This window comes from Moritella dasanensis ArB 0140 (assembly GCF_000276805.1).
Taxonomy (GTDB): Bacteria; Pseudomonadota; Gammaproteobacteria; order Enterobacterales; family Moritellaceae; genus Moritella; species Moritella dasanensis.
In genome coordinates, this window is the sequence record NZ_AKXQ01000022.1 from 1 (window position 1) to 85,523 (window position 85,523).

At 40.7% G+C, this 85,523-nt stretch carries 77 protein-coding genes and 1 tRNA gene; 45 read left to right on the forward strand and 33 right to left on the reverse strand.

All coding sequences use genetic code 11. From position 1 onward, the window contains the following. Window positions 1-89 precede the first annotated feature (89 nt). The 4 genes from A923_RS0116435 to mutY all read right to left on the reverse strand — a co-directional run bounded on the left by A923_RS0116435 (window position 90) and on the right by mutY (window position 2,857). A tRNA-Phe gene (locus A923_RS0116435) sits at window positions 90-165 on the reverse strand. 125 nt (window positions 166-290) lie between these two features. Then, window positions 291-1,448, reverse strand: a complete 1,158-nt coding sequence (locus A923_RS0116440; RefSeq protein ID WP_017222782.1) for a murein transglycosylase domain-containing protein — start codon at window positions 1,446-1,448, stop codon at window positions 291-293. Between the two features lie 64 nt (window positions 1,449-1,512). After that, entirely contained in the window at window positions 1,513-1,782 is a 270-nt protein-coding gene (locus A923_RS0116445) for an oxidative damage protection protein (protein WP_017222783.1), read from the reverse strand. Window position 1,783: 1 nt separating this feature from the next. Then, window positions 1,784-2,857 carry an A/G-specific adenine glycosylase gene (mutY, locus tag A923_RS0116450; protein ID WP_017222784.1) on the reverse strand — a complete coding sequence of 358 codons (1,074 nt, stop codon included), beginning with the start codon at window positions 2,855-2,857 and terminating at the stop codon, window positions 1,784-1,786. Window positions 2,858-3,008: 151 nt separating this feature from the next. Here mutY and trmB point away from each other — a divergent pair, with 151 nt between their 5' ends. The 3 genes from trmB to glsB all read left to right on the forward strand — a co-directional run bounded on the left by trmB (window position 3,009) and on the right by glsB (window position 5,177). Continuing rightward, window positions 3,009-3,749 carry a tRNA (guanosine(46)-N7)-methyltransferase TrmB gene (gene trmB / locus A923_RS0116455; RefSeq protein ID WP_017222785.1) on the forward strand — a complete coding sequence of 247 codons (741 nt, stop codon included), beginning with the start codon at window positions 3,009-3,011 and terminating at the stop codon, window positions 3,747-3,749. Between the two features lie 12 nt (window positions 3,750-3,761). Further along, a complete protein-coding gene (locus A923_RS0116460) occupies window positions 3,762-4,100 on the forward strand; it encodes a YggL 50S ribosome-binding family protein (RefSeq protein ID WP_017222786.1) in 339 nt (112 codons plus the stop codon). Window positions 4,101-4,259: 159 nt separating this feature from the next. Then, window positions 4,260-5,177 carry a glutaminase B gene (glsB, locus tag A923_RS0116465; protein ID WP_017222787.1) on the forward strand — a complete coding sequence of 306 codons (918 nt, stop codon included), beginning with the start codon at window positions 4,260-4,262 and terminating at the stop codon, window positions 5,175-5,177. 138 nt (window positions 5,178-5,315) lie between these two features. On the opposite strand, the gene hemW is transcribed toward glsB, so the two are convergent. The 6 genes from hemW to A923_RS0116495 all read right to left on the reverse strand — a co-directional run bounded on the left by hemW (window position 5,316) and on the right by A923_RS0116495 (window position 9,996). Beyond that, window positions 5,316-6,494, reverse strand: a complete 1,179-nt coding sequence (gene hemW, locus A923_RS0116470; protein ID WP_017222788.1) for a radical SAM family heme chaperone HemW — start codon at window positions 6,492-6,494, stop codon at window positions 5,316-5,318. A gap of 14 nt (window positions 6,495-6,508) precedes the next feature. Next, window positions 6,509-7,135 carry an XTP/dITP diphosphatase gene (locus A923_RS0116475; RefSeq protein ID WP_017222789.1) on the reverse strand — a complete coding sequence of 209 codons (627 nt, stop codon included), beginning with the start codon at window positions 7,133-7,135 and terminating at the stop codon, window positions 6,509-6,511. A gap of 161 nt (window positions 7,136-7,296) precedes the next feature. After that, window positions 7,297-7,725 carry a DUF4426 domain-containing protein gene (locus A923_RS0116480; protein WP_017222790.1) on the reverse strand — a complete coding sequence of 143 codons (429 nt, stop codon included), beginning with the start codon at window positions 7,723-7,725 and terminating at the stop codon, window positions 7,297-7,299. A gap of 92 nt (window positions 7,726-7,817) precedes the next feature. After that, complete coding sequence (locus A923_RS0116485; RefSeq protein WP_017222791.1) at window positions 7,818-8,363, reverse strand: YggT family protein; 546 nt, start codon at window positions 8,361-8,363, stop codon at window positions 7,818-7,820. Between the two features lie 52 nt (window positions 8,364-8,415). Then, window positions 8,416-9,243 carry a pyrroline-5-carboxylate reductase gene (gene proC, locus A923_RS0116490; protein ID WP_017222792.1) on the reverse strand — a complete coding sequence of 276 codons (828 nt, stop codon included), beginning with the start codon at window positions 9,241-9,243 and terminating at the stop codon, window positions 8,416-8,418. A 57-nt stretch (window positions 9,244-9,300) separates the two neighbouring features. Next, window positions 9,301-9,996, reverse strand: a complete 696-nt coding sequence (locus A923_RS0116495; protein ID WP_017222793.1) for a YggS family pyridoxal phosphate-dependent enzyme — start codon at window positions 9,994-9,996, stop codon at window positions 9,301-9,303. A 31-nt stretch (window positions 9,997-10,027) separates the two neighbouring features. Between A923_RS0116495 and A923_RS0116500 the strand changes: the two genes are divergently transcribed. The 3 genes from A923_RS0116500 to yaaA all read left to right on the forward strand — a co-directional run bounded on the left by A923_RS0116500 (window position 10,028) and on the right by yaaA (window position 13,139). Beyond that, window positions 10,028-11,062, forward strand: coding sequence for a type IV pilus twitching motility protein PilT (locus A923_RS0116500; RefSeq protein ID WP_026006290.1), 1,035 nt, complete (start codon window positions 10,028-10,030; stop codon window positions 11,060-11,062). Window positions 11,063-11,114: 52 nt separating this feature from the next. Further along, window positions 11,115-12,230, forward strand: a complete 1,116-nt coding sequence (locus A923_RS0116505; protein ID WP_017222795.1) for a PilT/PilU family type 4a pilus ATPase — start codon at window positions 11,115-11,117, stop codon at window positions 12,228-12,230. Between the two features lie 129 nt (window positions 12,231-12,359). Beyond that, on the forward strand, window positions 12,360-13,139 hold the full coding sequence (gene yaaA, locus A923_RS0116510) for a peroxide stress protein YaaA (RefSeq protein ID WP_017222796.1): 780 nt from the start codon (window positions 12,360-12,362) through the stop codon (window positions 13,137-13,139). Window positions 13,140-13,261: 122 nt separating this feature from the next. Here yaaA and A923_RS0116515 read toward each other — a convergent pair whose 3' ends face one another. The 3 genes from A923_RS0116515 to A923_RS0116525 all read right to left on the reverse strand — a co-directional run bounded on the left by A923_RS0116515 (window position 13,262) and on the right by A923_RS0116525 (window position 16,048). After that, on the reverse strand, window positions 13,262-13,909 hold the full coding sequence (locus A923_RS0116515) for a TIGR04211 family SH3 domain-containing protein (RefSeq protein ID WP_017222797.1): 648 nt from the start codon (window positions 13,907-13,909) through the stop codon (window positions 13,262-13,264). A gap of 161 nt (window positions 13,910-14,070) precedes the next feature. Further along, complete coding sequence (locus A923_RS0116520) at window positions 14,071-15,345, reverse strand: inorganic phosphate transporter (RefSeq protein ID WP_017222798.1); 1,275 nt, start codon at window positions 15,343-15,345, stop codon at window positions 14,071-14,073. Between the two features lie 22 nt (window positions 15,346-15,367). Then, complete coding sequence (locus A923_RS0116525) at window positions 15,368-16,048, reverse strand: TIGR00153 family protein (RefSeq protein ID WP_017222799.1); 681 nt, start codon at window positions 16,046-16,048, stop codon at window positions 15,368-15,370. 274 nt (window positions 16,049-16,322) lie between these two features. On the opposite strand from A923_RS0116525, the gene A923_RS0116530 reads away from it, so the two are divergent. Then, entirely contained in the window at window positions 16,323-17,816 is a 1,494-nt protein-coding gene (locus tag A923_RS0116530; protein ID WP_017222800.1) for a CYTH domain-containing protein, read from the forward strand. A gap of 202 nt (window positions 17,817-18,018) precedes the next feature. Here the strand turns inward: A923_RS0116530 and A923_RS0116535 are convergent, their stop codons facing one another. The 5 genes from A923_RS0116535 to A923_RS0116555 all read right to left on the reverse strand — a co-directional run bounded on the left by A923_RS0116535 (window position 18,019) and on the right by A923_RS0116555 (window position 21,374). After that, complete coding sequence (locus tag A923_RS0116535) at window positions 18,019-18,339, reverse strand: hypothetical protein (protein ID WP_017222801.1); 321 nt, start codon at window positions 18,337-18,339, stop codon at window positions 18,019-18,021. Between the two features lie 23 nt (window positions 18,340-18,362). Then, window positions 18,363-19,004 (reverse strand): hypothetical protein, encoded by a 642-nt coding sequence (locus A923_RS0116540; RefSeq protein ID WP_017222802.1) that lies wholly within the window; start codon window positions 19,002-19,004, stop codon window positions 18,363-18,365. Window positions 19,005-19,134: 130 nt separating this feature from the next. Further along, complete coding sequence (locus A923_RS0116545) at window positions 19,135-19,827, reverse strand: PspA/IM30 family protein (protein ID WP_017222803.1); 693 nt, start codon at window positions 19,825-19,827, stop codon at window positions 19,135-19,137. Between the two features lie 23 nt (window positions 19,828-19,850). After that, complete coding sequence (locus A923_RS0116550; protein WP_017222804.1) at window positions 19,851-20,264, reverse strand: YjfI family protein; 414 nt, start codon at window positions 20,262-20,264, stop codon at window positions 19,851-19,853. Between the two features lie 213 nt (window positions 20,265-20,477). Continuing rightward, complete coding sequence (locus A923_RS0116555; protein ID WP_017222805.1) at window positions 20,478-21,374, reverse strand: DUF350 domain-containing protein; 897 nt, start codon at window positions 21,372-21,374, stop codon at window positions 20,478-20,480. A gap of 191 nt (window positions 21,375-21,565) precedes the next feature. On the opposite strand from A923_RS0116555, the gene glnE reads away from it, so the two are divergent. Next, entirely contained in the window at window positions 21,566-24,433 is a 2,868-nt protein-coding gene (gene glnE / locus A923_RS0116560; RefSeq protein WP_017222806.1) for a bifunctional [glutamate--ammonia ligase]-adenylyl-L-tyrosine phosphorylase/[glutamate--ammonia-ligase] adenylyltransferase, read from the forward strand. Between the two features lie 126 nt (window positions 24,434-24,559). Here glnE and lpxL read toward each other — a convergent pair whose 3' ends face one another. Both lpxL and A923_RS0116570 read right to left on the reverse strand, forming a co-directional pair. Next, window positions 24,560-25,516, reverse strand: a complete 957-nt coding sequence (lpxL, locus tag A923_RS0116565; RefSeq protein WP_017222807.1) for an LpxL/LpxP family Kdo(2)-lipid IV(A) lauroyl/palmitoleoyl acyltransferase — start codon at window positions 25,514-25,516, stop codon at window positions 24,560-24,562. 156 nt (window positions 25,517-25,672) lie between these two features. Then, window positions 25,673-27,013: a TolC family outer membrane protein gene (locus A923_RS0116570; protein ID WP_017222808.1), complete on the reverse strand. Its 1,341-nt coding sequence runs from the start codon at window positions 27,011-27,013 to the stop codon at window positions 25,673-25,675. A gap of 274 nt (window positions 27,014-27,287) precedes the next feature. Here A923_RS0116570 and nudF point away from each other — a divergent pair, with 274 nt between their 5' ends. The 7 genes from nudF to A923_RS0116605 all read left to right on the forward strand — a co-directional run bounded on the left by nudF (window position 27,288) and on the right by A923_RS0116605 (window position 35,715). Further along, window positions 27,288-27,923, forward strand: a complete 636-nt coding sequence (gene nudF, locus A923_RS0116575) for an ADP-ribose diphosphatase (protein ID WP_017222809.1) — start codon at window positions 27,288-27,290, stop codon at window positions 27,921-27,923. Between the two features lie 226 nt (window positions 27,924-28,149). Next, complete coding sequence (gene cpdA, locus A923_RS0116580; protein ID WP_017222810.1) at window positions 28,150-28,974, forward strand: 3',5'-cyclic-AMP phosphodiesterase; 825 nt, start codon at window positions 28,150-28,152, stop codon at window positions 28,972-28,974. Window positions 28,975-29,115: 141 nt separating this feature from the next. Continuing rightward, on the forward strand, window positions 29,116-29,697 hold the full coding sequence (yqiA, locus tag A923_RS0116585) for an esterase YqiA (RefSeq protein ID WP_017222811.1): 582 nt from the start codon (window positions 29,116-29,118) through the stop codon (window positions 29,695-29,697). 27 nt (window positions 29,698-29,724) lie between these two features. Further along, window positions 29,725-31,608, forward strand: coding sequence for a DNA topoisomerase IV subunit B (gene parE / locus A923_RS0116590; protein WP_017222812.1), 1,884 nt, complete (start codon window positions 29,725-29,727; stop codon window positions 31,606-31,608). A 239-nt stretch (window positions 31,609-31,847) separates the two neighbouring features. After that, window positions 31,848-32,867, forward strand: coding sequence for a Fe(3+) ABC transporter substrate-binding protein (locus A923_RS0116595; protein ID WP_017222813.1), 1,020 nt, complete (start codon window positions 31,848-31,850; stop codon window positions 32,865-32,867). 146 nt (window positions 32,868-33,013) lie between these two features. After that, window positions 33,014-34,645, forward strand: a complete 1,632-nt coding sequence (locus A923_RS0116600) for an ABC transporter permease (protein ID WP_017222814.1) — start codon at window positions 33,014-33,016, stop codon at window positions 34,643-34,645. Then, window positions 34,645-35,715, forward strand: coding sequence for an ABC transporter ATP-binding protein (locus A923_RS0116605; protein ID WP_017222815.1), 1,071 nt, complete (start codon window positions 34,645-34,647; stop codon window positions 35,713-35,715). The genes A923_RS0116600 and A923_RS0116605 overlap by 1 nt, the downstream gene beginning before the upstream one ends. 179 nt (window positions 35,716-35,894) lie before the next feature. Here the strand turns inward: A923_RS0116605 and argR are convergent, their stop codons facing one another. Beyond that, window positions 35,895-36,356 (reverse strand): transcriptional regulator ArgR, encoded by a 462-nt coding sequence (argR, locus tag A923_RS0116610; RefSeq protein WP_017222816.1) that lies wholly within the window; start codon window positions 36,354-36,356, stop codon window positions 35,895-35,897. A gap of 322 nt (window positions 36,357-36,678) precedes the next feature. On the opposite strand from argR, the gene artP reads away from it, so the two are divergent. From artP to rlmB, 8 genes are all read left to right on the forward strand, one after another. After that, the gene (gene artP, locus A923_RS0116615) at window positions 36,679-37,419 is read left to right on the forward strand and encodes an arginine ABC transporter ATP-binding protein ArtP (protein ID WP_026006295.1); all 741 of its coding nucleotides are present in this window, start codon (window positions 36,679-36,681) and stop codon (window positions 37,417-37,419) included. 33 nt (window positions 37,420-37,452) lie between these two features. Then, window positions 37,453-38,196, forward strand: a complete 744-nt coding sequence (locus A923_RS0116620) for a transporter substrate-binding domain-containing protein (RefSeq protein ID WP_017222818.1) — start codon at window positions 37,453-37,455, stop codon at window positions 38,194-38,196. Between the two features lie 135 nt (window positions 38,197-38,331). Then, on the forward strand, window positions 38,332-39,006 hold the full coding sequence (gene artQ, locus A923_RS0116625; RefSeq protein ID WP_017222819.1) for an arginine ABC transporter permease ArtQ: 675 nt from the start codon (window positions 38,332-38,334) through the stop codon (window positions 39,004-39,006). Next, entirely contained in the window at window positions 39,003-39,668 is a 666-nt protein-coding gene (gene artM, locus A923_RS0116630) for an arginine ABC transporter permease ArtM (RefSeq protein WP_017222820.1), read from the forward strand. The genes artQ and artM overlap by 4 nt, the downstream gene beginning before the upstream one ends. A 259-nt stretch (window positions 39,669-39,927) precedes the next feature. Next, entirely contained in the window at window positions 39,928-40,866 is a 939-nt protein-coding gene (gene mdh / locus A923_RS0116635) for a malate dehydrogenase (protein WP_017222821.1), read from the forward strand. A 186-nt stretch (window positions 40,867-41,052) separates the two neighbouring features. Continuing rightward, complete coding sequence (locus A923_RS0116640; RefSeq protein WP_017222822.1) at window positions 41,053-41,910, forward strand: tetratricopeptide repeat protein; 858 nt, start codon at window positions 41,053-41,055, stop codon at window positions 41,908-41,910. 183 nt (window positions 41,911-42,093) lie between these two features. Then, window positions 42,094-44,619 (forward strand): ribonuclease R, encoded by a 2,526-nt coding sequence (gene rnr, locus A923_RS0116645; protein WP_017222823.1) that lies wholly within the window; start codon window positions 42,094-42,096, stop codon window positions 44,617-44,619. 36 nt (window positions 44,620-44,655) lie between these two features. Next, entirely contained in the window at window positions 44,656-45,408 is a 753-nt protein-coding gene (gene rlmB, locus A923_RS0116650) for a 23S rRNA (guanosine(2251)-2'-O)-methyltransferase RlmB (protein WP_017222824.1), read from the forward strand. Between the two features lie 119 nt (window positions 45,409-45,527). Here rlmB and A923_RS0116655 read toward each other — a convergent pair whose 3' ends face one another. Further along, a complete protein-coding gene (locus A923_RS0116655; RefSeq protein ID WP_017222825.1) occupies window positions 45,528-46,094 on the reverse strand; it encodes an RDD family protein in 567 nt (188 codons plus the stop codon). A 190-nt stretch (window positions 46,095-46,284) separates the two neighbouring features. On the opposite strand from A923_RS0116655, the gene A923_RS22305 reads away from it, so the two are divergent. The 4 genes from A923_RS22305 to rplI all read left to right on the forward strand — a co-directional run bounded on the left by A923_RS22305 (window position 46,285) and on the right by rplI (window position 48,383). Further along, window positions 46,285-46,761 (forward strand): GNAT family N-acetyltransferase, encoded by a 477-nt coding sequence (locus A923_RS22305; protein WP_017222826.1) that lies wholly within the window; start codon window positions 46,285-46,287, stop codon window positions 46,759-46,761. 438 nt (window positions 46,762-47,199) lie between these two features. Then, on the forward strand, window positions 47,200-47,574 hold the full coding sequence (gene rpsF / locus A923_RS0116665; protein ID WP_017222827.1) for a 30S ribosomal protein S6: 375 nt from the start codon (window positions 47,200-47,202) through the stop codon (window positions 47,572-47,574). A gap of 80 nt (window positions 47,575-47,654) precedes the next feature. Continuing rightward, window positions 47,655-47,882, forward strand: coding sequence for a 30S ribosomal protein S18 (gene rpsR / locus A923_RS0116670; RefSeq protein WP_006030173.1), 228 nt, complete (start codon window positions 47,655-47,657; stop codon window positions 47,880-47,882). Between the two features lie 48 nt (window positions 47,883-47,930). After that, window positions 47,931-48,383 (forward strand): 50S ribosomal protein L9, encoded by a 453-nt coding sequence (gene rplI, locus A923_RS0116675; protein ID WP_017222828.1) that lies wholly within the window; start codon window positions 47,931-47,933, stop codon window positions 48,381-48,383. Between the two features lie 100 nt (window positions 48,384-48,483). Here rplI and A923_RS0116680 read toward each other — a convergent pair whose 3' ends face one another. The 3 genes from A923_RS0116680 to A923_RS0116690 are packed head-to-tail and all read right to left on the reverse strand — an operon-like array spanning window position 48,484 to window position 53,526. Continuing rightward, window positions 48,484-50,100: an FGGY-family carbohydrate kinase gene (locus A923_RS0116680; RefSeq protein ID WP_017222829.1), complete on the reverse strand. Its 1,617-nt coding sequence runs from the start codon at window positions 50,098-50,100 to the stop codon at window positions 48,484-48,486. Between the two features lie 20 nt (window positions 50,101-50,120). Beyond that, a complete protein-coding gene (locus tag A923_RS0116685; protein WP_017222830.1) occupies window positions 50,121-51,827 on the reverse strand; it encodes a glycerol-3-phosphate dehydrogenase/oxidase in 1,707 nt (568 codons plus the stop codon). 10 nt (window positions 51,828-51,837) lie between these two features. Next, on the reverse strand, window positions 51,838-53,526 hold the full coding sequence (locus A923_RS0116690; RefSeq protein WP_017222831.1) for an FAD-binding oxidoreductase: 1,689 nt from the start codon (window positions 53,524-53,526) through the stop codon (window positions 51,838-51,840). 172 nt (window positions 53,527-53,698) lie between these two features. Here A923_RS0116690 and A923_RS0116695 point away from each other — a divergent pair, with 172 nt between their 5' ends. The 7 genes from A923_RS0116695 to A923_RS0116725 all read left to right on the forward strand — a co-directional run bounded on the left by A923_RS0116695 (window position 53,699) and on the right by A923_RS0116725 (window position 62,269). Then, entirely contained in the window at window positions 53,699-54,727 is a 1,029-nt protein-coding gene (locus tag A923_RS0116695; RefSeq protein WP_017222832.1) for an AraC family transcriptional regulator, read from the forward strand. 119 nt (window positions 54,728-54,846) lie between these two features. Further along, window positions 54,847-55,164, forward strand: coding sequence for a c-type cytochrome (locus tag A923_RS0116700; RefSeq protein ID WP_017222833.1), 318 nt, complete (start codon window positions 54,847-54,849; stop codon window positions 55,162-55,164). Window positions 55,165-55,360: 196 nt separating this feature from the next. Next, on the forward strand, window positions 55,361-58,285 hold the full coding sequence (dnaB, locus tag A923_RS22310) for a replicative DNA helicase (protein ID WP_051039755.1): 2,925 nt from the start codon (window positions 55,361-55,363) through the stop codon (window positions 58,283-58,285). Between the two features lie 9 nt (window positions 58,286-58,294). Continuing rightward, window positions 58,295-59,368 (forward strand): alanine racemase, encoded by a 1,074-nt coding sequence (gene alr / locus A923_RS0116710; RefSeq protein ID WP_017222834.1) that lies wholly within the window; start codon window positions 58,295-58,297, stop codon window positions 59,366-59,368. A 351-nt stretch (window positions 59,369-59,719) separates the two neighbouring features. Next, window positions 59,720-60,367 (forward strand): TetR/AcrR family transcriptional regulator, encoded by a 648-nt coding sequence (locus tag A923_RS0116715; RefSeq protein ID WP_017222835.1) that lies wholly within the window; start codon window positions 59,720-59,722, stop codon window positions 60,365-60,367. 88 nt (window positions 60,368-60,455) lie between these two features. Then, window positions 60,456-61,343, forward strand: a complete 888-nt coding sequence (locus A923_RS0116720; protein ID WP_017222836.1) for a radical SAM protein — start codon at window positions 60,456-60,458, stop codon at window positions 61,341-61,343. Window positions 61,344-61,666: 323 nt separating this feature from the next. Continuing rightward, a complete protein-coding gene (locus tag A923_RS0116725) occupies window positions 61,667-62,269 on the forward strand; it encodes a peroxiredoxin C (RefSeq protein WP_017222837.1) in 603 nt (200 codons plus the stop codon). 137 nt (window positions 62,270-62,406) lie between these two features. On the opposite strand, the gene A923_RS0116730 is transcribed toward A923_RS0116725, so the two are convergent. Together A923_RS0116730 and zur are read right to left on the reverse strand one after the other, a co-directional pair. Then, window positions 62,407-62,871 carry a chemotaxis protein CheX gene (locus A923_RS0116730; RefSeq protein WP_017222838.1) on the reverse strand — a complete coding sequence of 155 codons (465 nt, stop codon included), beginning with the start codon at window positions 62,869-62,871 and terminating at the stop codon, window positions 62,407-62,409. 23 nt (window positions 62,872-62,894) lie between these two features. Next, window positions 62,895-63,335 carry a zinc uptake transcriptional repressor Zur gene (gene zur / locus A923_RS0116735; protein ID WP_017222839.1) on the reverse strand — a complete coding sequence of 147 codons (441 nt, stop codon included), beginning with the start codon at window positions 63,333-63,335 and terminating at the stop codon, window positions 62,895-62,897. 775 nt (window positions 63,336-64,110) lie between these two features. On the opposite strand from zur, the gene A923_RS0116740 reads away from it, so the two are divergent. Continuing rightward, entirely contained in the window at window positions 64,111-64,395 is a 285-nt protein-coding gene (locus A923_RS0116740; protein WP_017222840.1) for a pyocin activator PrtN family protein, read from the forward strand. A gap of 39 nt (window positions 64,396-64,434) precedes the next feature. Then, on the forward strand, window positions 64,435-64,707 hold the full coding sequence (locus A923_RS0116745) for a hypothetical protein (protein WP_017222841.1): 273 nt from the start codon (window positions 64,435-64,437) through the stop codon (window positions 64,705-64,707). A gap of 42 nt (window positions 64,708-64,749) precedes the next feature. On the opposite strand, the gene A923_RS0116750 is transcribed toward A923_RS0116745, so the two are convergent. Next, window positions 64,750-65,583, reverse strand: a complete 834-nt coding sequence (locus A923_RS0116750; protein WP_017222842.1) for a hypothetical protein — start codon at window positions 65,581-65,583, stop codon at window positions 64,750-64,752. 533 nt (window positions 65,584-66,116) lie between these two features. Between A923_RS0116750 and A923_RS0116755 the strand changes: the two genes are divergently transcribed. The 4 genes from A923_RS0116755 to A923_RS0116770 all read left to right on the forward strand — a co-directional run bounded on the left by A923_RS0116755 (window position 66,117) and on the right by A923_RS0116770 (window position 70,774). Then, complete coding sequence (locus A923_RS0116755) at window positions 66,117-66,698, forward strand: hypothetical protein (protein ID WP_237716234.1); 582 nt, start codon at window positions 66,117-66,119, stop codon at window positions 66,696-66,698. 587 nt (window positions 66,699-67,285) lie between these two features. Further along, on the forward strand, window positions 67,286-67,648 hold the full coding sequence (locus A923_RS0116760) for a hypothetical protein (protein WP_017222844.1): 363 nt from the start codon (window positions 67,286-67,288) through the stop codon (window positions 67,646-67,648). A gap of 91 nt (window positions 67,649-67,739) precedes the next feature. Next, window positions 67,740-69,896, forward strand: coding sequence for an NACHT domain-containing protein (locus A923_RS0116765; RefSeq protein WP_017222845.1), 2,157 nt, complete (start codon window positions 67,740-67,742; stop codon window positions 69,894-69,896). Beyond that, window positions 69,896-70,774, forward strand: coding sequence for a nucleotidyltransferase family protein (locus tag A923_RS0116770; RefSeq protein WP_017222846.1), 879 nt, complete (start codon window positions 69,896-69,898; stop codon window positions 70,772-70,774). The genes A923_RS0116765 and A923_RS0116770 overlap by 1 nt, the downstream gene beginning before the upstream one ends. Before the next feature lie 77 nt (window positions 70,775-70,851). On the opposite strand, the gene A923_RS0116775 is transcribed toward A923_RS0116770, so the two are convergent. From A923_RS0116775 to A923_RS0116785, 3 genes are all read right to left on the reverse strand, one after another. Next, window positions 70,852-72,420: a hypothetical protein gene (locus A923_RS0116775; RefSeq protein WP_026006297.1), complete on the reverse strand. Its 1,569-nt coding sequence runs from the start codon at window positions 72,418-72,420 to the stop codon at window positions 70,852-70,854. 346 nt (window positions 72,421-72,766) lie between these two features. Then, window positions 72,767-73,855 carry a site-specific integrase gene (locus tag A923_RS22665; protein WP_017222848.1) on the reverse strand — a complete coding sequence of 363 codons (1,089 nt, stop codon included), beginning with the start codon at window positions 73,853-73,855 and terminating at the stop codon, window positions 72,767-72,769. 264 nt (window positions 73,856-74,119) lie between these two features. Continuing rightward, complete coding sequence (locus tag A923_RS0116785; protein ID WP_017222849.1) at window positions 74,120-75,187, reverse strand: site-specific integrase; 1,068 nt, start codon at window positions 75,185-75,187, stop codon at window positions 74,120-74,122. Between the two features lie 248 nt (window positions 75,188-75,435). Here A923_RS0116785 and dusA point away from each other — a divergent pair, with 248 nt between their 5' ends. From dusA to A923_RS0116805, 4 genes are all read left to right on the forward strand, one after another. Beyond that, window positions 75,436-76,404, forward strand: coding sequence for a tRNA dihydrouridine(20/20a) synthase DusA (gene dusA / locus A923_RS0116790; RefSeq protein ID WP_017222850.1), 969 nt, complete (start codon window positions 75,436-75,438; stop codon window positions 76,402-76,404). A gap of 364 nt (window positions 76,405-76,768) precedes the next feature. Next, window positions 76,769-78,388: a methyl-accepting chemotaxis protein gene (locus tag A923_RS0116795; RefSeq protein WP_017222851.1), complete on the forward strand. Its 1,620-nt coding sequence runs from the start codon at window positions 76,769-76,771 to the stop codon at window positions 78,386-78,388. Between the two features lie 461 nt (window positions 78,389-78,849). Next, window positions 78,850-80,013 (forward strand): hypothetical protein, encoded by a 1,164-nt coding sequence (locus tag A923_RS0116800; RefSeq protein WP_017222852.1) that lies wholly within the window; start codon window positions 78,850-78,852, stop codon window positions 80,011-80,013. Window positions 80,014-80,024: 11 nt separating this feature from the next. Further along, window positions 80,025-80,438: a type 2 periplasmic-binding domain-containing protein gene (locus A923_RS0116805; RefSeq protein WP_017222853.1), complete on the forward strand. Its 414-nt coding sequence runs from the start codon at window positions 80,025-80,027 to the stop codon at window positions 80,436-80,438. Between the two features lie 97 nt (window positions 80,439-80,535). Here the strand turns inward: A923_RS0116805 and mrdA are convergent, their stop codons facing one another. Further along, the gene (gene mrdA, locus A923_RS0116810) at window positions 80,536-82,494 is read right to left on the reverse strand and encodes a penicillin-binding protein 2 (protein WP_017222854.1); all 1,959 of its coding nucleotides are present in this window, start codon (window positions 82,492-82,494) and stop codon (window positions 80,536-80,538) included. A 353-nt stretch (window positions 82,495-82,847) separates the two neighbouring features. Between mrdA and rraB the strand changes: the two genes are divergently transcribed. Continuing rightward, a complete protein-coding gene (gene rraB, locus A923_RS0116815; RefSeq protein ID WP_017222855.1) occupies window positions 82,848-83,210 on the forward strand; it encodes a ribonuclease E inhibitor RraB in 363 nt (120 codons plus the stop codon). On the opposite strand, the gene A923_RS0116820 is transcribed toward rraB, so the two are convergent. Then, window positions 83,205-85,322: a sensor domain-containing protein gene (locus A923_RS0116820; RefSeq protein WP_017222856.1), complete on the reverse strand. Its 2,118-nt coding sequence runs from the start codon at window positions 85,320-85,322 to the stop codon at window positions 83,205-83,207. The two genes, rraB and A923_RS0116820, sit on opposite strands and share 6 nt — an antisense overlap. Window positions 85,323-85,523 lie beyond the last annotated feature (201 nt).

Sequence of the window (85,523 nt, forward strand, 5' to 3'; positions counted from 1 at the left end):
GCTAAGTCGGCACTAAATGCGTGTCGCATAATATCATCTTCATTTTAAAAAACAAGTCAATATTACACTTTTTTATTCTTTCCAAATTTTGGTGCCCGAACCCGGAATTGAACCAGGGACACGAGGATTTTCAATCCTCTGCTCTACCAACTGAGCTATTCGGGCAATGGAGCGTCATTAAATAGAATTTAGGCCGATCCGTCAACTGTTTCACTCGGTTTAAGTAAAATAAGATGCGTTAACACTACCCACTGTCTGATTAACCATCAATAAGTGTATTTTGTTGACGCTTAACGGCTAAATTGACGGAAATGACGGTTTACCTCAGAGACATAGTTTTTCATATCGGCCCGAGACTGACTATTCGTGAAACTCTGGTAAACCTCATATGAAGATAAGTCATTTATAATACTTAATGCTTCTTTTTTGTTCTTCGAGAAGGTTTGCAACATATTTTGTGGTCCAGCTATATAACTTGCCAGCATGGCATAGTAGCGAGATTTAGGATTGTTAATCGCTTTAAGATACTGTTTATCTAATAAATTTAAATAACTGCTGCCAATGTCGAGGTTGTTGTTGGTATTAAACAGCCAGTTTGGTTGCGGCTTAAAAGGGTATTTTTTTTGTTGATGAAATACATCCTGGCCAATCGAACTGGAAATTTGCATTAAGCCAATGCGGCCCTGGCTGTTGAGTGCATAAGGATTAAATAAGCTATCGACCTGGATCATCGCAGTAACGACGTTTTTATCAATTTTATAGCGCTGTGCAGCTTGGTTAATCTGGGCTTGATAACGCTGCTGACGGATTTTAGTATGATTGCTACTAAGTGTAAAAGATACGCTGGTGATCTGATTACCATTAACGGTTACTTGCTTACGCTTATGTTTAATTAAGTAGTTTGCATAGCGAGACGCGCGCCAATGCCATTTCATGGCTTTACCGTCGTTGTCTTTTACCTGTTGATATAGAAAAGGCGTGCCTTTAATTTCAGATGTGTAGCTGTTGTAGAAATCGGTGTACTTAGGCTGCTGCGGTGCGAGTAGCGTATATTCAATCGCTTGCTTGAGGTATTGCTGGCTATTCTGTTGTTCTAGCGTCTCGACACGCACAGTGCCTTGCTCGAAATCGATAATAGCGCGGCTACGATAATCGTTAGTATATTTGACATAACGGTAATTGCTTGAAAATGCGTTGCTGCTATCACCCCAAAGGTTGGTTACTTCGCTGCGATAATCAGTTTTTATGGTGTTAAGTGCGGTATTGTCTTTGTCGTTTGATTGTTCTGTCTTCGCGCGGTAATTCGGTTGCTGATAAGCAAGGCGCTCTAAGGCTTGGCTGTTGTTATTGAGCGCGGCGAGTTCGACAGAGTGCTGATAGTCACTCATCGAGCAAGCAGCTAAAACACTGCAACTGATAGCGATTAATAGAATGCGGTATATAGCCATAAGGTGATTGGTTCTTTGGGTTGGAAATTTGCCTAGCGTGAGGAGTCCGCGCTAGGCAATAGGATTAAGCTTTTGGGGTAAAGCCTTCAATGATTACGTCTTGACCTTCGAACAGGTACTTGACCATTTCTTGTTCAAGAAATATGCGATCATTTTCATCCATCATGTTTAATTTTTTTTCGTTCAGCAGCATAGTTTGTTTTTGCTGCCATTCAGACCATGCTTCTTGGGAAATATGATCAAAAATACGTTTGCCTACTTCACCAGGATAAAGTTGAAAACGTAAACCTTCCGCTTCTTTTTGTAAGCGTGTGCAGAAAACCATTCTAGCCATGTTATGCCTCTCTCAATGCTTGAGATGTTAATAATTTTTTAGTTGCAGCTGCTAATCCCACAGTTGCCGGTTGCTCTATGTTATACCAAAGAGTCCCTTCAGATTCCATTATTTGCGTACTTGTTGTGGCTTTTATTTCGACTAACAAAGGACTGATATCCAGATGGAAGTGGCTAAAGGTATGTCTAAACCCAGTTAATTCTTGGGTGCTAAACTCGCTGATGCCAAATTGCGCCAACTGTTCTTCGAGTGATAAATTGTCATCACGTTCTGGGAAACACCAGAGTCCCCCCCAGATCCCCGTCGGTGGTCGTTGTTGTAAACACAGGCTTGAACCTTGCTTTAACAACAACATTTGTACCGTGCGTACCGGAATTGTTTTTTTCGGTTTCGGGGTCGGGAATGCGGTCGGCGTGCCCATCGCACGGGCTTTACAATCATCATTAACCGGGCAAATGTCACAATCTGGTCGACTGCGGGTACAAACGGTTGCACCGAGATCCATCATCACCTGATTATAATTGGCAGTTTGTTGTAATGGTGTCAGCTCTTCAGATAGTGCCCATAGCTTATTCTCGACTGCTTTTACCCCATACCAACCTTCAATCGCGCCCCAGCGGGTTAATACCCGTTTGACGTTACCATCTAAAATCGGGTGTGGTTGATTTAACGATAATGACAATACAGCGCCCGCTGTAGAACGACCCACGCCCGGTAATGCTAAAACTTGTTCAAATTCGGTTGGGAATACGCCTTGGTATTCATCGCGAATTAATTGCGCTGCTTTATGTAAATTGCGGCCGCGTGCGTAATAACCTAGTCCTGTCCATAAATGTAAAACTTCATCGATGTGGGCATTGGCCAAATCGGTTACTGTGGGAAATTTTTCCATAAACGTGGTGAAATAAGGGATCACGGTGCTGACTTGGGTCTGTTGTAACATCACTTCACTTAACCATGTTGGATAAGGTTCGTGGTATCGTTGCCAAGGTAAATCTTTACGGCCAAAGTCTTTAAACCAAGCAAGTACCCGCGGGGCAAATGTGTCTTTATTATTTTCTAATAGCGATGTCATCGGGTATTTTTAGCAATTATGGGCAAATTAGGCGGAAATTATGCCACACAAAACTTGCCAAATTCAGTTATCTTTGGATAATGCCCGAATTAACAGATAAATTTATATAGATTATGGCGATTAACCTGTCATAACGGCGACTGGATAAAAAATGACTGAACATAAAATAACTGAGCATAAAAGAATAGCAGATCCTGAATTAACAGAAGACGGTCAACGCATCCGTAAAGTGAGAAGTTTTGTTTTACGTGAAGGACGTTTAACCAAAGGCCAGGAAGCCGCTATGAAAGATTTTTGGCCAACGATGGGTCTAGATCATGACATGGGCATGCTCGATTTTTCTGAGGTTTTTGGTAACGATAACCCAGTAACATTAGAAATTGGTTTTGGTATGGGCGCATCTTTAGTTGAAATGGCTGCAGCCTCTCCAGAGAAAAACTTTATCGGTATTGAAGTTCATTCACCAGGTGTTGGCGCATGTCTAATGGCTGCTGGCGAACGTGGTGTGACTAACTTACGCGTATTCTGCCATGATGCCGTTGAAGTATTAGCGGATTGTATCCCTGATAGTGGATTAGCGGGCATGCAATTATTTTTCCCAGACCCTTGGCACAAGACGCGTCATCACAAACGTCGTATCGTACAAGCTAGTTTTGCAGAAAGTATTCGCCAAAAACTGAGCTTAGGTGGTATCTTCCATATGGCTACGGACTGGGAAAACTATGCCGAGCATATGATTGAAGTAATGGTTGTTGCACCAGGTTATGAAAATACTGCTGCAGAAGGGAACTTTGTTCCACGTCCTGATTGGCGTCCATTAACAAAATTCGAACAGCGTGGTCACCGTTTAGGTCACGGCGTTTGGGATATTATTTATAAACGTACTAAATAATTCGAGGTAATAATGGCTACAAATCGTAATCGTCGTCTACGTAAGAAACTACGTGTAGATGAATTCCAAGAACTAGGTTTTGATCTTTCTTGGGATTTCGCTGAAGGTACAACTGAAGATCAAATTGACGCTATCTTAGATGGTTTAATTGCTGATGTTATCGATCCAAATAAATTGGCGTTTGCTGCTGATGGCAACTTGCAATGGGATGGTATGATTTGTACTGAGACCCACGGTAAATGTACTGAAGCACAACGTGAGCAAGTGAAAACTTGGTTAGAAGCAAAAGGTGTTCAAAACCTGATTGTTAGCCCGTTATTTGATTTGTGGTACGGTGAAGAAGGCGAATAAGCTGACTCACTAATCGCTAAGCCGACTGTTCGTTAAGTTTCATTACTGACACAGTCGGTTATTTGTTATCTTACTTCTATACGCTCGATAACTTACTCTTTTTCCACTTTGTTCCCGCTTTCTATAGCACACCGAACACCTCATTTTATACAGGTATTTATGCTTTCTAACGCATCTCTAGAAGAACTGCTCGACGTCGTTCGTCCGTTAATTGGTGAAGGCAATGTTGCCAATTACATTCCAGCGTTAGCAAACGTAAACCCCAACCAATTGGGTATTGCTGTGTGTATGGCCAATGGTGAGGTGTTTACTGCGGGTGACGCTATCGAGCGTTTTTCGATTCAAAGTATTTCGAAAGTATTTGCATTAACGGCGGCGTTAACGCGCTTTTCGGAAGATGAGTTGTGGACCCGAGTGGGGCGAGAACCGTCAGGGCAAGCGTACAATTCACTGATTCAATTAGAATATGAAAAAGGTAAACCACGTAATCCGTTTATTAACGCGGGTGCATTAGTGGTGGCTGATATGTTGCAAAGCCGTTTGTCGGCACCTAAGCAACGGATGTTAGAATTGTTACGTAAATTGGCTAATTCAACCGATATTTATATCGATCATACTGTCGCTGACTCTGAATTTGAACACATGGCACGTAATGCCGCGATTGCTTATTTGATGAAATCTCACGGTAATTTTAATAACGATGTGGAAACGGTATTACAGAGTTATTTTAGTTACTGTGCGATTAATATGAATTGTGTGGAACTGGCGACTGCATTCTCGTTTTTAGCGAAGAAAGGCTTACCGTGTCATCGCAATAAAAGCTTGGTAAGTGAGCGTTGTACGCGCCGTTTAAATGCCTTGCTGGCAACCTGTGGTTTGTATGATGAATCAGGTGATTTTGCTTTCCGTGTTGGCATGCCAGCGAAAAGTGGTGTCGGTGGCGGTATTGTCGCCGTGATCCCAGGTGAGTTAACGGTTTGCGTGTGGTCGCCAGAACTGAATGAATCAGGCAATTCACTGGTAGGCACGGCAGCGTTAGAGCTGTTTAGTGAACGTTTTGGCCATTCGATATTTTAACATTAACGGCTACAGAGAGCGGCTGTTATTGATTTAATCTAAGTGATTCAGATAGCAAAAGGGGCGCAATAAGTGATTATTGCGCCCCTTTTAATTTCTTATTTCTTTTAATTTTAATTCTTAATCGAGAGTCGTTAACTAAAGAAACAGATCGAATAAGCTATTGAGGTAACGATGACCGAGTTGGGTTACTTGCCAATGTGTTGCGGTTTCAGTTAATAAACCTTTCTGTATCGCGGCCTTAATTTGTGCACTGACCGTGGATAATGGTAATCCGGTAAAGTCACAAAAATCTTGTTTTGGTGTCGCTTCGATTAAGCGAAAACGATTCATAAAGAATTCAAATGGCAGTTCGTCTTGCGCAACAACGTGTTCATTGTCTAAAAATGATTTATCAGCGTCCATATACCCGCGTGGATGCTTTACTTTGCTACGACGAACTATCTGACCTGTCTCTGGTTCAGTTAGCTTACCGTGCGCGCCACAGCCAATACCGATATAGTCCCCAAAACGCCAATAGTTTAAGTTATGCTGACATTGCTTACCGGCTTTGGCATATCCCGATATCTCATATTGTTCATAACCGGCTTCACTGAGCAGTGCATGACCTTGTTCAAAAATATCCCAGAGAATATCTTCATCGGGCAAGGTTGGTGGTTTAGAGTGAAATTGGGTGTTCTGCTCGATGGTTAATTGATACCAAGATAAGTGCGACGGCGCTAACTCTACTGCTTTGTTTAAATCATATAATGCATCGCTAAGATCTTGATGTGGCAAGCCATGCATCAAATCTAAATTGAATGAATTGAGTGCAGATTCAGTGGCAATATTGGCTGCACGGATCGCTTCATCAGGATCGTGAATACGGCCTAATAAATTGAGCTTTTCAGCTTGTAAGCTTTGCACACCAATGGAAATACGATTGACACCAGCCGCCACATAACCGTGAAAACGATCGGCTTCGACCGTACCCGGGTTGGCTTCCATGGTGATCTCGATATTGTCACTAAATGGGATCATCGCTTCAACCCCATCGAGTATTTGACCAATACCTTCAGCGCTGATCAAACTTGGAGTGCCGCCACCAATAAAGATCGAGTGTAACGATCGTTGGAATACTCGCGGTAATTCACTGCGTAAATCAGCCAGTAGATCGGCAATGTATTCAGCTTCAGGGATCTTGCCCTTTTGAGTGTGTGAGTTGAAGTCACAGTACGGGCATTTTTGTACACACCAAGGAATATGCACATACAAGCTCAACGGCGGTAAACGCATCGGTAATACTGAGTCAGTTGTTGTCGTTAGCGTGTCAGTCATTAGCGGAGTAACCATTATAATGCAGTTGATCGTGCAGCTAATCGAGTTTGTTGCTCGTGCATTGCCGCGAGCAATTTCGTCAGAGCTTGGCCACGGTGACTGAGTTCACTTTTACGTTGTTTAGTCAGTTCTGCTGATGTGCACCCTTCCGATTCAACAAAGAAAATAGGATCGTAACCAAAACCGTCTTCACCACTTGGTTGCTCGGTGATCACGCCATCCCAGCTGCCGTGACAGACTAATGGTGTTGGATCTTCAGCATGGGTCATGTAAACCAATACACAATGGAAACGCGCGGTACGTTGCGCTGTTGGTACGCCTTTTAGCGCATCTAATAGCTTTAATAAGTTATCACGATCGCTGGCATCGACACCTGCATAACGCGCAGAGTAAATACCCGGTACACCTTGCAGCGCGTCAACCGCTAAACCGGAATCATCTGCAATTGCAGGTAGACCTGTCAATGTTGCTGCGTGTTTAGCTTTGATAATGGCATTTTCGATAAATGTGGTGCCAGTCTCATCGGCTTCGACAATATTGAAATCACTTTGTGGAAGTACTTCAAGACCAAACTCAGCAAGCAGTGCTGACATTTCACGAACTTTGCCTGGATTACCAGTAGCGAGAACAACTTTAGACATGGTGGGCCTTATATGATTTATTTAAAAACTATTAAAAATAGTGATTTATTAAACAGCGTTAAAAACGATTGATTAAATGAACGCTGGCATCGCGCTATCATTTAATCATCGTATTCTTATTTGCAGTCAGGTTATACAGGATTGCTAATCATGGATAAAGCCTAATCAACATAAAACTTCTGTTGGAATTTTAGCTCTTGAGTTTGATTACCGCTGTTTAACGTTGCCTTAATTCGGTAAGTTTCTTCGTTACGATGCGGTACTTCTGCAATGTAGTAAATCGCATTTTGTTCACGAATTTCACGGACTTCTAATTCACGAATATTACCGAGTAAATTACGTGCCGTGACTGTCATTGTCACTGCTTGGGCTTTTTGGGTATCACTATCAAGCACTGAAATATTGATAATACCTAAGTATTTACTGCGGTTGATATCATAAGTTGATGCGACGTCAGCGGTTAAAAATGTACTTGGAAACGCAATGTAATGTACATCCCAATCACCTAATTTTTGCATTTGTTCTGCGCTGGCATTCGCAGAGCATAATAACGTTAGGGAAAGTAATAAAGATTTAAATAATGCTGGCATGTGAGCTCCTTAGAAGGTTAATGCAGAGGCTGGCTCTGCATTAATTTAGCGTTACTAAAATTGAATAATAGTACTAAAATGGCATAGCGATACTAGAATGGAATACCAGTAAGGTCACCGATTAGTATTTGTAAAAATTGCAGGCCTAAAATCGCCACTAGCATCGATAAGTCTAGACCGCCAATTGCCGGAATAATACGACGGATAGGGGATAAAATCGGTTCACTTAGCTGTGATAATACATTTTCAATAGGGCTGCTACCTTTGCTAACCCAGCTTAAAATAGCACGTAAAATTAATACGTAGAATACTAGGCTAAAGCATTGTTTAAGCAATTTAATTGCAGCGAAAAGTAATACATCTTGGATAGGGGCTACCGCGCCCGTCTGCAGTCCGAATAAAGTATAAATCATCACGCAGGCTACTGCATAGGCAAAGACCACTGATGCAAGGTCCAAGCCACCGATACTCGGGATCACACGACGTAGCGGGCGGACAACGGGTTGTGTTGCTTTGACAATAAATTGGCTCATCGGATTATAAAAATCAGCACGGGCCAGTTGTAACCATATACGTAACAGTATGATGAGAATGTATGTTTCAAATAAAATACTGACCAAAAAGTTAGCCGCGTTCATAAATTACCCTTTAAGTTAATTGGTAGTGAGTTAATTGTTCGTCGATTCATCGTTAAAAAAGTTTTTGCATTTCTTCAGCACGAGAAACCGCTGCTTGCATTGCTGTATTGACAGTTGCGCGCAAGTTTTGTTCTTCAAAAGTACGAATTGCTTCGGCTGTCGTGCCACCTTTTGAGGTGACATTTTGACGTAATGTCGCTAAATCAATGTGTGGGTTTTGGATGACTAATTCAGCCGAACCTGCCGCCGCTTGCTGGACTAATTCTCTTGCTTGCTGTTGACTGAAGCCCATGCCGATAATGCTTTCTTGCATTGCTTCCATGAATAAGAAGAAATAAGCCGGTGAACTACCTGTTGCGGCAATAATGGTATTTAAGTCCGCTTCGTTATCAACCCAGCAAGTTTTACCGACTGCCATCATAATTTGGTCGATAGTTTTGATATCTTCATCAGACACTTCTGGCGATGGGAATAAACCCGTCATGCCTTTTTGTACTAATGCTGGTGTATTCGGCATAGTACGAACGATAGGCTGATTGTCAGCAAGTAAACTCTGTAAACGCTCAACCGTGACACCGGCGGCAACGGAAACAAATAACTTACCACGGTAATCGCTACTCTGTTCAGCCAAGTGAGAGCACACATCGCCCATCAATTGCGGTTTTACGGCCAGAATAATAATATCTGCTTGTGCAACGGCAAAGTGATTGTCTTGGGTGGTATTAATGGCAAATTTTTCTTCAAGTACATCTAAGCGTGTGCGCGTCGGACTTGCTGCATAAATTAATTCTGCAGGGTAGCCATCTGTGATCATGCCGCCGATAAGGCTGCTTGCCATATTACCTGCACCGATAAAGGCGATTTTCTTATTCGTGATCATGCGTGTTTAATTCCTTATATTTGCTCATTACTGTGTAATTCCATAACAACGGAGCGATCAGCCGCGTGCACCGAAAATAGCAGTGCCAACACGTACCATGTTGCTGCCTTGCGCAATGGCAAGTTCCATATCGTTGGTCATGCCCATCGATAACGTGTCTATTTGGTTATATTGGTGCTGAAGTGATAAATACAACGATTCAAGCTGGTTAAATTGCGATTTAAGCTTGTCGAGGTCAGCTGTTTTTTCTGGGATTGCCATGATCCCACGTAATACCAAATTGGGTAGCTGCGTCACTTGCTCGGCTAACAGGCATGCTTGTGCTAGGTCCGCACCTGATTTACTGTCTTCTGCACTGATATTCACTTGAATGCAGATGTTCAATTTCGCCATTTCAGCAGGGCGTTGATCATTGAGTCGCTGCGCCACTTTTAACCGGTCTATGCTCTGCACCCAATCAAAATGCTCGGCGATTGGACGGGTTTTATTCGATTGGATAGGACCAATAAAATGCCACTCAATATCGTCGTAATGACCGTCTTGTTGTAGGTGAGTAATTTTTTCTACTGCCTCTTGCAGGTAGTTTTCACCAAACTTACGCTGTCCGAGTGCGTAAACTGCCATGACTTGTTCAACTGGCTTGGTTTTACTTACTGCAAGCAGGTTAATTTCAGACCTTTTTTTGCAAGATGTGCTTGCCGCGTTGTCAATTTGAGTCAGAACCTGTTGTAATCGTGTTGATATACTATTCATGATGTTACTTGCAAATGAGGTTAAAAAGAATATGGATGTTACAGAGTTACTTACATTTAGTGTAAAGCATAACGCATCAGATCTACACCTTTCTTCGGGTGTGCCACCGATGATCCGCGTGGATGGTGATGTACGTAAAATAAACTTACCAGCTTTTGACGCTAAACAAGTACATGCGCTGATTTATGACATTATGGATGATAAACAACGCAAAGACTATGAAGAACATTTGGAAGTCGATTTTTCTTTTGAAATTATGAATGTTGCCCGTTTTCGTGTGAATGCATTTAATCAACACCGTGGTCCAGCAGCAACGTTTCGTACTATTCCCAGTGAAATAAAAACCATGGCCGAGTTAAGTGTGCCAGATATTCTGCATGATCTGGTTAACTTGCCACGTGGTTTAGTATTAGTGACTGGGCCGACTGGTTCTGGTAAATCGACAACATTGGCGGCGATGGTCGATCATATTAATGAGCACCAGCATAAGCACATTTTGACCATAGAAGATCCCATTGAATTTGTACACCAAAATAAGAAAAGCCTGATCAATCAGCGTGAAGTATTCCGTGATACCAAGAGCTTTAATGCCGCATTACGTTCGGCATTACGTGAAGATCCGGATGTTATTTTAGTGGGTGAAATGCGTGATTTAGAAACCATCCGCTTGGCATTAACCGCGGCGGAAACCGGACACTTAGTGTTTGGTACCTTGCATACGACCTCTGCAGCGAAAACCATTGACCGTATTGTCGATGTATTCCCAGGACAAGAAAAAGACATGGTGCGATCTATGTTGTCTGAATCACTGCGTGCGGTAATTTCGCAAACGTTATTAAAACGTACCGGTGGTGGTCGTGTTGCCGCCCATGAGATCATGTTGGGCACACCTGCTATTCGTAACTTGATCCGTGAAGATAAAGTCGCGCAGATGTATTCGGTGATCCAAACAGGTATGATGCACGGCATGCAAACATTAGATCAATCATTACGTGAATTGGTTAATATGGGTATTGTCACGACGGAAGAAGCGCGCATTAGAGCGGTTGATCAACAAAGTTTTTAAACATGAATAAAAGTGTTTGAAAATAAATGAACAGTTTTTAAGGATGAATAACATGGCCATGCTACCGCAACTCTTTAGTGCGATGAAAAAGATCGAAGGTTCTGATATGTATATTTCTGCGGGTATTGCGCCGACAGTGAAAGTACATGGCTCTTTACGGGCGATATCAGAGCACAAATTAACGGCGGAGCAATCATTAGCCTTGGTGAAAGAAGCCATGTCTGAGGATGAGTACGCTTCGTTCTGCCGCACCAAAGAGTCTAATTTTGGTATCTTGATGCCAGATATTGGGCGTTTCCGTGTCAGTGCATTTTGGCAATTAGAAAAAGCGGGCATGGTTATTCGTCGTATTGAAACTGAAATCCCGGCAATGGACGACTTATATCTGCCTGCAGTGTTAAAGCACACTGCATTAGAAAAACGTGGCTTAGTGCTAGTTGTTGGAGCCACGGGATCGGGTAAATCAACCACCCAAGCCGCGATGGTGGGTTATCGTAATCAAAACTCATCGGGGCATATCTTAACCATTGAAGATCCTATTGAATTTGTGCATGAACACCAAAGCTGTATTGTCACCCAGCGTGAAGTGGGAATTGATACCGATTCGTTTGAAGATGCCTTGAAGAGTTCATTACGTCAGGCCCCTGATGTGATCCTGATTGGTGAGATCCGTTCGCAAGAAACCATGGAATTTGCGTTGGCGTTTGCTGAAACCGGTCACTTATGTATGGCGACGTTACATGCCACCAATGCGAACCAAGCTATCGACCGTATTTTACACTTGGTGCCAAAAGAGAAACATGCGCAATTGTTGTATGACTTGTCGCTTAACTTAAAAGCCATTGTTGCGCAGCAATTAATTCCGGTTCAAGGCGGTACAAGTCGCCGTGGTGCATTTGAAATTTTGTTAAATAGCCCTTTGGTGAGCGAATTAATTCGTAAAAATGAGCTGCATAAAATTAAAGAAGTGATGACCAAGTCCGTAGAATTGGGGATGCAAACGTTTGACCAAGCGTTGTTAGAACTTTATAACACCAATATGATCAGTTATACCGAAGCTCTACATCATGCTGATTCGCCAAATGATTTACGCTTAATGATTAAGTTAAATCAAGGCCAAGCTGGCGGTGATAGTATGCTGGATGGGATCACGATTGAAGCCTTGTAGTCGGCTGTAATCGTCAGTCATAGTTTGTAGTAGCAAGGTGGTTCATCTCGGCGTTATAATCACCGTCGAGATTGAACATCATCACAGTCACCACCGTTAACGTCAGTTTAAAAGAAGTAAGGAAAAGTTATGTTAATCGTAGTATCACCGGCTAAAACGCTCGATTTTGAAACGCCACCTGTCATCGAGCAGTATAGCCAAGCTGATTTGAACGTACATTCGGCAGAGCTGATTGATGTTTGCCGTCAATTAACGCCAATGGATTTATCATCATTGATGAAAATTAGTGATAAATTAGCTGGGTTGAACGTGGCTCGTTTTACTGAATGGTCGAGTGAGTTTACCCCGGAGAATGCCAAGCAGGCGGTATTTGCCTTTAAAGGCGATGTGTATACGGGTTTGGATGCGGAAAGCTTTAGCGCTGACGATATGGCGTTTGCGCAACAGCATTTCCGTATCTTATCTGGGTTATATGGTTTACTGCGACCGCTTGATTTGATTAAAGCCTACCGTTTAGAAATGGGCACCAAGCTAGCCAATGACCGTGGTACTAACTTGTATCAATTCTGGGGTGATATCGTTACCGATAAAGTGAACGAAACCTTGGCTGCACAAGGCGATAAATTATTAATTAATTTAGCGTCAAATGAGTACTTTAAAGCGGTGCAAAAGAAACGTTTAAAAGGCCGCGTGATCACGCCGGTATTTAAAGACTGCAAAGCGGGTAAATTCAAAATTATTAGTTTTTACGCCAAAAAAGCACGTGGTTTAATGGCGCGTTACATTATTGATAATCAACTAACGGATGTTGCACAACTAACGGCATTTGATACTGATGGTTATTATTATTGCGAAGCGGAATCAACGGATATAGAGTTGGTGTTTAAGCGTGATGAAATTTTTAAGTAATTAATCTGTATTGTGGATAGCAAAGAGTTTTAAATCAGCGCTCATAAAAAAGGATATTCAATTGAATATCCTTTTTTGTATCTGGCTATTAGCCGCTGATTATCTTGTCAAATATGACTGAATTAATCCCAGCCGTTATTTTTCTTTCTACGGAAACGAATTGATGGAATGATTAATCCGGCAATTAAACCTGCAGCAAGAATCAAGGCACCAAGCAGAATAAAGCGATGTTGTTCGTCTTCTTCTTTGGTATCTAAGCGCGTTGATAGTTGCTCATTTTCGTTACGTAAACGTACTGCTTCAGCAGTCAATGCCGTATTTTCAGCGGTTAAAGACGCGATATTATTTGATTGCGCTGCAATGCCCGCTTCTTTTTCTGCCAGTTCATCACTATTAGCAGCCGTTAATTCTGCCATTGCTGCAGAGTTTTTACCGTTGATTTTCGCTAAAGCTTGTTTGGTTTTTGCCAATTCAGCTTGTAACTTCGGTGTACGAATTTTCAAACTTACTTGGCGTGATAGTGATGCACCATCAATCCAAGCTGTTTTGTTCTTACTTGTGGTGATTTGCACATAGTTAGAGCCAGCATTAGTCTGTAAATAGGTGACGGCTTCACCGGCTTTAATTGTGCCAATGATGCGATATTGAGTGCCCGGGCCTGAATGCATAAAAATAGACACGTCATCACTGATGTAACGTGTTTCTTTCGCAAAGCTCGATAAACTAACGAGTGTTAGCAGTGTTGCTATAATGAGTTTTTTGATCTTCACAAGATGTCCTGTAGACGAAATATTCTGATAAGCATAATAAGTATAAAATCGAATTTCGACAAGCCTCAGATGCTATTTTACCATCATAAAAATAGAAATTGAGTGGATTTACAAAAAAGGCCATCAACAAATTGATGGCCTTTCCAAAACAATGTAACCAATTACACTACAAAGATAGCTTCTAAAATCTTGTAGAAGATAATTGATAAGATTGCACCCGCAGGTAGCGTTACAATCCAAGATACCACAATAGTTCTGACTACATTTAGGTTCAAGGCTGCGATACCACGCGCCATACCCACACCCAGAACGCCACCCACAAGGGTTTGCGTTGTTGAGATAGGTAAACCTGAGCCTGAGGCAATAACAACCGTTGTAGCTGTTGCTAATTGCGCTGCAAAACCACGACTTGGTGTTAGTTCAGTAATGCCGGTACCAACGGTAGACATTACTTTATGACCCATAGTCGCTAGACCAACCACGATACCTAAACCACCCAGCGGTAAGATCCACCATGTAATTTCAGCTTTCTCAGCAATTTCACCACCATGTTCAACGATAGAGACAACTGCGGCTAGTGGACCGATCGCGTTTGCTACGTCATTTGAACCATGGGCGAATGCCATCGCACAAGCAGTGATGATCATTAAGATACCAAATACTTTCTCTACGTTTGAGAAATGCATATCTTTATCATTACTTGGGCTGTATTTCTGTTTACTGATATATACGGCACCAGCGATTGCGACTAATAAACTGATCACGGCAGAAGCCAGTAGACCTTCGGCTGTTGTTAGGTGTAAACCTACGTGTTTCAGACCTTTTTTAATCGTTACCATCGCGATCACAAACGTTGTTAAAGCCATGTAGAGTGGCACATAACGTTTAGCGTTAGCCAGTGGATCTTTGGTATCGAAAATGAGTTTTTGTATACTCATAAAGGTGACGTAAGCGATGAGTCCGGAGAGTATCGGGGTAATTACCCAACTCCCTACGATGCCACCTGCTTTACCCCATTGTACAGCCTCAGGGCCAACACTCACGAGTGCAAAACCAACAATCGCACCAACAATAGAGTGCGTTGTTGATACCGGCCAGCCAAAGATAGAGGCGATCATTAACCAAGTACCCGCGGCAAGTAGCGCCGAGATCATACCAAACGCTAGCGCATCTGGACGGTTATTGTCTTTAAAGACCGCAAGGTCAACAATACCTTTTCGGACGGTATCGGTTACTTCACCACCGGCTAAGTAAGCGCCAGCAAATTCAAAAACCATCGCGATAAGAATGGCTTGTTTAACGGTTAATGATTTAGTACCAACAGATGTGCCCATTGCGTTTGCAACGTCATTTGCACCGATGCCCCACGCCATGTAAAGGCCAAAGACTGCTGCCATCATCAGTAGATAAGGACCGTATGCTTGAATGATTTCCATTATTTATATACCTGTAGTGATCTTAATTACGCGCGAGCATTAGTTCGAGACGGGCGCCAACAGTTTCAGCTTGGTCAGCTAGTCCGCCAACCCACTCTAAGATTTTGTAAAGGAACATAACATCAATTGGATTGTAGTTATTTTCAATTGAAAGTAATTTTTGACGTAATACGATCTGCATTGCATCGGTATCATCTTCGATACAATCAAGTTCATTGATCATATTTTCAACAAGATCGACTTCGCGACCTTTAAAGCCGGTTTCAATTAGCTCATCTAATTCATTAATGGCTTTTTTAGCCAGTGCCGTTGCGTCAATGCAACGTTTTAGATAAATAGTGAAGTCATCTGCAATTTCAATTGGCAGTTGCAGTTTACGACCAATCATACGACCGGCAATATCTTTCGCGCGATTGGCGATTTTATCTTGCTGAGTAAGTAGGTCTAGCAGGTCGGTACGATCAACAGGCATAAAGATACCGCGTGGTAGCTTAAGGCGAATTTCACGCTTTAATACGTCTGCATCTCTCTCACATTGAGATATCTGCTGACGGAGTGTTTCCGCTTTATCCCAGTCTTGTTCTGCTGTTGCAGCAAAGAATGGCACTAACAATTCACAAGTCTCATGCACTTTCGTGATGTGTTCTTGTAAAGGGGTAATCGGCGACTTAGCAAAAAGTCCTAAAATAGTATTTACTGGCATAGCCATAATCCATGTATGTGACAATAAGATGACACTTTTAAAGATGCCGCGAATGTTAAACAACTCTCAGGAGTTTGCAATATAAAATTTACCTTATTAGTGATTGAATTAGACCAAAATCAATATTTTTTTGTTTTATAGCGGATCTTATTCGTGAATTAAAGATTTAACCTTAGACAGATTTTAAAATTATTGGTAAATTTTGTATCTTAAAGTGCGAGATAGTTTGGTTTATCGACGCATGGTTTATTTTTGGTGAGTCTAGCGAGGCCGGATGAGTACGGAAGTTGAAATAAAGTTTGTGGTTAAACCACAGGTTAAATCACAATTAGAAGTGTTATTAGCTGATTATGTGATTATTGAACAGGCTGTTAAGCCTTTATCTAATACTTATTTTGATACGACAACGTCGCAATTTCGTCAATTTGATTTTGGTTTACGCACGCGTAAAAGTTTAAATTTTGCCGAGCAAACCATTAAAACGGCGGGTATTGTCCGTGGCGGTTTGCATCAGCGCCCTGAATATAATTTAGCCTTATCGGGTGATATGCCGACATTGGCTGCATTCCCCGCTGAGATCTGGCCTGAAGGTGCCGATATAGCACAATTGCAAGCCGACTTAGTCGATTTGTTTACCACCGATTTTGAACGCACTATGTGGCATATACAGTTGCCAAACAGCGCCGAGATTGAAGTGGTATTTGATCAAGGCATGGCCCGCAGTGGTGAACACAGTTATCCTATTTGCGAAATTGAGTTGGAACTCGTGCGTGGTGATATTGCAGATCTATTCACGTTAGCGCAGCAAATCAGTCAACTGAATAATGTGCGTCTGGGTAATGTCAGCAAAGCAAAACGCGGTTACCAACTCGCGGGATTATATACGCCGAAAATTAAACCGCTAACATTACAGATGCCAACAATAGCAACAGCAAGCTTGGCTGATATATTTCTGGCGACATTGACGCAAAGCTACGCGCATTGGCAACATCACGAACAACAGTATTTAGAAACGCAGGATATTACTGCGCTAGTTGAAGTGGATGCGGCGGTGGCGTTGATCCAACAAACATTACAAAGTTATGCTGACATTTTACCTGACATTGGTTTAAAACAAACTGAGTTAGTGTGGTTAGTGGAGCAACTCTCTGCGGTAAACAGTGCGTCTCAACTGCATCAGGTGATGGTTAATAACAGTCAACTTATTCGTAAATTTCCAGAGCATAAGCGTATTAGCAAAGAGTTGCAGGCCTTACAAACGCGGTATATTGATTTTACCGACATTGAAAACCTGTTTAATAGCGCAAGATACGCCAGCCTTATGCTGTCAATTAGTCAGTTACTGAGCCAAGGTTTGAGTAGTGTTAAGCTCGATACGGCCAAAGTATTAGCGTTCGCCAATACCCATTTACAAAAAAGTTGGCAGAGCGTGCTCGATTCTTTATTGTCGGCCCCTGTACTTAATGCAGATGACTATTTAGCTGTGCAAGAAAAATTAAAACAAAACTTATTAATCGGCCATTGTTTTAGTCACTATTATGCAGCGGAGCGTCGTGATAAATTTCGTTTACCTTGGCAGGATATTTTACAGGGAGTTGATGATCTTGCGGTATTACAGATACTGATGGGCGTGGCGCAGCAGCAACCAGAAGCGATAGCGACACAGATTAAGAAAGTCTTAATGCGTAAGCAAGGATCATTATTAGATGCGTTGGAACAAACGCGTTTGCAAGCGTTAACGATGCGTCCATACTGGACTGAAGAATAATAATATCATGAAATGAAAAACAGCAATCAGTGGCCAAGGTTGTCACTGATTGCTGTCACACCTGCTTATACCCATCGCCTTTGAAACTGCATGGGTGTTGGCAGCATTCTCTCAGCCCAATCACATAGTAGATCTATGCTCAGGGGCTTCGTTCGCTTGCCGCCTACATGCACCCTCAAGTGTCTTGGGTATATAACGGGTGTTACTCTGAAAATTTGACTAAATCTTCAATAACTAACCTTTTAATTTCCAACTGTTGCGCTGGTTGTAAGCCATACTTTTCAGCCAATTCAATGTAATCTTGGTTGTTTAACGACACGGTAAGACGTGGTCTTTTCGGACGTTTATTAACGGTTAAACCGAGAATGTCCCGGATCTGTTCTGACGGGCTTAAGTTATGATCTAATGCCGCTTTGCGGATTTTATATTGGATCTTTTCATCCATATCAAAGGCGACTTGAACCGCTTTCATCGCTTTCTGGGATGACTGCCATTTTTCCGGTAATTCACGTGATTTAACCATCTTCAATCTGCCTTGTACTGTGTTTATGCTATTGGCCAGTATCCTGTAATACTGTCATTACCAAGTTGTACGGTCAAGTACACATCTGTATCGCCGGTATTATAAACCATAATATCGATCAGTTTGTTTTCTTTAGCATCATGCAAATGGTAGAAGTCAAACTGACGACCTGGGTTGTCCTCGGTATACTGCGATGGCGCAGACGTTCTAAAATCAGTTCTGTGGTGATAACCGACAGTGGCGATGTCTTGTTGGTAGTAACGCGCTGCATGCCAATCGCCTAGTGTCACCGGCAGTTGGCTAGGTAATTCAGTAAAGCCTTCTTCAAATACGTCACCGAACAAGGCTAAATCGAACAATTGTGAGACTTCTTCACGGGTTAGTTCAAGACTGAGCTGGAAGTTGTTCTGGTCATGCCCTGGCAATGTTAACCAAACATAGGTTTGTTGCTCGCCTTGTAGTTTAAAGCGTGGATAATGTTGGTGTTCAAACTCCAGTGTTTCTATCGCAATCACTTCAAATTTTTGGCGGCGAATTTCACTTGGTAGGGTGAAACTGTCACTTAGTTCGATGATATCACCGATAATTAATTTACTGACATGGTTGAGATCGCGGGTTGGGGTAGCGGGGGCTGATTTTTTAAATAGATTTTTGAAGAAACTCATCATGGCTCCTAAAACGAGTAAGATTAAGGTATAGCAAAATGACAAATAGGAACAGCACGTGTTGCCACGGTGACTGCTCCTATTGGGGATTAACTGACTAACTAATTTATAAAGCGATTAGTCGTTAAACTTAGCTATTTTGCTTGGCTTTTAAACGCTCTAATACTGAATTCGCGTTGCTTTGCTGCTGGCCTATACCTGCTTCTGCTAATTTAGCTTTTAATGATTGGTCACTGCCTTCGGCATGTAATTCATCCGCGGCAACCATACGATCATCAAAATCTTGCTGTTTTTGCTTAATACGTTCTAATGAATCTTTTGCGCTAAGCAGTTTTGAGTTGCTGGCACTAAAATTGTCAGTGATCGCTGATGTTGCTTTTTGCACGCTGTCCGTTGTCTTAACCATGGTTAATTGACGTTGATGCTCTGCTAATTGACGCTCACTTTTCTTCACTAAATCTTTTAGTTTTGTTGCACTGCTGCTGAAGCTATCTAGGTTTTGTTGTTGTTCGATAACTTCTTGCTCGAGTTGGGCGATTTTTTCAGCCACTTCTAATGCTAATGCTTCGTTACCCGCATTCAATGCTTGTACTGCATAACCTTCGTGTTCGGTTAAGTTCGCTTTAACGCGCTCAAGTTCACGGTTTGATTGCATTTGCTTGGCCATTACGTCAGTTAAATTACGTTTAGCGTTAGTCAAATGAACTTCGGCGTCGCGAATTTCTTGTTCAAAGATACGCATTGAATTTGCATCAACAATACCTTCACCTACTTCACGGGCGCCACCGCGGATGGCAGTCATAATTTTTTTAAAAATGCTCATAAACTTCTCCTAAGAAGTAGGGATTAAACTAAATAATCTGATAATTCAGTAATAACTTCAAGGCTGTTATCACTTAATACAACTAATTCATGTTCTACATCGGCAATGGTTGATTGCACTGATAATGCGCCGTATACCACATACATATCACCAATTTTTGCGAATGATGACAATGGCATTGGGATGTTAAGCTCTAACATCGCTTCTAACATCTCGACACGTTTTTCTGTTTTAACTTCGTTTTCGCCCCATAAATAAGCAATACAAAGAATTTGCTCATCAGTGACGGAAACAAAAATTGGAATTTCTTCACGACCTTCAACGTCAACACGCAGTACATCAACATCGCCAGATATGAGGGTACAGTCAAATTTGTAACCAGTGTCAGACTTGTCGCCAAGATCATTAAGATAATTTGCAATTTTATGTATGTTCATCTCGTTCCTTTTTGACATATTATGTCTAAGTAAGTTAACTTTAAGCCCCAGGACATAATATGTCAAGTGGCTTGCTTATAATTTATAATGTTTTATAGCATTTACAATCTTTATCGCTATCTCGATTACTTTATTTGGTCTGGTAATTGGCATGAAAGTTCATTGTCATCAATAAATTATCACTGTGTTTTCACTCACCAGCGCATTTAGATATTAAATTAATAATGCCATCAGGATAAAGGCAATTGATAAATTGATCGCCATATCCATAGCCGCAATGCCGACATTATTCTGTAAATCGACTTCTTTGTTAATATTCACACCGTTGAGAATTATTTTTTTGGCGATAATGGCAAGAATAGTAAAAGTCATCAGCATGACAAAACTAAACAGCATCCACGACCCTAATGTGGTCATCAGATTGGCAGTATCATAATAGATATAGTTGCTGGCTATCGTTACCGAGATCGCGACCCCAATAAGGTAACCGCCGTGGCGCAGTGCCGTGGCAATATTATTATCTTTAAACGCTTGCTGCATGGTGGTGCCGAGGTTACCACGAGAATAACGGTGTTCACGGTAACGTGTCATTAGCAGCATGATGGTTTGGGAAACGATAAAACCGCTAAAAATAGCAATAAAGGTAATTAACTCTAAGCCTTCAGCCCAAACGAGTGTCGAGCGAATAATAATAGCCGTGGCAATTGAGGCGCAAGCATCAACAATGGCGACAGCTACATTACGCTCGGCAATTTCGGCATTTTTATCGAGTCTATTAAGTGATACACGATCATGGAACCAACGGCCTAATTTGATCAGCACCAATCCGGCGAGACCATACAGGCTCATGCCTAATATCTCGAGGGGCAGTGTGGTGGCTTTTTCACCCGAAATAGCCCCAGAAAGCACTATGCCTAAGCCAAAAATAGCCCCCGCCAAACTGATACCAAAGGCAAAATTGTCGCGAGTGGCCAATTCATCAATTGTATCTATGTTGTCAACTGCACCAGTGAAAAACCGCATGGCGGATAAAAATGCTAAAGCAATGATGAGGTCGACAGCTAAAAATAGCAGTAGGTCCGACGATAGAATAGTTTCAAACACTGACATTAAAGGTTACCTTCTTTTACGATTTTAGCTGCCATAATCGCTTACTAATGATAAGTTTACTAAATTAATTAATATCGCTAATTAATAGCATGTAAGGCATGGCGTGTCTATATGTGCAATCGTGATATAAACAGTAGATATAAATTGTTGAATTAATTGGATCTCAAGCCTTAATTATATGGATGTCGTTTATGAGTACAGAATGTCAAATTGTCGATGTGTTAGCGGATACAGGAAGTATGTATTGGCAACGTTGGTGCGAGCGTAATAGCGCTGATTTAGCATTATTATCTGCTGCGCAAATTACCCAGACTCAGCGGGTGTTTTCATTCAGTGATTTTATCGCTGAAAGCTGTATTAACAATCCCGGTTTACTGACCGATATTTGGCAGTCTGGTTTGCTCTCGCAAGCATCTCGTATCGCGCAGGTTGAGTTACATTTAAGTGAACAGTTAACGGCCTGTGATTCTGAGCCAACATTATTACGTACTGTGCGACAATTTCGCCGATTCCATATGTGTATTATTGCTTGGCGTGAGTTATTGCAAGACGCGACCTTAACGGAAAGTTTGGCACACACCTCTCACCTTGCCGACAGTTTAATCGCTGGGGCGTTGGACTGGTTATATCAATTACAATGCCAAGAGCAGGGCACACCCGTTAATCCCGAGGGCGTGAAGCAACAACTGGTTATTCTGGCGATGGGTAAGCTCGGCGGTGGTGAACTTAATTTCTCATCCGATATTGATCTTATCTTTACTTATCCTGAAACGGGCGAGACAGTCGGTGCAAGCCGTAGCGTCGCCAATCAAAAATTTTTCCAACGTCTAGGACAACGATTAATCGCGGCGTTACACCAAGTTACCGCAGATGGTTTTGCTTATCGGGTTGATATGCGTTTACGTCCGTTTGGTGATTCTGGTCCGTTGGTGATGAGTTTTAATGCATTTGAAGAGTATTACCAGAACCAAGGCCGTGATTGGGAACGTTATGCCATGGTGAAAGCGCGTGCGTTGGGTGGTAATGCACAAACCCGCGTTGAATTAGAACAGATGTTACGACCCTTTATTTATCGTCGCTACGTCGATTTTAGTGCCATTGATGCGCTGCGTAATATGAAAGCCATGATCAAAGCGGAAGTTCGCCGCAAAGGACTGAAAGATAATATTAAGTTAGGCAGTGGCGGGATCCGTGAAGTTGAATTTATTGCGCAAACCTTCCAGCTTATTCGTGGTGGTCGTGAACCGGTATTACAAATTAAGTCGTTATTATCGACCCTGAACGTATTGCAATCACTGGGTGAGATCTCAGCTGAAAGTTATAACGTGCTTACTGAGAGTTACTGTTATTTACGCAAAGTGGAAAATATTCTCCAGCAAATTAATGATTGCCAGACTCAGACATTACCGCAATCAGCATTGGATCGCAGTCGTTTAGTTAGCGTATTAGGTTACGCTGATTGGGATAGCTTTTATAAGTATGTTAATCAAGTGATGGCGGATATTAATGGCGAGTTTAGCCAAGTGATTGGCGGTGATGACGACGACAATGACGAATCACAACCGGCGTTAGACTTATGGCATTTAGAACTGTCAACGGAGGAAGCTGTCACCTTGCTGGCAGAATATGGATTAACACAGCAAGATGCGCAAAATTTCGCCCGCGACTTAACGCATTTCAAAATTGATTATGACCGAAAAACAGTCGGTCCTCGTGGTCGCCAAACGATCGAAAAATTATTACCTAAATTACTGTTTTCAATTCTTAAATCTGAGGACCCTGCGGCTTTATTGCCGCGTATTATTGCGCTGCTATTAAAGATTTTAAATCGTACCGCTTATTTAGAATTGTTAGCTGAGAATGACTTGGCATTAACGCAATTATTACGTTTGTGTGGGGCGAGTCCGATGGTGGCGAAGCAGTTGGCTAGTCATCCTATTTTACTCGATGAGTTGTTAGTACCGTCACATTTATACCACCCAACACCCTTGCATCAGTATCGCAGTGAATTGCGTCAGTTTATGTTACGCATTCCAGAAGAAGATCACGAGCAGCAGTTAGAAGCATTACGTCAATTTAAGCAAACCCAATTATTGCGTATTGCGGCGGCAGATATAGCTGGTGAACTGGCGTTAATGAAAGTGAGCGATCATCTGACTTGGTTGGCGGAAGCGGTGATTGATAATGTGGTTAATCTAGCGTGGCAGCAATTAGAAGAGAAACACGGTGTACCACATAATGTCGTCGAAACCGGTGAAAAAGGGTTTGCGGTGGTTGCTTACGGTAAGCTTGGTGGTATCGAATTGGGTTATGGCTCAGACTTAGATTTGGTCTTCATTCACAATTGTGAAACTTCGGGGATGACTAACGGCGAAAAAGTAATTGATAGTCGTCAGTTTTATCTACGCCTAGCGCAACGCATTATTCATATGTTTAGTACCCGAACCAGTACCGGTATTTTATATGAAGTAGATATGCGCTTACGCCCGTCAGGTGAGTCTGGTGTATTGGCTTGTCCGGTATCACGATTCTTGGATTATCAATGCAAAGAAGCGTGGACGTGGGAGCATCAGTCGTTAGTGCGTACGCGTATTGTCTACGGCGACAAATTGATCCAACGCCGTTTCAGCGACGTTAAACGCAGCATTATTGCCAAACCGCGTGATACCGCTGAATTGCAAAAACAAGTGGTGGAAATGCGCGTGAAAATGCGTAACCATTTACTTAAAGCCAAGGCCGACCAATTTGATATAAAGCAGTCGATTGGTGGTATTACTGATATTGAATTCATGATGCAGTATATGGTGTTAAATCATGCCGCGCAGATACCCAAACTTCTGCTGTGGCCGGATAATGTTCGTATTATTAGTCGTTGTGTATCGGAAGGGTTAATGAGCGAAGAATTCGGCACGCGTTTAACCATGAGCTATTGTCAAATGCGCGATGAAATCCATCGCCGTAATTTACTCGGTCAAAAAGGTATCGTCGCAGATACTGAGTTTACCTGCCAACGTAAAGTCGTGACTGACTGTTGGCAGCAGCTGTTTGTTGTTGACTAGCGTAGGTGATAACCAAAAAAAGCGATTGATTTAGGGGATTATGCTCCCTTTATCAATCGCTTTTTTGGTTTTGCTGCTTCACTATCATTTAGTTATTATTTTAACTGTTTATTCAGCTATATTAGCCTATTTATACAAGCTTGCTTCACCTTTAGGGCGAGTTTTAAAACGGCGATGTAACCACATGTATTGTGGTACTTGCTCTAAAATAGACTGCTCACATTCTTTATTACAGCGCTTGGCATCTTCCACTTCGTCACCGGTAGGGAAATTCTCTAATGGCGCACGTACTTTTACTTGGTAACGACCATCAGGTAAACGACAAGAAGAGACTGGATAAGTCTTGGTGTTATTACCCGAGGAAAATAGTGTGGTCGCGGTGATCGTACAGGCTTTTTCAACGGCGAAAAATGGTACAAATACGCTACGGCGAGGGCCATAATCATGGTCTGGTGCGTACCATAATGGTTCACCTGCATCGAGAATATGTAACATGCCTTTGATATCACGACGGTCAAACAAACCTTTATTTGACAGGGTTCGGCCACGGCATTGTAAATATTCCATCAACGGATTTTTGTTCGGGCGATAGATAGCATAAGCTGGTCGTAATAAACCAAAGATACGCGCCGATATTTCCAGTGATAAAAAATGCGAGCCCAAGATCAGCATGCCGTTACCATCCGCTTTGGCTTGGTCGATATGCTCTTGGCCTTCGATAACCATATTCTGTTTAATACGCCAATCTGGCCAGAACCAGGCATTGGCAGTATCAATCACGGCTAAACCAGTATATTCAAAATTTTCTTTTGCTAACGCAGTTATTTCGGCAGCTGATTTATCAGGAAAACTCAACGCCAGATTCTGTTGCGCGGTTTTCAGCCGTTTAGGAATAATCTTCATGACTAACCGGCCTAACCCACGGCCTAGTACATTTTGTACTTTGTTAGGTAACAAAGATATAAACCATAAAAAAGTGGCCGCAAATAGCAATGGCCAGTGTTTAGGATGTAGGAATCGCCCTTGAAATTTAGTGTTTTCTTTGGTGACGATGGGATTGTTCGTTTTACTTTTGTCTGTCATGAAAAAATCTCATTCTCGCGAATTAATACGATAGATATTAGTAAGCATCTAATATCTATATATTCAATGGGTTATGCTGGGTTGCTACCATTATAAAAATGACAGTTATAAAAAAGGCGACACGCGGTCGCCTTATTATTCTGTATTACGTTGTGCTTAGATGTTGTCTTTTAATCCAGCATTCACTAAATTAATATCTTCAGCGTTCAACGTACCAGCGGCTTGTTTTAACTGTAACATACTAAGGATGTAGTTATAACGTGATGCTGATAATGATTGCTTCGATTGATATAAGCTCTTCGTTGCGTTCAATACGTCAATGATTGTACGCGTACCAACACCAAAACCAGCTTCTGTTGCTTCTAACGCGCTTTCAGATGATTTAACTGTTTGCTCATAAGCTTTAATCGAACTTAATCCAGCGGTTACGTTGTTGTAAAAAGTACGAATTTGCGTTTGTACTTCGCGGCTGGCTTTGGTTAATTGCTCTTGGCTTGCTGTTACTTGGTAAGCAGCTTGTTTCTCTGTCGAGGTTACAGCACCACCAGTGTAAAGCGGCATGCTAAATTCGATACCAACATTACCTGAAGACACCGTGCTTTCTAAACCTGCGCCACTTTGATTATCATCGCCATAATCTGTGTATGCTGTGCCAGCACTTGCCACTAGGTTTAATGCCATGTTATCTGCAGAGCCTGCTAACTCAACATTGCCTTCAGCAATTTGCTTAGCGATACGTTGGATCTGAATTGATAAATTTTGGTTGTTGGCTGTATCTAACCAGTTATCACGTATACCATTTGGCGCTGTAGGGCTAAAGCGGTCAGTGTTAAGTGGTGCAATGTCAGTATGGGTTAAACCGGTAATTTCAGTTAATGACTCATAGCTGTTCGCCAGGGTATTTTCAGCATTAATTACTTCTGCTACCGATAAATCAAACGTTGATTGTGCTTCTAATACGTCAGTTTTATCGGTTAAACCAACATTATAACGCTGCGTAGTTTGTTCTAGTTGACGCTCTACCGCATCTTTATTACGGTTAGAGAATTCTAAGGTATCGTTAGCGCTTAATACGCTGAAGTAGGCATTTGATACACGTAAAATCAGCCCTTGTAGCTCAGCTTGAACGGCAAGTTCACTTTGCTCTGCTTGTTTCGCTGCTTGGCTAACATTAATGAAATTACTTTCTTCATATAATGATTGGGTTAGAGCAATACCAACGTTACCCTTTAGCGCATTACCGTTAGACGTTGTATTTGCAGTAGAGTAATCACTCGTAATACCGTAACCCAAATCAGCACTTAGGCCAATTTGTGGTAAGTTAGCTGCTTCTTGTTCAGTAATTTTCTCTAGTGCTGCATCACGATTTGCTTGTGCTTCTAAGTAAAGAGGATCTTTGGTCAAAGCTTGTTGAAATATTTGCTGTAAATTATCAGCACTTGCTGAGTGTGCAAAAAATGCCAGACCGCAGGCTAGAAGAATTTTATTAAACTTCATTGGTGGTTACCTTAAGTGTAAATAGTTGCCGTTATGAATTCGCATAACAATAAGTAATGATAACTGCTTAGTCAAATTTATAATTATCCAAAAGGGATAGTTAGCATTGATGTTCATTTTATACTAGGTGTTATCTCAAAGCTCGAGTTTTAAACGCTGAACTAATGCTGCTATGAAATTATTGGTATATTTACTAGGCATTGTACTTAAACCTTAGCAGCCAACATAGTATTCACCCTAACCCTTTATTATCAGTATATTTGAGGAGATGTAAATGAAAAGTAGAAAGTTAGAAATACAATCGGAGTATGATATTGCTGATATTGAGATCATTAACAAACAACAGGTTTTTAATGGCTTCTTTAAAATGAACACGTATACCTTTAAACATAGGTTATTTTCTGGTGGTTGGAGTGGTGAAATAACCCGCGAAGTATTTGAACGTGGTAATGCTGCAGCCGTCATTCCTTATGATGCCAGCCGCGATGAGGTGGTATTGATTGAACAGATCCGTATTCCAACAATAGAATCCAGTTCACAACCTTGGCTACTGGAATTAGTGGCCGGCATGATCGATAAACAAGGTGAAGATTCTGCCGAAGTCGTAAAGCGAGAAGCGCAAGAGGAAGCGGGCGTGACGATTGGTCGCTGTGATTTTATTATGCGATTTTTTGCGAGTCCTGGCGGCACCAGTGAAGCGCTTGATTTATATGTGGGCGAAGTTGATAGTAGTACTGCGCACGGTGTTCACGGCTTAGAAAGTGAAGGTGAAGATATTCGCGTGCATGTGGTGAGTCGCGAAACTGCTTATAATATGGTGCAAACTGGGCGAATAAATAACGCATCGACTATTATTGGTATCCAGTGGTTACAATTGAATTTTCAAACATTGCAAAAGTCTTGGCTGTAGCGCTACAATGGTCAAACGACTGTTTCCAAGGCTAAGTCATTTGAATCTATGATGATTAGATTTGTGGAAATGTGTGCTGGTCAACAGATTTATGAGCCTTTATTAGCGTATAATAATAGCGAAGTAATCTTGTAATCAGTGTGTCGATTGACAGTTATAGTGAGTGTAAACTATTTATTATTCGTCATTTCTAGACAACATATAAGGATAAGGGTTAAAGATTATTGTGGGTGCGGACATTTCTAAGCTAACTGTAAAGCATAATGTGATTAATTTATTGCAAGTGACAGATACTCACTTGTTTGCCACGGCTGAGAAAGATCTGCTCGGGGTGAAAACACAATCAAGTTATCGCCATGTCATCGATGCTATTCTCCAGAATCAACAACCGTTTGATGCTGTGCTTGCGACGGGCGACATTTCTCAAGACAATACTCCCGGTTCTTATCAATACTTTGCTCAACATATTAAACGCCTGAATAAACCGTGTTATTGGTTACCGGGTAATCACGACAATATTCCACTGATGGCTGATGCTTTAAAAGCAGAAGGCGTATTGGCGGATAAATATAAAGTCGTTGGTGATTGGCAGATTATTTTACTCGATTCACAGTTAACAGGTTCTCCAGCCGGTTACCTCGCGCCAGAACAACTTGCCTTACTTGATGAACAACTTGGTGCATACCCAGACAAACACGCATTAGTCGTATTACATCACAATGTCTATGCTGTCGGGTGTAAATGGTTAGATCAACATCTGCTGCGTAATGCGGATGCATTCTTAGCTGTATTAGCCAAACATCCGCAAGCCAAGCATGTGTTATTTGGACACGTCCATCAAGAAGTTGATAAAACCTACAATGGTATTCGCTTTATGGCATCACCATCGACTTGTTTTCAATTTAAACCACACAGTGATGAATTCACGCTAGACTCCCGCGCACCGGGCTGGCGTTATTTACAATTACACAGTGATGGTTCGGTTAACAGTCAGGTTTGGCGTTTGTCGAACAATGATTTTAATCCTGATCTCGATTCTAAAGGCTATTAAATTCGAGTTTAAAGGTTGCTGACCTCGAGTCTAAAAATGACTGATATTCAGGGCTAACTTGTCCTGATTTATCGATGTTATCGGCATCACCACCACCCCCATATTTATTAAGCGCTTATCTATTATATTAGAGGTAAATAAATGGCTCCTATGCTACTGCTCTATTTACACGGTTTTAATAGTTCGCCAAAATCAGTTAAAGCACAACAAATGGCTGACTATCTGGCATGTCATTATCCTGAAATAACTATCGAAATCCCGAATATATCGCCATATCCACAGCAAGCATGGTTACAGATCGCGGCGATTGTGGCGCGTTACCCTGAGCATCAACTTGGGGTCGTTGGCAGCTCACTCGGTGGTTATTACGCCACAAAAGTGAATCAAGCATTCAACTGTCCAGCGGTCATCATTAACCCCGCGGTTAAGCCGTATGAGTTGCTGGTGGATTTTTTAGGTGAAAACACAAATCCGTATACTCAAAACACATTTATCCTTGGCGAAGAGCACATTGATGAACTGCGCGCACTGGATTGCCCAGCATTAGTTCAGCCTGAAACGATCTGGGCACTATTACAGACCGATGATGAAGTGTTAGACTACAGACAAGCAACAGCAAAATATAATGCGGCAAAATTAACGATAGAGCAGGGCGGTGATCATGCCTTTATCGGATTTGAACGTTATCTTAGCGATATTTTAACCTTTCTTGCATTCAAGTAGATGTAACGAACAGCATAAAAGAAACTCATGACTCAAGAATATAACGCGGGCTCGATTGAAGTCCTAAATGGTCTCGAACCAGTACGCCGCAGACCCGGTATGTATACCGATACAGTACGCCCTAACCACCTTGGCCAAGAAGTTATCGATAACAGTGTTGATGAAGCGTTAGCTGGTCATGCACAGAATATTTCGGTTACCTTGCATGCTGACCAATCGTTAGAAGTGAGCGATGATGGTCGTGGTATGCCTGTCGATATTCACCCTGTGGAAGGTGTGAGTGGTGTTGAGCTGATTTTATCTAAGTTACATGCGGGTGGTAAATTCTCGAACGATAGTTATCAATTCTCTGGTGGCCTCCACGGTGTTGGTATTTCGGTGGTGAATGCCTTATCTAAACGCGTTGAAATTACCATTCGACGTGGTGGTCAAATCTATCAAATCGCTTTTGAACACGGTGACAAAGTGTCAGAGTTAGAAGTGATAGGCACCATAGGTATTCGTACTACGGGTACGAAGGTACATTTCTGGCCGGATGCGAGCTATTTTGACTCGGGCAATTTCTCGTCTAAACGTTTGATGCATAATTTACGTGCTAAAGCTGTGCTTTGCCCTGGTTTAAACATTAAGTTTGACGACAAAGTTAATAAAGAAAAACATGTTTGGTGCTTTGAAAAAGGCCTTGAAGACTATTTAATGGAGTCACTAGATAAGTGGCCTACATTACCTGAAGCGCCATTTGTCGGTAGTTTCTCAGCTAACAATGAAGCCGCTGATTGGGCGGTGATTTGGTTACCTGAGGGTGGCGAATCAGTAACAGAAAGTTATGTTAACTTGATCCCAACGGCGCTTGGCGGTACCCATGTGAATGGTTTACGCCAAGGTTTGCTGGATGCCATGCGTGAGTTTTGTGAATTCCGTAATTTATTACCCCGTGGCGTGAAGTTAACCCCGGATGACATTTGGGATCGTTGTTCTTATATCTTGTCAGTTAAAATGCAAGACCCGCAATTTGCAGGACAAACTAAAGAACGTTTGTCATCACGTCAGTGTGCGGCGTTTGTGTCTGGTGTGGTTAAAGATTCGTTTTCATTATGGTTAAACTCACACACAGATCTGGCAGAACTGTTGGCTGATTTGTGTATTAACAACGCCCAGAAACGTTTAAAAGCCAGTAAAAAAGTAGCGCGTAAACGTATCACTAGTGGTCCAGCCCTACCGGGTAAATTGACCGATTGTTCTGGTCAAGATCCGATGCGTTCAGAACTATTTTTAGTGGAAGGTGACTCTGCTGGTGGTTCGGCCAAGCAAGCCCGTGATCGTGAATTTCAAGCGGTAATGCCACTGCGTGGTAAGATCTTAAATACCTGGGAAGTGGACTCTTCGCAAGTATTGGCATCACAAGAGGTACATGATATTTCTGTGGCGCTGGGTATTGACCCTGACTCGGATGATATTTCGGGATTACGTTATGGCAAGATCTGTATCTTAGCGGATGCCGATTCTGATGGTCTGCATATTGCGACTTTGCTGTGTGCTTTATTTTATAAGCATTTTAGAGCAATGGTTGATGCGGGACATGCATTTGTTGCTATGCCGCCGTTATACCGAATTGATATCGGTAAAGAAGTGTTTTATGCCTTAGATGAATCCGAGAAAAACGGTATTCTTGATCGCATTGAAGCTGAGAAAAAACGCGGTAAAGTTAACGTACAACGCTTTAAAGGATTGGGTGAAATGAACCCGCTGCAATTGCGTGAAACAACGATGGATCCGAATACTCGCCGTCTCGTGCGATTGACTGTCGATAACGCCGAGGAAACATTTGCGATGATGGATATGCTGTTAGCAAAAAAACGTTCTGCAGACCGTCGTACTTGGTTAGAAGACAAAGGCGATATGCCTAGATAACGTAATTGGTCACACAGACTCTCTACCTTAACTCTCTACCTTAACTCTTAACCTTAGAGAATGGCTACATTGATTGTAGCCATTTTTTTATCCCCATTTTTGTCTATTGCGCAAATTGACTTCGCTATTTTGATCTATGTTAATCTTTTTGATAATTATTATCATTTACACTTGTACTCATTGGGTGATTCTTATAAACTCCATTCCATAATGTAAACTATTCGTATTTAGAGGTAAGGATGAAAAAGGGAATATTTGGTTTATCTGCTTTGGCATTAACAACGTCACTGATGAGCGCTACTGCTTTTGCTAGTGAAGAAGTTAATATTTATTCAAATCGCCAAGCGAATTTGCTTAATCCGATCCTTGAACAATACACTAAAGATACTGGTGTTAAGGTCAACATTGTATTTGCTAAGAAAGGACTTGCAGATAGAATGAAACGTGAAGGTCGCTTATCAAAAGCCGATCTATTACTAACAACGGATATTAGCCGCTTAGTTGAAGCTGTTGATTTCGGTGTTACTCAACCGGTATCAAGCGATGTATTAGAAGATAACATCCCAGCGCAATATCGTGACCCTGATGGCGAATGGTTTGCACTAACGACACGTGTTCGTAATATTTACACATCACGTGAAGTGTATGGCGACGTTGCTAACATCACTTATGAAGAACTTGCAGACCCTAAATATAAAGGCCAAATCTGTACACGTTCAGGTAAACACCCATACAATGTAGCACTTATTTCATCAATGATTTCGCATCACGGTGAAGCAGAAGCGAAAGTATGGTTAGAAGGGCTTAAAGCTAACTTAGCACGTAAACCACAAGGTAACGATCGTGCGCAAGTTAAAGCAATTAAAGAAGGCGTTTGTAGCGTTGCCCTTGGTAACAGCTACTACTTAGGTAAAATGCTCAGCGATCCAAAGCAAGTAGCTTGGGCTGAAGCGGTTAACATTAACTTCCCTAACCAAGAAAACCACGGCGCACACGTGAATGTTTCTGGTATGGTATTAGCGAAATACGCACCGAACAAAGGTAATGCCGTTAAACTAATGGAATACCTATCAGGCGCGAAAGCACAACATATGTATGCTGACGTTAACATGGAATATCCTGTTAAAGCAGGCATTGAAGCATCTGAGTTAGTTTCATCTTGGGGCGAATTCAATGCGGACTATATGCCAGTCGCAGAAATTGCAAAACATCGTAAAGCTGCACTAAGACTACTTGATGAAGTTAAGTTCGACTTGTAGAATACATAAACCCCTAAATTTGTTAGGGGTTAACAGTTAATGTTGCAGCTTAATACGTTGTTAATAGACTGATTTAAAGGTTGGTAAAGTTACTTTGTAACTCGCCAACCTTTTCGCGTATCTAAACAGGAGTTATTTTTCCGTCCATGAATCATAAGTTAGCCATTTCTTGGCATTCTAGTAGTTGGTTTATTGCGATCATGTTAGCGCTACCTATTGCAGCTTTGTTTTATCAAGCTATAGGCCCCAGTGCAGATGTTTTTCAACATCTTATTGATACCGTACTCCTCGATTACGTACAAAATACCCTTATTCTTGTTTTTCTAGTTTGCTTGATTAGCTGTATTATTGCCTTGCCTGCCGCTTGGCTTATTGCCATGTGTGATTTCCCAGGGCGTAAAAGTTTACAGTGGGCGCTGATGTTACCGATGGCCATGCCTGCGTACATCGTTGCTTATATTTATACTGATATGTTTGATTATGCTGGGCCAGTACAAATTGCCTTACGCGGTGTATTTGGTTGGGAAAATGCCAGTGATTATTGGTTTTTTGACATCCGTACTATTCCCGGCGCAGCCACTGTTTTAGCCTTGGTGTTATACCCTTACCTGTACTTACTAGCCCGTACCTCATTTCTCGAACAATCAACCAGTCTTATTCAAGCCAGTCGTGTGTTGGGTAGTTCACCCTTATCGAGTTGTTTACGGGTATCACTGCCGTTGGCACGCCCAGCAATTGCAGTGGGTTTATCGTTAGTGGCGATGGAAACGGTGGCTGATTTTGCCACGGTGAATTATTTTGCAGTGAATACCTTAACCACCGCTGTTTATGATACTTGGATTGGTTACGGCAGTTTGACGGCCGCCGCACAACTATCGGTGATGACATTATCGGTGATCTTATTATTTGTCGGTTTAGAGCGTTTCGCGCGTCGTAAACAGCAAGTCTTTCAAAAAAGCATGTTACATGAACAAGAAGTGCGTTATCAGTTAACGGGCGGTGCGAAAGTATTAGCGATGACGTGGTGTTGGTTACTGGTATTTGCTGGTTTCTTATTGCCGTTTGCGGTGTTAGTTAATTATGCATGGCACTATTTTGCTGAATCGTGGACTGCAGAGTTTTTCCAATACAGTGCCAACAGTTTAATTCTGGCGCTTATTGTTGCCAGCTTAGCGGTTTTTTGTGCGGTATTACTGGGCTTATATCGCCGTCTAGTGGGCACTAAATACGCCGCTATTCCAGCGCGTATTAGTACCATGGGTTATGCATTACCTGGTACGGTATTGGCTATTGGTATTATTATTCCGTTAACCTCAGCTGACTTTTTACTCAATGATATCACTGAGCTATTATGGGACTGGACCCCTGGTTTAGTCTTTACCGGTACGACCTTTGCGCTTATTTTTGCGTACCTTATTCGCTTTTCGGCTATTGCCGTGGGCTCGATAGAAAGCAGTATTGATAAGATATCACCGTCGTTGGATATGGTGACGCGCACATTGGGGCATAGTCCGCATAGCATGATCCGTAAAGTGCATATTCCCCTGATCCGTAAAGGCATACTGGCTGGTTTTCTGCTGGTGTTCATTGAATCAATGAAAGAACTGCCAACGGCCTTACTACTACGTCCATTTAACTATGAAACATTGGCTACTTACGTCTTCCAGTTTGCGTCTGATGAAATGTTAGAGCAGGCGGCGTTAGCGGCAATTGTGATTGTATTAGTTGGACTCATTCCGCTTATTTTCTTAAACCGTTCTTTGGAGCAACAGCACTGATGACTACATCTTCTTCACTTGCTTTACGTATTTCAGATCTACATTGTAGTTATGCTGGCGTTGATATTTTAACAGGGCTGGATCTAGATTTAGGCAAAAATGAAATCTTGTGTTTATTAGGGCCAAGCGGCTGTGGTAAAACCACGACATTGAAATTGATTGCTGGGTTATTACCACCGACGCAAGGCAGTATCGAGATTAATGGTCAGGTAGTTGATAATTCAGAACTTAATCTGGCGCCTGAAAAACGCAACGTTGGCATGATATTTCAGGATTATGCGTTATTTCCGCATTTGACCGTGACTGATAATGTGTTGTTTAGCCAATATAAACAAACCAAGGCGAAGCAAAAAGAGACGCTGGATTATGTGCTTAAATTAGTTAACTTGAGTGAATTCGCTGATCGCTATCCACATCAGTTATCGGGTGGTCAACAGCAGCGTGTGGCGATTGCCCGTGCGTTAGCCAGTTCTCCAGAGTTGTTATTATTGGATGAACCTTTTTCTAATATCGATAGCCAAGTACGTCATCACTTGATTGAAGAAATGCGTGGTTTGCTTAAGTCGCATAACATGAGCGCGATCTTTGTGACCCACAGTAAAGAAGAAGCGTTTGCTTTTGCCGACCGTTTAGCGGTTTTCCATCAAGGTAAAATTGAGCAATTAGGTACGCCAAGCGAGTTATATAATCAGCCTGCTACACGTTTTGTTGCTGACTTTTTAGGTAAAGTGAATTATTTAGACGCAACGGTATTAGATGACTACCGTGTGCAAACAGTATTAGGTGTGATCAGCAGTAAAAAAGCACTAACGGCCGCAGTTGGTGAACAAAAACTGTTAGCAATACGTCCACAGCAATTACAGTTACAAGTAGTGGAGCAGGGTATCGCTACTATCAGCCGACAACAATTTTTAGGCATGACGACGCACTGTACGATCTGTTTAGTAGATAAAACGCTAGGGGAGGGTTGTTTGGAATTATCGGTATCGATGCAGCAACCTATGCAGATTGGCGATATGGTCAATGTGACAGTCGCAGAACATGATTTGGTGTTGTTTGATCGGGACTAACGGTTAAAGACTATTAATGACGAAGGGCGCTTAGTTGTTAAGGGCTCTTAAGAGAATAGTTAAGGACTCTTAATAGTTAATGACTCTTAATAGTTAAGGACTTATAAAGAGACATGTTTGGCGTGATAAATATCAGCGCCAAACATGTTATTCAGCTTTGCAGTGGTTTGTGCGTACTGTTAGATATATTCGAACAACTCTTTTACGGCGTTATCGACTTCAGCAATAATGGTGGTACTGGTTGGGGTAATGAAAATAGTATCATCGCCCGCAATCGTGCCCAAAATACCTTCTGTACGGCCTAATGAATCTAATAAACGTGCAATTAATTGCGCCGAACCAGGGCTTGTTTGGATTACAATCAGGCATTCATTATGGGTAATATCTAATACTAAGTTTTTTAATTGGCTGCTAATGGTCGGTACACCTAACTCTGCAGGTAGGCAGTACACCATTTCATCTTTAGCATTGCGAGTGCGTACAGCACCAAATTTACTCAGCATCCGTGATACTTTTGATTGATTGACGCTATCAAAGCCTTGATCTTTAAGCGCATCTACAATCTCGCTTTGTGATCCAAGGTGTTCTTCTTTCAATAATCCTTTAAATGCTTTTACTAACTGATCTTGTTTTTCACTCATATTTTTTACCATGTCAGTTGATTCATCTATAATTCAAGCAGCTAATACGCAATTCAATGTGATTTTATAATGACAGTGCAGTTAACTTTATAACTGATTATAAAGTCAGTGACTAAATCATTCATGTGAATAGTAAATTAACTTGAGTCGCGATGAACTGAATAATTATGCATATGATACCAGCAGGGTATATTTTATCTAGCTTATTTGGCTAATTCGGTATTTTTGCATAAAAACCGGATTAAAGTGAATACATATGTTGATTTTGAAGTTTATTCGGTTATTATACTCGCATCTAGTGCAATTATATTCAGTTACCATTATGAGCATCGAACTAAAAAACATCTGTAAATCTTGGGGTCAACTTGATGTGTTACAAAACATCGACCTTAAATGTGCCAAAGGCGAGACCTTAGTACTGCTTGGTCCAAGTGGCGCAGGTAAAAGCTCGCTGTTACGTGTACTTAATTTATTGGATACGCCAGATAATGGTTCAATCAGTATTGCCGGTGAAACATTTGATTTCTCTACCAAGCTGAGTGATAAAAAATTAATCAAGCGTAGTCAGATGTTAAGACAGAAAGTAGGCATGGTATTTCAACAATACAACCTATGGCCACATATGTCAGTGATGGATAACTTAATTGAAGCACCTGTTAAGATTTTAAAGCAAACAAAACAACATGCTCGTGAAGAGGCCATGAAGATCCTTGAGCAATTACAATTAACCGATAAAGCCGATGTATTTCCATTAGCTTTATCTGGTGGACAACAACAACGTGTAGCGATTGCACGTGCATTAATGATGAAACCAGAAGTACTGTTATTTGATGAACCTACTGCGGCGTTAGATCCAGAGGTCACCAATCAAGTAGCTGAAATCATTAAATCACTGGCTATTACCGGTATTACTCAGGTTGTTGTAACGCACGAAGTGGACTTCGCGCGTAAAGTAGCTAGTCAGGTTTGTTATCTTGAAAGCGGTGAGATTGTTGAATTTGGTGGTGCTGAGCACTTTCAAAATCCTCAAACGCCGCAATTTACAAATTATTTAAAACATTAGATTATTTAAAATATTAGGAATAGGACGACCCAAATGAAAAAACTACTAACAGCATTAATTCTAACGTCAGCTGCGGCACAAGTAACCGCTGCTGAGCAAATCAAATTCGTTACTGAAGCGACGTATCCACCCTTTGAAATGATGGATGAAAATAATGAATTTCAAGGTTTTGATATTGATATCGCTCGCGCAGTGTGTACTGAATTAAAAGCGGAATGTAGTTTTGCTAATCAATCATTTGATAGTTTGATCCCAAGCCTGAAGTTCCGCCGTTATGATGCTGCGATTGCTGCAATGGATGTAACCCCTGCACGTCAAAAGCAAGTGGACTTTTCTGATGTCTATTACGAGAACTCAGCGGTACTTGTGGCTGAAAAAGGTAAATACAATGTCGTATCTGATTTATCAGGTAAAGCAGTCGGTGTACAAAATGGTACATCTCACCAAGCTTACATGACAGATACGTACGCGGATGAAAAAGTATTATTACTTAACTTCCCATCATACCAAAAAGCGTTTTTAGATCTTAAAAATGGCCGTATCAATGGTGTTTTCGCTGATTCAGCGGTTGCCCATGACTGGTTAACTAAGCACAGTGGTGGTAACTACGAAACTGTCGGTAAAGCGGTAACTGATGCGAAATATTTTGGCGCTGGTTTTGCTATCGCAGTACGTAAAGATAATGCTGAATTATTAGCTAAACTGAACAAAGGTTTGCAAACAATTAAAGCCAATGGTACTTACGATAAGATTTACGCAAAATACTTTGCTAAATAAGCAGTAACAGTGTTTAATCTCGTCCTGATTTGGTTTGCAATATCAGGGCTCAATAGCCAAGTTATTGTGGTCACGAGATAATTCATATTAAAGTGCCTTCTAGGGGCACTTTTTGTTTTTACGTCCGGAGTTTTTATGGATCTTTTGCAGCTTCAATTATTATTGGATGCAACAAAAATCACCCTTGGCCTTGCGCTAACATCCTTGGTGGTTGGCTTGGTTCTCGCTATTTTATTCTGTGTTGCAGAAATGCAAAAGAACCCACTTATTGCCAAACCAATTAGCTTATTTGTCACTATATTACGTGGCTTACCTGAGATCTTGATTGTCTTCTTTATTTTCTTCGGTGGCACCCATATTCTGTTTTTATTAACAGATGAGTTTTATGATATCAGTCCTTTCTGGAGTGGTGTGGTTGCCCTGTCATTGATCTTTGCATCTTATGCGTCGCAAACGCTGCGCGCAGCAATTCAATCAGTACCAAAAGGTCAGCAACAAGGTGCGCAAGCACTTGGTATGGGGCCGGTGCGTTGTTTCTTACGTATTACCTTACCGCAAGCATGGCGCTTGGCGCTGCCGGGCTTAGGTAATCAGTGGATGGTGTTATTAAAAGATACCGCCTTAGTTTCCCTTATTGGTGTGACCGACTTGATGAAGCAAGCGGATTTATTATCAGGTAGTACCTATAAACCGTTTACCTTTTTAGTTGCCGCAGCAGCGATTTACCTGATTATTACCTTGATTAGTCAATGGCTGTTAAAGCACCTTGATAGTTACATTAATCGTTTTGATGCCGGAGTAGCAAAATGACGTTAGATCACTTCTGGTTATTATTTAACGGTTTGAGCACTACGCTTGAAATTACCTTTTTTAGTTTATTATTTGGCTCTATCCTTGCCGTCGGTTTAACGCTGGCCATGGTTAATAAGATCCCTGGATTAAATTTATTAGCTCGGACTATTATTTTAATCTTTACCGGTACGCCACTATTAATCCAAATATTTTTGGTTTACAGCGGCCCATCGCAGTTTGAAGTGATTAGACATAGCTTTTTATGGGATTACCTGAGCCAAGCGAAAATTTGCGCCATTATTGCCTTAGCCTTTAATACCGCGGCTTATTCATCGCTGTTATTTAAAGGTGCAATTGAATCAGTGCCTCGCGGTGAATGGGATGCCTGTAAAGCTTTGGGTATGACGCGTGGACAAACGCTAGCGATTATCGTACCGCATGCGCTGCGCCGCGTATTGCCATCTTATTCTAATGAAGTGATTTTGGTACTGAAAGGCACGTCATTAGCCAGTTCAATTACCATCATGGATGTGATGGGTTATGCCAATCAAATCAATGGTCAAACCTATGATGCGTTAATGGCCTTTTCTGCCGCGGGTATTATCTATTTAGGCATGAATGGTATTTTGGTCTTAATCTTTAAACAGTTAGAGAAGAAAGCCCTCGCGTTCCAATCTTAATCTATGTTGTTATTGGTTCATTTATTTCGTCATGAGGCATTCGTGTCGAAATGGGTGAACCGATATATTCATTTCACCTGAAAGCCAATTCCTGTCAGATAGAAAGCGCCCGTTGTAAAACCGCCATATAAAGTATTATTTACCCTGCATATCCGCGTTGTTAATTGTTTTTTCGTCAATGTTGCAGTAAGGTAGCAGTGATTCAAGGAATTTGTGAACATTGTATTCTACATAAACAATTAAGATAATGGAGACGTCTATGAAAGTTGCTGTATTAGGTGCTGCTGGTGGTATCGGTCAAGCTTTAGCCTTACTTTTGAAAACTCAACTACCTGCTGGTTCTGATTTATCACTTTATGATATCGCTCCTGTAACTCCGGGTGTTGCTGTTGATTTAAGCCACATCCCTACAGACGTTACTATTGCTGGTTTTGCTGGTATGGATCCAACGGATGCACTTGTTGGTGCTGACGTGGTTCTTATTTCTGCGGGTGTTGCTCGTAAACCAGGTATGGACCGTTCAGATTTATTCAATATCAATGCAGGCATCATCAAAAACTTAGCAGGTAAATGTGCTGAAGTATGTCCAAACGCATGTATCGGTATTATTACTAACCCAGTTAACACAACTGTGCCAATCGCTGCTGAAGTACTTAAGCAAGCTGGCGTTTACGATAAACGTAAACTATTCGGTATTACGACGCTGGATGTTATCCGTTCTGAAACTTTTGTTAGTGCGCTTAAAGGCATTTCACTTGCTGACGTTGAAGTACCTGTTATTGGTGGTCATTCTGGCGTAACAATTCTGCCGTTACTTTCTCAAGTTAAAGGCGTTGAATTTACAGCTGAAGAAGTTGTTGCATTAACATCACGTATCCAAAATGCGGGTACTGAAGTTGTTGAAGCTAAAGCCGGTGGCGGTTCTGCGACACTTTCTATGGGTCAAGCAGCTGCACGTTTCGGTCTATCTCTTGTTCGCGCACTACAAGGTGAAGAAGGTATCGTTGAGTGTACTTATGTTGACGGTGGTTCTGAGCACGCTACATTCTTCGCACAACCTGTATTACTAGGTAAAAATGGCGTTGAAGAAGTATTAGCATACGGTGAGTTAAGCGAATTTGAAGCTAACGCACGTGATGCAATGTTAGAAGAACTAAAAGCGAACATCACCTTAGGTGAAGAATTCGTTGCTGGTTAATCATTATTATTAACCGTTTAGGTTAATGGTCATGAAAATTGAAACCCAAGTTATTTTAACTTGGGTTTTTTTTATTTAAGAAAACCATACTTTGGCCGATATATCTATTACCACTGTAACTATTATCACAGTCATTACTATCACAGTAATTGTGATCGCCACACATAATCGCTTAGGTTCATTGATATGCTTACAACACCGATAACGAGATTAACAACCATTAATCATTACCTAAAAACGACATTGTTGGTGGTAATGGCGAGCGTATTTGTGTCTAGTGTTAATGTGGTTGCAGCGGAAAACACTGGCGACTCGCTGGTTTCACGTCAACCTGTTGCAAGTGAGCCTGTTTCAAGTCAGCAGGCTGTTAATAAATCACTAACAAGTAAACCCGTCGGCGAAAAAGAACAACGTATTACCGACAGTGGTAAGCGCGCAGCGGCAGCGGAAGAAGCTGGTAACACTAAAACTAAGTATCGCGATTTCCCCAGTGCGGTTGAGCTATATAGTGATGATGAATTGAATGAATTGATCGGAGCAAATACCCACCTGAAACGAGTGCGAGCAGATCAATGTCAGCTGGTTGCGGATATTAAAGTACGTGCTGAATTAGTGAAGTTGCCAACCTATCAATTCTTATGGGGAGATATGTTAGCTTGGGGTGTGTGTGTAGATAAGAATGCCGAACTCGGGGTTTATTTCATGCGTGCAGCGGCAAGACAAGGTCAGCCTAGAGCATTAGAACAACTGGGGCGTTATTATGTGCAAGGTCAATTTGTGCAACAAGATATTGACCGGGCCCTGCCGTTATTTGAGCAATCGGCGAAACTCGGTTTTTTACCTGCTAAAATACAGTGGGCAGAGTTGTTGGTACGAGGTTATGGCAGCCCTTATGATTATCAAATCGCGTACAGTTATTTGTATAATACCGTGACAGCAGATGCTAAGATGCACAAAAAATTAGCCCGATTATTAATACAATTAGAAAATAGAATGCCTGAACGCGTGGTTATAGCGGCAAAGAATGCGGCTAAGTATCAGTAAAAACAGGACATTAAATATGTTAGCGGCGCTAACTGAATAGTCAATTAGAGCTAGTTTCGAATCGATTCGATGCTCATTTATCATTATCCTTCTCGCATACCGACTTAGTTAGGGCACAAAACTGTATCCTAATGTGGTTTGGGTATATAATCCGAGCGATATTCCTACCAATTTGGACCTTCTATGAGTAAAGACCCTTTCCATACGCGTGAGCAGGAAAAATACAGCAATCCAATTCCTAGTCGAGAATTTATTCTTGATTATCTTCGTAGCCTAGAAAATTCGATTAATCGTGAGCAAATATTTGCTGGATTAAAATTAGCAGGTGATGAACACGAAGAAGCTTTACGTCGTCGCTTACGTGCGATGGAGCGTGATGGACAGTTGATTTTCGCTCGTAACAGAACTTATGAATTACCTGAACGCTTAGATCTATTGGAAGGACTAGTGTTAGGCCATCGCGATGGTTTTGGCTTTTTCCGTCCAGATGAGGGTGGTAAAGATTTATTTATCTCTATCCGTCAAATGTCGACGTTATTCCATGGCGATCGTATTCTGGCTCAACCTGTAAAAGAAGAATTTAAAGGCCGTAAAGAAGCACGTTTTGTACGTGTACTTGATGGCGAACCACTGCAACTTGTTGGTCGTGTTTATTTAGATAAAGGCGTTGCCTTTGTACGTCCAGATGACAGCCGTATTAAACAAGAAATACGCATCAGTGATGAAGAACGTCTTGGTGCTCGTGCTGGTCAAATGGTTGTGACTGAAATTCTAAAACGTCCAACTTATAACTTACCTGCACTGGGTAAAGTTGTAGAAGTACTGGGTGAAAATATGGCACCGGGTATGGAAATTCAAGTGGCGATCCGCACACATGATATTCCGCACGTATGGCCTGAACATATTCTTGATGACATGAAAAAATTGTCACCAGAAGTACCTGAAGACGCGAAACTAAATCGTGTTGATTTACGTGATTTACCTTTGTTAACGATCGATGGCGAAGATGCTCGAGATTTCGATGACGCGGTATTCTGTGAACGTAAAAAAAGCGGTGGCTGGCGTTTATGGGTAGCGATTGCTGACGTAAGTTCATATGTACAAACTAATTCAGATTTAGATCTGGAAGCACAAGGTCGAGGTAACTCAGTTTACTTCCCTGAGCAAGTTGTACCTATGCTGCCAGAAGTATTATCAAATGGTTTATGTTCATTGAACCCACACGTAGATCGTCTATGTATGGTTTGTGAAATGACGATTTCTGATGCTGGTCGTTTATCTGGTTATAAGTTCTATGAAGCGGTGATGAATTCACATGCGCGTTTAACTTATACTAAAGTTGCTAACATCCTTGATGGCGACAAAGACCTGCGTGATGAATACCAAGCGGTAGTGCCACATCTGCACGAATTGCATAACATGTACAAAGTATTGAAAGTGGCACGTTCAGAACGTGGTGCAATCGAATTTGAAACATTAGAAACGCGTTTCGTCTTTAATGAACACCGTAAAATCGATAAAATTGTGCCTGTTGTACGTAACGATGCGCATAAATTAATTGAAGAATGCATGATCTTAGCAAACGTTGCATCAGCACGTTTTGTTAGCAAGCATAAAGCGGCTGCGTTATTACGTGTGCATGATACTCCAGGCGAAGAGAAGTTAGTTAACTTCAGAAGTTTCCTTAGTGAAACAGGCCTAGAGTTAAAGGGTGGTTTGAAACCTACTCCACTTGATTACGCTGATTTGATTAGCCGTATTCAAGATCGTCCGGATAAAGAACTTATCCAAACGATGTTGCTACGCTCTATGAAACAAGCCGTATATCAAGCAGAAAACAACGGTCACTTTGGTTTAGCGTTAAGCGCTTATGGTCACTTTACGTCGCCAATTCGTCGTTACCCTGATTTAGTATTACATCGTGCAATCAAGTTTGAAATTGCTAATCAAGCTGCAGTTAAAGCGGGAACGCCATTAACGCAACGCTGGACTAGCACGGGTGGTTATTGCTACCAGGTAACGGATGTTGAAACGTTGGGTGAGCATTGCTCATTAACAGAACGTCGTGCCGATGATGCAACACGTGATGTATCAGACTTCTTGAAGTGTGAATACATGCAAGATCACCTTGGTGATACATTCGAGGGTGTTATCGCTGCGGTAACTAACTTTGGTTTCTTTGTGCGTATCAAAAACTTAAACATCGATGGCTTGGTACATGTATCTAGCTTACGCGGTGATTATTATAACTTTGATGGCGGCCGCCAAACATTGCGTGGCGAGAAAAGTGGCGTTGAATATCGTATTGGCGATCAAGTTGAAGTTAAAGTATTAGCGATCAACATGAACGACAAGAAGATTGATCTTGAGCTTGCGGGTGCGGTAACACACAGCCGTCGTAGCAAAAGTAAACCTGCTGCATTTTCGGGCAAACGTAAGCCTGAAGGCGCAAAAGCAAAGCCGGCCAAAAAGACTAAATTAAAGTTAAAAACGGATGATGCAGTTGTGGCGAGTGCGGCTGATAAAGCGCGCGTTGCTGCGAAGTTAAAGCCGCAAACTGGCGATGCTGTTGAAAAAGGCACATCACCGTTTGATGACGCTAAACCGAAGGGCAAGGCGAAACCAGCTAAGAAAAAACCTGTAACTAAGGCTAAATCGCGTCCCGGTCGTGCTGAACGTTCAAAGAAAAAAGCACAAGAAAGCAAATAAATAGCAATAGTAATAGTAATAAGGTAGAGAGATACAATGAGCAGTGAACTAATTTTCGGTATTCATGCAGTTAAATCATTACTGGAGCATGAACCAGAGCGCTTCATTGAAGTATATGCACTGAAAGGTCGTGAAGATGACCGTCTAACACCGTTAATCGCAGAATTAAATGATATCGGTATTGCAGTGCAATTAGTTAATCGTAACACTTTGGATAAAAAGTGCGACGGTGGCCGTCATAACGGTGTATTAGCACGCGTTATTGAAGGCAAAAAGTTAAACGAATCAGATCTTGATACGTTACTTAACCGTATTGAAGAGAAAGAAGAACACCCATTCTTATTGATTCTCGATGGTGTTACTGATCCGCACAACCTGGGCGCTTGTCTACGTAGTGCTGACGCAGCTGGTGTACACGCTGTTATCGTACCAAAAGATAAATCAGTACAACTGACATCTGTGGTACGTAAAGTAGCATGTGGCGCAGCTGAAACAGTGCCACTGATTGCAGTGACAAATCTTGCACGTACCATGCGTGAACTACAAGACCGTCGCATCTGGATCATCGGTACTGCGGGCGAAGCAACGCAAGATTTATATCAGCCTAAACTAGCGGGTCCATTAGCAATTGCAATGGGTGCGGAAGAAAAAGGTCTGCGTCGTTTAACGCGTGAACATTGTGATGAGCTAGTTAGCATCCCAATGGCTGGTAGTATTTCAAGCTTGAACGTATCCGTAGCAGCGGGTGTTTGTTTGTTTGAAGTAGTGCGTCAACGCCAAGCTAAATAACGATAAATTGTAGTTTAGCCATTAGGTGGAACGACAATGAATTGATATAAAAAAAGCGTCCAATCAATGGACGCTTTTTTATTAACTGTAATTTATGTTTGATTAAGTGTTGTTAGCGATTAAGCATCCATTACATCTGATGCTGCGCTTTTACCATCACTGTTAATGTGCACGTCATTACTGGCAATTTTAGTGCCTTTTGGCATCTTCACGACTAGCGTTTTGGCTAAGTCATCGTGTAAACAACGACGTTTATCACCTCTGAAAATAGCCAAGAAATTACTGATAGTAATAACAAAACCAAAGAATGGCAGGTAAGCGGCAACCCAAAATGGCAGGTAACGCTTCAGGATGATGTCTTGTAAGCTCAGGCGTTGACCGTTCTCACCGACCACCGCAATACCAACAATACGTTTACCTAAGGTTTGACCGTATTCTTTTAATAGGTAGCTGTTTAATGCCATGAATAGCAGGATCTCGAGTAACGAAACTTTGACTTGAGTCGCAAAGGATATCGTGAAGTTTTCATCGATACCGGCGCCTAAATTCAATAAATCAAAACCGAGAATAAACGGCACTAACATGATCGTCGGAAAAACGATTTTATCTAATACGGCGGCTTGAAAACGTTGTGCTAACGTAGCAAGTTCCACATATTGACGAGATGATGAAGGTTCTGGTTGCATATGGCTTCTATAAATTAGTTAGTAAACAGGAGTTCAGACCTAGATGATAATCAATCCTTAGCGTAACAATCAAGATCTACTCGCACTTATTTGTTCAATCCAAGATTATTCAACCCAAGTATTGATCCACAGGGGAAAGATTATTGTTATTATGCCAGTCGATGTTTAATTTTAGTATTAGGGATGGGTTATGACTTGGATGTGTTGTCAGTTTAGTGAGTTGTCGAGTTTACAGCTTTATGATGTATTGCAATTACGCGCGGCTATTTTTGTGGTCGAGCAAGACTGTGCTTACCAAGATATTGATGGTTTAGATACGCATCCCGAGACGCGTCATTTATTACATTACAGTGAAAGCGGCGAGTTACTTGCTTACCTGCGTATCTTAGCGGCAGGTGTCAGCTATCCGGATGTGGCGATTGGTCGTGTGGTTACCGCGGCGTCTGCGCGTGGGCAGGGACTCGGCCACCAACTATTAGAGCGCGGTATTAATGCTGCAAAATCAGTGTGGCCAGCGCAGGACTTATACTTGTCAGCCCAAGCCCATCTGCAGCGTTACTATCAGCGTTATGCCTTCGTTACTGTGACGGCAGAATATTTGGAAGATGGAATTCCCCACGTTGGTATGCGCTGGAAAGCGAGTGCTGGGCATTTGAAAAGCTCATAACAAATAAGACTAATAACATACACGAGAGCATATACGGTGATAGCGTTTTGATCATAACAATTCCTTGTTTAACATAAATGACGTCCAATGTGACTGCGCATTTTTTATCTAAGAGTTATCTAAGTATTCTCTAATATGGTACATAATACTCGCTGTTTTTTACAATTTCATGATAAAAATAAAAACCAGTATTTGTTATTAATACTTTGATTAATAAATAGTTTAACGGACTCATTTGGCTGGTACTTTAGGTCTAAGTCTTAAGCTGATTATGCCGTGTGATGATTATTTATGATTATCTGTACTTGTTGGTTGTATTGTCGGCACTGACACTATATAATTCGCGGTCTCAAAATTAGTCATTTTTCTATACGTTCCTTGCCTCGATGGACCGACTAAGCCAGAGCCGAGGCTGATTAAACCCGTGAGGAGCTTACGATGCGTCATTACGAAATCGTATTTATGGTTCACCCAGATCAGAGTGAACAAGTTACAGGCATGATTGAGCGTTACAGCGCAGTTGTGACTGAAGCAAATGGTACTATCCACCGTCTAGAAGACTGGGGTCGTCGCCAATTAGCATACCCAATCAACAAACTTCATAAAGCTCACTATGTTCTTATGAACATTGAAGCTGGCCAAGATGTTATTGATGAGCTAGAAAATAACTTCCGCTTTAACGACGCAGTGATCCGCAACATGATCCTACGTACTAAAGGTGTAGTTACTGAAGCTTCTCCAATGGCTAAAGCTAAAGAAGAACGCCGTGAAGCGCCAACTGCTGCTACTGAAGCACCAGCTGCTGCTGAATAATAGCGTTTAGCTATAGGTATTGTTTATTGGATAACATTTAGTTATCCAATTTGTTGAGAAGATTTTAGGAGATTTTCATTATGGCACGTTTTTTCCGTCGTCGTAAATTCTGTCGTTTCACTTCTGAAGGTGTTACGGAGATTGATTATAAAGATATCGCTACGTTAAAGAACTACGTAACTGAAAGCGGTAAAATTGTACCAAGTCGTATTACTGGCACACGTGCTAAGTATCAACGTCAACTTGGTCGTGCGATTAAACGCGCACGTTACTTGTCTCTACTTCCATACACTGACTTACATAAGTAAGCTTTTGTTTGGTCGTCAAGACTAACTCTATATTTCTGAGGAAAGGTAATGCAAGTAATTTTATTAGACAAGATCGCTAAGTTAGGTAACTTAGGCGAGACTGTTAACGTTAAAGCTGGTTATGCTCGTAACTTCCTTTTACCGAAAGGTAAAGCTGTTCTAGCAACTAAATCTAACGTTGAATCTTTCGAAGCACGTCGTGCTGAACTAGAAGCTAAAGTAGCTGCTGTTAAAGCAACTGCTGAAGCTAAAGCTGCAACAATCAACGCTCTAGAAGCTGTTGTAATTGCAACTAAAGCTGGTGACGAAGGTAAGATTTTCGGTTCTATTGGTACTCGTGACATCGCTGATGCGATCGTTGCTGCTGGTGTTGAAGTTGCTAAAAGCGAAGTTCGTCTTCCTGAAGGCGCTCTTCGTACTCTTGGTGAGTTCGAAGTTAGCATCCAAGTACACAGCGAAGTATTCGCTACAGTAAACGTACAAATCGTAGCTGAAGCTTAATTTAAAGTTTAACTTTAAATTAACTACAGAGTAAAGCCATGGCCTAGGCCATGGCTTTTTTTATGCCTGCGATTTGGTCTTTTACCCAAGGTCATTGCGACTATTTTGGGTAGCCAGTGATGGTACGAATAGACTGATATAATGGCTGCAGTTGTTTGTACATCTTTAAGTACACTTGCTTATACAGCGCATCATAAGTGGCGACGATTTCTGGCTGTGGCTGAAAGACGTCATTTACCCGCGTCATTTCTGCAATCGCGTTATCAAAGCTGGTGTAAATTCCCAAGCCAACCGCGGTGACAATTGCAGCGCCTAAACCCGATGTTTCAAAAGTATGCGGTCGTTCTGCTGGCATATTGAAAATATTAGCCGTTAACTGCATGGCCACATCACTTTGCGAGCCGCCTCCCGATACTCTGAGTGTGGTTATTTTTACCTTGTTGCGTTTACTGATACGTTCTTTCCCTTCGCGTAATGCATAGGCAAGTCCTTCCAGTATCGCTCGGTAAATATGGGTACGAGTATGCACATCACCAAAACCAATAATACCGCCTTTGGCTTCAGGTCCGGGATCGCGCGCGCCGGGTGTCCAATAAGGCTGTAACATTAACCCCATAGAACCTGGTGGGATTTCGGCCACTAAACGATCGAATAAGACTTCAGGCGCAATCCCCTCTGCATCGGCAATATGTTGCTCGCGCAAACCAAACTCTTTTTTAAACCAACTGATCAACCAAAAACCACGATAGATCATGACTTCAGAGGAATAATGACGGGGTATTGCCGAAGGAAAGGGCGGCAGGTGTGGCGTAGCTTCGACGTATTTGTCTGTGGTTATATTGATGGTTGCCGTGGTGCCATAACTTAAGCAGGCAATATGCGGACGATTGCCGCCAGAGCCAATGATCTCACAAGCTTTATCTGATGCCGAAGCGATAACCGGTAAGCCTGCAGGAATGCCAGTATGGATCGCGGCTTCCTCAGATACATGACCGACAAGTTCCCCGGGTTCGATAAGCTTAGGTAACATGTTGGGATCGATTGCGAGCATATCCCAACGCCAATCTGATTTTTTCAACCACGCTAGTTTCTTATAATCAAACGGAATGTAACCAACTTGGCTACCGATGGAGTCAACAATATTGTCGGTGAATTTATAATTTAAAAAACCAGACAGCAACAGATACTTGGAAGTATCACGCCAAATATCTGGTTGATTTTGGCGGATCCAAATTGCTTGTGACTTTTCTTGAAAGCGTTGGATAATATCGTCGACGCGGGCAATCTTAAATAACCAATTCCACGGCCATTGTATTGCTTCTTGTTGTGCGTGGCGTTGATCTAACCAGATGATCGCCGGACGTAATGCGTTGCCTTCACTGTCGAGATTGATCACGGTGCCACGTTGTGTGGTGATCGACATGCCGACGATATCGTGTTTATTGATCTCGGGATATTGGTGAAGATCTTGCCAGAGTAAATCACATGCTTGTTTGACCGCTGACCAATAATAATCAGGATCCTGCTCTGCCCAACCCGGTTGTGCGGAAAAGTACGGGGTGATCACTTGCTGTCCTTTGGCTATCAAGTTGCCTTGGTAATCAAACAATAATGCGCGCACACTTTGAGTACCATTATCAATACTTAACAAATAACCTTGCTGTTGATCTGATGCTCTCGCGCTTGATGTTACTGATGTTGGAGCTCGACTATCCATGTAAATTATCTCCGACTGGGTTAGCTTGCAAGTGTGTTCACTAAACTGGCACTGTCTTTTGTTACGCGATGATTATTTTCTGTTACAAGCTCATCATCTTTTGCTAAATGCGCATTATGTTTTGGCAAACCATAGTAACGTTGAATCATGTCTTGATAGCGATCCACCTCTTGCTGCCATACCACATCATTCCAACCGAGTGCGGTTTGGCACAACGGCTGTAATTGATCTAATAAATGTGCACCACCGTGCGGTAATAACAAACCAATGCGGCAGCGGCGTAGTAATAGATCATCAAGATGAACCACCATTTCGCACTGTAAACTCCATTTTAATTCAGCTAGCGAGGTGTTGGTATTACCGATGGCTTTAAACTCATGGGTCGTCGCATGCTTGAGTAAGTCAGAATAGTGCTGACCGTACAGGCTTGTTAAGCGCTGACGCTGTGATTGACTCAAACTGTGATTGGTATTGTCATCGTTCACAGGCTTAAACAAACGCTGATTGCGCAGAGCCTTCAGATCCATACTCGGTAAATAATCTTGTGCTGCTGTTAATACTTCTAGCGCGATCAACCTGAACGTCGTCAGCTTACCGCCTGCCACACTGATCAAGCCTTGTTCATTCCAGATAGAATGTTCACGTTTTTCATCAGAAGGTTTGGTACTTTGTTCGTTGTCATGATTACTGACGACCGGGCGGATCCCTGCATAGGTAGATATCACATCGTCCTCGCTGATATCGGCTTGCGGAAACTGCTTGTTGATCCCCGCTAGTAGATAATCTACTTCGTTTTGGCTGATGCAAGGTTGTTGATCTAAATCGTGATGATGGTCAAGATCCGTCGTCCCTATGACAGTGCTATTTTCCCAAGGAAAGGCAAAGATAGGGCGCTTATCTTCAGGGTGAAAATAGCTGACGGAGTAGGCAAGTGGTAACCGCCAACTGGGCACGATCAAATGACTGCCACGCAAGGGTCTAATGGCTTTTTTAGCTTGCACTTGTAAGCGTAATTTATCGGTCCATGGACCTGTGGCGTTGACCACCACTTTTGCGGATAAGTTAAATTGTTGCCCAGATACTTGGTCTGCGACGCGAATACCAGTGACTTGACCATCTGTTTTAATCAGTTGTTCAGCGCTAAGGTAATTCATGGCGGTGCCACCAAGATCCTGCGCTTCTTGTAATACTCGCATCACCAATCTTGCATCGTCTGTCACGGCATCGGCAAATTGTGTCGCCCCTTGTAATTTGCTCTGTTCAATGCCTGGGGCGTGAAAATCAGCAATGTTATGGTTGATATAACGGTGGTTACGCTTACCGCCAATCCAGTCATAGATAGTCAATAAGGTATTGAACACCAAGGGACCAGGAAATTGATATTTATAATGACCCATCAAAAATTGCAGCGGACTGACTAAACCGGGCAATTCGTTCAGCAGTTTTTCACGTTCTGTTACTGCATCCTTGGTCATATTATATTGACCACTGCCGAGATAACGCAGTCCACCATGGACCATTTTCGATGACTTGCTCGATGCGCCCCAAGCAAAGTCTTGTTGTTCGATTAATAATACTTTTAATCCGGCTTGGCTGGCGGTTAATAAAATACCTGCACCGGTAATGCCGCCACCAATGATGATCATATCCCAGATTGTATTATCATTATTTAGTTGCAGTTTTTCGAGCTGTTGATCTCGAGTCAAACTTGTTAATGGCTGATACATACAACACCCTCTAGCTGATTACTTGTGCTTGTTCTGGTTTTAACTTTAATTCTAACTCGGGTTCTGGTTTTGATGTTGAGACGTCAGGTGAAGCAATAAGGCAATGTGGGTTCATGATCTGTTGTGGATCAAAAGTATCACACAGAGATTGAATCGCTTGGATCGTCAACGCGCCTTTTTCTGTAACCAAATAGGGTTGATGATCTTTACCGACGCCGTGCTGATGACTAATGGTGCCTTGATTATTGACGATTATTTCTGAGGTACTGTGTTTTAGTTTTGCCCATTGCGCTAATGTTTGCTGATAACTGTCACCGGCTTTGAATATATAGGTGGTGTAAATACTAGAGCCTTGCTGATAGAAGTGAGATAGATGCGTAAATACATGCATTTGTGGTGCTTCTTTATCATCACTTAAGTCTTGCGCTAATACTGTGCGTAAGTTGGTTTCTATTTTGGTTAATAGATTATCGACGTTATGCCAATCCGTTGCTGTTTCTAGGGTATCGACGACATAACCTTTTTGCCACAAGGCTTCGCGGAAGTAAGGCATGGTAAAGCGTTTCTCCGCCCATTTATTGCCCATAAACGAACCGGTATATAAACCTTGATGGGCTTTGGTTATTTTTTTCAATTGCTTTAATGCGCTACGACATTGGAATTTGGTGCCGGTTAAGCCAAATGTCATCATGCACTTGCCTTGTTTAGTACCAAACAGGGCTAAGGCTTTCTCCAGCAAGGCGATTTGTTTTTCATGGCCCGCTAATGCTAATTGGGTTTCCGTTTCAATGGCGTTGCTTAGGCGTAGCATCGATAGTGGCACATCGGACTGGACTAACGTTTTAGCGGCTTGCTTGGCTTGTTGCCAACTAGGGAAAAAGGTCACATAGAAATTTTCTTGAGCTGCGAGCTTACGCACCCGAACCTTGACTGCTGATAAGATACCGATACGCCCTTCAGAACCCATTAATAATGCTTTAATATCAGGACCTGCTGCAGAGGCAGGGAAAGTAGGAATATCTAAGCGACCGACAGGAGTAATGACTTCACCACCGGCAAACAACTCTTCGATACGACCGTAACGCAAAGACTGTTGGCCACTCGAACGTGTGACCACCCAGCCACCGATAGTTGAGAGTTCGAAAGACTGCGGGAAATGACCTAGAGTATAACCTTGTGCGCGTAATTGCGCTTCGACTTGTGGCCCCGGTGTTCCTGCGCCAAAGGTGGCGATTTGGCTGTCGGTATCAAGTTCGATAAGGCGGTTCATGCGGCCCATATCAACGGTTAGAATGGCTTGTTCTGAAGCAAACGGATTTATGTGTCCAGCAACACTCGTGCCTCCGCCATAAGGTATCACCAGAATATGTTGTTGCTGACAAAAATCGAGAATAGCGACTAAGTCATCACTGCTTTCAGGAAATGCGACGCCATCGGGGAAATATTCAAAATCACCACTGCGCATGGCTAACCAGTCCGGTAAGCTTTGGCCGCGAGCATGACGAATGCGCACTTCGGGATCACGATTAAATAACGGGTGGTGCGGCAATCTTGATTCAGGTACTTGCTTGATGACCTCGGCAAGCGGTGCGTCTGCGAGTGGGGTTGTAGGTCCTACTTTCGCCAGCAAAAAAGTATCTGCAGTACTCGGTAAATCTAATTTATTGGCTTCATCGCCCCAACCATTCCAACGTTTCATGATCTCATTCCCTTTGTTATATTTCAGTATAAGGTAAGTGTAAGGGCAAAGGTCGAGTGATAGCATTGTCGTATTAAGCCAAGATAAGTATCAAATTAGGACTCACTCACAATACCTTAGGGTAAAAATCGTTATACTTATTAGCTCGTAATGGATAAAGGATGATTCAGTTATGGTGGGATTAGGTTCAGTGTCAGTGCCTGTGGTAAAGCAATACATACGTTATATTGAAACATTAGCTATCGATATACCGTTATTGTTGTCACGTAGTAATATCGCCAGCACAACACTATCACAAGAAAATGAGCGCATTAGTGGCGAACAATTACAGGCCTTTTTAGCCAATCTCATTATCGCAACTGATGATCCGTTATTTGGCTTGAAGAGTGGTGTCTTTGTTGAACCGAGTTCGTACAGTGTACTGGGTTATATCACCATGACATGTGCCACGCTGGAACAAGCACTAGAACGTATCAAGCCTTATGAAAAGTTGGTTGGTGATATGGGCGTGACATCGATTGACTATCAACCGCAGCAAGTCGCGATAAACTGGCATTGTGCTTACAGCTTTGAAGACGTGCGCGAGCAGATGGTGGATAACGTATTCGCTTCTTGGTTGACCTATGCACGTTGGTTATCTGGGCAAGCATTAGGGCCTATCGCAGTGCATTTACAGCGTGCAGATCCTTCGCCTGAGCAGCGTGCTTATTATCAGCAGGTATTTGCTTGTCCGGTATTGTTTTCACAACCCACCAATCGTCTTATTTTACCGCGTGAATACCTTGATATTCCGTTACGACAGCCAGATCATTGTTTACTGCAAACGTTAGAGTTACATGCTGCTGGGCAAGTTTCAGCCTTGGGAGATGACCATCGTTTTAGTATTCAAGTTAAAGACATTATCCGCATCTTATTAGCTAAGGGGATAACCCGTAAAGATATGGTGGCAGGACAGTTAAATATGAGCGAGAGAACGCTGCAGCGCAAACTGCAGCAAGAGCAAACCAGTTATCAAAAATTGCTTGATGAAGCGCGTTTATCACTGGCCCAGCAGTATTTAACCGAAACATTATTACCAGTCGATGACATTGCCATGCAGTTGGGCTTTAGTGAAACCCGTTCATTTTTTCGTAGCTTTAAGGGCTGGACAGGGCAAACACCAAGCGTTTACAGAGAATCTAGTTCACAGAAATCAGGCTAAACCAATGATTTATGATACACAAGCCTTTCAATTGTTGGGTATGAAGACTAAAATTTGCTATAAACAATAAAGATAAACCCTATACTGCTTCACAGCAGGATGCAATTAGTGAGTATATGATGAAAAAAATTACAACAATGATCGTTGCGTTAGCGTGTCTAGTGCCTTCTCTATCTATGGCGGCTGGTGGCGACGTTGCTGCTGGTAAAGCAAAAGCCGCTGTCTGTGCAGCTTGTCATGGCGCTGCTGGTATTTCAGCTATTCCTATGTACCCAAATCTAGCGGGTCAAAAAGAAATGTATTTAGTCAATGCATTAAAAGCCTATAAAACTGGTCAACGTACAGGTGGTATGGCACCGGTAATGTCTGGTCAAGCGATGGCACTATCTGATGCTGACATCAACAATGTAGCAGCATACTTCTCAAGCTTGAAATAATAGCCGTTAGGCACTAAGTCTAATTAGTGTTCATGTAGTCAATCGTAAAGCCTCGTGATGAGGCTTTTTTATTAACCAATAACCCCTTAGAACCTCCCCGCAATTAATTTATTCCTACTTCTCAGGTTATTTCATTTCCCCTACAGGGATATTTTTAGGATAATGGTTAATCACACTAAATTTAGTGAGCGCTAGCATGGCCGACAAACGTCAAAACCAGTTTCAGAATCAGTTTTCAAAAGATAAAAATAGAAAAGACAGTGCTGTTGATGCGCTAAAAGTGCCGCCGCACTCGTTTGAGGCTGAGCAATCGGTTTTAGGTGGCTTATTCATTGATAATGAAGCCTGGGATCGTGTAACCGAATTTATTGTGGCGAAAGATTTTTACAGTCGTCCACATCAACTTATCTTCGAAGCAATGGCGAAGCTGGTGGATCAACATATCCCACTGGACATTATTACGGTTTCCGAATGGCTAGATAACGAAGAACTGCTTGATGATGCAGGTGGCTTTGCGTATTTGGGTGATATTACCAAAAATACCCCAAGTGCTTCGAACATTACCGCTTATGCCAACATTGTGCGTGAGCGCGCTGTAATACGTGAACTTATTGCGGTTGCCAGCGATATCAGTGAATCAGGTTACGACCCACAAGGGCGTAAAAGTACTGACTTACTTGATTTGGCTGAAAGTAAAGTATTCCAAATTGCAGAATCAAGACAGAGCGAAGGCCAAGGCCCGAAAAACCTCGAAAGCGTACTGCAAGAAACCGTTGATAAAATCGAAGAGCTTTACCAAACTCCGCATGACGGTGTTACTGGTGTTGCATCTGGTTATGGCGACCTTGACGGTATGACAACAGGCTTTCAACCGTCGGATTTGATTATTGTTGCTGCACGTCCATCAATGGGCAAATGCATTGTCTCTGGCTCTCAAATCTTAGACCCTACAACGGGTCAATTGAATAGCATTGATGATCTTGTTATACGCCAACAAGCAAACCTGGCCACTGTGAATAATGATTACACGCTATCTGTTACCCACGCATCTGCGTTTGTTGATGATGGTATGAAACCAGTATTTCGTGTTAAAACCGCATTAGGTCGAGAAATATCGACGACACTGACGCATCCGTTTTTAACCGGAAAGGGTTGGTTACCACTAGACGATATTAGCGTCGGTGAAAAAATTGCGGTACCGCGTGAGTTACCGTATTTTGGTGACAAAGCGATGCCTGAGCATGAAGTTAAAGCATTAGCATATTTCATTGCTGACGGTGGCACGACACAATCAAATCCTATGTTTACCAATGTGAATCCTGTTATTAGCCAAGATTTCATTAATGCCATTGAGCAGTTTGATGCAGTGTCAGTGAAACCAGTATTAGCAGAGGACAGAGCGCCATCATTTAGAGTCAGTGCTGAAACGTCACAAGTTGAAGTGTATAGACGTCAATTTTCAACACTGCTAACGCAGAGTATGGCTGCTCAGAATATCATCGGTAATGATCTCGCCGGTATACTCTCGGTTAGCAAGGCGAGTGTCAGTCAGTGGTGTAATGGCCATTGTGTACCTGAACAAGCGACATTTACAGCATTATTAGAAAAGCTTGATTTCACGTTAGCTGATGCAAACATACCAAGTTATGCGGCAATGGCGAAGAATAGCATTAACAGCGTGACTCAATGGTTAATCGCACATGCTGTATGGCATAAAAGTGCATTAGAAAAAACCATTCCAGATGCTGTTTATACTTTCCCTAAAGTACAATTAGCGTTATTCATTAATCGCTTATTTAGCTGTGATGGTAGTGCGTTTGTACAAGCTAATAACCAAGCTAGATTAAGTTACTCATCTTCAAGTTACGCACTAGTGCATGGCTTACAACATCTGTTACTGCGTTTCGGTATTATTGCGAAAGTGCGTGAAAAAACAAGTAAGTATGATGGCGCTACACCTTATGAATTAGAAATATTAGATCAGCAAAGTATCCTAACATTCATTAGCGAAATTGGTATTTTCGCTAAAGAGCAGGCACTTGCTGATGTATCACAGTTATTAGCGGATAAAGCGCAGCACACTAATAAAGACACAATGCCAGAATCTGTAAATCAGTATATTTTACTGAAAAAAGCAGACCGCTCGTGGCGGGAATTATTCACTGCAGCGGGTAAAGTATATCCAGAGGGCTACAACCCTCATTTGCAAGGTGAAAGTGCGAGAGGCATATCACGTCGCCGTTTAACCTTGTTTGCGGAGTTATTACAAGATGACTATCTCCAGCAGTTAAGTCAGTCAGATTTATATTGGGACGAAATTGTCGCGATTGAGCATCAAGGTGATAAGCAAGTTTATGACTTAACGGTGCCAGATACGCATAATTTTATTGCCGAAGATATTTGTATTCATAACACGACTTTCGCGATGAACTTGTGTGAGCACGCGGCATTGAATGAAGACAAACCTGCGGTTATTTTCTCGCTGGAGATGCCTGCAGAACAGATCATGATGCGTATGCTCGCGTCACTCGGTAAGATTAACCAAACCAAGGTACGTACTGGTCAGTTAGATGATGATGATTGGGCGCGTTTATCTGCGACGATGAAGAGCATGCTTGAGCAAGGTAAAATGTACATCGATGATAGTTCTGGTTTGACTCCGACCGAGGTACGTTCGCGTTCACGCCGTATTGCCCGTGACCACGGCGGTATCAGTATGATCATGATTGACTACCTACAACTGATGCGCGTACCCGCATTAAGTGAAAACAGAACCTTGGAAATTGCCGAGATCTCGCGTTCATTGAAGTCCCTTGCCAAGGAACTTAAGTGTCCTGTTATTGCCTTATCACAGTTGAACCGCTCGTTGGAGCAACGTGCTGATAAGCGTCCTGTTAACTCGGATCTACGTGAATCAGGCTCTATTGAGCAGGATGCCGATTTAATTATGTTTATTTATCGTGATGAAGTTTATAACGATGATTCGCCAGATAAAGGCACCGCTGAAATCATTATCGGTAAACAACGTAACGGCCCCATTGGTAAAGTCAGATTGACCTTTAACGGTGAGTTTTCACGTTTTGATAACTTTACGGGTCCTGCTTATGATGACGATTATTAAGGAATAGCTATGCGTTCAGCAACGGCTGAAATATGTTTGCAGTCATTGCAGCATAACGTTAAACAGATTAAAAGCATTGCGCCAAACAGTAAAATAATGGCAGTGGTAAAAGCGAACGCTTATGGCCATGGTCTCGTTGCCGTCGCCAGATCGCTGAAAGCGGTTGATGCATTTGCTGTCGCGCGTGTTGAAGAAGCATTGATGTTGCGCAGTGGCGGGATTGTAAAACCGATCTTGTTGCTGGAAGGCTTTTTTTCGACAGATGAATTACCTATCTTGGTCGCGAATAACATCCAAACATCGGTACATATCGAGCAACAACTTGCTGAACTTGAAGAAGCAGATTTGGACGCACCAATTCATGTGTGGTTGAAAATGGATACTGGCATGCATCGTTTGGGCATACGCCCAGATAACTGTAAGCGTGCTATTGAACGATTGAAGAACAATTCCAATGTGGTGCAACCTGCACGATTGATGACGCATTTCAGCTGTGCTGATGAAGCTGAACCGAGTATTACCCAACGCCAAATCGATTTATTTGATGAGTTAGTTGCTGGTGAAGAGGGTGAACATTCGATTGCGAACTCTGCCGGTGTATTAGCGTGGCCAACTGCACGTCGAGAATGGATCCGTCCCGGTATTATGTTGTATGGCGTATCACCGATGATCGGTGCGACAGCCGTAGATCATAACCTAAAGCCAGTGATGACATTAACCACGGATTTGATTGCAGTACATGATATCAAGCAAGGTGAGACCACCGGCTATGGCGGTATTTGGAGTGCACCTGAAGATACTCGATTAGGCGTTGTTGCTGTTGGTTATGGTGATGGTTATCCACGTATGGCCCCGGAAGGTACGCCAGTACTTATTAATGGTCGTATTGTACCAATTGTTGGCCGCGTATCTATGGATATGCTCACGGTAGACTTAGGTGCTGATTGCCAAGACAAAGTGGGTGATAAAGTGATTATGTGGGGCGCCGGTTTAGCAGCTGAATTAGTTGCAGAACACATAGGCACCATTGCATATGAACTCGTCACTAAACTTACACAACGGGTAACACTTAAGTATTTATAAAAAAGTAGTTGCCTCTAATGCTAGAGTTAGCATTTTATAAATCAACGAAAGTTAAGTTATATCAAGCTGCTATGTGCACATTTAACACATGGTCATGATGTTGATGCAATTAATGACTACGTATATACATTTATTATCTGCATTTTGTGAATTAATTACGCTACTATAGCCTAGAGTTATAACTCTAATCATTTGCTTTAATGCTTTATTTGAATCGATAATAGCTAATTATTGTTTTATTTCTTCGATATTCAGTAATTCGTGTAAAGTTAGTTGATGTACCTAAGGGTTATGATTAAGCTTATTAAATCTCACTTTTTATCATTTAGTGTATACAGCAGTAGAGGGCATATGACAGAAAATAACACGACGCAGAGAAACCTTCCGAGGCAGGAAAGAAGCCTTGAAAGAGTAAAACAAATTATTGATTCAGCTGCAGCCTTGTTTGATGAAATAGGCATTGCTAATGCGACACCTTCTGATATTGCTAAGGCATCGGGTTTAACCAGAACATCGTTATACCGTTATTTCCCAAATAAAGCGTCGATAATTCGTGCTTTAGCAGAACGTCATCTCCAAGCACTGCAATTACGATTCTCAGCTGTGCCAAGTGATTTACCGCTTGAAGAACGCATTGAATTGGTTATTGAGATATACGCTGAATTTTACCGTAAAGAACCGGGTTATATGGCTGTTTGGTCTGGTGTTGATTCATTGCCCGAACTGAAAAGTATCGATCAGTCAGCACTTGATTTCCATTCTACGGTTATTCAAAAGCAAATGGAAAGTATTGTTTCTGATGAGATTAACGCTGAGCAGATTAAGATGATCTCGGTTATCTTACCACGTACTGTCGGCTCTATTTTACGTCTAGCAGTACAAGAGCCTGAATCAGCAGATAAATACGTTCGTGAAGCAAAAGTGCTAGCGACTGTATATTTAACTCATTATGCACATATTTCTGGTTATGACCTTAAGGGTCAGTTAAACGCAGAATAATCGAATAAATTAGCAGTGTTGTGCCCATGACACTGCTACTCTCCTTAAATAGCAGCGGATGCTTACCCCCAAATAATGGAACTGTTTTATGCCTATCTCTTATGTTGAACCTGTATTTCGTCCGCCAAGTGAATGGCGCTCATTGATCTTACAAGTCGCCAATGGTTGCTCTTGGAACAACTGCACGTTTTGCGATATGTATACCCAACCGCAGAAAAAATTTCGTGCTAAAAAGATTGACGACATCGAAGCTGAAATTTTAAGTGTTGTCGCCAGTGGTCAAAAGCATCAGCGGGTCTTCCTTGCTGATGGTGATGCCATGACATTACCGTTTAAACGCTTAAAAGAGATCTTACTGTTGATCCGCAAACATATGCCCGATGTGCAAAGAGTCAGTGCTTATTGCCTACCTCGTAACATCAAAGGCAAATCATTAGCAGAGCTTTATGAGTTATGTAATTTAGGGCTCGGTATTGTCTATGTCGGTTGTGAAAGTGGTGACGATGAAGTATTAGCGTTAGTTGAGAAAGGCGAAACGTACGACTCGCAACTTGATGCGTTATACAAACTGAAAGGTGCAGGTATTAAAACCTCGGTGATGATTTTAAATGGCCTAGGTGGTACCGAGTTTACTGAGCAGCATGCATTAAACTCAGCACGCTTGATGAATGAAGCACAACCCGATTACTTGTCTACGTTAGTGGTGTCTTTTCCATTAGGGCAAGCCAAGTTTGCGAAGAATTTTGAGCATGGTTTCCAATTACCTGACCAACACGGGTTATTTTTGGAAATGCAGATGCTGTTAGAGAATTTAGAATTAAAGCATACCGTGTTTAGGTCTGACCATGCTTCTAACTACTTGTCCTTGAAAGGCACGTTAGGGCAAGATAAAGCACAGCTATTAGCACAAGTGCGGAGTGCAATCGAAGCGCCGGAACAAAGCCATCTACGTAAAGAATGGCAGCGCGGATTGTAACTATTGTTTTTCGACATAACTAACGATTATCTTTTTAGTATTAACACTGTCATATTTTCAACATTTAGCGCTGCTAATATCATCGTACTTTAGAATAAGTATCACAGTAATCTGTAAAGATGTATCAGACAAGATGACAACCTGAAAGGGCAGTGCTATGGTTGCTAAGGTTATATTTTAATAAAGATTATCTTATAGTTACCCAGTGTTTGATAGGTCTTGACTATTAAAATGATTGACTCAAACAATTGGTTTAAGATTATATTTAATGTAAAAATTATGCCGTAAATAAGCGGATATTTAATTAATTTTAGGAGATTAAAATGGTTTTAGTAGGACGTCAAGCACCTGATTTTACAGCTGCAGCAGTACTAGGTAACGGCGAAATCGTTGATAGCTTTAACTTTACTGAATTCACTAAAGGTAAATCAGCAGTTTTATTTTTCTACCCACTTGATTTCACATTCGTTTGCCCATCAGAGCTAATCGCTTTTGATCACCGTCTTGAAGAATTCCAAAAGCGCGGCGTTGAAGTAATCGGTGTTTCAATTGACTCACAATTCAGCCACAACGCATGGCGTAACACTGCTATCGAAGATGGCGGTATTGGTCCAGTTAAATACCCACTAGTAGCTGACGTTAAGCACGAAATCTGTAAAGCATATGACGTTGAGCATCCAGAAGCTGGTGTTGCTTTCCGTGGTTCTTTCCTAATCGACACAAACGGTGTTGTTCGTCACCAAGTTGTTAACGACCTTCCATTAGGCCGTAACATCGACGAAATGCTACGTATGGTTGATGCACTAAACTTCCACGAGAAAAACGGTGAAGTTTGTCCTGCACAATGGGAAGCTGGCAAAGAAGGTATGGACGCATCTCCAGAAGGCGTTGCTAAATATCTAACTAAAAATGCTAAAAGCCTTTAATTAATACTTAACTTGTTAAGTAAAAATTAAGTCTTAATAAAAAAGCCAATCTCATTGAGATTGGCTTTTTAGTATCTGGGGTTTGCACTTATTGCTTGAATACAGCATTTGTTATTGCTGTATTATTTAATTATAACTTAGTTATCAAAGCATATTTCAATCGAGGCGCTGCCGAATGCACTGGTGAGTGGCAGTAATAATTTAGGTCCATCAGATTTATGGGTAACGGTATGACCCTTGCCTGATACCACTATGGGTGTGGACATATCAAAATCAAAGCCTTTATCAGCTAAAATACGTTTTGCACCACCGGTAACCATATTGGTTATCTCACCGACCATATCAATGACTTCAGCATCAATCTTAGCTGGCTTTTCACCGAGCATGTTATTCATGATAGCTAACGCTAATGATTCATCAAATGTCAGCGCAAATGAACCTTTAGCTTGCTCTGACATCATGCCCATAATACCGGAGATATCACCTTTCGCTTTATCGTCTTTTTTAAGTCTTGGTTTACCTGGTGTTAACTCAACTTGAGCCATGGTATTTAATACGTTTAATAACGACGAGATAAATGGATTGATAAATTCTACACGCATAGTTTGTTGTTCCTGAAATTTAATTATTCACGACAATCAGCACAGATACCGTGTGCTTCAACTGTCTTAGTCGTAATTGCAAAACCATGTTTATCGGCAAGTGATTGTAGCAACTCTTCTATTTCGGCATTGTGTAATTCAATAACGCCACCACAACTCTTGCATAAGAGTAATTGTGAAGGATGCTTTTCACCAAAATGCGGACATAAAATAAAGGCATTACTTGACTCTATCTTATGGATAAAACCTTCTTCGAGCAGGAAATCGAGACCTCGATATATTGTCGGCGGTTTGGCATTTGGTTCTAATTGCTGTAACTGAGCTAGCAGATCATAAGCGCTGATCATGGCGTTGTGTTGTGCCATTAACAGAAAAATCTGTTGTCTAATAGGAGTGAAGCGAACTGCACGCGTAATACAAAGCTGCTGCGCTCTGTAGAGTAAATTGTTCGCTGATTCAGTCATAGGGCTCATCAAGTCGCTGCGAAAGGATAATGCTAACACACTAGAGACGCTTTTCTAATTATAATAGCCTACAAATAGCGACGTAATTGCCTTTTATAGTGGTTTATCGTGCATTTTCTTCGCTTACCTTTGGTGCCTATAATGAATAATGGGTATTTTTATGTTTGAGCTGTATATCAATAAGTAATGTATGGTTATTTTATTTTTCAATCCTATTTAGTCAGGCGAGTTTGGAAAAGGGCTCGCTCACTAAACTCTCCTTATGCTCGTCATCGACAAGCGCTTATTTGAACAAGATCTTTATTTTTGAAACTATGTGACTCAGGGTGTATGATCGCCCCCTTGTTTTTCATCGTCACGGCTTTGCTGTCGTGCGAATTTGAAAGCAACCTAATGACATTTAGCGCACTTACATTTAGTGCACTTAATTTAGCGTAACAGCGCATCCAGATAAGAGATATTCAAGCAATGACCAAGCCAGTTATAACCAGTGTTCATGCCCCTGGGCGTTTTTCTATTGCCCCAATGCTCGATTGGACACAGGCTAGTAATTAACTATTTAAAAACAACCGCTTACGCTTGCTTTTCGTGCAGTGAGGGACAAAAAAGGGACATTTTTCAGCTATATACAGTCATTAACTCTTCAATTCTCATACTATTCTTATCGAAAAAAATTGTAAAGTAATCCTTCAAAAATTTGGAATCATCAAAATAATTTTGTACTAATTATACGTATGAATTATTTCGTTCATATATTCATTTTTTGAGAGACATTATGATGACCGTATCATCAAAATTGCAACTAACTACACGCGTATTATTAGCTGAAAAATTTAATCATGAACCACTGCTACCACTTGAGCAAATTTGTCAGCCCATGCTTGGATTATCGCTAAGAACAGCGAAGAGAAGAGCCGCTCTTCATGAACTTCCATTCCCAGTCTTTCGTATGTCTGATTCTCAAAAATCGACTTGGCTCGTTAACTTTGATGATCTAGCTGATTATATAGAGCGTAGAACTCGAGAGCATCGTCAAGATTGGATCCGTTCACAGGTGTAAATTGTTTTTGGAGTAATAATTATCATAGAAAATATTACAGTGCAGTCTCATATCAATCCGCAATTTTTTACTCGTAATGAAGCTTGTAACTTAGAGGCATTAATTCGTGAGTCAGGACATCGACAAGAGCTTAAGCAACTAATTCGAAATCTACATAACGATAACGACTTTGAGGCTCTTAAACTCGCGTCTTTGATGCGTTACGTTGATAGTAAGCAATTAGAAGCTGTGTTTATATTACTGCGTCATGTATCAAGTGGTAACAGTATTGAAAGTGCATTCGAGTCGGAGTATTTTTGGTCTTTAATTTAATTTAATTAAATAAGCCCGTGTTATAAAAACGGGCTTGATTTTTTATCTGATGTTCATTTTTAATCTACTTACGTGTTTCTTTTGTTCTGCTGTTAATGCGGAGTTACTCAGCTCTAAAAATGTTTTCTGCATTCGATTGTGCTGACGATTTTTTTGCTTGTAATCATTATCTTCAGCGGCTTTAAACCACTTATCTGCCTGTGTTTGAAGTTTAATTATTAATTTTTGAATATCAAGTTCACTTTGTGACTTTTGATGCTGATACTTCCACATTTCTAAGCGCTTTCCTCGATTCAGCTCGTGTGGTTTATATTCTTGATGGCTTATCCCAAAATGTTTTAGTACGGCAGCGTTAAAAGCGGTTTTAATTAGTTTAGTTGCTTTTTTCTGTTGCAATTCTTTTAGCACTCGGTTGCCAACAACTTTACCGATAAGCAGGTGAACATGATCGCCCGTTCCTCTTAGATTGTCTTGTGGTTGCTGATGTAGTACAGCTCGAATTTGTGTTTTATATTGCTCGCGTTCTTCCACTGTTAGCTTTAACATTTTAGCTAGAACTGCACAGCAATCAGTGACGATTGAGTGCCATTGTTCTGTGGTAGGACGATGACCTTTTGGCAATGTAAGACAAAATTCTATTGCGTAACTTGATAGTGGCCTGCCACCTCTCGTATTATTTAATTGTTGATTTAGTCGAAACTGCTCACCAATTAGTGCAATGCGACGAGACGTATTTTCGTTACCAACTATCGAGATTAATTTTTCTGTAGTTTTATGGTTAGGGTGATTTTCCGACAGGTAATATTTCTCTCGTGCTATTACTCCGTCAGCAGTATCTTTCACCGATTGTGTTGTTACTGTCCAATTTTTTAGCATATATCTTTTATTTAAGTTTAATTTTTTTTGGGCTAATATACAAATAACTCCTCATATGTTTTGGTATAGGATGGTATTCAAGATAGGACAACCGCTTCGCTTTATGTTGTCCACTTGTAAGAAGGGTTCCCCTTCCTAACTACCCTGACGAGCGCTATATTTGTATTTTTCTTATCCCTACGATTATTATCTAGAACGTCTTTCTATCTATTAAAGGTACACAGTATAATATTGACAATTAAGTATCTGTAGGTTTATGATATCGAGTGCCAATTGAGCCCACGGTGTGTCATCTGTAAATCAATTTTAATAGTACTGATTAACATTACTAATTTACCTATCAACTTAGTCAATATACGTTGGTATTTTCAGAAAATGACACATGCTGGCGGTAAAGGGCTAAAACTATGATTCATGCATACTGCACAGCTGCAATTATTACTCCAAATACTTTTACACATTCGGTAAAATTTCTGTTTCAACAAGTTAAGCCTGACTCTCGATCACTAACATTAAATCAGACGTACCAGCTAATGGCGAAATCTTGTGGATTTAGTTCATTTCAGCTATTACAGCAAGCTACTGAAATTTTTGTACAGAACAGTGAAATCGAAGATCTAATGGTATGCATTGATAAGTCAAAAAAGACTAATATTTCCAGCTTAGAAATTTCAAACTTGCTGTCGTGCGATATCACTTGTCTCGAAAATAATGGGGGTGTTGGTGTTCTTTTATATAGTGATAACACTGTATGTGAAACACCAATATTGACAGAGAGTAAACCATATTTCGCGAATGCTACTTTATATGAACTCCCAGCAGATAGGGGGATTCATATTCTTTCAAGTGATTGGCATAGTTTCATTCTTCGAGTTCAGCAGCAGATAGACAACTGTGACGCTGAAAGACAGATTGATATTGGAAAACTGATTGATGTTGAGTGGAGTGCTACCGAATTTATGGATTTCGATGACATTAGTCTTACTAACCCTGATATTGCATACGCTCAAGATCTAGAATCACTTACAGAAGGGCAGTTTAGAAAACTTGTGTGCGAACAATCAATTTATTCATCTGCAGATGCAGTTTATGAGTTATTAAATTTGAATCGATGATAGTAGTTCATTGAAATTGACTATTTAAGACACTATGCTGATCAGTTAAGGTAAACATGATCAGTTGACAGACTTTTCTCTACTGGCAAAATCCAAGTGTCCTATACACTTGGATTTTTTATACTCGTTAAGTCCGATATCACTTGCCGAAGATAATCCTTCTAATTAGCCTAATTTTCAGAAGCTTAGCTCAAGAGTTTGTATTTATAAAAATTAAGATCTATATTTCTTATAAATCAGAGTATAAAAAATACCGTAGAGCCTAAAAACCTACAAAGCGAATTTTTCCTCAACATGTAAACTCTAAAAAGGTGAATGTAGGTATGCCTGACCCATTACCTTAATACCACCACCGAGTCGTCTTCGTCGATATGTATTAGAAACTACATATAGTCTGGATAACACTGCACCTGATTTTCTTGCTGTCTCTACTATTAGTATGCTTGCAGCAATTATTGGTAGTAATGTCGTTATCAAACCCAAAAAAAATAATGAATACCCTTCTTGATGACCCCAAAAATAATTGCCATATTTCATGAAAATTATTTGGTTAAGTGTTTTTAATTTTGTAAACTTTAATTAAAAGTATGAAGCAATTTGATTTTGTTGAAGAAGCTAGGCTAGAAGAAAGTATGCGTGCGACTGTATTAGATATTGTCTTTGACATGACTAAGAATACGCGCTTTGGAATGGAAAAAGACAAGGACAACAACTTTAAAAATGATCTCTATATTCGAAACTTTACTGACGCATATGTTAAGTCGATTGAACTTGATGATGTCTCTGATAACTATAAATTTAGTATGAAGTCTGACATTATAAGTGAAAATACGAGAGTCGACGGAATGACGGCAGACGATATTATTAATAAAAAAGTAGACATTGCTAGGGTCATAGTTAGAAGTATGGGAACAAAAATAAGAGATTCTGCACCTAATCTTACACGATAGTTTTTCTTAGTAACTGTGAAACACGTTTGATTTGAAAAAACCAAACGTGTTACACTTCAAAGACTTAAGATTACATTGTCGAGAAGTGTAAATGTCCATAAATTGTTCTCAGGTTATTGAAAAATTCAGAAAATATAGCTTTGAATACAAAAAAAGCTCCTCTAATTCCTCCTATTTAACTTTTACCTTTAAGTCGGGCTTTTTTCATAACGCTGAAATTGTGCAATTAGCCACAAATAAAGATGATGAACTTGACATTATACGTAAAATTGAAGATTTAAAAGAGCTTGGTGTATCAATTAAACGGAATAAATACGATACGATAGAGCAAATTGAGAAAGGATTATTTGACGGTTTTTTTGATGTTGAACGTTGGAAGTCTCGTATCCATGATGAATATCAATCATATACGGATTCAATTCTAAGTAGTTTCCCTGAATCTGAACAACTTGAATATAAATACATTAATGCCCCATATTCTTTGAGTGTGAATTCTTATTCCACACCGGAAAACGATACTCCGATTGTTGATAATATAGCTAATGGTATAAATGCTGAGGGAGCACAACTTATTTTAATTGAAGCTCCTGCAGGTTTTGGTAAAACGTGTACGTCCTATGAGTTAATAGACCAATTAGCAAAAACATCGAATACGCCAATTCCCTTTTTTACAGAATTTTCTAGAGATCGTCAGGCTAGGGTATTTGGTCATGTGTTTGTTAAAGAAGTCGATCGTGCTTTTAGCCAAGTTAAGTCTGACGTTGTTATTGATGAGTTGCAAAATGGCCGAATTGTGATGGTTTTGGATGGTTTTGATGAGTTGCTTGGCGAAGACTCAAAAGAGAGATCTGAAGAAAATTACGAAAATGCTGAACCAATGCTAGAAACTATAGGAGAGTTACTTGTTAAAAATGCAAAAATTATTATTACGTCAAGACGAGCAGCAATCTTTGACGGCAGTGTATTCAATGAATGGGTAGAAAGCTATTCAGAGAAGTTTACTTTTAAACGATATCGTATTCAGCCTCCTAGGATTGAAGATTGGTTGGATGAAGAAAGGCGGACTGGTTTAAGCGAAGTGGGACTAGAACTCGATAAACTATCTAATCCAGTATTACTTGCTTATCTAAGAGCGTTGAAGTCCGAACAGTTTTATGGGTTGTTAAAAACACCAGAGAAAATTGTCTCTCATTATTTTACAGCCATGTTAGAACGAGAGATGGAACGCCAAAACCTTCCTATGATGCCTGAGCATCAAACTAAAGTTTTAGCGACTATCGCTGAGAATATGTGCGAAGAAAATTATACTTCCGATGGTAAAGATAAAATAGTTGAGTTGTTTAAAAGTAAATGTTTGCAGCTACTCGAGGCCACTCGAAAGCTTTACCCTATCAGAGACCGACCTACATTAGATGCGCTTGCTTCGACATTGGCTACTCATGCTTTTTTTGACCGTAGCAATCAAGGTGAAGGACGTATTGAGTTTATAAACGAATTTGTTTTTGGGAATTATATCGCAGAGTCAATTTTTGATTTTGATGGTGAGTGGATTGCCAGTGATGAGAGATTTGTAGAACCTGCTATAGCATCTTACAGAGCTCGAACCCAGCATGAGCGGACTGAGTTGTGGAAAAAATTAGAACATATGAAAGTATTTCTATCTGACTCTGACCGTATGTCTTATGAAATAAAAATGCTTGGACGTATTTATAGTGAAGATTACAACGCTACATCGATTAACTCGCTAGATGTTAGCTGCATTGATTTTTTCAAAGACACATGTGTAGATAGTATCTCTTTTAGTAACTGCTTTTTCTCTAATGTAGATTTCTATATTGATAATATAAAAAATGCGACGTTCATTAATTGTAAGTTTTATGATTGTTCATCCGTTGGAGAGAGCATAAACGATAATTCAATGGAGTTATTAAACTGTATCGATAACAATCACTTTATCCTCGAATTAGAAGAATATCAGGTTGTTGAAGAGTCAAATTCAATAAGTGAGCTGACTTTACAAATATTCCGTCGATATTTCCCCGTGGGTTCAAACAGTTGTGAAAGGATCCATATCCCCCTAGCAAGTATTTATAAAATACAGGTTGATGGGTGCACTAAGCGAGATATTACGAAAGAAGTAAAACGTCTTAAGCGAAATGGACTTTTAGTTGATGCAACTGATGGTTCATATATAGCTATAAATACTTCAAAAATGGCGGAAATAAAACAACTTATAGGAAGAGTTTAATGAAGTACCCTGTAGAGGTTGTATCTCAAGAAATACAAACGCAGTTAGTTGAAACCTTAAATCAAATGGGGATTATGTATCGCATTTTTGGCCGTGTTAAGGATCACGTTTCCCTGAAATATAAGCTTGAGCGAGATACTGAGTATGGGGTTACTAAGTACCTTCAAGATCTTATTGGAATTCGTATAGTGTTATACTTTGCGGATGATATTAAAATTGTTCACGAAGTGATTGGTAGAGTCTTTGAAGAGAGAGAAAAAGATCAAAGCATTGATAGTATGAATGAAACAACTTTCAAGCCTGTACGTTATAATTTGGTGTACGACGTACCACCTGAGAAAGATTATGAGTTATCACCTGAAATTGCGCATAAAGTAGATAAGACGTTTGAATTACAGATAAGAACAGTGTTATCCGAAGGCTGGCATGAAGTTGAACATGATTTAAGGTTTAAGTATCAAGATGATTGGACACCATTTCCAATAGAGTCAAGAATGTTTAATGGCGTATACGCATCTCTTGAGACGAATGAATGGACGATGATTAAAATATTAGAAGAAATAGCTTATGGTCACTATAAGCGCAAAAATTGGGAAGCAATGATACGCCAAAAATTTAGACTTCGCTTGGCCAAAGTTAACCTAAAGCGAGAGATTATAGATATATTTGATGGTGATAATGAATTAGCAAAAAAATTCTATCGGATTGATAGAACTAAAATGATTTCATTATTTAATAAAATGCAATTTGACTATCCAATCACTGTTAATAATATTATTTATTTTGCTAATGTCTTTATAGTTAAAGATGTAAGCATTACAGAAATCACTCCGCAGGTATTAATTGATGAGTGTTTAGAAAAACTAGAAAGAGTATAGCTATAAGCGTTGGCCGTTCTAAGACATTAAATTTCTATCGCCTAAACCGTCGGCGATAGAAATCTAATTATCTGTATTTAGATGCTCGGTAATCCAGATAAATCAAAATCATCAGGGCTTTTTAGTTTTAAAAATTTACCATTTTTGCCCTCTACTCGGCGTTGTTTAATACCTTGCCCGTCGCTAGATAGTAACTGTATGATTTCATCTCGTCTTTTTTGGTAAGCTTGTGATGATGACTTGTCATAGAGTTCATCAATGACAATTGATACAACCTTACTCGCGGAGGAAAGATAATTACCGTTATCTTTTGTTTTTTTTAGGTGTTTACCTACAGGGCTAAAATTATTTTCATTGAGTATAAAATCCAAAATTTCGTTAGCTATAAGAATCAAGTTATCGCTCAATTTTGAAAATGTTTTATCAATAGAATAAAATTCGTGATATTTGTCAATAAATGTATCAGCTTTATTTGCAGCAAGTATCTTTCCAAGCTTAATGTAATCATTGATATCGCGGTTAATGATATTAATAATATAGCTAATCACATTATCCCCATAAGTTGTTTTACCTACTTTCTTCCATTTTTCTCTTTTCTCGATAGACCCACTACCTTCGATAAATGCAAACCTGTTCGCGAATTGATCTTCGACTCCGTATTCATTAGCTAAGCTTGAAACTGACTCTGCTGAAGTAAAAATTTTCAAGTATAGAGGCACATCCATCGATAATTGATATTTTGTGGATATTGTTATATCAGAACAAAGTACCTTCAATTCAGATGTAACATTTGTGAATTCATCAACCCATAAAATTAAAGAATCTATAAAATCATGGTAACTTTTTCCAACTGGTGAGCCGCTGATCATTTTTTCAACTTCAGTTAATGATGTTTCCGTAACAAGACCATACCTCTTCATTTCGTTAAATAATAAACCTTTTCCCCAGTCAGAGGTGCATTTAAACCATAGATAGCATTTTTTACGATCAACAGTGAATCTAGAGGCCACTAAAAATGAAATGAAATCATCAAGTTGAGGGAAGTGTTCTTTATAATCAGCAACAACACTTTGATCTATTTGTTTAAACTTGATTGGTGACTCATATGCTTCATGTCTGAAATACACAGTGACTTTGCTACGATCTCTTAATATGTAAGATTTATCAGCGAAAATATCTACGTTTACGTTTACTTTGTCGCGTTGATTTTTTTTGTGGTCTATCAAAACCATCTCAGTGGGTAAGTTTCTTATTTTTGTTAATAACTTAGTTAGTTCTTGCCTATTGTCTGTAATTCTACGAATTTGTTCGTTTGCATATGCACAGAATTGCTCATAATTAATGATTTCTCCAAAAAACGATTTTAGAAAAGTTTCTGCATCTTTTGCAACAAAATTGGCAAGTGTATTTTCTGGTGTAATGATAAATAAATTATTTTTTGAAGCGCTCCAAAATGCATTTTGCATTTGTCCCTCAAGATTATTTAAGTCGATATGGATTTTAATCGTATCTTGTTCGTGAGATAGTTTTAATAAACCATTAATCGCAGACTTTATACTCATAGCCATATTTGTCGTCGATGGTGAATAAACTTTTTTAGTATTATCAACCACACGTGAGGTAGGCTGTTTTTCTAGATTTGTCATTTTATTTTTATTTTTATTTTAATTTTTATTTATTTACGAGATTATGGTCTCGTAAATAAACTTACTTTTTTATTAGTACAATTCAAGATATGAAAAGTTTTGATGAAGTATTCGTTAAAGGTATTTGCTTATAATTAAGTTTCCTTGTTTCCTTGTTTCTACATTGATTAATCTTTAAGTATTGATATTACAGTTTAGTTGTAAATATAAATCAATTTTAAAGTAACAGTGGTAACAGATGTAAGCTGTTGATTATTAATTGTTTGTATGTTCTTATTTAAGCGTTACAAGAACAAAATAGGTTACATCCGTTCAGTATTCCCAATCTTTGATTTAGCTATAATCATTAATCCATGAATAGGCTCAGCTGAGTTGGGTAAACACGCAGATAAAAATTGTTCAAAATATTAAGATCTCTATGCCCAGAAACTTTTGATATTGAAACAATATTCCAACCGGCTTCGTACAGACGACAAAGCCCCTCAGCACGAAGATCATGAAAATGTAAGTCCTCAATTCCTAGTTCTTTCATTACTTTATGCCAAGTAGCCCCCACTGATTGTGGATTATAAGGAAAAATGCGAGAGTCATCAGATTGACGAGGCTGTTGCATTAATATCTCAATGGCTCTACTAGAAAGTTCAAATGTAGAATTTATTTGTTGCCCACATTTTGGTGTTTTTCGATTGCGTATTGTTAGTGTTCGATTCTCGGAGTCCCAGTCCCCCCAAGTGATACTTACACAAATTTCTGAAAGACGCGCAGCTGTTTCTATCGCAAATTCAAAGATGTCAGTCATACGAATTGTTGTACGTGGATTGGTATCTCGAACGAGTAGCGCGCTTTTAATTATTGCTACTTCATCTTTAGTTATTCTACGTGTGCGAGTCTCGCTACGAGAAACATATCCCTTCCGTCGTAGCGTAGATACGCCGATAGAGTATGAATCAAGTGCGACTTTATGACATAAAATTGTCACAGAATCTCTAAGAGTCGAATGTAGAACAGAAAGATAGCCTGCAACAGTTTGTGGTCTGATATTTAACGTAGATTTTAAATAGCGACCTAAGCAATACCAATCATTTGCTATTAATTGATCTGCTGGTACTTTTGCAATAGGTGTCGTTAACATCAATGCTAAAATCGGTTTTATTTTTGGATTAAGATCGTCAGACATTATGGATATGCGCAAACAATCGTTAACAATATCTCCAATCGTACTTAATTTTTTATTCATACCAATGAAAAAACTAAAATCGTTATTTTCAATTTGAGTTGTAATCTTGGTCTTATAGCTGGCAGCTTGAGAATAAGTTTTAAAAACCCTAGTTTTTTGACCTGAAATTGGATCTTTTCGGGCAGGTTTGATCCTGATTTTGAATTTTTTACAGTATTCTTTTTGAGGGTTCGCTTTTTCAATTGAAATAGAACACATTTTTGTTTTTTTGTTTTTTGCCGTTTCGGCTTTGAAGTAAGGCTAATGACTATAAGTAAAAGAGTAAAGATTTTTTATTTAGTAATTTTATATACTTATAGTGATAGTAAATTATGACTTGTTCATATTTAACATCTATCTACGTCTGATTTAGAGTCAGATGTAGATAGATACCGCAATGGATCTTTTTCTTTAAATGTGGATCTACGTAACAAAAATATCACTCTATGATTAATTTCTAGGCTGATATTTTACTTGTTGAGGTTATCGCTTGTGTAAATCTGCTACGCCAACACGAAGGTAAATATTATTCAGTACATTGATGTCCCTGTGCCCCGTTATTTTTGATATTTCGACTATATTCAATCCCCGTTCGAACAGTCGGCAAGCGCCCTCGGCTCTAAGATCGTGATAGTGTAAGTCTTCAATATTCTGATCTTTACACACCTGCTGCCAAGCTGCGCCAATCGATTGGGCATTATATGGAAATATTTTTTCAGTGAGTTTAAGTTGTCGTATTATAATCTCAACAGCTTCAGGGAAGAGGGGGATAGTGCAGTGATTTCCTTTTTTATTCCGTGGGTCTTTACGATCTCGAATCGTTAAGGTTGCTGTATTTTCATCAAAATCATCCCATGTAACTCGAGTAATTTCTCCCAATCGCATACAGGTGGAAATTGATATATGAAAAATGTCTACAAGAGGGATGTGTGATGCTCTATGGCTCTGACGTCTATGTAGCCCCTCTAGTGCTAGTTCTAATTCCTGAGGCGTTGGGCGTCGGTCTCGTTTGTCGCTGCGACCGATAAGTTCGTATTTAACGAGAGTTGGAATAGCCTCGTTATGTGCATGAATATTTGCGTCATATCCAAACATTGGACCTGCAACATTAATGACACTACGTAAGTAAGTTATATCATGATAAACAGTCTGAGGGAGCGGTGCGGAGGGCTCATTTAGCCTTACGCGACAGTGTCTAACAAGATCTGTTGCTGTGAGTTCATCGGCTTGTACTAGTGCAATATCATAGCTACGTAATCGTCTAAGAACAGCAGATTTTGATCTGCCTAAATTTTTAGATGTGACACTGTCATTAAGATATAACGTGATTAGATCACCAATTAAAATCTTCTTTTTGGAATCCTTCATTGTAGATAAACCATCATTATTAATAGCTTGAATTAGATCTTTTGCCCATTTAGTGGCTGCCGATTTTGTCGCTAAAGTTTTTGATTTTTCAAACATACGCAAGCCATTTTTAGTCACTCGCACCCGTGCTTTGTATGAAAATCCTTTCTTAAGTTTAATTTTCTCGATAGTAATTTTAGGCATTTCAAATCTCTCTTATGTTATTAATTGAGTTTTGAAGTGCTAATGCTGTCTGTGTAGATAAAACGTGCTCATTGAAGCACACCTATCAAATCTGTATAATCCGCAGCCTTAAATAAGGGGCGTTATCTGTCCCTTATTTGTCCCTGTTTTGTCCCTCATTGCATAAATAGGACAAAATAGGACAAATTAAGCAGAATGCCAAGATTAGGTACTATCTGTAACCACTTGATTACAAAAAGGTTTTAAATATGTACCCATCTGGACGTTTTTCTATTGCCCCTATGTTGGATTGGACAGACCGTCATTGCCGTTACTTCCATCGTTTGTTAACCAAGAATACCTTGTTGTATACCGAAATGGTCACCACGGGTGCGATTATTCACGGCCGCGGTGATTATCTTGCCTACAACCAAGAAGAGCACCCTGTGTCGTTACAGTTGGGTGGTAGTAATCCAATCGATTTAGCACAAAGTGCGAAGTTGGCACAAGAACGTGGCTATGACGAAATTAACTTAAACGTGGGTTGTCCGTCAGACCGCGTGCAAAGTGGTAAGTTTGGCGCTTGTTTAATGGCGGAACCAACACTGGTGGCGGATTGTGTTAAAGCCATGCAAGACGTGGTGGATATCCCGATCACAGTGAAAACCCGTATTGGTATTGATGATCAAGATTCATATGAATTTTTACAAACGTTTATCGAGACGGTAGCTGCAACAGGCTGTAATGACTTTACCTTACATGCGCGTAAAGCTTGGTTAAGTGGTTTAAGCCCGAAAGAGAATCGTGAGATCCCAGAACTTAATTATCAACGTGTTTACGATATTAAGCAGGACTTTCCTGAGCTATTTATTGGTATTAATGGCGGTGTTAAAACATTAGCGGAAACGCAACTTCATTTAGGTCATGTTGACGGCGTAATGATGGGGCGTGAAGCGTACCACAATCCTTTCTTACTGAGCCAAATTGATGAGCTGGTTTATGGCGCAGAAAAATCGACGTTAAGCCGCCATGATTATGCTGAAATGATGCTACCGTATATTGAAAATCATATTCGTAACGGCGGCAGTTTAACGCATATTTATCGTCATATACTTGGTCTATTCCTTGGCTTGCCAGGCGCAAGAGCGTGGAAACGTCATCTTAGTGAGCAAGGACATAAAAAAGGCGCGGGTGTTGAAGTTGTGCAAGCAGCATTACTTTTAGTACCTAAGAGCTAAAGTTATAGTTCCTAAAAGTGAAAGCTATAATGCCTAAATATTGACAAATTAATTTAGAAAACCAAAAACAATAAAGCTTATTATGATGCATATAATAAGCTTTTTTTTTGTATGATTTTTAAGGGCTGGCTAGTTATTAACTGCAGAGCCTCGTTTGAGTTAATTTATTCAGGTAGTATGAATAGTCTAATACTAACGATTTAATAACATCTAATATACAAAAACGGTCATGATTTTAATTTCTAGGCCGATAAGTTATTAAATAATTCAAGGATATTGTCCGATCTATAAGTTAGATCAAAGGGACTTAATTGGTATTTTCATCATATATCAAACTAACTTACAAACGCTATAGAGGTATTAAATGGGACTCTCCACCCAACTAAAAATTAAGCATAAGATCGGCATTCTTTCGGCGGTTGTTGTCGTGGGTTTTTTAACTTATCTGTTCGCCAATATTCTTGTGGTGAAAGAAAATAAAGAACGTTTATCGCAACTGTCTGCCATTTATTATCCAGTACTTGAAGCGGCGACGATCAGTAACAGTAAAATTTCCGAGCTAACACAGGCAATTGAAACATCAGTCACCATTGGTGATGAAGATATGCTGCTAAGTGCTGATGCAGTTTATGCTGACCTGGTTACCCAATTAGATTTTATTAATTCAATTCATCCTGATAAACGTAGCGAGCTATTGTTAATTAAGGGTGAAGCTAAAGCATATTATAATTCGGCGAAGTATTTAGCTAATGGTTTGATTAGTGGCACTATATCAATGGATAACCTGTCTGATCTAGCCGAGAAAAATAGCCTTAAATTAGAAAAGTTGTTGGCTGACCTTGGTAAATTTAAGGACGATAGTCAAGCTGACTTTACAGCCTTGATTGATACCTCATTAGCGAACTCTGATAAAAGCCGTAATCGCGGTGTTATGTTAGCTGTCGGTGTGATTACCTTAGTACTGGCGGTGTGTTATTGGCTGACGGTGTCGATCACCGGCAGTATTCGTAAAGTATCAGATTCATTAAAAGCGATCGCGCAAGGTGATGGTGACCTTACCATCCGTATCGATTACGTGAATAAAGACGAAGTAGGTGATCTTGTTCATTGGTTTAACCAGTTTTTAGATAAGCTTCATCGCAGTATTAGCGAAACCATTAATTCAATCGATTCGCTATCACAAGCATCGACACAATTAGCGACATCAAGTTGCACGTCTAAATCCCGAATTCAAGAGCAAAGTCAGTCGATTGATCAGGTATCTCGCTCGATGAACGAGATGTTTGATACTGTCAGGCATATTGCTGATTATGCATCTAATGCTTCTGCGGAAGCAAGCAGCGCAAACAGCGAAGCAGAGACCGGGACAGTGGTTGTTAAAAAGACCATTGAAGCCATACACGAACTGGCTGACGAGGTAAAAACTGCCTCAAAAGTAATCGACGAATTAGACGCTCATACTAGCAATGTCGGGCTGATCCTCGACACTATCCGTAGTATCGCCGACCAAACCAATCTGTTAGCATTAAATGCAGCAATTGAAGCGGCGCGTGCGGGAGAACAAGGACGAGGTTTTGCTGTTGTTGCAGACGAAGTTCGGACTTTAGCATCTCGCACACAAGACTCAACTCAAGAAATCCAACAAGTATTGGAAGAGTTGCAACGTGCTTCTCGAGGAGCTGTGGAAGCGATGCAACGTGGAATGAGTAAAGCGGATATGGGCGTAGAGCAGTCATCAAGTGCTGGCGATTCTCTGACAAGTATTTCGGTTAAAGTTGAAGCCATCAACGTAGTCAATGAGCAAATTGCATCTGCTACGGAAGAACAGGCACAGACGTCAAAACTGATACATGGTTATATCGATGAAACGCATTCGATTGCCACACAAGTATCTGAAGATACCGAAGTGCTGGACGAGATCACCCAAGCGATCGAAGCTGCCACTCAAAAATTAAGACAAGCAACAAATCAATTTAGTGTGTAGTTAGAAATTATTATGAAGCTGATCTTGATGCTTCAGTGAAAGGGTATTTAAGTCTTAATTACTGAGCGAATGATAGATTTGAACGATACCGAGCAATAGGCTCGGTATTTTTTTAACTGCGATTTATAGCTAAGTAATTAACAATCTGAATAGAGCTATAACTCTACCCGTAAAATACGTTATAAATCCTTATTGAAATGGAGTGAGTTTATAGCGTTTTAGGTATTTACAATGATGCGTATATGTTAATTTTTGTATGCGTAGGTGAAAAGTTCAACTTAACCAGTTACATATTGGTAACAAGTTGTAATAACGTGATCTACATCTCTAAAATAAATCCGTAAGCATGAATAATATCGTCATACTAAGTTACTATATTTTAACAGTTAATTTAAACCTTGTATGACCAGTGTTAAATCAACACCAAATGGACTAAGTGTTTTAAAATAAGGAGATTTTAGATGAAAAAAGCATTTATAATGCTACCGCTTGCTGTTGCTTGTGCATCGCAATTTGCGATGGCTGCAACAACTGATTCGCAACGCCTTGCTCAACTTGAGCAGGAATTAGATATGTTAAAAGAAGCGAGCTCTTATGATTCGCTCTCTGATCGGATGTCTATCAATGGCTTCTTTACCGGTAAAGTCGGTATAGCTAGTAACGATGCTGGATATAATGGCTATGATAAAGATGCCGATTTCTCTGAAGGCAGTAAGCTTGGTCTGCAAGGTTCATTTGCACTAACGGAGCAAACCAAAATTGTTGCTCAGCTTGTTGCTCGTGGTAGTGATGATTGGGCTACCGAAATGGAATGGGCGTTCTTAAGCCATGATTTTGATAACGGTTTTGTTACTCGTATCGGTCGTTTACGTGTACCACTATATATGTATTCAGATTATCTAGAAGTGGGTTTCGCACAGCCTTGGGCTAACCCACCAAGTGAACTTTACAGTATTGTGCCACTGTCATCGTTTGATGGTATTGATGCTATTTATGACTTTGACTTGGCTGATGTTTCCGTCACATTACAAGCAAGTTATGGACATGCTGATCGCGACACTGGACCTAAGCTCGGGGAAGTGGACTACAAAGATATTCTCGGCGCTTCAGCATCATTTTCTTATGAAGAGTGGGTTTTCCGCACGACGTATTATCAAACCACACTTGATACGACTAAAGATGGTCAAATAACGCAATTTTTTGATGATGAGCAAAGTTATTTTGCTGGTGTTGGTCTGAGTTATGATGATGGCTCATTACTTGCTATCTCTGAGTTTGCCGTTTCTGACGTGGAAGGTGATTATTCAGATACTCAATCTGGTTATATTACCCTTGGTTACCGTATTAGTGATTTCACTCCTTATGTGACTTATGCTTTCCTTGAAACGACCGATGATAGTGAGAGAAACCCTGCATACAAACCAAGCTTTGACTGGAAACGAAATGCTTACAGTATCGGTACGCGTTATGACATCAGTTCAAACCTAGCACTAAAAGCGGATGTCACTTACGCCACTGATTTTGGTGATACTTCTGGTGGTTTGGAGCCAAATCTAGATGGAGCACAGAACCAAATAAATGATGATACATTGGTTTACACACTGTCATTTGATGCAGTATTTTAAGGAGAACTTTGATGAAACTATTAGCTAAAGTTGCCTTAGCAGCAGCATTAATCTCAGGTGTAGCACAAGCAGGTGTTGTGGTTATTGCTAACCCAAATGGCCCAGATGCATTATCGAAAGCACAAGTATCTAAACTTTATTTAGGTAAGTCGAAAAAATTACCTAATGGCGCTAAAGCACGCGTTATTGAGCAAGCGACGGGCAGTTTTATTCGTGGCGAATTTCATGCGAGTGTGACGGGTAAAAGTGATTCTCAACTGCAAGCTTATTGGTCACGCTTAGTATTTACTGGTAAAGGTAAACCGCCAAAGACAATTGGCTCAGCGTCACTGATCAAAAGCCAAGTTGCGTCACATGCGAACGCGATTGCTTATATTGACTCGTCAGAAGTGGATGACTCGGTAAAAGTGGTATTCACGCCTTAATATCTTAGGGTGTGTTTAAAGCCTAACGTTAGGTTTTGCATCAGTTGTTACGCTAAAAACCTCCGCATAATACGGAGGTTTTTTTATTGCTTTTTATCTAAGAGGCTTTATGTATCTGCGTTGATTGCGGTGCTAATGTCGGCTTCACCAACACATAGTCCATTATTTTTCTCACCATAGGTGCTGCACGTCTACCCCAACCGCCATTTTCGAGTACTGCTGTCACTAACACTTTCGGTGATTTGAGAGGTGCAAATGCGGTAAACAGGGCATGATCTCGTAAACGCTCAGTTAACTCTTCGGCATTATATTGTTCGCCATGCGCGAGACCAAATACCTGACTGGTGCCTGATTTTCCCGCGGCCACATAGGCAGTATTACTAAACGCTTTACGACCGGTACCGGTCACCAGTACACGGCGCATGCCTTCTTGCACTATGTCCCATGTTGCCGGTGTTACGCTGTCCAATTTAGCAAAGTCGTCGAAGGTAACCGCGGTATCAACACCATTTTCAATAATACTGCTGACGATATGCGGTCTATGTACTAAGCCTTTATTGGCAACCACGGATGTTGCTTTGGCTATTTGTAATGGGGTCGCCGTCCAATACCCTTGTCCTATGCCAATCGGGATCGTATCGCCTTGATACCAAGATTGTTTGTAATGAGCCCGTTTCCATTCTCTGGTCGGCATGTTGGCGCGACTATCTTCATTAATATCGACGCCAGATGGCAGGCCATAACCAAATTTATTCATCCAGGCTGATAATCGGTCAATACCCATGTCGTAGGCGATAGGGTAAAAGTAGGTATTCACCGATTTTTCAATCGCTTTGTAAATATCAACTTCACCAAAACCCCAGCGTACATCATCACGCCATTTTCGAGTGTTGGTATTGGGGATCCGCCACCAACCTGAATCATTTCTTTTGGTGTCGGGGGTGATCACGCCTACCGCTAACGCTGCCGCTGCAATCATAGGTTTAGCGGTCGAACCCGGCGAGTAAGTGCCTAAGGTCACGCGATTAAATAAAGGCCGGTCAGGATCAGATAATAGGGCTTTATATTCTGTCGATGAAATACCATGCACAAATAAATTAGGGTCATAACTTGGGCTAGATACCATGGCTAGAATGGAATCATCGCTTGGATCTAATACCACTAAGGCGCCGCGTTTATGCTTAAGCACTGATTTCCCTGTTACGGGGTCAATCTTCTTCTGGGTCAGTAATTTGTTGGCATATACCTGCAGATTAATATCGATATTCAATTTTAGATCTTTACCTGGGATTGGCGCTACTGTCTCCAATGTCCTTATTACTCGACCTTGGTTATTCACTTCTACTGTCGCAAAGCCAGCTTGGCCGTGCAGGGTTTCTTCATAAGACCGCTCAATCCCTAATTTACCGATGGTTCTCGTCGCTCTGTATTGTTTATATTTATGTTGTTCCTTTAATCGTTTGATATCACGATCATTAATTTTTGCGACATAACCTAATATATGGGTTAAATTTTCTCGATACGGGTAATAACGTTCGAGAAATGCATCCACAAAGACACCTGAAAACTGGTACTTATGTACGCTAAACATCGCGACTTGTTTTTCTGTTAACTGATCAACCAGCGTCACTGATTTAAAGTGTCGGGTATGCTGCATAGACTGTTTGAAGTCGCTGATATCGTCATCAGTTAAGCCAAATAGACTTTGTAATTTTAATAAGGTTAGATCTATGTTTTTTATTTTTTCAGGAATGAGCTCAAGCGAATAAATAGGCACATTCTTGGCTAACAGTATGCCATTACGATCATAAATGAGCCCTCTATTCGGCGGGATTGGCACGATCCTAATGCGATTGTTATTCGCTCGGCCAATATATTTATTATAACCGGATACCTGCAAGTGATATAAATTTGCTAATAAAACAGCCGTCATAAGTACTATCATAAACACAGATGCGGCGGTTCTACGTGAAAAAATCGCGAACGCGTCTTCTGGATTCTCGATTGGAATGCGTTTATTTATCGCGGTATTGCTTATCAAATTATTTTTTATCACAGTATTTCTTACCACAGTATCTTTTATCAAAATAGTTCTTAACTTAATATATTATGCATCACAGCAGATGATGAATATGAGTGTTTTGAATATTTAAAACAATATCAATATTAGCAGTAGACAATATTGTTTTAGTTAAGTGCCATAACAGAGCAGAAAGAGTGATAATTATACTTTAAAGCTATTTAATGGCGGTATTGTCGACCGCGTTTAGTTGCGATGTAATTACCTCTGCTTTAATGTTTTGCTGTTATCTAGCGCTATGTTTGAGGTGTTATTTTGGGTATAATTTAATGGCATGAATATTAAAACCAGAGTATTCTTCATACATCATAACTAAAGAGATTAACCTAGTGGATTTTGAAAAAGAATTTGCCGACCTGAAAGTCGAAGCCGAAGAGATCATTGATAACTTATTAGAAGATGGCAGTGATCCTGATGCTGTATATTCTATTGAACATCACTTTGCCGGGGATGATTTTGCACAGCTAGAAAAAGCCGCTATTGCAGCATTTAAACTGGGCTACGATGTCTCTGATCCAGAAGAAGTTGAACTGGAAGACGGCCAAACAGTATTCGCATTCGACTGTGTTGTTGAAACGGAACTGGATATCGATACCATCACACGTGATATCGAAAAACTACTTAAAATGTCTATTGAACAAGATGTTACTTATGACGGTTGGGGCACCTTCTTCGAAGAAGATGCATCATAATACCTGCAAAGGCATCGCTGTTTTTGTTGGTTGTTGATAAGTAATATTATTGTGTGTGGCATGATGTTGTTTATACCACAGACAAAATTTGTCGCTCGGTAACGGGCGGCTAAATAAATACCCCTGAAATTGATCACATTGCTGGGCTTGTAGCCATTTCATTTGTGATTCCTCCTCAACCCCTTCTGCCGTTACGGTTATATTTAATTCTCTTGCTAAGCTAATCACTGAACGTGTGATCGCCGTTGTCGTTTTATCTAATTCAAGTTCATCGACAAATGATTTATCAATTTTGAGTTTATGTGCAGGCATATTTTTTAAATAAGATAATGAGCAATAACCGGTACCAAAATCATCGATAGACAAGCGTACACCAAGCTTAATTAATTCTTCTAGCATCTTATCCGCGGTATGGTTTGATTCCAGTAGTGTGCTTTCTGTGACTTCTATTTCGAGTCGATGTGCTGGTATCTGGTAATAATCGAGATAGTGTTTAATTTTACTGATCAGCAGTGGGTCGTTAAATTGAATTGGGGATAGGTTAACGGCCATAAAGATATCGATATCTTGCGCCCGCCATTGTGCGAGTTGTTGACAGGCTTTTTCTAATACTACTTCTCCGAGTTGGCCTATTAAGTTATTTTTTTCGGCTAGTTCGATGAATTTAATTGGCATGATTAGCCCCTCTTCAGGGTGATGCCAGCGTGCAAGGGCTTCTACGCCAAGCACTGCTTTGCTATTTGCATCGACGACGGGTTGGTAATATAAATCGATGGACTTGTTATTAATCGCGTGTTTTAAATCGTCGATTAAGCGTTTTTCTGCTTCGGCATGGGCCTCTAATAGCGGATCAAATAAGGTGTAACTTTGTTCTTTATGTTTACGTGAGCGTAATAAAGCTTGTTCACTACAAGTGAGTAACTGGCTGGTATTCTGTACTGTATCGGGATAGTTCGCAGCGCCAATACATATAGCGAGATCAATGACGTGGCCTTGGATCGCGACTTGTATATTAAGTCTGTCGATTAATTTATTGCACAGCGCGTTAAGCTGTACTGGTGAACTGACGTGATCGGTTAAAATGGCAAATCTATCCCCTTGGATGCGGGCGAGATGTGCTGAATTTGGGGCTAGTTGTTTGATCTTTTGACCCACATAAACGAGGACTTTATCGCCTATTTCAGTGCCGAATTGGCTGTTTAATTTACCGAGTTTCTTAATATCAATGAGGATCATGCCCCAATCGTGTTGTTGGTTGATATTTTCAAGTTCTTGCAAAAACGTGGTGCGGTTTAATTGCTGGGTTAATTGATCCTGCTTGGTTAAGGTGGCAATTTTCTCTAACGTATTACGGCGTTCTTTAATGTCGCGAGAAATACTGACGGTACCGACTAATTGGTTATTTTGAATCACCGGATGTTTGTGTACATCAACATAGACTTGGCGGCCTGCTAACTCAAATTCCATTTTGTAATTAGCACTTTGATAATCTGATTTTAACTGGCTATCGTAATCAACACTGACTTTTGCTGTTGATTCTGGCAGTAGTTGTTCAACGGTTTTACCAATGACATCGGTTTTTTTCTTATTCGCTAATTTGAGTGCCGCACGGTTGCATTCGACGATACGACCTTGCATATCTTTGTAAATGACAAAGTCAGGCAGGGCATCAAAAATAGAGTTCAGTAAGGCGGTTTTTTCTTGTAGTTTTTGCTCTGAGCGAAACTTACTGGATACATCAACGGCAATGCCGAGCAAACCGATTATTTTACCCTTGTGATTGTGCAGAGGGATCTTAGTGATCTCAAACTGTCCTTGCCCATAGATAGTCTCCATATGCATGGTTTTGGCAATGACACTGCGACCGTGGACGAGCGCTTCTTGATCTGTTTGATAGAGATCTTTACTCGGCAGCTGCTTTTCTTTCAATGCAGGTTGCAGTTGAATATCGGTTTTACCAATAATGAATTGTTCTGATGGTAAATCAAACAAGGATAAACAATGTTTATTACAGCCAAGATATTGCCCATGAATATCTTTCCAAAATATGCCAATTGGCAGATGTTGAATTGCATTAATCAATATGTGATTCAGAGAATCTGTGCTACCCATAACCTATCACTCCATTCCTTGGTGTTGACATCTATAGCTAAGCTGTTGGTATTTTTATAACTACAACTTAATGTTACTAACAAATATTTTACATCTTAACTGTTGGGATGGGAATGTTTTTGCAGGATATAGATGGGTGATTTGTGATGTTCATATCGTCTTTATTAGCAATGACAAACAAAAAAGGGGGGAGCTGATTAA

Coding starts and splice junctions, on each gene's coding strand:
- A923_RS0116440 (WP_017222782.1), bottom strand. CDS start 1,448: ATGGCTATATACCGCATTCTATTAATCGCTATCAGTTGCAGTGTTTTA.
- A923_RS0116445 (WP_017222783.1), bottom strand. CDS start 1,782: ATGGCTAGAATGGTTTTCTGCACACGCTTACAAAAAGAAGCGGAAGGT.
- mutY (WP_017222784.1), bottom strand. CDS start 2,857: ATGACATCGCTATTAGAAAATAATAAAGACACATTTGCCCCGCGGGTA.
- trmB (WP_017222785.1), top strand. CDS start 3,009: ATGACTGAACATAAAATAACTGAGCATAAAAGAATAGCAGATCCTGAA.
- A923_RS0116460 (WP_017222786.1), top strand. CDS start 3,762: ATGGCTACAAATCGTAATCGTCGTCTACGTAAGAAACTACGTGTAGAT.
- glsB (WP_017222787.1), top strand. CDS start 4,260: ATGCTTTCTAACGCATCTCTAGAAGAACTGCTCGACGTCGTTCGTCCG.
- hemW (WP_017222788.1), bottom strand. CDS start 6,494: ATGACTGACACGCTAACGACAACAACTGACTCAGTATTACCGATGCGT.
- A923_RS0116475 (WP_017222789.1), bottom strand. CDS start 7,135: ATGTCTAAAGTTGTTCTCGCTACTGGTAATCCAGGCAAAGTTCGTGAA.
- A923_RS0116480 (WP_017222790.1), bottom strand. CDS start 7,725: ATGCCAGCATTATTTAAATCTTTATTACTTTCCCTAACGTTATTATGC.
- A923_RS0116485 (WP_017222791.1), bottom strand. CDS start 8,363: ATGAACGCGGCTAACTTTTTGGTCAGTATTTTATTTGAAACATACATT.
- proC (WP_017222792.1), bottom strand. CDS start 9,243: ATGATCACGAATAAGAAAATCGCCTTTATCGGTGCAGGTAATATGGCA.
- A923_RS0116495 (WP_017222793.1), bottom strand. CDS start 9,996: ATGAATAGTATATCAACACGATTACAACAGGTTCTGACTCAAATTGAC.
- A923_RS0116500 (WP_026006290.1), top strand. CDS start 10,028: ATGGATGTTACAGAGTTACTTACATTTAGTGTAAAGCATAACGCATCA.
- A923_RS0116505 (WP_017222795.1), top strand. CDS start 11,115: ATGGCCATGCTACCGCAACTCTTTAGTGCGATGAAAAAGATCGAAGGT.
- yaaA (WP_017222796.1), top strand. CDS start 12,360: ATGTTAATCGTAGTATCACCGGCTAAAACGCTCGATTTTGAAACGCCA.
- A923_RS0116520 (WP_017222798.1), bottom strand. CDS start 15,345: ATGGAAATCATTCAAGCATACGGTCCTTATCTACTGATGATGGCAGCA.
- A923_RS0116525 (WP_017222799.1), bottom strand. CDS start 16,048: ATGCCAGTAAATACTATTTTAGGACTTTTTGCTAAGTCGCCGATTACC.
- A923_RS0116530 (WP_017222800.1), top strand. CDS start 16,323: ATGAGTACGGAAGTTGAAATAAAGTTTGTGGTTAAACCACAGGTTAAA.
- A923_RS0116535 (WP_017222801.1), bottom strand. CDS start 18,339: ATGGTTAAATCACGTGAATTACCGGAAAAATGGCAGTCATCCCAGAAA.
- A923_RS0116540 (WP_017222802.1), bottom strand. CDS start 19,004: ATGAGTTTCTTCAAAAATCTATTTAAAAAATCAGCCCCCGCTACCCCA.
- A923_RS0116545 (WP_017222803.1), bottom strand. CDS start 19,827: ATGAGCATTTTTAAAAAAATTATGACTGCCATCCGCGGTGGCGCCCGT.
- A923_RS0116550 (WP_017222804.1), bottom strand. CDS start 20,264: ATGAACATACATAAAATTGCAAATTATCTTAATGATCTTGGCGACAAG.
- A923_RS0116555 (WP_017222805.1), bottom strand. CDS start 21,374: ATGTCAGTGTTTGAAACTATTCTATCGTCGGACCTACTGCTATTTTTA.
- glnE (WP_017222806.1), top strand. CDS start 21,566: ATGAGTACAGAATGTCAAATTGTCGATGTGTTAGCGGATACAGGAAGT.
- lpxL (WP_017222807.1), bottom strand. CDS start 25,516: ATGACAGACAAAAGTAAAACGAACAATCCCATCGTCACCAAAGAAAAC.
- A923_RS0116570 (WP_017222808.1), bottom strand. CDS start 27,013: ATGAAGTTTAATAAAATTCTTCTAGCCTGCGGTCTGGCATTTTTTGCA.
- nudF (WP_017222809.1), top strand. CDS start 27,288: ATGAAAAGTAGAAAGTTAGAAATACAATCGGAGTATGATATTGCTGAT.
- yqiA (WP_017222811.1), top strand. CDS start 29,116: ATGGCTCCTATGCTACTGCTCTATTTACACGGTTTTAATAGTTCGCCA.
- parE (WP_017222812.1), top strand. CDS start 29,725: ATGACTCAAGAATATAACGCGGGCTCGATTGAAGTCCTAAATGGTCTC.
- A923_RS0116595 (WP_017222813.1), top strand. CDS start 31,848: ATGAAAAAGGGAATATTTGGTTTATCTGCTTTGGCATTAACAACGTCA.
- A923_RS0116600 (WP_017222814.1), top strand. CDS start 33,014: ATGAATCATAAGTTAGCCATTTCTTGGCATTCTAGTAGTTGGTTTATT.
- A923_RS0116605 (WP_017222815.1), top strand. CDS start 34,645: ATGACTACATCTTCTTCACTTGCTTTACGTATTTCAGATCTACATTGT.
- argR (WP_017222816.1), bottom strand. CDS start 36,356: ATGAGTGAAAAACAAGATCAGTTAGTAAAAGCATTTAAAGGATTATTG.
- artP (WP_026006295.1), top strand. CDS start 36,679: ATGAGCATCGAACTAAAAAACATCTGTAAATCTTGGGGTCAACTTGAT.
- A923_RS0116620 (WP_017222818.1), top strand. CDS start 37,453: ATGAAAAAACTACTAACAGCATTAATTCTAACGTCAGCTGCGGCACAA.
- artQ (WP_017222819.1), top strand. CDS start 38,332: ATGGATCTTTTGCAGCTTCAATTATTATTGGATGCAACAAAAATCACC.
- artM (WP_017222820.1), top strand. CDS start 39,003: ATGACGTTAGATCACTTCTGGTTATTATTTAACGGTTTGAGCACTACG.
- mdh (WP_017222821.1), top strand. CDS start 39,928: ATGAAAGTTGCTGTATTAGGTGCTGCTGGTGGTATCGGTCAAGCTTTA.
- A923_RS0116640 (WP_017222822.1), top strand. CDS start 41,053: ATGCTTACAACACCGATAACGAGATTAACAACCATTAATCATTACCTA.
- rnr (WP_017222823.1), top strand. CDS start 42,094: ATGAGTAAAGACCCTTTCCATACGCGTGAGCAGGAAAAATACAGCAAT.
- rlmB (WP_017222824.1), top strand. CDS start 44,656: ATGAGCAGTGAACTAATTTTCGGTATTCATGCAGTTAAATCATTACTG.
- A923_RS0116655 (WP_017222825.1), bottom strand. CDS start 46,094: ATGCAACCAGAACCTTCATCATCTCGTCAATATGTGGAACTTGCTACG.
- A923_RS22305 (WP_017222826.1), top strand. CDS start 46,285: ATGACTTGGATGTGTTGTCAGTTTAGTGAGTTGTCGAGTTTACAGCTT.
- rpsF (WP_017222827.1), top strand. CDS start 47,200: ATGCGTCATTACGAAATCGTATTTATGGTTCACCCAGATCAGAGTGAA.
- rpsR (WP_006030173.1), top strand. CDS start 47,655: ATGGCACGTTTTTTCCGTCGTCGTAAATTCTGTCGTTTCACTTCTGAA.
- rplI (WP_017222828.1), top strand. CDS start 47,931: ATGCAAGTAATTTTATTAGACAAGATCGCTAAGTTAGGTAACTTAGGC.
- A923_RS0116680 (WP_017222829.1), bottom strand. CDS start 50,100: ATGGATAGTCGAGCTCCAACATCAGTAACATCAAGCGCGAGAGCATCA.
- A923_RS0116685 (WP_017222830.1), bottom strand. CDS start 51,827: ATGTATCAGCCATTAACAAGTTTGACTCGAGATCAACAGCTCGAAAAA.
- A923_RS0116690 (WP_017222831.1), bottom strand. CDS start 53,526: ATGAAACGTTGGAATGGTTGGGGCGATGAAGCCAATAAATTAGATTTA.
- A923_RS0116695 (WP_017222832.1), top strand. CDS start 53,699: ATGGTGGGATTAGGTTCAGTGTCAGTGCCTGTGGTAAAGCAATACATA.
- A923_RS0116700 (WP_017222833.1), top strand. CDS start 54,847: ATGAAAAAAATTACAACAATGATCGTTGCGTTAGCGTGTCTAGTGCCT.
- dnaB (WP_051039755.1), top strand. CDS start 55,361: ATGGCCGACAAACGTCAAAACCAGTTTCAGAATCAGTTTTCAAAAGAT.
- alr (WP_017222834.1), top strand. CDS start 58,295: ATGCGTTCAGCAACGGCTGAAATATGTTTGCAGTCATTGCAGCATAAC.
- A923_RS0116715 (WP_017222835.1), top strand. CDS start 59,720: ATGACAGAAAATAACACGACGCAGAGAAACCTTCCGAGGCAGGAAAGA.
- A923_RS0116720 (WP_017222836.1), top strand. CDS start 60,456: ATGCCTATCTCTTATGTTGAACCTGTATTTCGTCCGCCAAGTGAATGG.
- A923_RS0116725 (WP_017222837.1), top strand. CDS start 61,667: ATGGTTTTAGTAGGACGTCAAGCACCTGATTTTACAGCTGCAGCAGTA.
- A923_RS0116730 (WP_017222838.1), bottom strand. CDS start 62,871: ATGCGTGTAGAATTTATCAATCCATTTATCTCGTCGTTATTAAACGTA.
- zur (WP_017222839.1), bottom strand. CDS start 63,335: ATGACTGAATCAGCGAACAATTTACTCTACAGAGCGCAGCAGCTTTGT.
- A923_RS0116740 (WP_017222840.1), top strand. CDS start 64,111: ATGATGACCGTATCATCAAAATTGCAACTAACTACACGCGTATTATTA.
- A923_RS0116750 (WP_017222842.1), bottom strand. CDS start 65,583: ATGCTAAAAAATTGGACAGTAACAACACAATCGGTGAAAGATACTGCT.
- A923_RS0116755 (WP_237716234.1), top strand. CDS start 66,117: ATGGCGAAATCTTGTGGATTTAGTTCATTTCAGCTATTACAGCAAGCT.
- A923_RS0116760 (WP_017222844.1), top strand. CDS start 67,286: ATGAAGCAATTTGATTTTGTTGAAGAAGCTAGGCTAGAAGAAAGTATG.
- A923_RS0116765 (WP_017222845.1), top strand. CDS start 67,740: ATGTCCATAAATTGTTCTCAGGTTATTGAAAAATTCAGAAAATATAGC.
- A923_RS0116770 (WP_017222846.1), top strand. CDS start 69,896: ATGAAGTACCCTGTAGAGGTTGTATCTCAAGAAATACAAACGCAGTTA.
- A923_RS0116775 (WP_026006297.1), bottom strand. CDS start 72,420: ATGACAAATCTAGAAAAACAGCCTACCTCACGTGTGGTTGATAATACT.
- A923_RS22665 (WP_017222848.1), bottom strand. CDS start 73,855: ATGTGTTCTATTTCAATTGAAAAAGCGAACCCTCAAAAAGAATACTGT.
- A923_RS0116785 (WP_017222849.1), bottom strand. CDS start 75,187: ATGCCTAAAATTACTATCGAGAAAATTAAACTTAAGAAAGGATTTTCA.
- dusA (WP_017222850.1), top strand. CDS start 75,436: ATGTACCCATCTGGACGTTTTTCTATTGCCCCTATGTTGGATTGGACA.
- A923_RS0116795 (WP_017222851.1), top strand. CDS start 76,769: ATGGGACTCTCCACCCAACTAAAAATTAAGCATAAGATCGGCATTCTT.
- A923_RS0116800 (WP_017222852.1), top strand. CDS start 78,850: ATGAAAAAAGCATTTATAATGCTACCGCTTGCTGTTGCTTGTGCATCG.
- A923_RS0116805 (WP_017222853.1), top strand. CDS start 80,025: ATGAAACTATTAGCTAAAGTTGCCTTAGCAGCAGCATTAATCTCAGGT.
- A923_RS0116820 (WP_017222856.1), bottom strand. CDS start 85,322: ATGGGTAGCACAGATTCTCTGAATCACATATTGATTAATGCAATTCAA.